Origin of the sequence: Prochlorococcus sp. MIT 0701, assembly GCF_000760295.1 — a bacterium.
GTDB lineage: Bacteria > Cyanobacteriota > Cyanobacteriia > PCC-6307 > Cyanobiaceae > Prochlorococcus.
Window position 1 is genome coordinate 1 of sequence record NZ_JNBA01000030.1, and the last position, 84463, is coordinate 84463.

General features: G+C 52.0%; 94 protein-coding genes. 39 read left to right on the top strand and 55 right to left on the bottom strand.

Annotation, left to right across the window (positions count from 1 at the left end; translation table 11 throughout):
• On the bottom strand, nucleotides 1–357 hold a 357-nt coding region (locus EV12_RS13720), incomplete at its 3' end, for a hypothetical protein (protein ID WP_036914331.1).
• 446 nt (nucleotides 358–803) lie between these two features.
• Here EV12_RS13720 and cysS point away from each other — a divergent pair.
• Nucleotides 804–2303 carry a cysteine--tRNA ligase gene (gene cysS / locus EV12_RS08065; protein WP_193742187.1) on the top strand — a complete coding sequence of 500 codons (1500 nt, stop codon included), beginning with the start codon at nucleotides 804–806 and terminating at the stop codon, nucleotides 2301–2303.
• A gap of 155 nt (nucleotides 2304–2458) precedes the next feature.
• Here cysS and EV12_RS08070 read toward each other — a convergent pair whose 3' ends face one another.
• A complete protein-coding gene (locus EV12_RS08070; RefSeq protein ID WP_036914332.1) occupies nucleotides 2459–3790 on the bottom strand; it encodes a sodium-dependent transporter in 1332 nt (443 codons plus the stop codon).
• A 78-nt stretch (nucleotides 3791–3868) separates the two neighbouring features.
• On the opposite strand from EV12_RS08070, the gene EV12_RS08075 reads away from it, so the two are divergent.
• Nucleotides 3869–5122: a 1-deoxy-D-xylulose-5-phosphate reductoisomerase gene (locus EV12_RS08075; protein ID WP_036914335.1), complete on the top strand. Its 1254-nt coding sequence runs from the start codon at nucleotides 3869–3871 to the stop codon at nucleotides 5120–5122.
• Entirely contained in the window at nucleotides 5119–5466 is a 348-nt protein-coding gene (locus EV12_RS08080; RefSeq protein ID WP_036914338.1) for a (2Fe-2S) ferredoxin domain-containing protein, read from the top strand. Before EV12_RS08075 ends, EV12_RS08080 begins: the two co-directional genes overlap by 4 nt.
• Nucleotides 5467–5484: 18 nt before the next feature.
• On the opposite strand, the gene EV12_RS08085 is transcribed toward EV12_RS08080, so the two are convergent.
• Genes EV12_RS08085 through EV12_RS08100 form a run of 4 tightly spaced genes read right to left on the bottom strand, consistent with a single transcriptional unit; the run spans nucleotide 5485 to nucleotide 9464 of the window.
• Complete coding sequence (locus EV12_RS08085) at nucleotides 5485–6594, bottom strand: alpha/beta fold hydrolase (protein ID WP_036914341.1); 1110 nt, start codon at nucleotides 6592–6594, stop codon at nucleotides 5485–5487.
• Nucleotides 6578–8017 (bottom strand): NAD(P)(+) transhydrogenase (Re/Si-specific) subunit beta, encoded by a 1440-nt coding sequence (locus tag EV12_RS08090; protein ID WP_036914346.1) that lies wholly within the window; start codon nucleotides 8015–8017, stop codon nucleotides 6578–6580. Before EV12_RS08090 ends, EV12_RS08085 begins: the two co-directional genes overlap by 17 nt.
• Nucleotides 8017–8322 carry an NAD(P) transhydrogenase subunit alpha gene (locus tag EV12_RS08095; protein ID WP_036914348.1) on the bottom strand — a complete coding sequence of 102 codons (306 nt, stop codon included), beginning with the start codon at nucleotides 8320–8322 and terminating at the stop codon, nucleotides 8017–8019. The genes EV12_RS08090 and EV12_RS08095 overlap by 1 nt, the downstream gene beginning before the upstream one ends.
• On the bottom strand, nucleotides 8322–9464 hold the full coding sequence (locus tag EV12_RS08100; protein ID WP_193742188.1) for a Re/Si-specific NAD(P)(+) transhydrogenase subunit alpha: 1143 nt from the start codon (nucleotides 9462–9464) through the stop codon (nucleotides 8322–8324). The genes EV12_RS08095 and EV12_RS08100 overlap by 1 nt, the downstream gene beginning before the upstream one ends.
• A 126-nt stretch (nucleotides 9465–9590) precedes the next feature.
• On the opposite strand from EV12_RS08100, the gene EV12_RS08105 reads away from it, so the two are divergent.
• Nucleotides 9591–10169: a hypothetical protein gene (locus EV12_RS08105; protein ID WP_036914351.1), complete on the top strand. Its 579-nt coding sequence runs from the start codon at nucleotides 9591–9593 to the stop codon at nucleotides 10167–10169.
• Nucleotides 10170–10175: 6 nt separating this feature from the next.
• On the opposite strand, the gene EV12_RS14205 is transcribed toward EV12_RS08105, so the two are convergent.
• Nucleotides 10176–10352 carry a hypothetical protein gene (locus tag EV12_RS14205; RefSeq protein WP_193742185.1) on the bottom strand — a complete coding sequence of 59 codons (177 nt, stop codon included), beginning with the start codon at nucleotides 10350–10352 and terminating at the stop codon, nucleotides 10176–10178.
• Nucleotides 10353–10476: 124 nt separating this feature from the next.
• Between EV12_RS14205 and EV12_RS08110 the strand changes: the two genes are divergently transcribed.
• Together EV12_RS08110 and EV12_RS08115 are read left to right on the top strand one after the other, a co-directional pair.
• Nucleotides 10477–11898 carry a DEAD/DEAH box helicase gene (locus tag EV12_RS08110; protein WP_413350132.1) on the top strand — a complete coding sequence of 474 codons (1422 nt, stop codon included), beginning with the start codon at nucleotides 10477–10479 and terminating at the stop codon, nucleotides 11896–11898.
• Between the two features lie 94 nt (nucleotides 11899–11992).
• Nucleotides 11993–12241 carry a hypothetical protein gene (locus tag EV12_RS08115; RefSeq protein ID WP_036914515.1) on the top strand — a complete coding sequence of 83 codons (249 nt, stop codon included), beginning with the start codon at nucleotides 11993–11995 and terminating at the stop codon, nucleotides 12239–12241.
• 350 nt (nucleotides 12242–12591) lie between these two features.
• Here EV12_RS08115 and infA read toward each other — a convergent pair whose 3' ends face one another.
• A complete protein-coding gene (infA, locus tag EV12_RS08120) occupies nucleotides 12592–12861 on the bottom strand; it encodes a translation initiation factor IF-1 (RefSeq protein ID WP_036914353.1) in 270 nt (89 codons plus the stop codon).
• 270 nt (nucleotides 12862–13131) lie between these two features.
• On the opposite strand from infA, the gene EV12_RS08125 reads away from it, so the two are divergent.
• Entirely contained in the window at nucleotides 13132–13743 is a 612-nt protein-coding gene (locus EV12_RS08125) for a pseudouridine synthase (RefSeq protein WP_241466564.1), read from the top strand.
• Here EV12_RS08125 and EV12_RS08130 read toward each other — a convergent pair.
• From EV12_RS08130 to EV12_RS08150, 5 genes are all read right to left on the bottom strand, one after another.
• Nucleotides 13712–14515, bottom strand: coding sequence for a methyltransferase domain-containing protein (locus EV12_RS08130; RefSeq protein WP_036914359.1), 804 nt, complete (start codon nucleotides 14513–14515; stop codon nucleotides 13712–13714). The two genes, EV12_RS08125 and EV12_RS08130, sit on opposite strands and share 32 nt — an antisense overlap.
• An 82-nt stretch (nucleotides 14516–14597) precedes the next feature.
• The gene (locus EV12_RS08135) at nucleotides 14598–14813 is read right to left on the bottom strand and encodes a hypothetical protein (RefSeq protein WP_036914362.1); all 216 of its coding nucleotides are present in this window, start codon (nucleotides 14811–14813) and stop codon (nucleotides 14598–14600) included.
• A 75-nt stretch (nucleotides 14814–14888) separates the two neighbouring features.
• Nucleotides 14889–15851, bottom strand: a complete 963-nt coding sequence (locus EV12_RS08140) for an NmrA family NAD(P)-binding protein (protein ID WP_036914365.1) — start codon at nucleotides 15849–15851, stop codon at nucleotides 14889–14891.
• A 55-nt stretch (nucleotides 15852–15906) separates the two neighbouring features.
• Nucleotides 15907–16005, bottom strand: coding sequence for a cytochrome b6-f complex subunit PetM (gene petM / locus EV12_RS08145; protein WP_011130544.1), 99 nt, complete (start codon nucleotides 16003–16005; stop codon nucleotides 15907–15909).
• Nucleotides 16006–16033: 28 nt separating this feature from the next.
• On the bottom strand, nucleotides 16034–17308 hold the full coding sequence (locus tag EV12_RS08150; protein WP_036914518.1) for a N2,N2-dimethylguanosine tRNA methyltransferase: 1275 nt from the start codon (nucleotides 17306–17308) through the stop codon (nucleotides 16034–16036).
• On the opposite strand from EV12_RS08150, the gene EV12_RS08155 reads away from it, so the two are divergent.
• Both EV12_RS08155 and ilvN read left to right on the top strand, forming a co-directional pair.
• Nucleotides 17222–18229, top strand: coding sequence for an alpha/beta fold hydrolase (locus EV12_RS08155; protein ID WP_036914521.1), 1008 nt, complete (start codon nucleotides 17222–17224; stop codon nucleotides 18227–18229). The genes EV12_RS08150 and EV12_RS08155 overlap by 87 nt on opposite strands.
• Nucleotides 18226–18756, top strand: coding sequence for an acetolactate synthase small subunit (gene ilvN / locus EV12_RS08160; RefSeq protein WP_036914369.1), 531 nt, complete (start codon nucleotides 18226–18228; stop codon nucleotides 18754–18756). Before EV12_RS08155 ends, ilvN begins: the two co-directional genes overlap by 4 nt.
• Nucleotides 18757–18781: 25 nt before the next feature.
• On the opposite strand, the gene EV12_RS08165 is transcribed toward ilvN, so the two are convergent.
• Genes EV12_RS08165 through EV12_RS08175 form a run of 3 tightly spaced genes read right to left on the bottom strand, consistent with a single transcriptional unit; the run spans nucleotide 18782 to nucleotide 20261 of the window.
• A complete protein-coding gene (locus EV12_RS08165) occupies nucleotides 18782–19486 on the bottom strand; it encodes a peptidylprolyl isomerase (protein WP_052039540.1) in 705 nt (234 codons plus the stop codon).
• Nucleotides 19487–19489: 3 nt separating this feature from the next.
• A complete protein-coding gene (locus EV12_RS08170; RefSeq protein ID WP_052039541.1) occupies nucleotides 19490–20065 on the bottom strand; it encodes a photosystem I assembly protein Ycf4 in 576 nt (191 codons plus the stop codon).
• A complete protein-coding gene (locus EV12_RS08175) occupies nucleotides 20055–20261 on the bottom strand; it encodes a hypothetical protein (protein ID WP_036914372.1) in 207 nt (68 codons plus the stop codon). Before EV12_RS08175 ends, EV12_RS08170 begins: the two co-directional genes overlap by 11 nt.
• Between EV12_RS08175 and psbD the strand changes: the two genes are divergently transcribed.
• Nucleotides 20260–21315: a photosystem II D2 protein (photosystem q(a) protein) gene (psbD, locus tag EV12_RS08180; RefSeq protein WP_036914375.1), complete on the top strand. Its 1056-nt coding sequence runs from the start codon at nucleotides 20260–20262 to the stop codon at nucleotides 21313–21315. The two genes, EV12_RS08175 and psbD, sit on opposite strands and share 2 nt — an antisense overlap.
• Nucleotides 21299–22693, top strand: a complete 1395-nt coding sequence (gene psbC, locus EV12_RS08185) for a photosystem II reaction center protein CP43 (RefSeq protein WP_036914378.1) — start codon at nucleotides 21299–21301, stop codon at nucleotides 22691–22693. Before psbD ends, psbC begins: the two co-directional genes overlap by 17 nt.
• Before the next feature lie 41 nt (nucleotides 22694–22734).
• Here psbC and EV12_RS08190 read toward each other — a convergent pair whose 3' ends face one another.
• The gene (locus EV12_RS08190) at nucleotides 22735–23397 is read right to left on the bottom strand and encodes a Maf family protein (protein WP_052039542.1); all 663 of its coding nucleotides are present in this window, start codon (nucleotides 23395–23397) and stop codon (nucleotides 22735–22737) included.
• Between the two features lie 42 nt (nucleotides 23398–23439).
• Here EV12_RS08190 and EV12_RS08195 point away from each other — a divergent pair, with 42 nt between their 5' ends.
• The 5 genes from EV12_RS08195 to EV12_RS08215 all read left to right on the top strand — a co-directional run bounded on the left by EV12_RS08195 (nucleotide 23440) and on the right by EV12_RS08215 (nucleotide 26973).
• Nucleotides 23440–23850 carry an Npun_F0494 family protein gene (locus EV12_RS08195; protein WP_081939913.1) on the top strand — a complete coding sequence of 137 codons (411 nt, stop codon included), beginning with the start codon at nucleotides 23440–23442 and terminating at the stop codon, nucleotides 23848–23850.
• Nucleotides 23847–25367, top strand: a complete 1521-nt coding sequence (locus EV12_RS08200; RefSeq protein ID WP_072014300.1) for a cobyric acid synthase — start codon at nucleotides 23847–23849, stop codon at nucleotides 25365–25367. The genes EV12_RS08195 and EV12_RS08200 overlap by 4 nt, the downstream gene beginning before the upstream one ends.
• On the top strand, nucleotides 25364–25609 hold the full coding sequence (locus EV12_RS08205) for a 2Fe-2S iron-sulfur cluster binding domain-containing protein (RefSeq protein ID WP_036914380.1): 246 nt from the start codon (nucleotides 25364–25366) through the stop codon (nucleotides 25607–25609). The genes EV12_RS08200 and EV12_RS08205 overlap by 4 nt, the downstream gene beginning before the upstream one ends.
• Before the next feature lie 189 nt (nucleotides 25610–25798).
• Entirely contained in the window at nucleotides 25799–26158 is a 360-nt protein-coding gene (locus tag EV12_RS08210; protein ID WP_036914382.1) for a hypothetical protein, read from the top strand.
• Between the two features lie 14 nt (nucleotides 26159–26172).
• Nucleotides 26173–26973: a class I SAM-dependent methyltransferase gene (locus EV12_RS08215; RefSeq protein WP_241477279.1), complete on the top strand. Its 801-nt coding sequence runs from the start codon at nucleotides 26173–26175 to the stop codon at nucleotides 26971–26973.
• A gap of 65 nt (nucleotides 26974–27038) precedes the next feature.
• Here EV12_RS08215 and EV12_RS08220 read toward each other — a convergent pair whose 3' ends face one another.
• Nucleotides 27039–27611, bottom strand: coding sequence for a peroxiredoxin (locus EV12_RS08220; protein WP_036914538.1), 573 nt, complete (start codon nucleotides 27609–27611; stop codon nucleotides 27039–27041).
• A 76-nt stretch (nucleotides 27612–27687) separates the two neighbouring features.
• Nucleotides 27688–29079, bottom strand: a complete 1392-nt coding sequence (gene dnaA, locus EV12_RS08225) for a chromosomal replication initiator protein DnaA (RefSeq protein WP_036914386.1) — start codon at nucleotides 29077–29079, stop codon at nucleotides 27688–27690.
• A 99-nt stretch (nucleotides 29080–29178) separates the two neighbouring features.
• Here dnaA and EV12_RS08230 point away from each other — a divergent pair, with 99 nt between their 5' ends.
• The 4 genes from EV12_RS08230 (at nucleotide 29179) to EV12_RS08245 (ending at nucleotide 33370) form a co-directional block, all read left to right on the top strand.
• Entirely contained in the window at nucleotides 29179–30333 is a 1155-nt protein-coding gene (locus EV12_RS08230; RefSeq protein ID WP_036914387.1) for a trypsin-like peptidase domain-containing protein, read from the top strand.
• A gap of 6 nt (nucleotides 30334–30339) precedes the next feature.
• Complete coding sequence (locus EV12_RS08235; RefSeq protein ID WP_036914389.1) at nucleotides 30340–31047, top strand: TIGR04282 family arsenosugar biosynthesis glycosyltransferase; 708 nt, start codon at nucleotides 30340–30342, stop codon at nucleotides 31045–31047.
• Between the two features lie 83 nt (nucleotides 31048–31130).
• A complete protein-coding gene (locus EV12_RS12930) occupies nucleotides 31131–32150 on the top strand; it encodes a hypothetical protein (RefSeq protein WP_052039543.1) in 1020 nt (339 codons plus the stop codon).
• A gap of 524 nt (nucleotides 32151–32674) precedes the next feature.
• Nucleotides 32675–33370, top strand: coding sequence for a TIGR04283 family arsenosugar biosynthesis glycosyltransferase (locus tag EV12_RS08245; RefSeq protein ID WP_036914391.1), 696 nt, complete (start codon nucleotides 32675–32677; stop codon nucleotides 33368–33370).
• 3 nt (nucleotides 33371–33373) lie between these two features.
• On the opposite strand, the gene EV12_RS08250 is transcribed toward EV12_RS08245, so the two are convergent.
• From EV12_RS08250 to hisG, 3 genes are all read right to left on the bottom strand, one after another.
• Nucleotides 33374–33874 carry a GNAT family N-acetyltransferase gene (locus tag EV12_RS08250; protein WP_036914394.1) on the bottom strand — a complete coding sequence of 167 codons (501 nt, stop codon included), beginning with the start codon at nucleotides 33872–33874 and terminating at the stop codon, nucleotides 33374–33376.
• A 100-nt stretch (nucleotides 33875–33974) separates the two neighbouring features.
• Nucleotides 33975–35771, bottom strand: a complete 1797-nt coding sequence (locus EV12_RS08255; protein WP_036914398.1) for an ABC transporter ATP-binding protein — start codon at nucleotides 35769–35771, stop codon at nucleotides 33975–33977.
• Entirely contained in the window at nucleotides 35771–36424 is a 654-nt protein-coding gene (hisG, locus tag EV12_RS08260; RefSeq protein ID WP_036914401.1) for an ATP phosphoribosyltransferase, read from the bottom strand. The genes EV12_RS08255 and hisG overlap by 1 nt, the downstream gene beginning before the upstream one ends.
• 29 nt (nucleotides 36425–36453) lie before the next feature.
• Here hisG and gloB point away from each other — a divergent pair, with 29 nt between their 5' ends.
• The 3 genes from gloB to EV12_RS08275 all read left to right on the top strand — a co-directional run bounded on the left by gloB (nucleotide 36454) and on the right by EV12_RS08275 (nucleotide 38371).
• Nucleotides 36454–37236, top strand: coding sequence for a hydroxyacylglutathione hydrolase (gloB, locus tag EV12_RS08265; protein WP_036914404.1), 783 nt, complete (start codon nucleotides 36454–36456; stop codon nucleotides 37234–37236).
• A gap of 224 nt (nucleotides 37237–37460) precedes the next feature.
• Nucleotides 37461–37859, top strand: coding sequence for a Rid family detoxifying hydrolase (locus EV12_RS08270; RefSeq protein ID WP_011825483.1), 399 nt, complete (start codon nucleotides 37461–37463; stop codon nucleotides 37857–37859).
• 290 nt (nucleotides 37860–38149) lie between these two features.
• Nucleotides 38150–38371 (top strand): DUF3136 domain-containing protein, encoded by a 222-nt coding sequence (locus EV12_RS08275; protein WP_011130567.1) that lies wholly within the window; start codon nucleotides 38150–38152, stop codon nucleotides 38369–38371.
• 34 nt (nucleotides 38372–38405) lie between these two features.
• On the opposite strand, the gene cbbX is transcribed toward EV12_RS08275, so the two are convergent.
• The 10 genes from cbbX to EV12_RS08325 all read right to left on the bottom strand — a co-directional run bounded on the left by cbbX (nucleotide 38406) and on the right by EV12_RS08325 (nucleotide 47182).
• Nucleotides 38406–39323 (bottom strand): CbbX protein, encoded by a 918-nt coding sequence (cbbX, locus tag EV12_RS08280; RefSeq protein ID WP_036914407.1) that lies wholly within the window; start codon nucleotides 39321–39323, stop codon nucleotides 38406–38408.
• On the bottom strand, nucleotides 39307–39558 hold the full coding sequence (locus tag EV12_RS08285; RefSeq protein ID WP_036914544.1) for a 4a-hydroxytetrahydrobiopterin dehydratase: 252 nt from the start codon (nucleotides 39556–39558) through the stop codon (nucleotides 39307–39309). Before EV12_RS08285 ends, cbbX begins: the two co-directional genes overlap by 17 nt.
• Before the next feature lie 142 nt (nucleotides 39559–39700).
• A complete protein-coding gene (locus EV12_RS14840) occupies nucleotides 39701–40312 on the bottom strand; it encodes a BMC domain-containing protein (RefSeq protein WP_072014301.1) in 612 nt (203 codons plus the stop codon).
• Nucleotides 40313–40368: 56 nt separating this feature from the next.
• Complete coding sequence (locus EV12_RS08295; RefSeq protein ID WP_011825478.1) at nucleotides 40369–40620, bottom strand: carboxysome peptide B; 252 nt, start codon at nucleotides 40618–40620, stop codon at nucleotides 40369–40371.
• A complete protein-coding gene (locus tag EV12_RS08300) occupies nucleotides 40620–40895 on the bottom strand; it encodes a carboxysome peptide A (RefSeq protein WP_036914411.1) in 276 nt (91 codons plus the stop codon). The genes EV12_RS08295 and EV12_RS08300 overlap by 1 nt, the downstream gene beginning before the upstream one ends.
• A gap of 1 nt (nucleotide 40896) precedes the next feature.
• A complete protein-coding gene (locus EV12_RS08305) occupies nucleotides 40897–42441 on the bottom strand; it encodes a carboxysome shell carbonic anhydrase (protein ID WP_036914414.1) in 1545 nt (514 codons plus the stop codon).
• Between the two features lie 7 nt (nucleotides 42442–42448).
• Nucleotides 42449–44824 carry a carboxysome assembly protein CsoS2 gene (gene csoS2 / locus EV12_RS08310; RefSeq protein WP_036914417.1) on the bottom strand — a complete coding sequence of 792 codons (2376 nt, stop codon included), beginning with the start codon at nucleotides 44822–44824 and terminating at the stop codon, nucleotides 42449–42451.
• Between the two features lie 114 nt (nucleotides 44825–44938).
• Nucleotides 44939–45280 (bottom strand): ribulose bisphosphate carboxylase small subunit, encoded by a 342-nt coding sequence (locus EV12_RS08315; protein ID WP_036914420.1) that lies wholly within the window; start codon nucleotides 45278–45280, stop codon nucleotides 44939–44941.
• A 108-nt stretch (nucleotides 45281–45388) separates the two neighbouring features.
• On the bottom strand, nucleotides 45389–46801 hold the full coding sequence (locus tag EV12_RS08320; RefSeq protein WP_036914423.1) for a form I ribulose bisphosphate carboxylase large subunit: 1413 nt from the start codon (nucleotides 46799–46801) through the stop codon (nucleotides 45389–45391).
• Nucleotides 46802–46870: 69 nt separating this feature from the next.
• A complete protein-coding gene (locus tag EV12_RS08325; protein ID WP_011825471.1) occupies nucleotides 46871–47182 on the bottom strand; it encodes a BMC domain-containing protein in 312 nt (103 codons plus the stop codon).
• A gap of 322 nt (nucleotides 47183–47504) precedes the next feature.
• Here EV12_RS08325 and EV12_RS08330 point away from each other — a divergent pair, with 322 nt between their 5' ends.
• Nucleotides 47505–48122 (top strand): non-canonical purine NTP pyrophosphatase, encoded by a 618-nt coding sequence (locus tag EV12_RS08330; protein ID WP_152562366.1) that lies wholly within the window; start codon nucleotides 47505–47507, stop codon nucleotides 48120–48122.
• Here EV12_RS08330 and EV12_RS08335 read toward each other — a convergent pair.
• Nucleotides 48119–48889, bottom strand: a complete 771-nt coding sequence (locus EV12_RS08335; RefSeq protein ID WP_036914426.1) for a microcompartment protein — start codon at nucleotides 48887–48889, stop codon at nucleotides 48119–48121. The genes EV12_RS08330 and EV12_RS08335 overlap by 4 nt on opposite strands.
• Before the next feature lie 101 nt (nucleotides 48890–48990).
• Between EV12_RS08335 and EV12_RS08340 the strand changes: the two genes are divergently transcribed.
• Complete coding sequence (locus EV12_RS08340; protein WP_036914429.1) at nucleotides 48991–49392, top strand: hypothetical protein; 402 nt, start codon at nucleotides 48991–48993, stop codon at nucleotides 49390–49392.
• A 56-nt stretch (nucleotides 49393–49448) separates the two neighbouring features.
• Here the strand turns inward: EV12_RS08340 and EV12_RS08345 are convergent, their stop codons facing one another.
• The 5 genes from EV12_RS08345 to EV12_RS08365 form a co-directional block, all read right to left on the bottom strand.
• On the bottom strand, nucleotides 49449–49928 hold the full coding sequence (locus EV12_RS08345; protein WP_036914431.1) for a hypothetical protein: 480 nt from the start codon (nucleotides 49926–49928) through the stop codon (nucleotides 49449–49451).
• Nucleotides 49929–50034: 106 nt separating this feature from the next.
• Nucleotides 50035–50172, bottom strand: coding sequence for a hypothetical protein (locus EV12_RS14655; protein ID WP_241466565.1), 138 nt, complete (start codon nucleotides 50170–50172; stop codon nucleotides 50035–50037).
• Nucleotides 50173–50658: 486 nt separating this feature from the next.
• Complete coding sequence (locus EV12_RS08355) at nucleotides 50659–50940, bottom strand: P-II family nitrogen regulator (RefSeq protein WP_036914438.1); 282 nt, start codon at nucleotides 50938–50940, stop codon at nucleotides 50659–50661.
• A gap of 4 nt (nucleotides 50941–50944) precedes the next feature.
• Complete coding sequence (locus tag EV12_RS08360; RefSeq protein WP_036914441.1) at nucleotides 50945–51970, bottom strand: sodium-dependent bicarbonate transport family permease; 1026 nt, start codon at nucleotides 51968–51970, stop codon at nucleotides 50945–50947.
• Nucleotides 51971–52172: 202 nt separating this feature from the next.
• A complete protein-coding gene (locus EV12_RS08365; protein WP_036914552.1) occupies nucleotides 52173–53891 on the bottom strand; it encodes a SulP family inorganic anion transporter in 1719 nt (572 codons plus the stop codon).
• 188 nt (nucleotides 53892–54079) lie between these two features.
• On the opposite strand from EV12_RS08365, the gene EV12_RS08370 reads away from it, so the two are divergent.
• The 3 genes from EV12_RS08370 (at nucleotide 54080) to bchL (ending at nucleotide 58047) form a co-directional block, all read left to right on the top strand.
• Nucleotides 54080–55336: a ferredoxin:protochlorophyllide reductase (ATP-dependent) subunit N gene (locus EV12_RS08370; protein WP_036914444.1), complete on the top strand. Its 1257-nt coding sequence runs from the start codon at nucleotides 54080–54082 to the stop codon at nucleotides 55334–55336.
• A 7-nt stretch (nucleotides 55337–55343) separates the two neighbouring features.
• Nucleotides 55344–56954, top strand: a complete 1611-nt coding sequence (locus EV12_RS08375) for a ferredoxin:protochlorophyllide reductase (ATP-dependent) subunit B (protein ID WP_036914447.1) — start codon at nucleotides 55344–55346, stop codon at nucleotides 56952–56954.
• Between the two features lie 202 nt (nucleotides 56955–57156).
• Nucleotides 57157–58047, top strand: a complete 891-nt coding sequence (gene bchL, locus EV12_RS08380) for a ferredoxin:protochlorophyllide reductase (ATP-dependent) iron-sulfur ATP-binding protein (RefSeq protein ID WP_036914450.1) — start codon at nucleotides 57157–57159, stop codon at nucleotides 58045–58047.
• A gap of 29 nt (nucleotides 58048–58076) precedes the next feature.
• Here bchL and EV12_RS08385 read toward each other — a convergent pair whose 3' ends face one another.
• The 4 genes from EV12_RS08385 to EV12_RS08400 all read right to left on the bottom strand — a co-directional run bounded on the left by EV12_RS08385 (nucleotide 58077) and on the right by EV12_RS08400 (nucleotide 60822).
• On the bottom strand, nucleotides 58077–59081 hold the full coding sequence (locus tag EV12_RS08385; RefSeq protein WP_036914453.1) for a protochlorophyllide reductase: 1005 nt from the start codon (nucleotides 59079–59081) through the stop codon (nucleotides 58077–58079).
• Nucleotides 59082–59161: 80 nt separating this feature from the next.
• The gene (locus tag EV12_RS08390) at nucleotides 59162–59479 is read right to left on the bottom strand and encodes a hypothetical protein (protein WP_241466986.1); all 318 of its coding nucleotides are present in this window, start codon (nucleotides 59477–59479) and stop codon (nucleotides 59162–59164) included.
• A 161-nt stretch (nucleotides 59480–59640) separates the two neighbouring features.
• Nucleotides 59641–59751 (bottom strand): photosystem I reaction center subunit XII, encoded by a 111-nt coding sequence (gene psaM, locus EV12_RS08395; protein WP_011825455.1) that lies wholly within the window; start codon nucleotides 59749–59751, stop codon nucleotides 59641–59643.
• 303 nt (nucleotides 59752–60054) lie between these two features.
• A complete protein-coding gene (locus EV12_RS08400; protein ID WP_036914459.1) occupies nucleotides 60055–60822 on the bottom strand; it encodes a sulfite exporter TauE/SafE family protein in 768 nt (255 codons plus the stop codon).
• Between the two features lie 9 nt (nucleotides 60823–60831).
• Between EV12_RS08400 and EV12_RS08405 the strand changes: the two genes are divergently transcribed.
• Complete coding sequence (locus EV12_RS08405; protein ID WP_072014302.1) at nucleotides 60832–61674, top strand: lipoate--protein ligase family protein; 843 nt, start codon at nucleotides 60832–60834, stop codon at nucleotides 61672–61674.
• Here EV12_RS08405 and EV12_RS08410 read toward each other — a convergent pair.
• Nucleotides 61581–62849 carry a site-2 protease family protein gene (locus EV12_RS08410; protein ID WP_036914464.1) on the bottom strand — a complete coding sequence of 423 codons (1269 nt, stop codon included), beginning with the start codon at nucleotides 62847–62849 and terminating at the stop codon, nucleotides 61581–61583. The genes EV12_RS08405 and EV12_RS08410 overlap by 94 nt on opposite strands.
• Nucleotides 62850–62915: 66 nt before the next feature.
• Here EV12_RS08410 and EV12_RS08415 point away from each other — a divergent pair, with 66 nt between their 5' ends.
• A complete protein-coding gene (locus EV12_RS08415) occupies nucleotides 62916–63593 on the top strand; it encodes a phosphoribosylanthranilate isomerase (RefSeq protein WP_036914466.1) in 678 nt (225 codons plus the stop codon).
• A 523-nt stretch (nucleotides 63594–64116) separates the two neighbouring features.
• On the opposite strand, the gene EV12_RS14210 is transcribed toward EV12_RS08415, so the two are convergent.
• From EV12_RS14210 to EV12_RS08445, 7 genes are all read right to left on the bottom strand, one after another.
• Nucleotides 64117–64266, bottom strand: coding sequence for a hypothetical protein (locus EV12_RS14210; RefSeq protein ID WP_193742186.1), 150 nt, complete (start codon nucleotides 64264–64266; stop codon nucleotides 64117–64119).
• Between the two features lie 144 nt (nucleotides 64267–64410).
• Entirely contained in the window at nucleotides 64411–65178 is a 768-nt protein-coding gene (folE, locus tag EV12_RS08420) for a GTP cyclohydrolase I (RefSeq protein WP_036914468.1), read from the bottom strand.
• An 11-nt stretch (nucleotides 65179–65189) separates the two neighbouring features.
• Nucleotides 65190–65897: an SDR family oxidoreductase gene (locus tag EV12_RS08425; protein WP_036914470.1), complete on the bottom strand. Its 708-nt coding sequence runs from the start codon at nucleotides 65895–65897 to the stop codon at nucleotides 65190–65192.
• A gap of 24 nt (nucleotides 65898–65921) precedes the next feature.
• The gene (locus EV12_RS08430; RefSeq protein ID WP_036914472.1) at nucleotides 65922–66911 is read right to left on the bottom strand and encodes an acetyl-CoA carboxylase carboxyltransferase subunit alpha; all 990 of its coding nucleotides are present in this window, start codon (nucleotides 66909–66911) and stop codon (nucleotides 65922–65924) included.
• A gap of 26 nt (nucleotides 66912–66937) precedes the next feature.
• Complete coding sequence (locus EV12_RS08435) at nucleotides 66938–67975, bottom strand: long-chain acyl-[acyl-carrier-protein] reductase (RefSeq protein WP_036914474.1); 1038 nt, start codon at nucleotides 67973–67975, stop codon at nucleotides 66938–66940.
• Between the two features lie 166 nt (nucleotides 67976–68141).
• A complete protein-coding gene (locus tag EV12_RS08440) occupies nucleotides 68142–68873 on the bottom strand; it encodes an aldehyde oxygenase (deformylating) (RefSeq protein ID WP_036914476.1) in 732 nt (243 codons plus the stop codon).
• Between the two features lie 77 nt (nucleotides 68874–68950).
• Nucleotides 68951–69772, bottom strand: a complete 822-nt coding sequence (locus tag EV12_RS08445) for a creatininase family protein (protein ID WP_036914554.1) — start codon at nucleotides 69770–69772, stop codon at nucleotides 68951–68953.
• Between the two features lie 69 nt (nucleotides 69773–69841).
• Between EV12_RS08445 and EV12_RS08450 the strand changes: the two genes are divergently transcribed.
• Genes EV12_RS08450 through pgeF form a run of 3 tightly spaced genes read left to right on the top strand, consistent with a single transcriptional unit; the run spans nucleotide 69842 to nucleotide 72854 of the window.
• Nucleotides 69842–71107 (top strand): S1 RNA-binding domain-containing protein, encoded by a 1266-nt coding sequence (locus EV12_RS08450; protein WP_036914478.1) that lies wholly within the window; start codon nucleotides 69842–69844, stop codon nucleotides 71105–71107.
• A complete protein-coding gene (locus tag EV12_RS08455; RefSeq protein WP_036914479.1) occupies nucleotides 71104–72003 on the top strand; it encodes a Tab2/Atab2 family RNA-binding protein in 900 nt (299 codons plus the stop codon). The genes EV12_RS08450 and EV12_RS08455 overlap by 4 nt, the downstream gene beginning before the upstream one ends.
• Nucleotides 72000–72854 (top strand): peptidoglycan editing factor PgeF, encoded by an 855-nt coding sequence (gene pgeF / locus EV12_RS08460; RefSeq protein WP_036914481.1) that lies wholly within the window; start codon nucleotides 72000–72002, stop codon nucleotides 72852–72854. Before EV12_RS08455 ends, pgeF begins: the two co-directional genes overlap by 4 nt.
• On the opposite strand, the gene EV12_RS08465 is transcribed toward pgeF, so the two are convergent.
• The 5 genes from EV12_RS08465 to hemH form a co-directional block, all read right to left on the bottom strand.
• Entirely contained in the window at nucleotides 72839–74515 is a 1677-nt protein-coding gene (locus tag EV12_RS08465) for an NAD(P)/FAD-dependent oxidoreductase (protein WP_036914483.1), read from the bottom strand. The genes pgeF and EV12_RS08465 overlap by 16 nt on opposite strands.
• A gap of 73 nt (nucleotides 74516–74588) precedes the next feature.
• Entirely contained in the window at nucleotides 74589–75854 is a 1266-nt protein-coding gene (locus EV12_RS08470) for an ABC transporter substrate-binding protein (protein WP_052039544.1), read from the bottom strand.
• Nucleotides 75855–75964: 110 nt separating this feature from the next.
• The gene (locus EV12_RS08475; protein ID WP_036914485.1) at nucleotides 75965–76327 is read right to left on the bottom strand and encodes a hypothetical protein; all 363 of its coding nucleotides are present in this window, start codon (nucleotides 76325–76327) and stop codon (nucleotides 75965–75967) included.
• Nucleotides 76327–78180: a biosynthetic-type acetolactate synthase large subunit gene (ilvB, locus tag EV12_RS08480; protein WP_036914488.1), complete on the bottom strand. Its 1854-nt coding sequence runs from the start codon at nucleotides 78178–78180 to the stop codon at nucleotides 76327–76329. The genes EV12_RS08475 and ilvB overlap by 1 nt, the downstream gene beginning before the upstream one ends.
• A gap of 208 nt (nucleotides 78181–78388) precedes the next feature.
• Nucleotides 78389–79564, bottom strand: a complete 1176-nt coding sequence (gene hemH / locus EV12_RS08485) for a ferrochelatase (protein WP_036914490.1) — start codon at nucleotides 79562–79564, stop codon at nucleotides 78389–78391.
• Nucleotides 79565–79638: 74 nt separating this feature from the next.
• Here hemH and EV12_RS08490 point away from each other — a divergent pair, with 74 nt between their 5' ends.
• The 6 genes from EV12_RS08490 to EV12_RS08515 form a co-directional block, all read left to right on the top strand.
• Complete coding sequence (locus EV12_RS08490) at nucleotides 79639–80802, top strand: site-specific integrase (protein WP_036914492.1); 1164 nt, start codon at nucleotides 79639–79641, stop codon at nucleotides 80800–80802.
• A complete protein-coding gene (locus EV12_RS08495) occupies nucleotides 80799–81428 on the top strand; it encodes a class I SAM-dependent methyltransferase (RefSeq protein ID WP_036914494.1) in 630 nt (209 codons plus the stop codon). The genes EV12_RS08490 and EV12_RS08495 overlap by 4 nt, the downstream gene beginning before the upstream one ends.
• Before the next feature lie 43 nt (nucleotides 81429–81471).
• Entirely contained in the window at nucleotides 81472–82164 is a 693-nt protein-coding gene (cobO, locus tag EV12_RS08500; protein WP_036914496.1) for a cob(I)yrinic acid a,c-diamide adenosyltransferase, read from the top strand.
• 311 nt (nucleotides 82165–82475) lie between these two features.
• Nucleotides 82476–83189 (top strand): UMP kinase, encoded by a 714-nt coding sequence (gene pyrH / locus EV12_RS08505; RefSeq protein WP_036914498.1) that lies wholly within the window; start codon nucleotides 82476–82478, stop codon nucleotides 83187–83189.
• Between the two features lie 50 nt (nucleotides 83190–83239).
• Entirely contained in the window at nucleotides 83240–83788 is a 549-nt protein-coding gene (gene frr, locus EV12_RS08510; protein WP_036914501.1) for a ribosome recycling factor, read from the top strand.
• The coding region (locus tag EV12_RS08515) for an NAD(P)/FAD-dependent oxidoreductase (protein WP_036914504.1) at nucleotides 83785–84463 on the top strand (679 nt) is incomplete at its 3' end. The genes frr and EV12_RS08515, both read left to right, overlap by 4 nt.

Sequence of the window (84463 nt, forward strand, 5' to 3'; positions counted from 1 at the left end):
GAATCCCTTAACCACATCAGCTCCAAAATTCCCCATTTGGGCACCACCAACTTGCGCTGCAGCTACACCACCAACAGCCCCTGCTTTTGAAGCATCTCCTGTAGGGCCTCCTGGAGCACCAGTGCCAGGGTTGGCATTGCCTGGGTTGGCATTACCTGGGTTGGCATTGCCTGGGTTGGCATTGCCTGGGTTGGCATTGCCTGGGTTGGCATTGCCTGGGTTGGCATTGCCTGGCTTGGCAGGAGGGGGAGACCCGCCACCGCCATGATTACCACCGTGAGCTGCCGTACGCCTCCAGGCTTCTGCCTCTTCTCTTATTTGCTCAATCCTGTTGCGGAAAGCAGTTGAGGCTCTCATTGAGAAAAAAATGCTTAAGATTCTTTTAGAGACCTACATGAATTTAGTCAATCAATATTTAACAAAAAGCAGCAAGATCGCCTTCCATTTTTCTTTGCTTTTGCCGATTCCGAGCCAGGAGAAATATTTCCAAGTATTAGGACTTACCCAAGCCAAGCGACGGAATCACTCTTGCAAGTAACAACTACAGTAGAGGAATTGCCAAGAAGTTAACTTCACTCTCTCAACAAAAAATCCTGCAGACACTATGAGCTCTTAGCCGGAAGTCTATTCAGCTGCGATTAAACCAAGGAAAGAATTGGTCATCAACAGCATTGAGCATGCTTTGAACCTCACGGCGTGCCACTCGAGCTGAAAACAAGCGTTAGCCGCAATGGAATCTAAGCGACATGAGACAGGATGCAGAACGTGTGGCCCTAGCCTCAAAGCAAGCTCCAGCTCTGCCAGTGTCACTGCGGTTCACAAACACCCTCACCCGCCGCACGGAAACCTTTACTCCGCTCAAGGACGGACACGTCAGCATTTACTGCTGCGGCGTCACGGTCTACGACCTCTGCCATCTCGGCCATGCCCGCAGCTACATCGCCTGGGATGTGCTGCGTCGCTATTTGATCTGGCGTGGCTACTCAGTCACCTTCGTGCAGAACTTCACTGATATCGACGACAAAATCCTCAAGCGTGCCGCTGAAAAGAAATGCTCGATGGAGCATGTCAGCGAGCAAAACATCGAAGCCTTCCATCAAGACATGGATGCCCTAGGCATCCTGCGGCCCGATCGCATGCCCCGTGCCACACAATGCCTAGACGGGATACGCAGCTTGATCGGAGAATTAGAAGCCAGTGGGGCTGCCTACTCCGTCGATGGCGATGTCTACTTCGCCGTGATGAAACATCACGGTTACGGCAAGCTCAGTGGTCGTGATCTCAATGAGCAGCAGCAAAACGCCGATGGTCGTATAGCCGATACCGAAGAGGCGCGCAAGCAACACCCCTTTGATTTCGCACTATGGAAGGGAGCTAAAAGCGGAGAACCAAGCTTTCCCTCACCCTGGGGAGCAGGGCGCCCGGGCTGGCATATCGAGTGTTCCGCCATGGTGCGTGAGGAATTGGGCGAAACAATCGATATTCACCTGGGTGGAGCTGATCTGATCTTCCCTCATCACGAAAACGAGATTGCTCAATCTGAGGCAGCTACGGGCAAGCAGCTTGCTCGCTATTGGCTACACAACGGCATGGTGAATGTCGGCGGTCAGAAAATGAGCAAGTCACTTGGCAACTTCACCACAATCAGAGCCCTGCTAGAAAGCGGCATCTCTCCAATGACGCTACGCCTGTTCATCCTGCAGGCCCATTACCGCAAACCGCTCGACTTCACAGCCGATGCCATCAACGCTGCAGCCACTGGATGGAAAGGCCTTAACGGAGCCCTTGGCCTCGGGAACATCTATACCAACACCCTCAACTGGCCTGAAGGCGGACCCCTACAACAAGCAGCTATTCAACCCGACCATTCCTCCAGCCAGGAGCAATGCAACGAGATACGTCAACACTTCATCGATGCACTGGACGATGACCTCAACACTTCAGGGGCCATCGCAGTGCTCTTCGATCTTGCCCGCCCCCTACGTGCCCTAGCGAACCGCTTGGAGCGTGGAGACACAAAGGCAATTCAAGAAACAGCGCAGCTGAACTTGCTCCCACGTTGGCAACTGCTGGTGGAGCTGGCCAATGTGCTCGGGCTTGAGGCCGAAAAAACCGCGCAACCAGCCCCCGATGACAACAACAGGGTTGATGAAAACCATATTCAACTCGCCATTGCCGCTCGCAAAGAGGCCAAAGCCGCCCGTGATTTCGCCAAAGCCGATCGCATCCGCGACGAGCTGCGCGCCCAAGGCATCGAACTGATCGATAAGCCAGGGGGCCTCACAGACTGGATCAGCAGCTAATCATCTACCGCGGAACGTTCTGGTTTTCAACCATCAGCGCCTCGATGAGCGACTTCGGCTTCGCCAGCAAGAAATACACGCGCTTCAGCGACATCGACAATGCCCACCTCTGCTTTAGAGAGATGGGTCCATGAACCCCACCCGTGAACCCTTGATCAGGTCCCAGTCCATGTCTGCAGCAGGTCCACGACGCTAACGATCAAACCAAAGGCCACAACAGGTGGTGACACCCAACGCAGCATGAACAGCAACAAGCGACTTAACCCAAATGGTGTCTCACAACCAGCAAGATCTTCCTTGAAGCGACCGGGCACCACCCAACCCAACAAAACAGCCAGCAGCAATCCACCAAGAATTAACAACAGATTCAGCAGAGAATCCATCCAGCCGAGAACATCCGTTGAAGTAGCTGCCGGCAGACCGAGCACAAAAATTACGGCTACAGAGAGCCATACCGCCCGAATACGACTACAACCAAAGCGATCGATCAGGCAAGCCACTGGCACCTCAAGCAAAGACACCGCAGAGGTGATCGCAGCGATGTAAGCCAACGCGAAAAAAAGCACAGCCACAACACGGCCAGTCTCCCCGAGAGAAGCCAACCCCGTAGGGATAGAAATGAATAAAGCTCCAACGGTGGAATCGCTGATCACATCCTTGAGAGCAAATGTCATCACCACTGGGAAGGTGATCATCCCTGCCAGCAAACCCACGGCTGTATCCATGCTCACCACTGCTACCGCTTCGCGAGGCAGGTGATTGCGTCGATCCAAATAGGCGGAATAAGCCAGGATACAGCCAATCCCAGTGCCAATTGAGAAGAAGGCTTGGTTGAAGGCGTTGCGCACCGTCGTGGTATTGAACAACTGATCAGCGTCCCAGCGGAACAGGAATGTGTGATACCCCTGCAAGGCTCCCTCGAGAGTGGACGCCCAACACGCCAATGCAATCAGCAACAAAAAAAGCAAAGGCAGCCCCCAGCGAGAGAGGCGCTCAATACCACCACGAACACCTGCTGCCACCACCAAAGCAGTAAGCACCAAGCTGAGCATCTGACCCCATAGGGCGTTGCTGCCCTTGCTCACGACACCGAAAAAACTCTCCGCCTCCGTCATGTCAGCGGGCAAACCCACCAAAAGGGCATGGAACAGGGTGTGACCGGTCCAACCCATCAACACGGCATAAAAAGCCAAGATTCCGCAGGGGGCGATCACAAACAGCCAGCCCATCGGTTGCCAGCGGGCTCCAGCTGCTGCAACCGGTGCCAGCAGAGGACTTTTACCCGTACTGCGGCCAAGCACCATCTCGGCAATCAACACCGGCAGGCAAACCACTAACACAATCACTACATAGAGGAACAGAAACGCCGCCCCACCCCCCTGAGAGGATCGATAGGCGAAGCCCCAGAGATTGCCCAGCCCCACTGCACTGCCTGCCGCGGCAAGCACAAAGCCCACGCCCGATCGCCAATGTTCCCGAACTGCCATGGCTGGAGATCCTTGTTAAGACAAGCTTGCCAGTGTCTGGCCATCTAGTGGGAGACTGGCTTCAACTGCCGGAACAGTGTGAAAGCCATCAGCGTGCTGGGCTCCACCGGTTCGATCGGTACTCAAACCCTCGAGATTGCCGAAGAATTTCCTGAGCAGTTCAGGGTTGTGGCCCTAACGGCCAGTCGCAACTTGTCACTGCTCATTGAACAAATCCAGCGACACCATCCCGAGGTTGTTGCCCTCGCCGATGAATCACTTCTGCCAGAGCTGGAGCAGCAGCTCAACGCACTGCCTAGCGAGCAACAACCACCTCACTTACCTGAGTTGTTAGCTGGCCCAGAAGGGCTCAATGTGGCTGCCTCATGGGATAGCGCTGATCTCGTCGTCAGCGGCATCGTCGGCTGTGCTGGGCTACTGCCAACACTGGCAGCAATCAAAGCCGGCAAGGATCTTGCCCTCGCCAACAAAGAAACCCTGATCGCCGCAGCACCTGTCGTGCTGCCTGAGTTGAAACGCAGCGGCAGTCGGCTGCTTCCAGCAGATTCCGAACACTCGGCCATTTTCCAGTGTCTGCAAGGAACACCCTGGGCTGAGAACGCACGCCTCTCAACGGGAGTTCCTACCCCTGGGCTGCGCCACATCCAGCTCACAGCATCTGGAGGTGCCTTCCGCGACTGGTCAGCAAAAGATCTCGAGAAAGCCACCGTTGCCGATGCAACCAGCCACCCCAACTGGAGCATGGGACGCAAAATCACCGTGGATTCAGCCACCCTTATGAATAAAGGGCTAGAGGTCATCGAAGCCCATTACCTCTTTGGCATCGACTACGACCAAATCGAGATCGTGATCCACCCTCAAAGCATCATCCACTCGATGATCGAGCTGGCTGATTCCTCCGTGCTGGCGCAGCTCGGCTGGCCAGATATGAAACTACCAATCCTCTATTGCCTGAGCTGGCCGGAGCGGCTCGAAACACCTTGGCGGCGGCTGAATCTCACCGAAGTAGGCGAACTCACCTTCCGCGCCCCTGATACCAAGAAATACCCCTGCATGGAACTTGCCTACGCCGCAGGACGTGCCGGCGGGACCATGCCAGCCGTCCTCAATGCTGCCAATGAAGAAGCAGTAGCCCAGTTCCTTGAGGAGCGCATCCATTTTCTTGACATCCCGGAAGTGATCGAGGCTGCCTGTGAACGCCACAAGCCAGACCTGCAGACACAACCCAACCTTGATGACGTGCTTGCCGTCGATGCATGGGCACGCAAGGCCGTACAAGAGCAGGTGAAACGGGGCAGCCGTCGCCTACCAATACCAGCTCTGACAGCATGAATTTCAAGGTGAGTCATCACCTACTTCTTTGCGCCACAGCCAACAAGGCGGCCTGTTGCAGTGCAGATGTCGGCAACGCCAGCTGGGCCAATCTCAAAAAACTAATCAAACAGCTTGATCTCGAAAACATTGATCGCCCAGAAGGTGTGGTTCTGCGTAGCAAGGTCGACTGTCTACGCATCTGCAACGACGGACCAATCCTGCTGATCTGGCCAGACGGGATCTGGTATGGCGGTGTGACACCAGAACGAATCGAATCAATCGTGAGAGAGCATGTGCTTGAAGGCCAGCCAATCGAAACTTGGATCATCCGCCGGACACCTCAGCAGCAGAGACATACCTGAGTTTTTACTGAGTTTTTGTCAAGCCCCAAACTTTGACAGCCAACGGGCCACCACCTGATCCCCCCAGCAGCCTCCGATTGCATGGAAACCATTGTGGCCGCCGTGGGGTGTCAACAACACTTGGATGCGCTGCTCACTGGATGGAAACATGTTCGCTGCCAACTGTTGAGCGGCTTCTACTGGCACCCAGGGATCATCTAGCGCTTGCAGGAGCAGTGTCGGCGGCAGGCGGCTGGGGTTCTCAAGCAAGGCGATCAACGGTGAGGCGCCAGCGTAGTAAGCATCAACATCGCAATAACCCCAGCGCGGGGCTGTGATGGCAGTATCAAACTCTCGGATCGTTGCTGGCGGGCTCTGCCCCTTCTCCCCATTGAGCACTTCCCTTTCCTGGACAGTCACGCCAAAGGGATCCGCCAACGTTTGACGAATCAACCGCTGCAGCAACCAACGCTGATAAACCCTGTTGCGGGGTCGCTCGATTGAGGCACTGCAAGCCGCTAAATCAAGGGGACTACTGGTACAAACCAATCCATCCAAAACCGCTTGACCAGGCGCGCGCGCGTGGCTTGGCTCAAGACAGGCATTGAGAAGCATCGTGCCCCCAAGGGAAATACCTGCCCCAAGCAGAGGGACTGCGCCTCTCGAAGCAACACCCTCGCGCCCAAGCTGATTACAGAGCTGCCGGGCCCGTAACAACACCGGGCCAAGATCGCTATTGCACTCAGCGGCATAGGTCCCTGCTGAGAGATGCCGCCCAGGGTCTGCACCACGCAAATTCAAGCGCAGCACGGCAAAACCAGCCGTCTGAAGAGCGCAGGCCATCCGTCGTAGACCTTCACGTTGACTGGAGCCCCCCAATCCATGCAGCAGCAAAACCAAGCCACGCGCCTGGCGGGTGACTGCAGGGCGATCAAACAAAGCCAACAAATGACCCGGACCCGCCATACCGCTCGGCAAGGCAGGCACTTCAATTTCAATCGCTTGGCCTCGATCACTTGGCAAGCGCACCGGTCTGAGTGTGTCGCGAAGGGTCTGCAGATCGCCGCCTAGCCAAGGCAAACGCTGCTTAAAAAGACCAATCCCCAGCTGTTTTAAAAGCTGGGAATCGGTCTCAACCCTTCTTGCCAATGCCGAGCTCCTTCAGTTCAACCAAAAGATCACCCAACACCTTCTTGGCATCACCAAACACCATGGAAGTATTGGCCAGTTCAAACAGATCATTCTTAATCCCTGAATAACCGGCACTCATGCCGCGTTTGACCACAAACACCGTGCGAGCTTCCTGCACATCCAACACAGGCATGCCGTAAAGAGGGGAAGTGGTGTCAGTTTTGGCCTGGGGATTGACCACATCATTGGCTCCAAGCACCAACACCACATCAGTGGCCGGGAACTCAGGATTGATGACATCCATCTCCTTGAGCTGCTCATAAGGAACATCAGCCTCAGCCAAGAGAACGTTCATATGGCCAGGCATGCGTCCAGCAACCGGATGAATGGCATAGGTGACCTCAATGCCCCCAGCTTCCAAGACACGGGTAACTTCACGCAGGGTGTGCTGCGCCTGAGCCACTGCCAGGCCATATCCAGGAACAATCACAACCCGCTCTGCCGCCTCAAGGGTGAGCGCACACTCCTCAGCGCTGCAACTGGTGATGTTTTTATATTCGCCACCGCCGCCAGAAGCAGCGCTTGCTCCTAACGCTCCACCAAACAACACCGATACCAACGAGCGATTCATACCGTTGCACATCACCTGAGTAAGGATCAGACCAGCAGCTCCAACCATGGCGCCAGCAACAATCAGCAACTGACTGCCGACAACGAAACCTGCCGCTGCCGCCGCAACACCTGAATAACTGTTCAACAGTGAGATCACCACTGGCATATCGGCGCCGCCAATCGGTAGCGTTACACCGATTCCCAACAAACCGGACCCGATCACCAACAGCCACAGCGCACTGACGTTGTCGCCATGGCGGCCAAGCTCGATGGCAGCCACTAGAGACATCACAGCCAGAGCAATATTCACGGCATGCCGAACATTGCTCTGCATCCAAGGCGGTGTTGACAGCCAGCCCTGCAGCTTTGCCATCGCCACGATTGAACCTGTAAAGGTGATCGAGCCAACAAAAACAGACACCACAATCGAGATGTCTTCAACCACTGCGCTGCCGGCTTCAACAGCTCCAGCGCCTGTCGGGAAAATTGCAACGCCGAGAGCTACCAGCAACGACGACATGCCTCCGCAGCCGTTAAACAGAGCAACGGTCTCCGGCATGGAGGTCATCGGCACGCGCTGCGCTGTGATCGCACCGAGACATCCACCAACCACCGTGCCGAAGATGATCCAAATCCAGGCCTCAGCAGAGATGCCGCTGGTGCCGAGATAGTTCACTATCAAGCCCACCGCGGCAAGTGCCATGGCAACAGCTGCAAGGCGATTGGCCTCACGGGCAGAGCGCACCTTCGAAAGGCCCTTGATCCCAAGGGCAAGGAGTAAAACCGCGACCAGATCAATCGCGAACTTGAGGATCTCAGCAATATTCATCAGTGGTTGTCCTTGCGGCGAGCGGACTTGCGGCTGAACATGGCCAGCATCCGATCGGTAACGAGAAATCCGCCAATCACGTTGAACAAGGCGAAACCAAGAGCAACAGCACCCATCGCCAGCAGAGGGGTGTTGTTTCCGGCCTTGATGATCAGGGTGAGAGCGGCCAACATCGTGATCCCCGAGATCGCATTGGCACCACTCATCAAAGGCGTATGCAAAGTGGGAGGCACCTTGCCGATCAGTTCAAGGCCAAGCAAGCTGCCAAGCAGCAGCACCCAAAGGGCCTCACTCAAGAACGACATCAGTTGGGCCCTCCCGTGTTGAGCACATCGTCATGGCGGATCACACCGTTGTGACTGATCAGACATCCGGCAATTAACTCATCCTCAGTGTTGAGACTGAGCTGACCGTCCTTCAAAACGGGCTCCAACAGAGCGACCAAATTGCGCGAGTAAAGCGCACTGGCGTGATTGGGAACACTGCAAGGGAGATCGGAGGCACCGATCAACTTCACGCCGTTGCGAGCGACTGTTTCACCAGGACGAGTATTCGCACAATTTCCACCCTGTTCAACGGCAAGATCGACCACCACAGCACCTGGGCGCATGCGATCGAGCATGAGATCACTGATTAATCGTGGAGCTTTTCTACCAGGCACCTGAGCAGTACAGATCACCACATCGGCTTGCGCTAACTGATTGGAGAGCTGCTGACGCTGAGCCGCCAGAAAAGCCTCAGAAGCCTGCTTGGCATAGCCCCCAGACTCATCTGGCCTCTGATCAATTTCAGGAGGATCGATAAAGCGTGCCCCAAGTGACTCCACCTGCTCCTTCACGGCAGAGCGGACATCACTGACGTAGACCACAGCACCCAGACGCTTTGCTGTAGCAACTGCCTGCAATCCAGCCACACCAGCACCTAATACGACGACCCGCGCTGGCTGCACCGTGCCAGCAGCCGTCATCAACATCGGAAAGTAACGATCAAGAGCAGCAGCAGCCAACAGCACCGCCTTATAGCCAGCAATATTGGCCTGAGAGGAAAGGGCATCCGCAGACTGTGCCCGGCTAATTCTCGGCAGCAGCTCTAGGGCCATCGCTGAGAGCTTTGCTGTCTTCAGCGCCGCTGCTAAGGAACTGTTGGCATAAGGCGCCAACAAACCAACAACAAGGGCCCCAGATCGCATCCTCGCCAAAGCACTAGCAGAAGGAGATTGAACGCATAGGACGACATCGGCCTGGCTCCAGGCCTGTGAATCTCCCGGAGCAACCAGCTCAGCACCAATGGTGTTGAAATCACCATCAACAAAACCTGCGGCAAGGCCGGCGCCACGCTCAACGGCAACCTTGCTGCCCAGAGAAAGAAACTTCTTCACCGTGTCCGGCGAAGCCGCAACACGGGTTTCTCCCATCGCCGATTCCAACGGAATTAAGAGTCTGGGCAAGAGAGAGGACTGGTTGAACCAGGCGAGATTACGGGGTCGACCTCCCGGCACCGGGAGCTTTCCTGAAGAAAAGAGTTTTTCAGCTGGCTTTATAGCTAAGAAGGACTGTTAACTCCAACTCCCTCAATGGGCCTAACTGCAATCGAATGTCCGGATGGTGTTTGCCATAGCCATCACGGAGGCCATGCTGTGGAGCGCTCCACAATGCAGAACAACCTCCAGGGACACGGGCGAGAATGGTGTGAACGCCTGGCAGAACGGATCTACGAGATCTCGGTGGATACCTTCTCCCAGACAGTGATGCCGAGCCTCCATTCCGCAGGATGGCAGAGACGCCATTTGGATTGGGAATTCAAGCTCGACAAACAGGAGTCAGAGCCTGACAAGGCTTTGGTAGACGGGATTATCAACGCCACCGAGAGTTTCCTACGCAGCAGTGAAGTCCACCGACTGTTCATTCAAGAACTGGTTCAGGGAACCTTTGCTGAAGCCGGTTCAGACACCCTGAGGGCATCAGCCGTTCAAAAGCTGATCGAAAACGAATTGCTCACCATGCTCAAAGAGCAAAAGGAGCAATTGCTCGATCGCTTAGCTGGTCAACTCATGGATGAGGCTCAGGGCAACTTCGAGATCGCACACACTGCAGCAAGCGAAGGCCTCAATGAGGTTGAGCACCTGCTCGTAAACCACACCGAAGCGCTCTGAACTCAATCAGACAATTGGTAGCAACTCCTGCTCCATCGCCAAGGCCTGAAGCTTCAGGCCTTGGCGATGGAGCCAGCGTGATCTCAGGATCAGCGGATCAATGTCACATTCATGTAGCCAACACTGCTCCAAGCTGCGGCGTTGCTGAAAAATAAACTGGGCTGAATGGTGGCGTTTGGCCATGGTGGCAGGGGGCCGAAAACCCCAGAAGCTCTTGATCGGAAGCTAAAGATGCCAACAGCGAAAGGAATAGTTAGAAAGACCTATCTTCTCGTGCAATGCCATCTCCAAGCCTTCCTTTGAACTGCTGGGAGAGTCCGACCAGCCCAAAATCCGACCCCGCATTTGGCAGCAACAGCTGATTCAGTTGCTTCGTCGCCGCCTTTCTCCACGGGCAATCCAAGGGCGAGATGTGCTTGTGCATGCTGGCCCAGGTGCAGGCAAAACCCTCGGAGCCCTACTCAGCTTCCAGGCCATGCAGCGAGGGGGTGGCTTAACGCGATTCATAGTTTTTTGCCACCGCAACTCGATTCTGAATCAATGGCACCAAGCATCTGCACAACTAGGACTCAACTTGCAGGACTGGGAAGCCTGCCCAGAAAAACCCGAGATCCTCAAACAATCAGACGGGTGGGCAGTGACCTATCAAGGTGCCGGTCTTCAGTTGGAGACCCTGATAGCAGAACTAAAGGACTGGGCCGGGGACGGCTTACTCGCTATTGCCGATGAAGCCCACCACCTCGGAATGAATCCAGATGAACCTCAGGGTCCAGCCTGGGGACGCACCTTTCTTGCTCTAACTGACAGCAGCAAAATACGGCTTGGTCTTACTGGCACGCCATTCCGCGCCGACAATCTGGCCTTCTGTGCAGCCCGAAGGGTGCGAGTGGAAGCCGAGGGAGCTCTGGTGGAGCAGATCAGCCCAGATCTCTGCGTGGAGCCCAGTGAGCTGATTCATGCTGGAGATGTGCGCCCACTCGAATTCCGCTTCCAGGACGGCTGGGTGGAACACAGCCGTCCTGGACATCCCGATCGAGATGTCTCCCCCCTCTCTGCTGAAGAGCGAGAAAGCTGGCGAGCACGCAATCTGCGCAGGGCTATTCGCATCTCAGATTCAAGCAGTATTGCCTTACAACTGTTAATACGGGCACGACGTCAACTTGAGAAGGTACGTCGCCACCATCACGATGCCGCGGGCCTAGTGATCGCTAGAGATATCGAACACGCTGGTGGCATCGCCCAGCTCCTGCAAGAGGAAGGTGATCGTGTCGAGCTGGTGCACTCCCAAGACCGTGATGCCAGCGCGCGCCTGGCAGCCTTCCAAACAGGCAAAGCCGACTGGCTAGTAAGCATCGACATGTGTGCCGAGGGATTCGATGCCCCAAGACTTCGCGTGGTTGCTTATCTCACAACGGTGGTAACGCGCAGCCGATTCATACAGGGAATCACTCGCGCTGTAAGGATCTCCACGGCAAGAGCATCGTTAGAGCCCGTACCTCGTCACCCTTCCTATGTCTTTGCACCTGCAGATCCCTTACTGATGGGCCATGCCCGCAGCTGGTCGAAAACAGAGCCATATTTCATCAGAGACAGCGAAGCGAAAACAGAGGAAAACACAACGATGGGTCACTGGCGAGGCCCAAGCCTGCCACTAGAAGCAGTCAACGACGGAGCCGGTGCTGTCATCCGACTACGCACACCAAATCTGCCCAGTTTTTTGCAGCGTTGACGAAAACTTTGGCGAAAGAAAAATGCGACGTTCTATAAAATCAAGCCAGATATAGACCCCTTATATGCAATTCTCTGGCCAATGGGGACAAATCATGAACACAGCTATTCGACGACGTATAAGCGTTTCTACTTGTTGGGCATCCGCCAGAATCGCTTTACTAGACAGCAAAGAGAGCTACGAAGACAGTTACGCCATCACCCAAGAATTCCGCGAGTGGATCACATGTCCTGGTGGACATCACGAACTACTTGAGGACTCAGCTCTTGTGGTGCCGAACCTTCCCAGCAAAAGCCATTCCTTCGACAAAACAAGCGACCCAGACGAAGCCCTAGAGATCTAGGCAAATTTAACCAGGGATTTCTGCTGAATTGAAATACTCTACACGCAGAAGTCAAGCCGTGAGAGAACTAATAAAAGTTTCAATTCAAGAGGGCACAACATCATCAATTCTCAGAGATTGTCAATACTCTTGTACCCACCAATAATTTCACCGCCTAGGCCATTCAATTCATCAAGCCAACAACCAATTCCTTAGGAGCAAATTGGAATCAATAAGCAAATCTTTCTCTATTAATAAAAAATAGTTTGTATCATTATAAAATGAAAGTTGAAGTGGTAAAACCTAATGAAGAAGCAGTGTCAATCCCTATCAATGATTCAAGTCCAGCCCATCTATTCTTATGGAGCTGATTAACGGCGTCGTGGTCCACCAGGGCGATTTCCACCTGGACGGCCCCCTGGAGCTCCAGCATTTCGCTCTCGATAAGTGATTCTGCCTCGAGTGAGGTCATAGGGACTGATCTCCACCAGCACCTTGTCACCTGCGAGCAATTTGATGCGGAACTTGGTGAGCTTGCCGGCGGCACGACATAAACACTTATGACCGGCGGGCTGCTCAAGGGTGACCAGATAGAACCCGTTACCTTGTTCCTTCTCAATCACACCCGAGGTTTCGATCATGCGGTTGTGCCGTGGCTCATTGGTTAAATCGGAGTTTAGGTTGCGGCCCCCTGCAAACTCGGCAGAGTCAAACAGTCTCTAGGACCGATTGTCATTTCGCCACGCTCTCCATGATGGTCCACCGTTAAGACTCAGGCTTAAACGATGACTCATCTCAATTGAAGCAATCAAGCGCTGACGATCCCTCCAAAAATCTATCTATGCTGACACTGCTCGCGTCTACTGACTGATCAGCTGGCCACCCAAGCAGACGACTTCACAACCCTTCTGTTGAACAAGCCCTACGGCGTCCTAAGCCAGTTCACCCCAGAACCTGGCAGCCAGTGGAAGTGCTTAGCAGAGTTAATCCCGATACCCAGGGTGTATGCGGCAGGCCGCCTAGATGCTGACAGTGAAGGCCTATTGGTTCTCACTTCCCATGGGCGCCTGCAGCATCGACTCACCGATCCCCGTTTAAGCCACTGGCGGGTTTATTGGGCGCAAGTAGAAGGTTCTCCGAATGCAAGTCAACTACAAAAACTTGCCTCAGGAGTGATCATTCAGGGAAAGCGAACCCGACCTGCCCGTGTGAACTGGCTGAAGGGAAAATCTGCTCCGATCGTAAGAGAGCGGGACCCACCCATCCGTGTGCGACAAAGCATCCCCACCAGCTGGCTTGAATTGAAGCTCAAAGAAGGGAGAAACCGACAGGTTCGGCGAATGACAGCAGCCGTGGGGCTGCCAACCCTACGGTTGATCCGTCATCGCATCGAGCTTCTGTATGGAGAGCCACCCCTCAGCATTGAAGGGCTGGATCCTGGCCAATGGAGACAGGTCTCATCAATAGAGAGCAAGCGTCTGCTGTCCCTTCTCAATCGTCCGGCAGCTGACCCACAAGCGTGACGGCGCGAAATTCAATGTCTTCAACCACCTGCCAGGGTTGATCAGAACGATCGGCATAGCTCACCCTCTCAAAGCCCAAGGCACGGAAATCCTCCAGAAAGGCCTCCTCCTGCCAGGCCCCACTAATGCAGCCACTCCATAGTTCCGGATCCTGCTGAAGAGCAAGGGGTACTGGCTTATCACAAACGATATCGCTAATAGCGAGCCGTCCACCTGGTCGTAAAACCCTGCGAATGTTGGCCAGCAGATTCTGACGATCTGCAGGATTCACCAAATTGAGCACACAATTGCTCAACACCACATCAATCGTCCTATCGGCAATCAGCGGAGCTCCATCAACCTGAGGGGCGTCAAGCGCTTCGATAGCACCCTCCACAAAGCGCACATTGGCAAAGCCAATCCGCTCCGCCACAACTGGTGCGGCCTGACGAGCCAGGTTGAGCATCTCAACATTGAGATCCACCCCAATCACGGCACCCGCCGAACCGATCAGCTGGGCACAAATGAAGGCGTTCTTGCCACTGCCACTGCCAAGATCGAGCACGGTGTCACCAGGCTTAACCCAGCGAGTTGGATCACCGCAGCCGTAATCGCGCTCCACAACATCACGAGGGATCACCTTAAGCAGGCTGAGGTCGAAGGCCACCGGGGTACACAAACAAGCTTCCTGAGCCTGCGCTGCAGCTCCATAGCGTTCCTGTACAGCCTGCGTCTGATCCAACGCATCAGATCCAGAACCTGAAACAGAGGGACTACAGCAGCTACTGCTCATGAAAAAAGCCCTTCAAGAAAGATCAATTCATTGTGATCGTTAGGGAAGGCATCGGTGAACAATCCTGCATGCGCAAAGAGCATTAGCCCAAGGCCTCCAGCAGCTCATGCACTGTCTGCCACTGGCCGTAGTAGTAATTGGCCCTGGCCCGGCGCTCAGCATCCTCGAGGCCGTCAAAGGCATCGAATCCAAGGTTGCGCCAAAGCTCATGCCCGCAAGCCCGATCGAGCTCCTGAATGGCCTCACGAGACAAATTGTCTAGCCGGCGCTGCAGGTTTTTCACTTGAACAACAGACATGCCAGCGGAGAGAGAAACAGACCCGCTAATAGTACAAACAAACCATCGCCACGCCAGTGGTGGATGAAAAATCGCTTAAAAAGGCAGCTTTCTCCTGCTTTCCTCGTCGAGATCTGCCTCCATCTCCCGCAGGCGCTTGAGGATCGTGTCGTAGTACTCGGCGATGTAACTCTCAAGAGGGGTGGTTTCCGACGGATCCAAGCCAAAGCAGGCATAGGTGTCATCCATTGGTGCATCCAAAGCAATTCCCCCTCCAGTGACCTCTGCAAAAGCAAGCCTTTCAGCCATATTCACTGACTGTTCAAAGAATGAGACCACTCTCTGGCTCAATCCGATCAGAAAAGGCGATACACGGATCATCTTGGCTGTTTTACTGCTGGACTTTTCGCAAAATTGCACAATTTCTTCAGAGGTCCAAGCCTTCGGACCCACGACAGGAAAGCTGCGACGGATCGTTTCAGGACGCTCCAAGGCAGCCACAGCAAAACGTGCGACGTCCTGGGTATTCATGTATGCGACTGCTGTAGGCGTTTCACTCACCCATACCGTCTGGTTTTCAAGAACGGGTATGGCGATTTGACCAATCAACCCCTGCATAAAGGCCACACCCTGCAAAATCGTGTAATCGAATGACGAATCTGCCAGCAGCCTCTCGGTGCAGAATTTGATGTCCATCAGTGGCACATTGAGATGCTTCTCAGCTGCCAACAAAGACAGAAATACATAGCGCTTCACACCGGCTTTCTCACAAGCCCTCAGCAGATTGAGCTTTCCGTCCCAATCGGTTGTATAGACACTCGAAGAATCATCGGGACGGCTCGTGGCCGCATCAATGACCGCATCGACGCCATCAAGGGCGTAATCAATACTCCCTGGATCAAGAAGATTGCCGCAGGTGAGCTCGCAACCCCACTCCTGCAGGAAAGCCCCTTTACGAGGTTTACGCACCATGCAGCGGACCTGATGGCCAGCATCAATGGCACGGCGAGCTATCTGCCGCCCCAGGGTGCCAGTTCCACCAACCACCAGAACCTGCATAGGGCCCTTCAATACAAGCAAGGAGCCTATATCGAGCGACTCCAGGCTGCGAACTTCAGTCCCCCTGCAGCTTCAACAAGAGAGCACCACCTGCAAGACCCACTGGGATCAACACCCAGAAGACGGCAGCAATCCCGAAAATCTCCGAAGCCATGAATGGGCATATGAATCACGCACACCATTTAACGCCCTTCCTGACAAATCTCGTGGCAAATCCGCAAAAGCTCGGTCACTGTCGCATCGGTTCGCAGTTGTCCTGCCATAACGGCACTACAGCAAGCCTCATAGCCAGCAGACCGCAGAGCCTCTACCAATGCCAAAACAGACGGCGGACCAGACAAAGCCAGACGCTTGGCCAGTTCAGCTGTGGACCAGCAATAGACCGGCAAGCCGATATCAGACTGCAAGCGATGCAAGAGCCGAAGGGTGGCGGATGCGATAGGAACGATCGACTGTTCTGCCAATACCAACAAATCGGCCAACACATCTGGCGCCTGAAGGGGGCCCAACCAAAGAGGACCGCTCACCGCCCAGCGGCCACCTCCTTGAGAACACATACACCCTGACCATCCCTGCAGGGAAAGCAGTGGTTGAACAAGCTGAGCGCCACAAGCCTCACAGCGAGCTAAAAGCCCAAGCTGGCTCTCCTCACCGGCAGCAAGTCGACGCTTGATCCTTACCGCAACACGAAAAGTACGACCTTCACTAAAGCTGACTAGGGGCTCCAAACCACGCCCTAGCAGCCAGGCATGTCGTGCAAGAACCCCAAGCTGCAGCCTCAAAGCGATCTCCCAGCTGGATGGATGAACCCGAGCCGCAGCAGCCAAACTGCGAATTGCCCCTGGCCGGTCATGACCTGTTGGAGAGCGACCATCACTGCTTGCAAGCAGCAACAAACCCTCAGAAGCGAGAACCTGCAACACAGGTTGCAGAAACGCATTCGGACAACCAAAACAATCGAGATCAATCAGATCAAAACGACACTGATCGAGGTAGGCACGGCTCAGGAGGACCTCAGCGGGCTGATGAAAAAGCTTGAGGGAGATTTGCTCTTGGCGCAGAGGGGCCAGATTCCTCTCCAACAGAGAAGCGCGCTCAAGATCGGCATCATTCACCCACAGCTCAGGCAGCTGCTCTACTCCTGACGCCAACAATGATGGGTTAACAGCTTCCAACCCCCAGCGCAAAGCACGAATACCGCAACCAGCCATCAGGTCCAACCAGCACAAAGCAGGCGAAAACTTCCCTCTCCTCTGCTGCTGAAAAGAAGCCAATAAAACCGAAAGATCACGGGAAGGACGAGACTCTGGGCGAAAGAAACCACCTCCTAGCTCCAAAACGGCTGACCCTTCGCGATAGTGGGTGGTGGGTTGGTTCAAGCCGCTTTGTTTGCAACTGACTTCCAGACTGCCGAGCGGGCCATTCAAGAGACAGGTGCTGACTGGGGCGAATCCAATGATTGGTATTGGCAAGGCCTACGTTGTCACTGGCGTGTACTGGGAGCAGAGGGTGCACGTCCACTCGTGCTGATACACGGATTCGGCGCCAGCAGCGCTCATTGGCGGCACAATGCTGCCCCCCTAAAAGCTGCAGGATTCCGCATCTACAGCCTTGATCTGATCGGTTTTGGAGCTTCAGCCCAGCCAGGACTGAAACAATTTCGACGGCTCGACAATCGACTGTGGGGCAAACAGTTAGCAGCCTTTCTTGAGCAGGTTGTCAGGGCCAGCCCCTCTCAACAAGCAGTACTAATAGGCAATTCTCTAGGGGCACTAACTGCTCTCACCACAGCCGCATTTCGCCCAGACCTTGTTGAAGCTGTGGTAGCCGCTCCATTACCGGATCCGGCATTGGTTGAACCATTGAGCTTCCGCACCACCCGCTGGGGGCGCCGATTGAAGCACAAGTTCATCGCAATCATCTTCCGCCTATTGCCTCTAGAACTGATTGTTCCTCTCATCGCAAGAACGCCACTCCTTAAAGCAGCTCTTCAGATGGGCTACCACCACTCCATCCAGTTAGACCATGAGCTGCTACACCTGATCGCCCAACCTGCAAGGCGACCCTCGGCAGCTCGCGCCCTACGAGCAATGTGCGTTGGCATGACACTACGGCCAGTTGGCTGCACAGCTCCTCGCTTACTAAAACGGCTGGCTAACAGGCCCGACAGCCCCCCCATATTGCTGCTCTGGGGACGAGAGGACCGTTTTGTGCCATTAAAAATTGGCCATCGACTGCAGCATAAATACCCATGGATCACTCTTTCAGTACTTGATGAAACTGGCCATTGCCCCCATGACGAATCCAGTCATGGTTTTGATCAAGCCGTGTTGAGCTGGCTGAACCTTAATTTAGGTAATGATCAACAACGGGCATGAAGCACACCCTTTCAGTGCTAGTCGAAGACGAATCCGGAGCTCTAAGTCGGATCGCAGGCCTTTTTGCACGCCGTGGTTTCAACATCGACAGCCTTGCGGTAGGCCCAGCCGAAACGTCTGGACAATCTCGACTCACGATGGTTGTAGAGGGAGACGATCATGCCCTCCAACAGATGAGCAAACAGCTCGACAAACTCGTCAATGTTTTGCAGGTGCTTGATCTAACCAGGCAACCTGCAGTCGAACGAGAACTCATGCTGCTCAAAGTTTCCGCCCCCGCTCACCAGCGCAGTGCCATTTTCGATCTCGTTCAGGTCTTCCGAGCGAAAGTGGTGGATGTGGCCGATGCAGCACTTACCCTTGAGGTGGTTGGTGACCCAGGCAAGCTGGTGGCGCTCGAAAGCTTGCTTACCCCGTACGGGATCATCGAAATCGCCCGTACCGGCAAGGTCGCGCTTGTAAGGGCCTCAGGGGTCAACACCGAACTTTTAAAGGTCTCCCCAAGCGGCAGCCGATTACCGGCCTAATGCATTGGCAATGCAATTAATGCTTTCATTGCGCCATCACGACACTGGCTTGAACAATTCGATCACCCTGCTGAATGGCATCCACCACCTTCAGCCCCTTGATCACCCTGCCGAAAACGGCATAACGGCCATCAAGTTCGGGCAAAGGACGCAAAGCAATGTAAAACTGAGCACTGGCTGAATCCGGCGCCGGGGAACGAGCCATGGCCAGCGCCCCTTTCTCATGAGTCAATTGCAATTGCAGCAACTCTCTGGGGTTGGTGATCAGCTCTCCATAGCGAGGCTGATCATCTGTTTTCAACTTCACTTCAAAGGGAATGAAGCGGGCCTGAGCACTGGCGGGATCGATGAAACTGCCCTTCCCGTAATGGGACTTGAGCGTTTTAGGATCCTTTGAAGCAGGATCACCGCCCTGCACAACAAAGGACACGGGCTCTTTCACGACCCGATGAAAAACAGTCCCGTTATAGACACCACGTTTAACAAGATCAACGAAATTACCTGCGGTAACAGGAGCGGCATCACCATCCACCTCAAGGGTGATTTCGCCTCGATTCGTACTCATCTGCACATTTGCCTTGCCCTGCAAGCAGGGGCTACTCAGCGTGGAACAAACCGCCTTGATCGATGCCGTAGTGGACTTGCTGCAGCTAACCAATAAGGGCAAACAAAGCAGAAATCCCCAGACATCTTGGCGCCGAAACAAAAGCGCAAGGGATGCGAGCAGCACAATTCAGAGCCCTTCAAGATTCACGTCAAGAAAACGCGCTAGCTCAGCACCATCCTGCTCTAACTGTGCAAGGGGGAGAGGCTGACCGACGCGGGTAAGAGTGATGTCTCGCCGACCTTGAACCCGCAAGGACAAGCGGCGAAGGGGATTGAAGCCATCGCGCACCTCAACCTTGACGGCTTTGACATCCTTAAGGGGGAACTCCACGCTGATCAGCTTGAAATATCCGCGACGGCAAATTTTCACCATCCCGGAAGCCTTGTCAAAGCTGTTGCTACCTGCACCCAAATTGACGTTGATCATCGCCAAGAGATAGGTCGCAAGAAGCAAACCTCCTAGGCCATAGAGACCCATCACCAAGCCCTGAGGCACGAAAAGAAGAGTCGAAGGCTTGCCGATGGGGAGAAGATCTCGCCCCAAAAAACTAGACAGGGACGTAAGTGTGAAGCCCAGACCGCCGATTGTGACGATTGCGGCCAAGAGCTGATTGGAGAGACGTCGAAAACCGAGGACCGGTTGCTCAAGCCGCTCTAGAGAAGCATCTCCGGCCTTAGGGGTTCCCTGCAGATCAGCTGACATGACTGCCCAATATGAATCTCCATTCTGGACTGAGACGGCGAGCAACGGGCAAAGTTGAAGTAAGCCAAACGATCAACAGCACTACTACAAGGGGTTTCAGCTCAAGGCAACTCTCTTCCAAAGGCCCCTTGGGGATTGTTAATGTCTTGAGGTATCCCACAGCTTGCGGCAGACCCGCACCGTTTTTTTTTCCCATGACGATCGCTGTAGGACGCGCGCCTCAGCGGGGATGGTTCGACGTCCTCGATGACTGGCTCAAGCGCGACCGCTTCGTTTTTGTTGGCTGGTCCGGCCTTCTCTTGCTCCCCACGGCCTATTTGGCTCTGGGAGGCTGGTTTACCGGTACCACCTTCGTTACCTCCTGGTACACCCACGGCATTGCAAGTTCCTATCTGGAAGGCTGCAATTTCCTTAGTGCCGCTGTAAGCACCCCCGCAGATGCGATGGGTCATAGCTTGCTGCTGCTATGGGGCCCTGAAGCTCAGGGTGATTTCGTGCGCTGGTGTCAGCTTGGTGGCCTCTGGACCTTCGTAGCCCTACACGGCTCCTTCGCTCTGATCGGCTTCATGCTGAGACAGTTCGAGATTGCCCGTTTGGTTGGCATACGCCCCTACAACGCACTCGCCTTCTCTGGACCAGTCGTTGTCTTCCTGGCGTGTTTCCTCATTTACCCCCTAGGACAACACAGCTGGTTCTTTGCTCCCTCGTTTGGGGTTGCAGCAATCTTCCGCTTCATTCTCTTCCTGCAGGGCTTCCATAACTGGACTCTGAATCCTTTCCACATGATGGGAGTAGCAGGAATCCTCGGTGGTGCTCTGCTCTGTGGCATCCATGGCGCAACGGTGCAAAACACCTTGTTCGAGGATGGCGCTATGTCAAACACCTTTAAAGGATTTGACCCCACCCAGGAAGAAGAGACCTATTCGATGGTCACCGCCAACCGTTTCTGGAGCCAGATCTTCGGAATCGCCTTCTCCAACAAACGCTGGCTGCACTTCTTCATGCTGTTCGTGCCTGTCATGGGCATGTGGACTCCGTCGGTTGGCATCGTCGGCTTAGCCGTCAACCTGCGGGCCTACGACTTCGTGTCGCAGGAAGTCCGCGCCGCTGAAGACCCCGAATTCGAGACCTTCTACACCAAGAACGTTCTTCTCAACGAAGGTATCCGAGCCTGGATGTCCGTTGCGGACCAACCTCACGAAAACTTTGTATTCCCTGAAGAGGTAATGCCACGTGGAAACGCCCTTTAAATCTTCCATACTGCAGAATGCCGGGGGATACAGCCTTGAATCCACCGGTTACGCATGGTGGGCAGGTAATGCCCGGCTGATCAACCTTTCTGGACGCCTACTTGGCGCCCACGTTGCCCATGCAGGTCTGATGACTTTCTGGGCGGGAGCCATGCTCCTGTTCGAAGTCAGTCACTTCACCTTCGACAAGCCAATTTTCGAGCAAGGCCTGATCTTGATGCCACATGTGGCAGCGCTTGGTTATGGCGTTGGTACTGGTGGCGAAATCGTCGACATCTACCCGTTCTTCCATTGCGGGGTGATGCACTTGATCATCTCTGCTGTGTTCGGCTTAGGTGGGGTCTATCACTCCTTAGCCGGCCCTGAAAAATTGGAGAATTACATCTCTCCATTCTTCAGGCTTGATTGGAAAGACAAGAATCAGATGACCAACATTCTTGGTTACAACCTGATTTTTCTAGGCTGGGGAGCTCTTGCTCTGATCCTCAAGGCCTGCTTCTTTGGCGGCATCTATGACACCTGGGCTCCAGGTGGTGGCGACGTGAGATTAATCACCAGCCCCACACTTGATCCAGGTGTGATCTTTGGATACCTGTTCAGTTCTCCCTGGGGAGGTAACGGCTGGATCACTGGTGTCAACTCAATGGAAGACATCGTTGGTGGTCACATTTACGTTGCTGTTCTTCTATTCGTTGGCGGCCATTTCCACATTGCCACCAAGCCATGGGGATGGGTTCGTAGAGCCTTTATCTGGAACGGAGAGGCCTACCTCAGCTATGCCCTCGCTGGCCTGAGCTGTTGTGGTTTCATTGCCACGGCCTACATTTGGTTCAACGTAACCGCCTATCCATCAGAGTTCTACGGTCCATCGAACGCCGAAGCTTCTCAAGCACAGAGCTTCACCTTCCTTGTTCGTGACCAACGCCTTGGCGCAAATATTGGTTCTGCCATGGGGCCAACAGGCCTTGGTAAGTACCTGATGCGTTCTCCTACTGGTGAAATCATCTTTGGTGGAGAAACGATGCGCTTCTGGGACTTCCGTGGTCCTTGGTTAGAACCACTGCGTGGCCCCAACGGCCTGAGCCTTGAAAAGCTTCAGAACGATGTTCAGCCATGGCAAGTGCGCCGTGCTGCTGAATACATGACCCACGCCCCCAACGCCTCCATCAATTCAGTAGGTGGAATCATCACCGAGCCCAACTCGGTGAATTTCGTGAACCTTCGCCAGTGGTTAGCTGGTCACGCGTTCTTCCTAGCTTGGTTCACCATCGTGGGGCACTGGTTCCACGCAGGGCGAGCCAGAGCTGTTGCAGCCGGGTTTGAAAAAGGCATCGATCGTAAGACCGAACCAGCCTTGTCAATGCCTGATCTGGACTGATTCTCAATATCAAGCATCGATCTTGTTAATCGGGAAAACCTTCAACCCTCGCCATTGCGGCGAGGGTTTTTTGATGAAGACATACCCCAGCAACCAGGAAGGACTTTTCGCAACCAAGGCAGACTTAGGCCAATCACATTGCTGTAGCAACCTTCAAGACGACTTACAGCCATACCTCCCTGACCTTCCAATGCAAATCCACCGGCACATCGCAGTGGCTCTCCAGTCGCGACATAAGCCTCAATTTCCGATTGGCTCAACTGCGCAAAGTAAACACGAGTGCTGACAGTTTCTGTCAATAGCCCATCCAGAGCGACTTCCAAGGCTGTATCCGCTGATTGACAGGCTGACAACAAGGAATGCCCCGTATGCAAGACACCACTTCGCCCTGACATGCGCCGCCAGCGTTTCACCGCAACAGTGGCATCCAAAGGCTTGCCAAAGATCTCACCCTCAAACTCAAACACTGAATCGCAGCCGAGCACAGCCTTAATCTCATCCTTGAAGAGATCTGCAGAGCGCTTATCGGCTAGCTGGTTCAACACTGCCGAAGCCTTGGCCTGCGCCAAAAGCTGCACCAAATGGCTGGGATCATTATGTTGAAAGCTTGATTCGTCCACCCCACTCACCATCACTTGATGGGGGATCAAGGCCTGTTGAAGCAGTCGACGGCGGGCTGGAGAAGCCGAGGCAAGCATCAACACAATGAATTACAGCAGTGAGAACAAGTTCGTAGGCTGCCATCAATGGTCGACCTTGCCACCGTTGCCATGACAAGCGAGATGGAATTGCTTGACATGCGCAGTAAAAAACGTGCTTCCCAAGCCATGCGCTGCCTACGGTTTGACACCAGGTTTTATACCGATGCCCAAACAACAGGGCTCAATGCTGAGAGCGTTTGGCAGCAAGCCCGGCAATACTGCTTGCCTGGATGCAGCTGGTTTCAGCGTGCTGACGCTGTTGAAGCCGCTTTTCGCTGGTTGATTACCGTTGGTGTGTTGCGCCGTGAAGTCGATGGGCAGGGGTTGACAGCAAAAATCCGTCTAACCCCCTTGGGCCGCCAGCTACTTGAACAGACACCAGGGTTACCAACACAACGAGCTGGGTTTTTCGAAAGACTGCAACACAATCTGCGTCGACTTTGGCCCAGACAATGAGCACCGATGGGATGTCTACCCCCCTAATGGTGTTAGGCACATCCAGTGGAGCTGGTAAATCATTAATGTCCGCCGCTCTCTGCAGGCTGCTGCTTCGGCGAGGCGAAACACCCATACCCTTCAAAGGGCAAAACATGAGCAACAACGCCTGGGTTGACGAGAGTGGCGGAGAGATGGCCTATTCACAAGCCCTGCAAGCTTGGGCGGCAGGACTCGAGCCCCAATGCGCCATGAACCCTGTGCTGCTCAAACCCCAGGGAGACAGCACAAGTGAAGTCATACATCTGGGTCAAAGCGTTGGCACGGCGCGTGCCGAGACCTACTACGAGCAATGGTTCCGACCTGGATGGAGCGTCATCCGTGAGGCGCTAAAAGACCTTCAGTGCTCTTACACCCATGGCCGGCTTGTCTTGGAAGGTGCAGGCAGCCCAGTGGAAGTCAACCTGCAACGCCGAGACCTCACCAACCTGCGATTGGCTCAGTTCCTGCGTGCCCGCTGTTTGCTCGTTGCCGATATCGAACGCGGTGGTGTTTTTGCCCAGATCATTGGAACCCTGTCTTTACTTAAGCCTGTAGAAAAGCAATTGATACGCGGGCTACTCATCAATCGTTTCCGTGGCCGACGCGAACTTTTTGATGAAGGGCGCGATTGGCTAGAAGCCAAAACCGGTATTCCCGTCATCGGTGTAATGCCATGGCTGGAAGAGCTCTTCCCGCCCGAAGACTCCCTTGATCTACTGGAGAGAAGAGGCAAAAGGAATGATGCCGAGATCGAAATCGCTGTATTGAAATTGCCATCCCTAAGTAATTTCTCCGATCTCGATCCGTTAGAAGCAGAACCCACAGTTCAACTGCGTTGGGTGGAACCCGGCACATTCCTCGGGACACCAGATGCTGTCATCATTCCCGGCAGCAAGCAGACACTGCGCGATCTAAAATCCATAAATCGCAGTGATTTAGGCCGGCAGTTGCAAACCTACGCCCAAAGCGGCGGCCATGTGCTGGGCATCTGTGGCGGCATGCAAATGCTTGGGCGAACTCTGGCAGATCCACTAGGTCTGGAAGGCTTCACAACAACAGACTCATCAAGCAGCATGGCAGGACTCAATCTGCTGCCTATAGATACCGTTTTCAAACGCAGTAAGGCTCTACGACAATGCCAAATGATCACCCAGTGGCCAGACAATGCCAAGGTGACGGGGTTTGAATTACACCATGGAAATAGCCAACTCATTCAAGGGAGCAATGAGTCTGTCCTACCTATGGCTGACGATCCCTCGCTGGGTTGGGTCAGTAAAAATGAGAGATGCGGCCAAATCGCGGGAACTTACCTGCACGGAATTTTTGAGAATGGTCGCTGGCGAAGGCTGTGGCTCAATCTGATAAGGAGGCAAAAGGGTTTAGCAGACTTGCCCACCGATATACCCCACCATGGACAACAAAGAGAACAACTACTCAATCGCCTCGCCGATGTTTTCGAAGAACATGTCAACATCAACTCACTGCTGGAAACATGACTGTCGCTGAGATTGAAATTCAATGGCCGAATGGCACAATCTCCCTTACAAAACCAGGGATTGATTGGCTCCAGGTTGCTCGAGACGCAGGGATCATCATTCCCACAGGTTGCTTACAAGGCAGCTGTGGCGCTTGTGAGATTGAGGTGAATGGAGAAGTGGTGCGAGCCTGCATCGCCATCGTTCCCAGAGCGAAATCATGCCAACTCAAAGTGGATTTCGCCAACGATCCTTTCTGGTGATCTATCGCAGAGCTATCAATCCTTTGTAAACAGCATTTGCCTTACAGCTGTTGCAGGAGCCACAGAGGGGTTAGCACTGACGACTTTCTCCGGGGAGAAACAAATTCAGGCACTAATAGTCGGCGAGTGACAATGAATGGCTGCACTAGTGATTATTTCTGACGCAAGCCAATTCCTACTCATGGGCTTTTGCCTAGAAACAGCCTGGCTTGGTGGGCACTTCTACGAGCAATTCTCGCAAGTTGTGACATCGGCATTGCCCTACATCGACTACTGCCATATCTAGACATCCAAGCTAGCTGCTGTGCCGACGTTGTAGGAGGCAGACGCTCAAGCCTGCTTAAGCCACCTCTCCTTGGATTGAATCCTTGGTACAACACTTTTGCAAGGGCATGGAGCAGCCGCTCTACTTTTGAGCCTGCTAATCGGCAAGCTGCGCTGTCGATAACTTCAGCTGCCCAATCATCTCTTGATGACTCTGCTGCCATGAAAGATCAACAGCTCGCTAAAGTGATTGCAACAAAGAAAACAAAGTGCTCCCTGGAGTAGACGCCTCAGCTCATGTGGTTAATTGCTTTAGGGCAAAATATACCAACATCAGTCTCGACAACTTTGCACATTTATGGGTCACCAAGCCAGCTGAGAAGCTTGCAAATCGATACCTTCAGGAGGTAGGCGAATCCGAAGATATTGCTCACTGCCTCAGGCATCGATTCTTTCTAAAAAGGCTTCGAGAGTTCAGCATTCAAGCAACAAAAGGAGTGTTTATCAATATTGGGGCTGGATTCACCAATTACCCCTATCTACTCAACACTCCCATACCATCCTGTGAAGTAGACAAGCCCAACCTGATCGAGTCAAAGCAGCAAAGGATCCAGAAGCTTCAATCCTCTCAGCTACTACCAGAAAGAGACATTCTATTCCTCCCTACAACAGACCTCAATAAGAGCAGCGAAAACAAAAAGCTATTCGATTCATTAAGTCAATGGATAGCCTCACGCCAATCATTTGTTCTCATGGAAGGGCTTTTATACTGGCTTTCACAAGACTCAGTCAATTCACTTTTCAAACATCTACAGCAAACACAAACAGCCGGAAGCCTTCTAGCACTGAATGCATTCAAACCAAGCGAAGCTTCTAAGGCAATGTTCCAAAGGCTAAGGAAATTCAGCGAAAAAGGCTACGGTATAGGAAAGTTTTCTCCCAATACACTCAGCGAAACATTCCACGAGAATCTCTTAGGCTACAAATTGATCGATCAAGCAAATTACATCAACCTCTCAAAGCAACTTGACGAAGTCAAAGAGCTTGAGAATAAAGACTCAGTGCTAGAAGAGGATTGCTACCTGTTACGTAAGATATAGAGGAGAGAAGGAAAATCAACAATGAGCTTTATATGTAACAAATAGGCAGCACAAAAGTGAAGGGTTTAACCCTCGAATTCACGGCGCGGGGAACTAACACCAGCTGGTTGTACACCCTTAATGTAGGCGAGCATCGTATCGGCATCAGAGACCTCAAACGGGTCGCCATCAGCATTATCACTAAAGCCAGGCTCAACAAACATCTTTTCAATATTACAATCATTCACTAGCATCGAATAGCGCCAGGAACGCAAACCAAAACCTAGGTTCGATTTCTCAACAAGCATGCCCATTTTACGAGTGAACTCTCCATTGCCATCAGGGAGCATAAAGATATTCTTGGTACCCAAATGTTTGCTCCACTGGAACATTACGAAAGCATCATTCACTGAAAGACAGATAATCTGATCAACACCTTGGGCAACAAGTTCTGCATGCAACTCCTCATAACGTGGCAAATGATTGGATGAGCACGTAGGAGTAAAAGCGCCTGGGAGGGCTAACAAAACAACCTTCCGCCCCTTAAAGATTTCAGCACTAGTAAGGTCTTGCCAGCGGAATGGATTAGACCCGGCCACAGATTCATCGCGCACGCGAGTCTTAAAGGTGACATCTGGAACGCTTTGAAGGAAAGGCATTGGAAAGGCTGAGGTTGATGCAAACAAAATCTCATACACCTCATCTGATCTTGTCAAATGATCAAATTTTTGAAACCTATCGCCGACGGCGTGAATCAATCTGCAGCAGATCCCTCACACGCCGAACCTGACTGGCCAACTGAGGATCACTGGATAACCTTTTCTCCACTTGCTCGATGGCATACATCACTGTGGTGTGGTCCTTTCCGCCAAAAGTCTCACCGATACGAGGCAAGCTCAAATCCGTGCCCTGACGCATCAGATACATGCCCACCTGCCGAGCATGGCTAACGGCCCGCCTACGACTGCTGCTACGCATATCTTGAGGAGTCACGTCAAAAACCTCAGAGACCTTATCAATCACTTGTTGTGGGGTAACGTCCACCCCTTGACCATTAGGGTCAAGCATTGGTGCCACCGATTCAACTGTCATCGGCAGCCCCGTGATCGAAGCGAAGGCAACTGCCCTGGTAAGAGCCCCCTCAAGTTCACGGATATTGGATGTGAAGCGCCCAGCGATGTACTGAATTAAATCGCGAGGCAGCATCATGCGTTCCTGTTCCGCCTTCTTCTGCAAAATTGCCATGCGGGTCTCAAGGTCAGGCGACTGAATATCAGCGATCAAGCCCATAGAGAATCGAGAGATTAGGCGTTCTTGAAGCTTTGGAATCTGACTTGGAGGTCTATCACTAGCGATCACAATCTGCCTACCTGCTTCATGGAGAGCATTAAAGGTATGAAAGAACTCTTCCTGGGTGTATTCCTTGCCTTCAATAAACTGAATATCGTCAACCAAAATCAAATCAGTAGCCCGATATCGATCTCGGAAAGCTTGCATACCATCCTTGCGAATAGCTTGAATTAAGTCATTTGTGAAGGTCTCTGTAGAAACATAAGCCACCTTTGCTTCGGGATTGATCTCAAGCCTGTAGTGACCAATAGCCTGCATTAGATGAGTCTTGCCCAGGCCAACACCGCCGCAAATGAATAAAGGATTGAACTCTCGCCCAGGAGCTTCTGCAACGGCTAACGCAGCAGCATGGGCCATGCGACTGTTCGGCCCCACGACGAACCGATTGAAGACATAGCGCAGGTTCAGGCCTGGAAGAATCCGCCGCGGGCCACTAGAAGGGACTGTTGAGGCAGTGGTTGCTTCTGCAGCAGGCAAAGGAATGGGCGCCGATGCCATTGGTGGCAACACCCTCTCAGCAGAGTCTTCCTCCTGAGCCTGAACGGAAACCCTCACTGGCTGGCCGTAAATCTTCGCCGCAGCCGCCTCGATTGTCTGAACGTAATTCTTGCGAAGCCAGTTACTTGCAAAGCTATTTGGAGCAAGCAGAGTCAACTCCCCGTCCCGAAAACCACTGCAAATAGCAGGACGAATCCATGTCTCAAACGTAGGTTTGCTGAGATTGTGCTGAAGGGCCTGCTGCACCTTGGACCACAGCTCATTGCCCGTTAGCACCACATCCTTTCCCCTTCGATGGCTGAATCTACGCAACTTCTATCGAGCAAGCCGTCTTTAATAAGACCCTGATGTTCTCGTTCCCTGGCACCTGCGTTTGTCATGACCCTTGCCCTATCTGCCCACAGGCTGCATCCGATCAGATGGCTTGGCTTGGTCCTCATCAGCATCAACCTAAGTGGCTGCAACGAAGGGTTACGTCAACGCATCGGCATTGGTTCTAAGACAAGCCCAGACAACACCCCTGTCGTCAGTGATCCACCCAAGTCAGCGCCTCTGCAGCCTGGCACCAATGTGATCGTGATTGCTGTGGAACAAGTCGGTCCGGCAGTGGTGCGCATCGACACGGTGAAACGGGTGGCAAACCCCCTTGGCAACCTCTTCGGCGGCGGACCTCCCATCCAACGGCAAGCAGGCCAGGGATCAGGTTTCATCACACGCTCTGACGGGCTGATCTTCACCAATGCGCATGTGGTTGATGGGGCAGAACAGGTATCGGTAACCCTTCCAGATGGCCGCAACTACAGCGGCAAAGTGCTTGGTGGTGATCCCCTCACCGATGTAGCCGTGGTCAAAGTCGTGGCGAAGAAGCTTCCCGTGGCCCCCCTTGGCAATTCCAACAACATCAAGCCTGGTCAATGGGCAATCGCTATCGGCAATCCTCTTGGACTAAACAACACCGTTACTGCAGGCATCATCAGCTCCGTCGACCGCACCAACGCCTTGGGGGGAGGGCAACGAGTTCCCTACATCCAAACTGACGCCGCCGTAAACCCAGGCAATAGCGGAGGACCACTCATCAATGCCTCAGGACAGGTGATCGGAATCAATACTGCCATCAAAGTTGCACCAGGAGGCGGGCTGAGTTTTGCAGTACCGATCAACCTGGCCAAACGAATTGCCCAACAAATCGTGGGGAGAGGGCAAGCTTCTCATCCCTATATCGGGGTAAGGCTTCAGAGCCTTACCCCCCAGCTAGCCAAAGAAATCAACGCAACAGGAGGGGAATGCCAGGTTCCTGAAGTTAATGCTGTTCTCGTTGTCGAAGTGATGTCTCGCAGCCCTGCAGACAAAGCCGGCGTGCGCCAATGCGACTTAATTAGTGAGGTCAATGGTGAGGTCGTCCGCGACCCTTCACAAGTACAACTTGCCGTTGATCGTGGGGAGGTTGGCCAACCCATGCCGCTCACCCTTGAACGAAACGAGAAGACGATCGAATTAATCGTGAAACCAGCAGAACTACCGCGCCAGGGGTGAATTGACATGTCAAAACCAGCGCTGGTTGTGATGGCCCGCTGGCCGGCAGCAGGCAGATGCAAACGAAGACTGGCCACCAATCTTGGAATAGTGCGTGCAGCATCTATCCAGGCCAGGCTTACCAAACACACTCTGAGCGTGGCAAATAATCTTGCCAATAGAGGTCTAGTCGAGGTGCAATTAGCGATCACTGGCCTCGCTCCCAAGGCAGCCAAGCGCTGGGCAGACGATCAGGGCATGAACGTTGTGGAGCTGCAAGGGAACGGAAGCCTGGGTGAACGGATGCGCCGACAGGTCTTGCGAGCACAGCAGCGACACAATCCAAAAATCAGCGCAGGTCGCACCACACTGCTAATCGGCACGGATCTGCCAAATTTGTGCGATCGAGATCTGCTTCAGGCCCTAGAGGCTTTGCAAGAGCATGAGTTCGTGCTTGGACCCGCTACTGATGGGGGCTACTGGTTACTTGGACTCTCAGGACGCTTGGTAAAGCCCGTAACACGCTGGCCCTTCTGCGGCATTCCCTGGGGGAGCAATCGGGTACTGCAAATCACACTGCAGAAAGCAGCAGATGCAGGCGTGATGCCTTGCTTGCTGCGCGAACAAAACGATCTCGATTGCCTTGAAGATCTTTCACCATGGCAAGCATGCGAGGAAGGATTGATATCACAAAGATATGAACCAGGAAACAACTCGATTAAGGCTATAAAATGAGTCTTCAAAAACAAAATACCCTTTTCAAAAGTGAAGTAGTGCCGCTCAAAACGTCTTATCAGTGAGCAACATCACAGCTCTAAGTGAGGTGGGTCATCACCTCAGCCAAAGATTTGGGAGATGGTGTGTTCACCGAGGAAGAGATCCCTCCCCACGACCTCAAAGCAATGAACTTCAAAACACATCTTCAGCAGGATATACAGCCAGATAGATATCCCCTCAAAAGAGGTAGAGAGGCACTAGGGCAAAAAAGGTTAATTGAAAGATCATTTGAACATGCTCAAATTCCAAAATCCTTCGAGACAGAGATTGGGCTTAATAGGCTTAACCCAGAAGTTATCGATCCAAATTCCGAAGAAAATTCTGAGCCGACAATCAAGGAGAGCGCGATAGACCTCAATCACGAGAGCAACACAGACAGACCAAAGCTTCCAACGATGACACCACTAGGTCATAATGCTCCAGATGGACCGATTGAAGATGACAATAAAGAGCCCGTAGATCATCTTAGCTTTGATCAAGAAAGTTTAAATGTGAATCGCCTCATTGATCCTAGCAACTTTATAAATATGGACGAATTCCTTGGCGATATTCAAGACATTCAAGATATGGCAAAAGAAATCGTAGCAGGAGGGACCCAAAGTGGATGGTTCGATGATTTCGTGGAAGGCTGGGATAGATTTTGGGATGATGACAATAGATTAGGGACAGAAGACGAAGATGATCTAACCGGATGTGGAGATGATCTAGATGGTGACGGCACACCTAATTGGAGAGATTGGGATTACCATTTTGGCGATGACAAGGATAGCGATGGTGACGGAGTGAACAACAGTAGAGACAAGGATAATGATGATCCTGATATCCAGATCATGGCCGGACAAGGCAAGGGAGGCAATCTTCCTCCATGGGTCAATGCCATGAATATTGCTGATACAAGTGAAATCAACCAGCATCACGAATCTATCCTTTTAGAGTCAATCGCCTCCCCACTTGAACAAACTCTCCTAACCGAAGATCTCTTTATGATTCATAAAATTCAAGCAAACGACTTTTCACAACCAATGCCAAATGCAACCATCACTCCCATTTCAGACATCTGATCTAAGCATCAAATCGGCGACTTATTGCTAACGTAAAAAACTGACAGACTGATCAAATTATCTATAGACCACTGCTAAATTAGCGAGCCTCAATCAAAGCAATCACAAAGTCATACACAACTTCGGGGCTTTTATATGCTTCAGCAAAGTCCAATCAACTCTTGCTGAAGTTTCACAACTATACAGCTCCAAAGACTACGTATACAGGCCTATATCTCTTGCAGATTTTACCTGCCTAAGTTTCACGCCCTTCCATGACAATAGCCAAGATATAACTAGTCATCCTCTTCAATGTTTGATTAGCCAAAGCTTGCTCTCTAATCCGTTTAGCGAGGCACTCTGGTCAATCTTTATCGCAAGCAGATGTACTCTGCAAGTATGCAATACCAATTTCCTTAGAGCGGCTCCTACAAATATCCCTTATGGGATCTCGCCATTGAGTTGCTTAAACAACAAGCCAATCAACCATATTTATCGTGATCCTCTAAGCCAATCCAATCAGGCAGTTTTCTGCAATATCAAACATGAGCGAAGTGCCCAGCCTCAGCGTGATTGTGCCGAGCCTGAATGAAGCCAGCCGTCTACCACTGCTGTTGGCCGATCTTCAACGCTGGCCGACACCCCTTGACCTTTGGATCGTTGATGCTGGCAGCTCTGATGACACAGAACTCGTTGCCCAACTCACAGGAGCTCAAGTATTGCCAGTAGCCAATCCCAATCGGGGTGCTCAGCTCAGCCATGGAGCATGCCATGCAAAAGGAACTTGGTTGATGTTCCTGCATGCTGACAGCCGCCTCCCCCCCCAATGGCCCGCTGTCGTTGAAGCAGTGATTACTCAGTCAGCAGGAGAGCTGAATGCTTGGTTTTTCGACTACAAAATCCAAGGGAAGGGATCAAAACTGCGTCTATTGGAACTAGCGGTGGCCCTTCGCAGCAATTGGCTACAACGGCCCTATGGCGATCAAGGCTTGCTCATCAGCAAAACGCTCTACCAACACATCGGGGGATACAAACCCATCCCTTTGATGGAAGATCTCGATTTGGTACAGCGACTCTCTTGCCAAGTCAGGTTGCTGAGCCTGGGATTACCCCTTTACACCGATGGCCGTCGTTTGCAACGGCTAGGTCTACTGAATCAAGCCTGGCAAAACGCCCAATTGCGTAGACGCTGGCGCAGAGGAGACGAAGCCAAGCTGCTGTCGACGGTCTATTACCGATAGCCCTTAGGCATACCAGAAAGCACATCGGTGGCCATCAGGCTCCAGAGTCCAACCCTGTCGCTCATAGAAATCGACAACACCTGGATCAGCGAAGAGCGTGACCCGTTCAATACCCATCTCCTTAAGAGATTCAAGGGTGTAATCCATTAGATGCTTACCCAATCCCACCCCCTGATAAATGGGGTGAATCGCTACATCCCACACTGTGGCTTCAAGAACTCCATCACCTGTACATCGAGCAAAACCAACCAAACGAGGCAACAGGGAATCATGGCGCCAAAGACCAACCTTGAGGAGAGTGTGATCAAGTGCCCGACGCACTCGACGCATCGGCCGGCGACTCCAGCCCACAGCCTCCAGCAATTGTTCAAGCTCAACAAGATCGAATGAACGGTTTTGACTGAAGACAAGCTTGATCTGCTCATTCGAAGACGGGCACTCTCGTGCTCCATGCCCATAGGCCTGCTCAAGCACCTCCGGCGTTAGCGAACAGGAGCTGATCACACAGCAGTGCTCAACTGTCTTGATCCTGCCTCACCAACCCCCATAGCCATCACGCTTGAGGGTGCAATCAAGATCCAATCGCTGAAAGCAAAAACTAAATTCAAAGTTTCGCCAGTCCCCGTTCCTGTAGTTCCGCCAACTGAGAATAAAGGCCCCCCTTGGCACGAAGCTCAAGGTGAGTTCCCTGCTCAATCAGCTCGCCCCGCCGAAGCACCATGATTCGATCGGCTGCTTCCACAGTGGCCAGGCGATGGGCAATCACAACAGCGGTGCGACGTTCAAGCAAACGATCTAGATCCCTTTGCAATGTCGCTTCCGTGGAAGGGTCCATGAAAGCTGTCGCCTCATCCATGACCAGCACAGTGGGGTTGCGAATGGCCACCCTTGCAACCGCTAAGAGCTGTCTCTCTCCCGATGACAAATTGCCGCCACGCTCCCTGAGCTCAGTCTCCAAGCCGTTGGGTAGCCGATTGAGCAAAGGATCAAGGCCAAGATCCCTACAGATCGCCCGCAAACGATCATCCTCAATCGAGGAATCCAATCGAAGGTTATCTGCAACATTGCCGCTAAACAGAAAGGTGTCCTGAAGCACAACCCCCAGTTGTTTGCGTAGCCGCGAAAGAGGGATTGTTTTGATGTCAACACCATCAAGCATGATCCGCCCGACCTGAGGCTCGTAGAGGCGACACAGCAAGCGGATCAGGGTCGTCTTGCCTGAGCCGGTTGGTCCTACCAGGGCAACATGTTCACCAGCAGAAATACGAAAACTAAGATCCTGGAGAATCGGCTCGTCCGGCCGATAGGCAAAGCTCACGCCCTCAAACACCACCTCACCGCAAGGAGCAGAAGCCGAGGGCCTAGCAGCGATGGGTTCCGCTTTAACAGGACTTGGATCGACAATGTCAAGTGGCTGCTCCAGCAACTCGCCAATCCGTTCAACAGCGGTCAGTCCCCCCTGAATCTGAGTGAAGCGATCAGCAAGTTGCCGCAAAGGATCAAACAAACGCTGGGAATAAAGGATGAACGTTGTCAAGGTGCCAAGGCCCATTGTCTCGGCAGTCACCATCCATCCACCAAGGGCCAGCACCGCAGCAACGGCTGCCAGGGCAACCCATTCGATAAAAGCTGAAATGCTGCTGTCATAAAAGATCGTTCCATTCACGGCTTGCCTGTAGGCCGAGCCAGTGCGATCAAATAGCTGCCCATTAAACGTTTCTCGACGAAACATCTGGACCACTTCAAGCCCCTGAAGGTTTTCCTGAAAATCGGCATTGAGCTGAGAGAGTTCCTCCCTCACGCGGTAATTGGCTTTCCGGTATCGGCCTTGCAACCAAAGGATCACCAAGGTGACCGGTACCTGCGTCACCAGCAGCAATCCCCCCAGCCGCCAATCAATCAACATCATGGTGACTGCAATCACCACAAGGGTGACGAGGTCCCCCAAAACTCCCACTGCCCCACTGCCAAAAACCTCAGACAGTGCATTCACATCACTGGTCAGCCGAGTCAACAACTTGCCAACAGGCATCCGATCGTGAAAGCGCAGCGAAAGGGCCATGGCATGGCCAAAAAGATCGTTACGAATACGGGCCGTTAGCCGTTGCCCCAAGGCCTCGATATTGAAAGACTGAAAGCCCTGCAGACCCAAGCGCAGAAGCACAGAAATCAGCAGAATCCCCACCAAAAGTCTTACGGCTGAGCTCACTGGCAGCTCACTGAGCCAAGGGAAGGTTGACTCTTGCTTCAAAACACTGATCGCCTGGCCCACCAAGAGGGGTTGAATGGCACCAGCGAGGGCTAACGGCACCAAGAGGGCCAGGACCATCCATAGACGCCGACGGTCCTCACGGAGATAACGCCCCAGACGCCGAACCCGCTGAAAATCAGTAACAGCCATCAAGCTGAATTCTTAGGTAATGATTGCTGAATCCGCATGGCCTCCACAATCAACTGAAGATCTCCACGGTCCAACCTCAAGGCCAATGGATGACCTATCAAGCGTGCCGAGGACTGAAATAGCTCCTCAATGGCCACTAAGCCATTGTCGCGAAGGGTGCGGCCTGTCGCTACCAGGTCGACAATCGCTTCAGCAATGCCTGTTATAGGGCCAAGTTCTACCGAACCGGTGAGGTGAACAAGTTCTACAGGCAGATCAAGAGCGTCGAAAAATTCTCGAGCACAATGGGTAAACTTGCTAGCCACTCGACAATGGGGCGGTAGATCAGCCGCGTGCTTATAGCCACTGCTGTCCTTCACTGCCACAGCCATACGGCAGCCCCCGAAGCCAAGATCAACCAACTGGGCAACGGGCATCTGATGCTCCCGAAGCACGTCGTAACCCACAACTCCCAACTGGGCCTGGCCATAGGCAACATAAACGGGCACATCCCCGTTGCGCACCAACAATGCCCGGGCCCGACCACAACGGGAAGGCACCATTAACTGACGATTGCCTGGATCAAGTACAGCGGAGAAATCCAACCCAGCAGATTGAAACCGAGCAACCGAATCATTCAGCAAAGCTCCCTTTGCAAGCGCGACCGTGATCATGGAGCGATGCGTCGACCTGGACTTTAACGATGGAAGCAACCTCAACAGCTGCGACTACCGATGAACAACGTTCATCGGTCCATGCCCTTCCTGTTCTTCAGGACAACATCATCTGGATCTGGATTAAGGGAGACCAGGCTGTCGTTGTGGATCCAGCAATCGCAGAACCAGTCAAGACATGGCTGCAAACTCGAAAGCTCTCACTCGCAGCAGTACTTCAGACCCATCACCATGCTGATCACATTGGTGGAACCCTTGAGCTGCTTAGGGACTGGCCTAACGCAGCCGTGGTAGCAGCCGCTGCAGACCGTGATCGCATTCCGTTCCAGACGATCTCCGTTCGTGATAGAGACAAGATTTCTCTTCTAAACAGCAGTGTTGAGGTGCTCGCCGTTGCGGGTCATACCAGAGCACACATTGCTTATTACCTGCCCACAAACAATGAAGATCGTGAAGATCCAGCCCTGTTTTGTGGTGACACCCTTTTCGGAGCTGGATGTGGCCGGCTGTTTGAAGGAACTGCCGAAGACATGTACAAGGCTCTGCAACGTCTCTGTTGCCTGCCAGCGAAGACCCGTGTGTATTGCGCTCACGAATACACCGAAGCAAATCTGCGCTGGGCCGCCGCCCTGCATCCAGAAGATGTTGCTATCAACGAGCGACTTGCAGACGTTTCCAGTCGCCGCAAGCGAGGTGCCCTGAGCCTGCCTAGCAGCATTTCAGAAGAACAACGTACCAACCTGTTTGTGCGTGCTCAGAGCAGCAAAGAGCTGGCAGAACTTCGCCAACACAAGGATCAATGGCAAAACTAAGCACACATACCTAACTCAGCAAAATCAAAACGGCCTGCCCGTGGCAAAACCGCTCACAAACAAGACAGGCCTGTCCCAATGGAACAGGACCAACAACCAGTGAGATTGCAGTCCATTGAGATCAAGGCCGCTCGAACATGAACGAAGCGGCCTCACTCCCAGAGGATTTTCAACAGAAACAAAAGCTGACAGCGATGATGCACCATTGATGCTCAGAGCAGACCATGAACGCCCCTTCTGTGCAAGCAATCACAACAGCATCAGCTCCAGCACCAGTCGGGCCCTATAACCAGGCCGTACTAGCAGGAGGATGGCTGTACTGCTCTGGTCAAATTGCCCTTGATCCAACCAACGGGGTCATGGTTGGGCAAGGTGATGTGGAAGCTGAAACCCGCCAGGTCCTAAGCAATCTGATGGCTGTGCTCACAGCAGCCGGTGCTGAGCCAAGGCAAGTGATTCGTACCACGGTTTACCTCACGGATCTGGCCGACTTCCAGAGGGTTAATGCTCTCTATGGCGAGATCTTCGGGGATGGCATCAGCCCAGCAAGAGCATGTGTTCAAGTAGCTGCCCTCCCAAAAGGTGGTCGAGTGGAAATCGATTGCGTTGCTTGGCTCGGCTGAAAACAACCAGAGAGACGTGAAGCGCTTGGATCAAGCGTGTAGCGACTCAAGAAAATCTTGTCCCTGTCCTCTTATCCCTGACCTAGCAGGAGTTCTTCGATCCGATCAACCCTAATCACTTTGATTGACAGCGGAAGTGGGGTTACTGCTAACTCCTGTGACTTTCCCTAGCGTTGAAAGGGGAAAAAACGATTGGCCGAACCTAAAAGCAAAAGCCGAATCCGCCAAGACGGACAGTCCGCTGAGTAGTCTGAAGATTGCATAGGTTTAGAGGCGTACTGCGAGAAACCATGGCCGAAGCCAAGTTGACCATTGGCGAACTCGAGGCGGGTTATCCCCTTTACTGCAAGGCCCTAAGGCGACTGCTGCAGGAAGGTCGTAGCACCCAAGAGATAGAGCGCACAGTGTGTTGGAGCCATCTTGAGACCCTCAATCGTTGCCTCCCCAGCCGTTACAAGGCACCGTCTTATTTGCTTGTGCTGATCAGACGGGATCTGGAACAACCAAAGTAGAGAATGGTTTTCATCCAAAAGCTATCTTCAATCCTCATTCAGACGATTCCATAAGGGGTTGAGTCGGATGTCGACCTTCCAGCTCCCCTTGGAATACACGACTCGCCAAGATATCAGCAGATTCGATCGTCATCAGTTCATCACGACTGAGCGGTTCTCCCATGCGTGCAAACAATCGATTCGCCTGCCTCAAACGGGTACGGTCCAAAGCATTGCGAATTGAACGAGCATTAGCAAAGAAAGGAAGATGACGGCGACGTTCGATGTAATCCTCGAAAACGCCCTCAGCTTCATGGCCAAAGTAATAGTTCTGCTGGACCAGGAATAACTGAGCGATAGCCATCAACTCCTGATTGCTGTAATCCGGGAAATCAATATGGTGAGCAACCCTAGAAGAAAGGCCAGGATTAGATTGATAGAAAGTATCCATCTTATCTTTATAACCAGCAAAAATAACAACAAAATCACCTCGCCGACATTCCATATCCTGTAGCAATATTTCGATTGCTTCTGCTCCATAATCTCTTTCATTACCTGGTTTATAAAGGTAATATGCCTCATCTATAAACAACACACCTCCTTGTGCACGTTTAATCATCTCCCGAGTTTTTGGCGCCGTGTGGCCAACGTACTGACCAACTAAGTCGTCACGGGTGACAGTCACAACATGACCTTTGCGCAGATATCCAAGGCGATGAAGAATCTGAGAGATTCTGCTTGCAACAGTTGTCTTTCCAGTGCCAGGTCGTCCAGTAAAAGACATATGAAGACTTGGCATCGTGCTGGCTAAGTCAAAATCCTGCCTGGCCCGATCAACTAACAACAAAGCGGCAATTTCTCGAATCCTCGTCTTCACCGGCTTCAAGCCAATCAGCTCGCAATCCAACTGATCTAATACCTCTCCAACTCCGGAATCGGCATAAGCCAAAGAGAGATCAATTGAGGAGTCCATCTATCTCAGCTGCAAATTTATAATCATCTTCATTTAACTCAACCTCTTCTTCTTCATCCTCCGGCCGCAACGTGATATTGACATAGGTACGTCCAAAACTAATATCAGGAAAGCGTTTTGCTGCTTCAGTATGCTCACCAAGACGATCTAAAAAATCCCTGGTTTCTGCATAGGTTTCGAATTCAAATCGCCGCTCGAGTCGTATGGGACGAACGCGCTTCTGCCATTGATTCATCACAACAGTTGAGAGGTGGATCATTCTAAGTCAAAGAATAACCTTTATGCTTGTCATCAAAGTTGATCACACCAGAATTGCGAAGAAATTCGCCATAGAAAAACCCGACAAAGTATCCGGCTTAAATTAGGGTTTAGCTAAATTAGCTACGGCGCTTTGCATGAGTGGGTCTTAATGCTGGCTCAACTTCCTCATGAGGACGAGCAATAATGTGGGCAGCAACAAGTCCATCACCAACCCTTTCACAGGCATCTGCACCAGCACGAACGGCTGCATTCACAGCTCCTGTTTCGCCACGCACCATCACAGTGACATAACCGCCACCGACATATTCCCTAGAGATGAGGTTAACCTCAGCAGCTTTTGTCATTGCATCAGCCGCTTCGATGGCAGGAACCATGCCACGAGTTTCAATCATTCCGAGTGCGACCCCCTGAACAAAAGAAGGAACGGAGGAAGCAGGGGCCTTGATAGCACCACCAGACGCAGAGCCACTGCCACTGGAACCCACAGCACTCCTACCGCCCCTTGATGCGGACCCGGCACCCGTTGCTCTACTGGCGGATGTGCCCGCTGTGGCAGCACTTCTGCTCGTAGTCGACTTTGAACTTGATGAAGACGATGTTGAAGCAGAAACATCCACAGTTTGTGTTGCCTTGCCAGGAAGAACTTTTTTGGCAACTTCAGAGCCAGCAGGTGTCGATTTCGTCAACGAAGGGCTGTCTGAAGAACTAGAGGAAGAAGGTTTTGGCATGGATAAAAAGTTTAAGAAGAAGAGCAGAAATGGATCGAATCCGAATCATTTATTACCTATCCATCAGGCAACCAGTAATCAATAATTCCTCCAATGGTCAGATCTGTTTGAGTGTTGGGATCTGGACATGCAAAACGTGCAGCTGATCCACTGGAGGTAAACACCCAATTGCCCTCTCGAGCACCAACAGGATCAACAGCAACCAACTGCTTGCCAGCGTTATTACGCAGGATGCGCAGATGCATATGACCAAGACCGTCAACCCTTTGCGTACAAACCAAACGGCCCATGACCTGCATGATTTCCATCAAGCTGAGCCCCCAGAAACTGGCTTCGGGGCTTCTGGATCCCAATGGTCAATAATGCCTACAATCGTAAGATCACTAGGATAAGATTTACTTCCTGCCGCCTCTCTCGCAGCAGAGCTGCCGACACAAATAACCCAATCATCTGGCTTACAACCCACAGCATCGACTGCAACCTTCTTGGAACTTCCATCAAGAACAACTTGAAGGTGTTTGTGTTCGAATCCCGGGATTCGATTGGTGGAAACAAGCGGTTTAAGAACCTTGCAAATCAACATGTCAGTGTGCCTCCTGATGAACAGGCTCCAAGGAGGAACCGACTACCTCTGAAGTATCTTTTTTGTCACGATCACGAATCGTCAAGAATGTATGAAGAAGGCCCTGATCGAAAAGGTCAGAGTAACGCTCAGCAATAGCTTGATTTACGCGATAGCAATCAGACATAGCTCGATCCCTTGCACCTGGGACTTGCCCAGAGTAATCAAAGCGAACAACAACAGGAATTGGCAGATCTCGAGAAACATTCAACCCTTTAAAAATTTTCACTCCTACATCTAAATCTGGAGCACCTACTTCGACTGTATCCAAATGAGCGAAATAGGTTAGGTTGCGAAGATGAACTTCCTTAAAACCTATTCCAACTCCAATAAAGCGCTCTGCATGCCCAGCATCTGGGTAGGGGCCAGCATGTAATTGCTTCACGTAATCAATCTGAGAAAAGTTGTTTGCAATCAATTTTGTAATGAATAACACCATCCCCTGATCAGGTTTCTTAGGTGCACTGGCTTCAACACGTTCAGCAATATGTTGCATTGCCTGAGCTGAAGTTAGAGAAAGCGTCTCTTGATAGAGATCTTCAGCCGAAAGCCACTCATCTAAAACAATTGAGCCATCTGCCGCAGGAACATGGACACGAATCGCATCGGTATCGGTATCAAGCCCGATCAAAAGAAGGTCTACTGATGCACCACAACAGAAACTATTCTCTACGGATTCACGAAAATCAAGAAGACGCTGTTGACCAGCTGAAGCTGCCAATGCATCATCACTTCCATGAGCCGCACATCCCTGATGAGATGGATCAAGGGAACTAAAGTGATAGGTGACAACCTTGAGATAACGCGTTGGAGAATCGGCTGAATTTGGAACACCTTCTCGATAACGTCTGTGTTCTGTCTTAATCCAACGGTTTACGGTTTTCTCAACATCAAATAGAGCGCCTGCATGGGAGCGCCGTCTTACTGAACTAAAAGGAATCCGTAAGGCATAAGCAATCGTATGTGCCAAGCGTCCATCAGCGCAGGGGGAGACATCAAGGAGATGAAAACCACAATCAACAAGAAATGAGTAAAACTCCTTTGCTTGTGGGCTACCTTCTCCTCCTTGAAGAGGATCTTCTTGAAAGAAACGGTCACTCACCTGCTGATGAAACTGAAACACACACCAAGCAAATAAAGCCCTCATATCTAATGCTCTTACCCAAGCCTGTTCCAAAAGGTGGCTCGGCAAATCAAAACCGAGTTCAGAGCGAGCAAGACTTTGAGACTTTGAGACAAAATCCTGATCATGCTGAAGAGCTGAAATCCTTTTAAGCAAGGGCACAATCAGCTCAAAACAGCCTTTGACATTGCCTTCATAAGCCTGAAGATGCTGATTGAAGGCTCTGTCTGTAAGCGGGTGACATTGGCCTTGTAACCCACGAGCAATACCTCTTGGGGTTGAACCAACAGAGATCTGAGGTGTTACCACAGGCCTCCTCCTTGGAGCAGTCGGAGCCAAGGGTCTTTGCGTTTGAGAGGCCAAATTGCGATTGCGATAGGCCATCAATCAATCAACCCCTTGCGCCGCCAGAAACTGTGATCAAGGAGCCTTGATCAGTGTTACCACTTGATCCTGTTACTCGACTCATTGGTTGAGAAAGTTCCTCATTACGCTTTAAATCAGCGGCAGGCATCGCAGACATCGGGCCTGGCCGAGTTGGATTACGGCGACGAGCAGAAGCTCCTTCGGTACCAGTCACCCTTTCACTGCGATCCCAATCATCTCCGGTGATATTGAGGCCTGCAGATTGGCCTTCTCCTGTAACTCGTGATTCTGGGCGTTTTTGCCCTACATCATTGGAGGTTTCTTCAACAGGAACCGACTTAAAATGACGTTTTTTACGATCAAAACGGAACTGCTCAGTACCAGTAATTTTATCAACCGCCATATTAAAAGGACCCGTAATCTGAGAACCCTGCTCATAACTTGTACCTGTCACTCCAGAGCGCTGTTCACTCTTCACATGAGCAGCCCTTGCTGGAGACTGAACACTAAAGTGAGTCCAAGGGGCAGACCTTTGTCCATCCTGTTGCAACTCACTACCAGCGGGGGCGTCTGATCCACAAGCCTGGGCAAGTTGATCTCCACCAACATATGGGGTGCCAGTCAAAGGTTCACAAGCACCTTTCTCTGCTCCTGTCATCACTCCACCTACTCCAGGCTGAAGACCTGTCATGACAGCTCCAGGTGTACCCATCATCTTTGGGGTACGGTCCTGAATTTCTCTTACAGAATTTGTATCACACCAACCAGCAGCTTGTTCAAGCCCACCATATGGAGTTCCAGTGACTGCTTTACATGTTCCAGGCTCATCTCCTGTTACAAGTTCAGAGCGACCTGTAAGCGTTCCACTAACAGTTTGCGATTTATTTGTGAGGCTTAAACCTACCTTAGCCGCCTCAGGATTTGGCCTGCCACCGCAAAATGTTTTGTATTGCTGAGTACCAACATATTCATCACCGGTCACTCTTTTACAACTACCTGGTTCATTACCAGTAACATTCTCCGAGCGAGCAACATTGGTACCAGTTACACCTGCTCCACGCAGCGTATGAAATGAACCAACTTTTTCAGCAGGTCTACCTTCAGGGAGTGGGTCAGCTCCAAGATACTGATCACCAGTAAGTTGCCGATTGGAGCCAGCTTCGTCGCCAGTAACCCTCTCAGAACGTCCAACCATCACACCACTAACCTTTCGACCATCTTCTGTAATGCTCTGGCCAACTTTTCTTGGTGAGGGTTGGCTAGCACCACAATATTGATTGGACTGATTCGCCGAGATATATTCGGTACCTGTAAGAGTCTTACAAGTTCCAGGTTCATCACCAGTAACTTTTTCAGAGCGGCCAACTTCATTTCCAGTCACTCTATTTCCATGACTTGTATTTGTAACTGCAACCTTTAAAGGTTGCCCAGGTTGCGGCGCAGACTGGCAAAAGGCATCAAAAACCTCAGAGCCCAAGTATTGAGTGCCGGTAATTGAGCGACAAGTACTCGCTTCATTACCCGTGGTTTTAGAAGAGCGATTTGCTTGAGTACCAGTGACGAACTGACCTGTACTGGTTTCACTTAAACCAACTTTCCAATGGGCATCTGCTGCGACTGCCTGCTTGGAACCGTTACGGTTAGGGCCACAGGGACGACATGCACCAGAACGCTTTTTATCGGTAGATCCACTTTTGCTTCGCAATTCACGAACTCTTTGTGAAATCTCTCGACTTGACAAGTCAGGGTCTCCCTGACGAGCTACTGATGCTGCAGAAGTAGGTTGATTTGCCGCAGTTTTACCATGCTTGGATTGTGCTTCGCGACGAGCAAGAACTAAAGCACGGCTTGGATTTTGTATCGCTCTACGTTTCGTAGAAGGACGGTTCACTGAATTTCTTGAACTTAATCTTGAGACAGCATCAAAATTCTTTAAAGACTTAGAAGAAGATTTATCAAGATCTTTTTGATTGGCAGATAAATCCTTAGCCTCATGACTGTCAACACTTTGCTGGCTAAACTTAGACGAGAGCTTCTTAACATCTGCACGGGTTCTATCTTTACTTTTTGCTGCAGGCTGACCACGGCGAGAAAGCTCATCACGACGTGCCAAAACCAAGTCACGACTTGGGTTGACTATGAATTTGGCTTGACGTCTAGGAGCGCTAGGGACTTCTCTAGGAACAGCAAAAGAGGTCTTTGCGTGTACTTTTTCAGATGATATTGAATCAGGACTATTATTCGATTTTACAAAAGATTGATCTGTTCTTGTAACACGTGCATCAGAAGCAGTTCGGATGCGATTGGAATTTGATCCACTTAATGCAGTGGATTTCTTGCCTGAGTTGCTCAGGGCCTTACGGCGTTCAAGCGCTAGCTCTCGACTGGATTGTTTTGCCATGCCCAACCAATAAAAAACGTCGTAAGGAGGAAAGAGGCTCGTTGCCTCTGATGAGAATTAATAGCCCCGAAAGAAAACCTCGAGGCTATTAAGGAATAGATGCTGAAACTAAAATCAGCGACCTTCAAATACTACGAATGCGGTTCCTTGACTTTGGGTGTACGCGTCATAACCAACCATGCGAACATGGTGATCAGGGTATGCACGATGGCAAGCCTCAAGCTCACTGACGACCGTATTGAGATCCTTCTCGCCAAAGAAAGGTAACTTCCAATAAGACCAATAGGTCTGCATGGAACCGCTTGGGTGAACGTGCTCAATCACAGGGCTCCATCCCTGAGCAATGATGTAGGCAATTTGATCGTAAATTTCGTCCTGGGTCATCGGCGGTAAAAAGCCGAAGGTTTCCAGGGTGGCGACTGTTTGATAGTCACCAACTGTGCTCTGGAAAGGCATGGTGAACCTTGGAATGTGGATGTTTGAGGGCCAGTACGACTAAGTGTTGGCCTAACTAAATCTGAGAAAAAGTCTTGAGGAGACAGATGTCTCCTCTAATGAGACTCTCTACTGAACGTCGAGTTTGTCGACGGTGTCGAACTCGAACTTGATTTCTTTCCAAGTTTCAAGTGCGATTGCCAGCTCAGGGCTATGCTTCGCGGCTTCCATCAGGATGTCGCGACTTTCCTTCTCGATCTCACGACCTGCATTACGAGCTTTGACACAAGCTTCAAGTGCGACTCGGTTAGCAGCTGCACCAGCAGCAGACCCCCATGGATGACCATGAGTACCACCGCCGAACTGCAGGCAAGAGTCATCGCCGAAAATTGCCAGCAACGCTGGCATGTGCCAAACGTGGATACCACCAGAGGCCACAGCAAAGACTCCAGGCATGGAACCCCAGTCCTGGTCAAAGAAGTTGCCGCGATTACGGTCTTCGGGAACAAAAGACTCACGCAGGTTATCGATATAACCAAGTGTGGTCTGACGATCACCTTCTAGTTTGCCAACCACAGTTCCGGTATGAAGCTGGTCTCCACCGGAAAGGCGCAAACACTTAGCCAGCACACGGAAGTGGATTCCATGCTTGGGATGACGGTCAATCACCGCATGCATAGCACGGTGAATATGCAACAGCATGCCGTTTTTACGACACCAGTTCGCTAAACCTGTGTTGGCTGTAAAACCACCAGTGATGTAATCATGCATGATGATTGGCATGTCGAGTTCTTTAGCGAACTCAGCACGCTCATACATCTCTTCAGGAGTTGTCGCTGTGCAATTGAGGTAATGACCTTTGACTTCTCCAGTTTCTTGTTGTGCAAGCTTGACAGCTTCAGCAACAAACTCAAAACGTTCGCGCCAACGCTGGAAAGGCTGAGAGTTGATGTTCTCGTCGTCTTTTGTTAAGTCGAGACCACCACGCAGACACTCATAAACAACACGTCCGTAGTTTTTACCAGAAAGGCCAAGCTTGGGCTTAATGGTGCAACCAAGTAAGGGGCGACCGTACTTATTCAAACGATCGCGTTCTACGACGATGCCATTAGGAGGACCACCGCAGGTCTTAATGAAGGCCATCGGGAAGCGAATATCTTCCAGACGAAGATGGCGAAGTGCCTTGAAACCGAAGACATTGCCGACCAAAGAGGTCAGAACGTTAGTGATTGAACCTTCTTCAAAAAGGTCTAGTGGATAAGCAATGAAGGCATAGAAAGACTCTTTGTCTCCAGGTACATCCTCAATCCTGTAGCAACGACCCTTGTAAAACTCAAGGTCAGTTAGTAGTTCTGACCAAACTGTGGACCAAGTACCTGTTGAAGATTCAGCAGCAACAGCTGCCGCAACTTCCTCTTTAGGAACGCCTTCCTGTCCTGTGCACTTAAAGCAGGCCAGCAGGTCGGTGTCTAGGGGTACATAATCGGGAGTCCAGTAGGTGTCTCTGTACTCCTTAACCCCAGCGTCGTACTTCTTGCTCATGGAATAGCTCCTTTTAAGTCGGTATAGAAGGTTGAGATAGCGCGGCTCTTAGAGCCATCGCAGAAGGCCTCAGTCCTTCTGACCTACGAAATTGCCGTTGCCTAGCGCAGGCTCAACTTCGCGATGAGGACGGGCAATGATGTGAGCAGCAACAAGGCCATCACCTACACGCTCGCAAGCATCAGCGCCAGCACGGACAGCAGCGTTCACAGCGCCTGTTTCGCCACGCACGAGCACGGTGACATATCCACCACCGACAAACTCACGACCAATCAGGCGCACTTCAGCTGCCTTGGTCATGGCATCAGCAGCTTCAATTGCTGGCACGAGGCCGCGGGTTTCGATCATGCCTAGGGCGATGCCCATGGTTTCGTTAGCCATTGCCTACCTGGAGTGATAAATGGAATGTTCGCAATGGAGAATGCTCTGCAGCCCATCCTTCCGTCAAGCAAATTTGACCAAAGAAGGGATCACCATCAGTAGTCGCCTGCATAAGCTGAGCTAATCACCCTGCCCAGGACTGTTTTAAACGACTGTTGTTTTTTTCGTCAGCACTTGCCCACATTTGGTTGGCAGCTGGGCTGCATCTCGTTAAAGGCTTTATTCGAGAGAGGCGGTCAGCGTTGGCCGAAGTCTGGTCTTTTCATCCCGTCCTGTCTCAGACATTTCAAAGAGCCTTCTCTAAGTCACCCTCTCCAGCAGAATGAAAAGCCAGGTTTTTTTTGGTTTGGCTCAACCACTGCTGGCCATTGCTAGTGGAAACCCCCGCAAGGTTGCCGAAATCGAGGCAATGCTGGGTCCACTGCCGATCAATGTGCAAAGACAACCCAGTGATCTAAATGTTGAGGAAACCGGTTCCACTTATCTAGACAATGCCCTCCTTAAAGCTCGTGCGGCAGCAGAACTTTTAGGGAGCTTGGTTATCGCTGACGACTCTGGTCTTGAAGTTGATGCTCTTGATGGAGCCCCAGGGCTTTTCTCGGCCCGCTATGCCCCAAACAATCAAGAAAAGATCAAAAAAATCCTTGCTGCACTTGCTGACAACCCCTATCGGAGTGCACGCTTCTGCAGCGTGATGGTTTTATGCGATTCACAGGGTCATCTTCTCAAGGCAGCCGAGGGGACCTGCTGGGGGGAACTGCTGAAAACGCCTGCCTACCAAGGTGGTGAATTCGAATCACTTTTTTGGGTAAGAGAAGCCAACTGCACCTATGGAGAAATGAACCTCGAACAACTATCAAGACTTGGCAGCCGCGGAAAAGCCGCTCGGATTCTTGCTCCTTGCCTTCGACAACAAATCGGACTTGAAACGATTAGCTAGCGATTGATTTGATCGATGGCTCGCATTGCCGCAGCTGCAGCCTCTTCAACATCACCTTCTTTACCCGCCAAAGTGAGCCTGCCAAAGGCGCCAACGCCTTTCACGTCAACGATGGTGATATTGGATGACTTCTCAGCTTCATTGGCAGCAATCAACACATACCCGGCAGGTTCGGTTTCAAGAATGAACATGCTCATTCCGGCTTCAATCATCGAACCGCGTCGGTTTTGGCGATTAATCAAAACAGCGTGATCTGGTGTAATCGCACGGATCACCTCTGTCCAACTCACATCACAAGAGCTTCTCTGACTAACCCGACTGCCAATGGCATCCAAGACAACATCGCCGGAATGGAGAACCGTGCTCTGGTCACGGTGGTATAGGGCCAAAGAACCAAAAGCCCTTTCCACAACCATTTGACCGAGCCGAACATTGCTCGCTTTCAGGGCAATATCAGTCACTCGATGGACAGCCATGCCTGGTGAGACCTCCATCCACAGGCAAGCATCACCAGGAATCGGTAAAAAGCCTTGACTCACCGTGCCCATGTAGGCAGCTAGCTGAGGCTGAAGTGAATCGAGGAAAACATACGTGCGCAATTCAATTTGCTGCACATGACTATTTTGACGGCCAACCCTTGCTGTCTCCGAATCAGTCGTAATGACGCAGCTTGCCCCTGAGGCCTGAGGCAAAACCTCAGTTCCTGTCACCAGCGAGCTTCCACCTTGACGCCGCTCCCGAATTTCTAAGCCCGCAAATCGCTGCATGGCGGGGATAATACCTTGTGATTGAACATATCTTTCAAACGCACTGCTCTTGCAAGCGGCCTTAGAGCCGATACCGTCCAAATCAATGATTGGGATGGACTATGGCCACCATGCAAGAAAAAAAATCTGAATCTACAAACCTTCCAACAGACCTAAAAGCAGAGCAAGCACTGGGTTTAATTGGTTTGGGCCTGATGCAAAAAATGCGGGAAGGTGCAAATGATTGGACATGGTCTCAAGCTGAGACTGGCGGACAAACGGATCTTTTGGCGCTTCGACAACGCCTCGAGCTCACATCTTTGGCCATTCAAACGGGTGCTCCACTTAGCACAGCTGAGGTGTCAAAACTTCTTGGTGCTAGACCCGGCTCAAAGGAAGTCACAAGAGGAGGGCTGATCGCAAGGCGAGTCAGCAGAAACGTTTGGAAGCTCAGCAGTTCCGACAAAACTCCAGAGCGCAATGTTGATGGATTCAGCGGCGATGGATTCCGTCGCCGCCTTTGAATCCCTAAAATATTAATCATCAAACTGATCAATCTCCCAAAAGAGATTGTCTTTAATCATTCATCTTCCGACTCTTCTTTAGCCGACTGTTCAACATCTATGCAGACCGTGGTTGCCATCAATTGTTCTCTGGCCGCAATCACAGGAGCCACTTTGCCCTTGAGCTGATCAGCAGCTTCAGAAAGAGTCAGATCCTTCTTCTCACGTATCTCGTCGACAGCGTCGCGGAAGATCTGCACCTGGTCACGATACTCACTGAATTCAGCCTGGCCAAGCTTCTCCTCAGCAACATCAAGGGTCTTTAAAGCCTTATCCAATGATTGGCCAGCCTTTTCAGCCTGGGCAATCGTGGATTCAGGAGTCAGCGCATTGACCAGCACTACAGCCTGATCAACTTGATTTCGAGCAGAGCAAACCAGCTCAGCATCCTCAGCTACTTTGATTTCATCATTGACAGCTTTCTGGCTAGATGACTCACAAGCAGCAAGTGTGAGAGATAAAGTCAGAACAGCCGGCAAAAGGCGAACTGCAGCCATCAATCCAAAAAATCGATTCTCTTAAATTTAGTCAGTTTTCGTCTGCACTTAAAAAAATCTAAGCGCAGACACATTGCATTGTGATAGAAAAACCTACGATCGAAAGTCAGCTCCTTCCCAACCAGGATGGAGCTCCGCCAAACCATTCGCCAAGGTCTTCATCCTCCGAGCAGTAGTCATCTGGTTCGGATGATCCAAGCTCAAGACCATCAAGCAACTGATCGATACCATCACGAGGTTGCAATTTCTGTTGCTCTCTCCTCGCTCTGTGCAACCAGGTTGCAACAGTTTGGTTTCGGTCAGCAAACTTATGAATATAGATTCGTTCACTTAAGCTAACAGGTTGATCGCTTGCGACTCGAGCAAGAATCTCTTGGAGGCGCAGGCGAGTATCTCTAGATAGCATCTACATAAAGACTCCTAATTACGTATTAGTAGAACTAGAAGTAAAGCCTTCGAACCAACCAGATTGCTTTCAAAACGGTACATGTATCTTAACACTCATCTTTCGACTAAATCTTGCTGCTAATTCTCTCAAATTACACAGCCAATGCCAGGTTAGATAAAAACAGGCGATGTCTAATCAAAAACTCTACTTGGCTTCCCATCTTCTTCAAACAAGTGCTTACCTTGATCGAAAAGATCAACTCTAAAGAGTGAATAAGACAAGGTTGGCTGTGTTTATATAACCAACACAATGCTAACTCTTTAAACTTCTGAAACCCTCTCATCAGAGAGGCGCAGCCTCCGCAACGTAAGCTACACCACCATAATAGTTAAGTATGGGATTTATCGATACACGCAACTTATCAAGAACTTCTATCTCGCAGAAGACAATCACATGAGCATTTGCACCAAGTCCACTAAAATCCATGCCCTCTGTCACATACGTATCAGGCCCTCTACCAGTTACAGGCCTAATGACTGAATAGCCAGGTACCCCAGCTTTATCAAGAGCTTCAATGACTGAATCAAGCTCTCTCTCACTTACGATCAAATCTAGGCGTTTCATGGATTTAAGCTGCTGAAGGAATTAGCTTGTAAACCAAACCCATATATAGTGGGATGCCAATCGTATGATTAAAGGGGAAAGTTAATCCCAAGGCGCTAGAAATGTAATATCTTGGATTGGCCTCTGGAACTGTCATTCGCATTGCCGTAGGTACGGCAATATACGAGGCACTAGAGCACAAAATGATAAACAAGAGTGCATTGCCATACCCTAAACCAAGGGCCCTAGCAACAAGGCCTCCGATTAAAGCGTTGAACATTGGCATCAGAATGGCAAAAAAGACAAGAAACGCTCCTGCTTTTTTGAGGTCTTTAAAACGCTGCGCCGCAACGATCCCCATGTCCAGCAAGAAGAAGCACAAGACTCCATAGAAAAACTTATAAACGAATGGTTCCATCTTCTCTACACCAGCAGGGCTATAGATAGAAGAAATGAAACCAATTACAAGGCTACCTGCAATCAAATAGACATAGCCATTTAGCATCGATTCATGCAGAACTTTGCCCCAGTTCATTCCAGTTCCATCAGAGCCAGGACGTGCCTGACGGGAACCAAGGCGAACTAGGACCAAACCAACGATGATTGCCGGTGATTCCATTAACGCCAGTGGGGCGACCATAAATCCGTCATAAGAAATATTTTGTGCCTGAAGAAAACTCTCAGCAGCGATAAAGGTCACTGCACTAATTGAGCCGTATGTCGCTGATATTGCTGCTGCATTAAAGACATCAAACCTCAATCGCAAAATACAGAAGCAAATCAGCGGAATGATCGCCGCCATTAAAACAGAAACAGTAATGGTTGGGATGACTTGACCACCGAAACCATCTTTCGCCAAAGCCATGCCACCCCTAAAGCCAACGGCCAACAACAGATAAAGCGAAAATAATTTCGGCAGCGGCGCAGGAATCTCAAGGTCAGCATTCAAGAAAACTGCAATCGCACCCAAGAAAAAAAATAAAACCTTAGGTGATAAAACATTTGCCAGTATGAGCCCTGCATCAAGTGCCGTTGCGGTTGCTGTGATCATATAAAGAAGTTGCAGAAAGATCTGGTCTGTTTTAGATAATGACTGGGCAAGATGTCGTTGAAAGGAGCTTAGACAATTTTTTTACATCATTCAAAAGCTTAAGATTTCACAAGGTAGATTATATCATTATTTTTATCAAAGATCCCAACCCCATGACGGTGGCCTCATGAGGCTGGGATCTCTAATAAGTTGTCACTTACTCTTATAAGTCAGCCAGGGCGGCTTCAAGAGCTTGAGTTCGGTTAGTCATCAACCCTTGCACATCAAACTTCTCAAGTCTCTTGCGGACCCTCTCGTTTGAAGCAACAACATAAGCTTTCCTTGAATGTTTCTTTGCCTCTTGAACCATCTGTTCAATGGCCAAAGTTGCAGTAATGCCAAGCCGAGGAACTTCAGTAATATCAAGGATCAAAACCTTGTAATTACGTACCAGAGCCATTCGTTCTGTGATCCCCGAAGCAGCTCCAAAGCTCAATGGTCCACGCAGACGGAATAACATCACCTGCCCGCCACAGCGATCAAGCAATGCTTGTTCTGAAGGAGGTAAAGATGGCTCTTCAGCTTTAGCCGCAGCAGCTGATTTGTTATCAACATCACCATCCATCAAACGATTATCAGCATCCATTCCTTCCAATTGAGCTTGTGTTAATGAATCAATTGTCAATAGGTTTGCGACAAAAACACCAACCAAAACTGCTGAGATTAAATCCCAGAAGACTGTCATCAGCAAGACGCCATACATGACAACAGCTGTTTTGATCGAAAGTCGATGAGCTCTAAGCAAGAAGCTCCAATCAATGATGTCGAGACCTACCTTGACCAATATTCCTGCCAGCAAGGAAGTTGGAATTAAAGCTGCGAACTGACCTGCTCCATACAAAACAATCAAAAGCACAATGGAATGCACCATTCCAGACAGTGGCGTGCTTCCCCCAGATTTGACATTGATCACCGTCCGCATCGTTGCACCGGCGCCAGGCAGTCCGTTAAATAAGCCAGATATTGAGTTGCCAATTCCTTGACCAATCAATTCTCTGTCTGAGTTATGACGAGTTTGAGAAATGTTGTCTGCAACCAGTGATGTCAAGAGTGAATCGATTGCTCCCAACACTGCAAGCACTAAGCCTGATTTGATGATCAAAGGTAGAAATGCTGGGTCCCAGCTGGGCAAAGAAAAGCCCAGGCCACCTTCAGGAATCGTGCCAATACGCGGTAGCTCATCGATGCCTCGGGCTGCAAGGTTCGCGTCATTGAACAGCACAACCGAAAGGGGCGTAACGATCAACAAAGCCAACAACGGTGAAGGCACCCACTCGGTGAGACGCCTAGGTGCCAAAAAGACAATGGCCAAGGTCATCACAGCCACTGCTACCGCGCCCCAGTTGGGTTGAAAGTTTGCCGACAACTGAGTCAGGCAAGCAATCACACCGCCCTTGGTTGAGATGCCAAAAAGAGGTCCAATCTGAAGAATGAGGATGATCACCCCAATCCCAGACATAAAACCAGACACCACTGAATAGGGCACAAGCGTGATGTAACGACCCAGTCGCAAGACCCCAAACAAAATTTGGAATAGACCTCCAACAACAACTGCGGCCATCACCAGGGGCAAAAGCTCGCCTGGACCATCAACCGTTGGCAACGCTGTGGAAATACCAACAGCAGCAAGAGCGGCGACAACTCCTGCCACAGTGACGCTCATCGGTCCAGTCGGGCCGCTGACCTGAGATGGAGTACCTCCAAACAGCGCTGCGAAGAAGCCAACAATCACCGCTCCGTAGAGACCGTAGATCGCGCCTCCATCGCCAAGGGCAGCATTGCCAAATGCGAGGGCTAAAGGCAGCGCCACCACCGCAGCGGTCAATCCGCCTAATAGATCTCCGCGAACATTGCGCAGATGAAATCCATGGATTAATGCCAAAACGTAGTGCTCCTGCCCACTTGACTTGAACAAAACAATATCTGGCTGGGGGCCCCTCCTGTATGGCAAGAGAGGCAATGTGTCCGGCCTCTATAACAAAAAGCTTTTCTCGATCCCGAAGAGTTTATTAACTCCCGCAGATTTGTTCATTCATCAAGCAAATTGTTATAGCGATTTTGGAGCAGCCCATGGGCAGCACGACGCTGCTAAAGGAAAGCGGACCTCGGGAGGTTTTCTGTGGCTTGACGTCAATTGTTTGGCTGCATCGACGGATGCCCGACGCCTTCTTCCTCGTAGTGGGCTCACGCACCTGTGCCCATCTGATCCAAAGCGCCGCAGGCGTGATGATCTTTGCGGAGCCGCGTTTTGGCACTGCCATCCTGGAAGAGCGAGACCTCGCTGGACTGGCAGACGCCCATGAAGAGCTTGATCGGGTGGTGAACGACTTGCTAGCGAGACGTCCTGAAATTCGCACCCTCTTTCTGGTGGGTTCCTGCCCCAGCGAAGTGATCAAGTTAGATCTAGCAAGAGTTGCCGAGCGACTCAATGGACAGCTTCAAGGCGGCGTTCGCGTGCTGAATTACTCAGGCAGCGGCATTGAAACCACCTTTACTCAAGGAGAGGACGGTGCGCTCAAAGCGATGGTGCCGTTGATGCCTAATAGCAACGAAGCCCAGCTTCTGCTTGTTGGCACCATGGCCAACGCAGTTGAAGATCGTCTCAAACATCTCTTCGAGCGCCTTGGCATCCCCTCAGTGTCCAGCTTGCCGCCAAGACAGTCGACTGATCTGCCATCCGTAGGACCTGGCACCCGTGTTCTGCTAACCCAGCCCTACTTAACTGACACGGCTAGGGAACTCAAAGACAGAGGCGCCGAGATCCTTCAAGCGCCTTTCCCTCTGGGCGCTGAGGGAAGCCGACTCTGGATGGAAGCGGCAGCCAAAGCTTTTGGTATCAATGGCAGTCACGTTGCAACCATCCTTGAACCTTTGATGGTGCGCGCCCAAAAGGCTTTATCGCCCTACAAAGAACAACTGGCTGGAAAGCGAATTTTCCTGATGCCTGAATCCCAGTTGGAAATTCCACTAGCACGTTTCCTTCACAGAGAATGTGGAATGGAACTCGTAGAAGTTGGAGTTCCTTATCTCAATCGAGACATGATGCAGTCTGAATTGGAACTGCTACCGCATAACACGCAGGTCATGGAGGGCCAACATGTGGAGAAGCAGCTCGACAGGGTTAGGGAGCAGCGTCCTGATCTAGTTGTCTGCGGTATGGGTTTGGCAAATCCCCTTGAAGCGGAAGAGATTGCAACGAAATGGTCAATCGAATTGATCTTTAGCCCCATCCACGGCATTGATCAAGCTGCAGACCTCGCCGAACTGTTTGCAAGGCCACTGCATCGCCGCGACCTTCTCAACAACCAACTCCTCGTAAGCGTCTAAAAAACCAATGGAACTCACTCTCTGGACCTATGAAGGCCCTCCTCACGTAGGAGCCATGCGCATCGCTTCCTCGATGGAAGGAGTGCATTATGTGTTGCATGCCCCGCAAGGAGACACTTACGCGGATCTGCTGTTCACGATGATCGAGCGACGCGGACGCAGGCCCCCCGTGACCTACACCACCTTTCAAGCCAGGGATCTAGGAGGAGATACTGCTGAATTGGTCAAAGGTCATCTGCGTGAAGCCGTGGAGCGCTTTAACCCCGAAGCACTCTTAGTAGGTGAAAGCTGCACCGCTGAACTCATTCAAGACCAACCCGGCTCGCTTGCTTCAGGCATGGGTTTCAACATGCCTGTTGTGGGTATAGAGCTGCCGGCCTACAGCAAGAAAGAAAATTGGGGAGCCTCAGAAACGTTCTATCAACTCGTGCGAGGCATCCTCAGCAAGCAGCCTTCTGAGGAATCTGGCGTAAGTCATAGCCCTGCTGCATGGAAAAGCGAAGGACGCCGGCCCAGAGTGAATCTCTTGGGCCCAACCCTCCTCGGCTTCCGCTGTAGAGACGACATTCTCGAATTGGAAAAACTGCTCAATCAACACGGCATTGATGTACATGTTGTTGCTCCACTTGAAGCAAGGCCAGCCGATCTAATGCGGCTGCCCAATGCTGATCTGAATGTCTGTCTTTACCCTGAAATCGCAGAAGCAACTTGTCTCTGGCTTGAGCGCAATTACGGCATGCCGTTCTCCAAAACAGTGCCGATCGGAGTGGGTGCTACCAAAGACTTTTTAGAGGAACTCCATCAATTGTTAGAGATGCCTGCACCCAATCCAGGCGAAGGTGCAGAGCAATCGAAACTGCCCTGGTATTCACAGTCTGTGGATTCCAACTACCTCACCGGCAAGCGCGTGTTCATTTTCGGCGATGGCACCCATGCCATTGCCGCAGCAAGGATTGCTGATCAAGAGCTGGGTTTCAAAGTGGTGGGTCTTGGCACCTACAGCCGCGAAATGGCCAGACCGGTGCGAGCTGCAGCGAAGGAACTAGGACTTGAAGCACTCATCAGCGATGACTACCTTGCCGTGGAAGCTGCCATGGCAGAGGCAGCACCCGAACTTGTGCTTGGCACACAGATGGAGCGGCACAGTGCCAAACGACTGGGTATTCCCTGTGCAGTCATCAGCACACCGATGCACGTGCAAGACGTCCCGGCCAGATACAGCCCACAAATGGGATGGGAAGGTGCAAACGTCATTTTCGATAGCTGGGTGCATCCATTGATGATGGGCCTTGAGGAGCATCTAATCGGTATGTTCCGCCATGACTTTGAATTTGTGGATGGTCATCAAAGCCACCTAGGACACCTAGGCGGACATCAGAGCCAAACGGAACAACAACAAAGCCAAGCAGCAACCAATCCATCAACGCAATCAAATGCAGATTCCTCATCTGAGGAATCACCTCTCTGGACCCCAGAGGGAGAAGCAGAGCTCGCAAAGATCCCCTTCTTTGTACGCGGAAAGGTTCGTCGCAATACGGAAAAATATGCGCGCCAGGCTGGTTGTAGACGTATCGATAGCGAAACCGTTTACGACGCAAAAGTCCACTTTCGGGCTTGACTATCAGAAAAAATAGAGAAACCTCTAGTCATTACAAGGGGCAAAGGGGATGAGTGTTTACACTCATCTTTCCTCAAAGATCAAACCCTTTGTCTCGAAAAGCAAGCAAACCAAGCAACCAGTTGTATCGAATTTGTTAGGAACCAACAGACATAGATCTATTCGCCTTGAATAACAACAAGTACTTAAGCAAGATCTCTCAATGACCACGACCCTGACACGACCAGCCGATGGCGAAGGCAGTGTGCAAGTTCAGCAGGATGCTGCCATGCGCATTGAGGAAGGGGCCCTGGTGATCGCGGTCTATGGGAAAGGTGGAATTGGTAAGTCCACCACCTCCTCCAATCTTTCCGCCGCATTCTCCAAACTCGGCAAACGAGTGCTGCAGATTGGTTGTGATCCCAAGCACGACAGTACTTTCACGCTTACGCATCGCATGGTGCCTACGGTGATCGACATCCTTGAAGAGGTTGATTTCCATAGCGAAGAGTTGCGACCAGACGACTTCATGTTTGAAGGTTTCAATGGAGTCAAGTGTGTCGAGAGCGGAGGACCTCCAGCCGGCACCGGTTGCGGTGGTTACGTCACTGGGCAGACCGTAAAGCTGCTCAAAGAGCATCACCTGCTGGAAGACACCGATGTGGTGATCTTCGATGTGCTTGGAGACGTGGTCTGCGGCGGCTTCGCTGCACCCTTGCAACATGCGAACTACTGCTTAATCGTCACCGCCAACGACTTTGATTCGATTTTTGCGATGAATCGCATTGTCGCTGCAATTAACGCTAAAGCTAAGAACTACAAAGTTCGCCTTGGCGGAGTCATTGCAAATCGTTCTGCCGAATTAGATCAAATAGAAAAATTCAATCAAGAGACAGGGCTGAAAACTATGGCTCATTTTAAAAACGTTGATGCAATACGTAGATCAAGACTTAAGAAATGTACAATTTTCGAGATGGACTCATCAGAAGAGGGGGTAATTGAATGTCAAAATGAATATCTTTCACTAGCACAAAAAATGCTCGACAATGTTGAGCCTCTAGAAGCGGAACCACTGAAAGATCGCGAAATTTTTGACCTGCTTGGCTTTGACTAACCTCTAAAAGGAGCAAAGCCCTTAATCATTTAAGTCAAGCCAACCAATTTCATCGACAATTCCCAGACACGTTTTGCTGTGATTGGATCTGTCGCCCTTTCCGATAGTTCCTGTCGGAAACTTTCTCGATTCTTCTTCTGACGATTGCCCCAACTCCAATGCACACCTGATACACCAAACTCTGGATTAGTCACAACCTGTGCAACCCGCTGACCAGCCTTGGCCTGGGTGACATATCCACCAGTAATCAGCCTCTGGAATATAGGAAACAAAAATCGGAAGATTTTTGGTGTGTAGCGGAATAACGGTGTATCAGCCACACAACCAGGATAAAGAGAGGTAAATAAAATCCCTGATTCTTCATGTAGGCGCCTGTGGAGCTCCTGCGTGGTGATCATGTTGCAGAGCTTGCTATCTTTATATGCCTTGCCGGGCTTGAAGCTTTTGCCACTCGCCATACTGATAGGCGCATGAAACCCTTGCTCAAAACCTGAAAGATTACCCAGATCAGCCGGTGCAGGAATTGGGATCTTGCCGCCAAGCTCCTTATAATTAGCGGTAACTGTTCCAAGAATGACCACTCGGGCAGAAGACAAATTAGAGCACCTCGCTGATTTGAATACTCCTGCTTTGCCGAGGTTCTCAAGCAAAAGTTGAATCAGCAAGAAATGCCCGAAATGATTGGTTGCCATCGAGAGCTCGTAGCCCTGAGCTGAGCGCTTCGGTTTGCTTAGCCTGGGCTGATAGACCGCGGCATTACAAACCAGAGCATCCAGCGGTTGTTCGAGCGAGTCGAGAAGAGTCTCGACACCATCGCGAACGCTCTGGAGATCACTCAAATCCATCCTTAGATGATGAAGTTGACTGGCTGGGATACCCACCCTCTCGGCAGCGGCAACAGCCCTCAATGGATGTCGATTCGCAGTAATCACCTGCCAGCCTCGATAGACGAGTGCCTTGCAGGCATACAACCCGACTCCAGAGGTCGTGCCCGTGATTAAGACGGTGCCTGGAGAAGCTTGAGAAGAAGCCATCGACGCAGCCTTGAGAGCAGCAGGTTGGTATAGATAAAACTAAGCGCTGAGCTTCACTCTCGACGCAAGCAAAACAAAACTCAGCGCCAGATGACCCTCAAGCGATTCGGGGCGATCCAATGATCATGCTCGTCCATCAGGCGAATGCCACCGCCAAGGGTGAACAAGCGATCAAAACGTTGCTGAAGGGTTTTCAGCTGGGCAGATTCAAGATTCAACACGGCGACAAGTTCACCATGACGATCAAGACGTTCCTGGTAAGCGATTGAGAGCTTGACCAGGGTCACAACACAAAGGGAAACCAATCCCAGCTTCATGGTCAATGCCAACAGGCTGAAATTAATCTCTCTGCGCTGCTCTTGCAGCTGCAAAGTAGACGCCATAGTGACTGCATCCATCACCTGAGGATGAGTCTGCTTCCGCTGACGCCGAGCTGCGCTTTTCTGTTTTGACCTGGGTCTAGCCAGGGGAGAGCCCAAGTTTATTCAACGGTTGCCCGCTTGTAGCGCAGCAAACCAAAACTGCCAAGGGGCTAGACCCAATCAGATCAGAACCTCAATCAAGCCTCATGAAGGCTTACGCCAAGGCGAAGGGCTAGCACACCGCAATGAAAAACAACCACGAGGCACAAACCGGCCAAGTCGACATTTGCAATATCAGTGATGCCCATGATGGAAGGGGAACGCTAGAAGCATTCATATTCTCCTAGCAAAACGGTACCTAAGACCAGTCTTCGCAAAGGCCTGTCACACCTATCAATGACACTTCCTCCGTCGAATGCCATTGACAGATCAATCTCCCCACCAGCCACTGACTGGAAAGACGCCTCTCAAAGCCCCTTGAGAGCAAAGTCTCGAAGCGACTTCCTAAGGAGAAGAGGGTTCCTGAAGATCAACTGATTAATAACCCTTTCAGCAAAAAACATGGGCTCTTGAAACTCGATGCTTAGCGCTGAAACTTGCACGTGGAATAGTTAATGCCCCAACACCAGGGTCAGGGCCTGACGGCCAGTGCCAAAGGCAAGCAACAGCAAAAGTGTTCTCAACATCCATGCCAGACGATTGCCAGAAACCCTTGCAAGCCTTGACGCTGACCAATGAGCGGCCAGAGCTGCCACGCCACCGAGCAAAAGCCCAATCCCTGCAGAGCCCCGTCCCTCGCCAAGAAACTGTAAAGAGGCCGCAGTCGCTGAACATGTCACGGCCAGGGTGCTTAAACGGATCGCCAAGTGAATAGGAACAGCCAAACCATTCACCATCAAAGGCACCATCAGCAAACCACCCCCCAAACCAAGCAACCCTGCGGAAAATCCTGCAACACCGCCAACGACTGCAAGACCCGACAAAAAAAGAGTGGATTTGAGCTGCTGACCTGCTTGATGAGGCTCTGAGCGAATCGTGGCCGCCACCACGAGATAGAGCACCACCTGAAACGTCAGCAAAAGCCACCCAGAAACATCTAAACCAATCTTGCTGAACAGCAATGAAGACAAAAATGCGGCCACTCCGATGCTCAATCCAGCTCGAAGCTGAAACCCTCCAGCGAAGAGGTGGGTCAGTGTGCCACTCAACGCAGTGGGAACAATGGCGAAAGTACTGGTTGCCAACGCCTGGTGGGGGCTAAGCCCCATCCACAGCAGGAGTGGCGCAAAGATAAGGCCGCCACCAATGCCCAGGAGACCAGCAAGACCACCTGCCAAAAGCCCCAAAGGCACAAACACCATCAAATCCCACAACACCATCGCCGCTCTATGCCGACAGCTGCATCCTGCCTACCTATCTCGCCAGGTCGCGGCCGCTTGATCTCCCCTTTGCGATTGTCCGGCCCAGAACAGATGGCCCTTGATGAGGTGCTGCTTGAGTCTTACCAAGCAGATGCGAAACCACTGCCAACACTGCGCTTCTATCAATGGAATGGTCCATGGCTTTCCCTTGGCCGCAACCAACGCCATTGGCCGCAGCACTGGAATGCTCTGGCAAAACAAGGAGATCTACAGATGGTTAGGCGACCCAGTGGCGGCAGTGCAGTCCTGCACGCAGGAGGTCTCACTTATGCACTGATCTGGCCCTCTCCTCCCCGCCAGAGACAACAAGCTTATAAACAAGCTTGTCAATGGCTCATAAGGGGCTTTAAAGAGCTCGGATTACCTTTGCAATTTGGCCATCACCCAGCCAGGGGGGCCATCGAGAGCAATTGCTTCGCTTTATCCACAGCCGCTGATCTTGTGGATCCTCAGGGTCACAAACGCATCGGCAGTGCCCAACTCTGGCGTCAGGGCCATCTCCTTCAACATGGCGAAATCATCCTGAATCCCCCTCAAAGACTCTGGCGAGAGGTCTTCCATTGCGAACCACCCAGCCAAGCACCAGCATCAATCCCTAGGGAAGGCCTGAGCAATCGCCTGCAAACAACGTTTCGCTCCTGTTGGCCAGAGGTGAACTGGCAAGAGAGCCCTATCACCAACGATGAATGGAGTTCAGTTGCCAACAAAGCAGCTAACTATGACGTACTGATGGATGCCTCAGGCTGCTCAACCAATCCGCCAGAGACCATCGACTCAACAACCTTAGGCAGTGCCATACCCAGGGGATAGGTGTTCTGACGGCGAGCAGCTTCGAGAAACTGAGCAGGAAGCCTTACCCCAAGACGCTTGAGCACAGCCTCGGAAAGGTCAATTCGATCTAATGTTCCGCAAGGAAGACCAGCAATATTAAAAACAAGAAGCCTCCCCTCATCAGACTGTTCTAGCGCCATCACCGCCTGCCATAACGGGGCTTTCTCGACAATGGAAGGCAACTCAGATATCGGTTTCATGTGATCCGCCAGGCATTGCCTATCCCATTGCTGCACAGGCAATTCTTTTAAGGGTTGATCCGTCATATAACCAACCCATCGACCAGAGCGACAAACTAAAACCCATTCCTGAGGTGGCTGGTCTTCACTGCCAGCCAAACGCAACTGACTAAGCCTGCGCAACGACTGGTCATCTTCAAGAACACGGAAGCGTCGCCCAGCTGCCTGGCCCACGTTGAGCTCACGCAACACTTTCTGCAAGGCAAGTAGCTGGGTTTGAGAGCGAGATGCACCGAGACCAAACCAACCAAGCATCAACAACCAAAGCCCACCAATCCCACCACCTTTAAAGAAGAGCAACCACCCCCCCAACACCATTGCCGAAAGAGACAGGACACGACCAGTTGCTGTAGCGACCTGAACACCCTTCCTTTGACTGCCAGTCCACTGCCAGACCAAAGCCTTAAGGATCAACCCTCCATCAAGAGGCAGCCCAGGCAGCAAGTTAAAAAGGGCTAGCAGCAAATTGAGCCCACCCAACTGCCCAACGAGATTGGCAAGCAGCGGATTGATGTGATCAGCCGCATGCACCCCTGCCGTAAGCAAGGAAACCGCTAACACCAAACTCACCAATGGTCCTGCTGCTGCAACCCTTAAAGAGGCCATCGGTGTAGAGCACTCCCTCTCAACGCTGGCTACACCTCCAAGGAAGAACAGCGTGATACTGCGAACCTTGACCCCCTCACGCAGAGCGACCAAAGAGTGGCCTAACTCATGCAGGAGAACAGACAAAAACAACAACAGGGCCGTAATCAACCCCAGACCCCAGCTGATCCAAACTGGAAGCGAAGATTCAGCTGCAGCGGACACCTGATTTTGTGAAATCCAGGTAAAAAGCAACAGGATCACAAACCAGCTGGGATGAATCCTTAAGGGGATTCCCCGAATCTTCATCAGCTCCCAGCCTTCGCCCACCCTTTCATCTCCATCGAGCCGGATCAGCGGCCAGTAGCAAACCGATCTTAGAAAAGTCTCGAGCCAATGGTCTTGCCTATGGGGTCTCCCACATCCACCGCAGTGAAGATCTGCGGTCTTACCAACATTGACCAAGCCAAATCGATTGCAGAGCTTGGTGTCGAAGCAATTGGCGTGATCGGCGTCGCAAACTCACCTCGTTATCTCGCGGAACCACAACGACGAGACCTTTTCGCTCAACTCAAGAGCTACAAGCCAGAACTCCAACGGGTCTGGGTGGTCGCTGATCCAAATGACATCGACCTAGCCGAAGCCCTGCAAGGAAAAGGTGCACCGTCGACAATCCAGCTTCACGGCCAAGAAACTCCAGAACACTGCGCAAACCTGCGTATGCAGCACCCGAATACGCAGTGGTGGAAAGCCCTGCGCATACGTACCCATGAAGATCTCTGCCTTGCCCATACCTATGTAGGCCAGGTCGACGCGCTACTCCTCGATGCATGGAGACCTGGACAACTTGGTGGAACAGGCCATCGACTTCCCCTGAACTGGCTCCACCAAACCCAATTTGAACTGCCATGGTGGTTAGCGGGTGGTGTCTCCGCAGAGTGGATTCCAGAACTTTTGAGCCAGGTGAATCCATGGGGTTTGGATGCCTCAAGCCGTCTGGAGATTTCGCCAGGGATCAAGGATCTAAACCTGGTCGAAGCCCTGGTTCAAGCGGTACGTCAGTATCAGGGATAGATCAAGCGTTAAATCAAAGCCCTTAACTTAATTATAGCTGCAACGAATTCTTCTCTTAGAAGAGATTTAGCATCGCCCTGAGAGAGCCAGGCACTCACCAACAACAGAAGTTTAGATCATTCGGCATCTCTACCAAAACAAGCCTGAGAAAACATTCACCTGCTATCTACTTGTACTAGAAATAAAAACTATTTGCATTGATGATGCATCGTCATACCCACAAAGAGGCTAACTATTATTGCCAACTAGCTACTTCCATTTACCTTCACGGGGATAGCGCAACTAACGCTTGCAAAGACTCTCGTAATTTCTCAAGCAACATTCACTCAGTAGAACCCAAGGTGGTGTCCGAGCAACAATCCATTGCCGAATAGATAGTCGGAGCCAAGCTGAACAAGCCCAGGAAAGACAAAGCATCTAGACACACTAAATCTATGGATAGACATCTCTCAAAACAACTAGGAGATACCTAGACAGAGACTTGTTAGGCGCCTCAAACAGACCTGACCACAATGGCGGCTGATTATTCTTTTGTTTGCTTATCTAGCAGCTCCTCTCTTTGTTTAATTCCAAAGAAGACATTTGCACCTAGCACCAACAAGGCAGCAATCACAATGACTCCAATCGTAACTGGACCCAAGTCAAGAGCCATTGCAAAAAAAGGAGAAGGCATGGACGCTTAGGTTGCGAAAGGGGAAGTTAGCCCGAGAGAGGCTGAGTGGAGAATCGACTAATAAAGCCAATAGATCTACACACATCCATCAGGCTATGTCAATCACTCAGCCCTGACTCTCTGGGGTTATCATCGATAAAATTCTTAAGTCGCAAGAGTAGCCTCCTGCTGACGAACGAGCTCAAAGAATTCCTGCTTAAGACTAGGGTCATGCCGGAAAACACCTCGCACAACTGAATTCACCATGGTGCACTGAGGTTCCATTACGCCACGTAATTTCATACAGTAGTGCTCCGCTTTGACAATAATTCCAAGGCCCTGAGGCTCACATAGGCGCTCAATTTCATCAGCCAAGATCATTACGGCCTCCTCTTGTATATGTGGCCGTGAAAACACCCAATCAGCCACTCTTGCGAACTTAGAGAGTCCGATTACACGGGTACCAGGTTTTATTCCAATCCAGCAATTACCCATAATCGGTACAAAATGGTGAGAGCAGGCCGAACGCATCGTGATCGGTCCAACGGTATAGATCTCATCGAGCTGCTTGACATTGGGGAAGCTTGTAATCTTTGGCTGCTTCTGATAGCGGCCCTTAAAAACTTCGTTGAGATACATGCGAGCAACCCGCTCAGCTGTCTCTTCCGTGTTGTGGTCGTTATCAACATCAATCAAAAGGCTTTGTAACAGGTCACGCACACGACCGGCAACTTCTACTTCAAGCTCCTGCAATTCTCCTGGTTGAATGTATTCCGAAACATTGTCGTTAGCGAGGAAGGAAACACCTTGAGCAATAAACCGCTCACGTATACGCTCGGAGATCTTGCTTGTATTGGCAATTTGCCCATTTTCAGGCGAGGCATTTGTGTCATTGCCAAGGCCTTTCGATGATGCTGGGATTATGGAAGTCATTAAAGGCTGGTTCAAAAAGCGCCAGTGGCTGGCATCAGAGTGAGATCTTCAATCACCTGTGTTGATGGCTGTAGAGCCAAGTGAAGAAGGGCAGCGGCAGCCTGCTCAACAGAAAGCATGGCATCACGATCGAAGCTACTTTGGACGGTTTCAGTGTCCCAAAGGGGGGTGTTGACCGAACCAAGCGTGAGAGTACAAGCACGGATCCCATGCTTGCGCTCCTCAGCTGCTAAGCATCGAGTAAAAGTGGCCAAGGCCGCTTTGGTGGTGCAGTACGAACCCCACTGGGGGAACGCATTACGAGAAGCATGACTGCTCACATTGATCACCAATCCACCGCTGGTCCGCATCGCAGGCACCACGAGAGAACACAACTGGAAGACGCTGGTGAGATTCATTTGAAGCAACCATTGCCAGCGCTGCAAAGGCATGGATAGAAGATCTCCCGTCCAAGCCGCCCCAGCATTGTTGATCAACACTGATGGGCAACCTCCCCGACCAAGCAAGTCCTCGATACCAGCAGCGATAGCTTCTGGATCAGCCAGATCGATCGATTTAAAAAGAACATTCTGACCTGTGTTCTCAAGGTCTAGGGAAAGTGCCTGAAGTGCAGCTTGGCTGCGGGCCACCAAAATCAAATCCCAACCGGACTTGGCAAACAACCTCGCAGTTGCTTCTCCGATTCCGCGGGATGCTCCCGTAATCAGGGCAGTAGGCAAGGAGCGTATGCAACCCCGATCACATTAGGCAGGCAAACCGGTTTCCGACGAGCTTGGATCGAGCACGCGACCCATAGCCCGGAATTTCCGATACCGAGATTCGCGAAGTTGATTAATCGATAAACCACGCAGCTCATCGAGGTGTCGCTCGATAGCCTCCCTGAGAACTTCCCCGGCCTGAAGTGGGGCCCAGTTGTTGCCTCCGGCTGGCTCTGGAAGCACTTCATCCACCACTCCCAAGCTGAGTAGGTCTGGGCCAGTGATCTTCAACGCAGCTGCAGCCTCAGGAGCTTTGGCGGCATCTCTCCAAAGAATCGAAGCACAGGCTTCTGGACTCGCCACGGTGTAGACGCTGTGCTCAAACATGAGCAAACGATCAGCCACGCCAATTCCAAGCGCACCTCCGGAACCTCCTTCACCAATCACCGTGGCGATCACAGGCACACGCAAACGGAACATTTCACGCAAGTTGACTGCAATGGCTTCACCTTGCCCCTGCTCCTCGGCAAGAAGACCTGCATATGCACCCGGCGTATCGATGAAAGTGAGGATGGGTAAACGAAAACGATCGGCATGATCCATCAGGCGAAGAGCCTTGCGGTAACCACCAGGCGTAGCCATCCCAAAATTTCTGGCCACATTTTCCTTTGTGTCTCTGCCCTTTTGATGTCCGATCAGCAGCACAGGGCGTTCACCAATGCGTCCGATTCCACCAACCAAAGCCTGATCGTCGCCGCCACGCCGATCACCATGCAATTCAACCCAGTCGTCGCAAAACATCTGGATGAAATCCAGGGTGCTCGGCCGATGAGGATGCCGAGCTACTTGAATTTTCTCGGCCGGGGTGAGCGCCTGGAAAATCTCCTCCCGTCTTCTGGCCGCCAGAGTCTCCAACTGGAGCAGTTGCTGACTTACATCAACCTCTGAATCGCGTGCAAGCTCTCGGATCTGTTCAATCTGCTGCTCAAGTTCTACAAGGGGCTTCTCGAACTCAAGCAGGTAACGACGAGCCATAACAAGAGAAGATCCAGAAACAAGGTTCAGGCTGCTGCAGCCTGAAGTTGGTGATTGAGATTGAGGCTTGAAAAGCCATGGCGCAAAGATGCCATGCCGATGAAATCCATCTTCTCAAGGGTGATCTGGTTACGCCCCCAACTGAAATTTGTGTGGCAATTCTCAAACTCCAACAGCATTGCTTCTGCAAAACAGGCAAACATTTGCCTCTGAGGTTTATCCATCTCTGCCATCCAGCCAACATCCCAGCTGATGTCATTGCAGAACTCAACGATTCCTCCTTTGAGCACATGCACCCCTCCCCCAGCAAACTTTGTATCCAGGTTCTTCGGATAGCCCCCATCAATCATCAGGCAAGGCTTGCGCAAACTCTCCATATCAATTTCAAGGGTTGGAGGCATGCTGGCAACCCAAACCACAACATCAGCTTCAGGCAAGGCCTCTTCAAGACTCAATATTCTGCCGCCACCTAATTCAGCTTGAAGTTCAACAAGAGGTTTTTGCTGTCTAGCCACCAATAGAAGTTCGGCGACGCCAGTTCGAGAGGAAAGCCAACGGCAAACAGCACTACCTATATCCCCAGTGGCACCAACAACCGCCACATTGGCCTTGCTTAAATCAATGCCTAAAAGTTGGGCATTGTTTTCAAGCTGACGACAAATAACCCATGCTGTATGAGTATTACCAGTCGTAAAACGCTCCCATTCAAGAGTGGTGTTGCGTACATGTTGATGCTTAAGTAGATTGAAGTTCTCAAAAATAATTGAGGTAAATCCGCCTAGGGCGCTGATATCAATGCCTCTCTTCTGTGCTAATTCCATGGCATTGAGAACTTTGCGACGGGCAGTTTTGAACCGACTCAACATTTCTGGTACAAAACATGAATCGATATATGCCCCTTCTATTTTCTTTCCTGTGAGGCTTTCGACCTCAATCTGTTCCAAAAACTGGGGAGGAGCACTGCACCAAACATCTAGGTCTCCATCCAGATGATCATAGCCAATCTCAAGTGCCTTCTTCCTGGCATCTTCAAAACTGGTGGAATGACCAATCAGACCAAACATGTAGTGCTGACGTACGGCGAATCTGAGCTGCCGCTATATACGCGGCAGAGGTCCAAGTCAACCATGCTCCCATGAAGGCTGATCTTCAGGGTCAACTGCCTTGAATCAACCTGAAGAGCGTAAACAGGCATAAGAGCGAAGGAAGGATGGAAGAGATAAAAACCCCTCAGCCCACAAGGGCTGCAGCCGCCATGCGTGTGATCTCACGAGTGGTAAAGCCAACCTCTGTAAGAGATTCCTGGTATGCGATCAGAAAATCCTCAATCAAATCTTCCTTGTCCATCTGCAGCACGGCAGCATCACCAGCAACCTGATCAAGCATCCGGCGAATTAAAGGCAGATTCTCGCGATTGGCCTCAAGCAACTCCTCACGGCAACTCTCCAAATTGGCCTTGAGCCAAGCCTCGCCATAATTGAGGTGGGTGTACTCGTCCTTCACGACACCTTCAGTAATCTTGCGAGCAAAGGGGTCAGAGACAGGGATATAGGTGTGATAAGCCGAAATGGCAAAGGCTTCAATCAATAGCGCCTGTATCAGCAGGCAGGTGGGTGTTTTGCCTTCTTCTAAAGCTTTCTGGAAGTTGTCACGTAAAGGAGCAAAAAACTCCTTCGCGAAGTTCATATCAGCCGTAACACCAAGGTTCTTGCCGCAAGCTGTGAAGCCCTTCAGGTGCTTCATCTCCATCTTGGCAAGCCGTTTGAGCTCATCGACATGATCAGGAAGCAGAGTGCCAATCGCGATGTAATTGTCATGGGCTTCCTGCTCGCCCTCAATTACTATTGCGTTGATTCGACTGTAGGCATCCTTATAAGAGGCTGCAGTGAAGTCAGGTAAGGCTTCTGACGATCCAATTGGGCTGTCAAGAACAGCAGCCTCAGGCATGTCAAGCGTCGGCATGGATCTCTTTTAAAATTCGGCAGTCGTGAGACTTTAACCTTCTCTTTGAGGAAATTGACTCATGTGGCCCGTTCAGATCACAACCTTGCAGGATCTCTAACCGGAGGCCATTGGCTTCCCATCAGGCTGATCAGCAAATTAACCCAGTGATCGGCCAGAGCCTGCTCCAACGCATGGCCTAGCTCAGCATTAGCCTCTCGGCTATCGCCTATCACCCCGGACTCACTGAAATCGTCCGTCAGCCAAGCACATGGAGCATGCCCCTCAAGGCTCCACCCCATCGGCGGGGTAGTGATCTGGCCCGGAGTGTAGTGGTCACCGTCGATAGGGCGATCGAGCCCTACCAACTCAGGCGCCATGGACAGCATCAGGCTGGTCTCAGCCAGACCAGCATGCAGCCCTACCTCACACTCACTTTTAGGGAGCAAATCCTTTAGTGCCTCCACACCACTCCAGAGGAAACAGGGCAATACAGCCATCCCAGGGCATTGAGCGCGAAGCTGCCGTGCCGCCACGTGCAATAAGCCAATCTGACCACCATGTGCATTGAAAAGCAGCAAACGACGAGCTCCCATAGCCGCTAATTGCTGACCAACTTCGATAACCAGCTGAAACATCAGGTTCGCTGAAAGAGAAATAGTTCCAGGAAATGCCTCATGTTCCGGAGAAAATCCCAATGGCTGGGCTGGCAACATCCAGATCGGCAGGTCTGCAGGCAAACGTTCAAGAACCTCAACCAACATCCGCTCAGCAAAAAAAGCATCCGTCATCAGAGGCAAGTGCGGACCATGCTGTTCACAGGCCCCGAATGGCCAAGCCAAGGTGGATCCCTCCAGACCAACCGCCTCTGCAGCCTCTGGCCAGCTGAGATGGTCAAAGCGCCGGGAAGTAATAGACATCAGCACCGATCTCCGAACAGAACCCCACCCTGCCTGTCAGAATGGTCGATCGACGACCCCAAGGCCCCCATGGCCGGATCAGGCAGTCCGCAGCCCAATAGACCAAAGCCCCCTAAACCCGCAGCGGAAGCCCCTCGCAAGCCCCTGCAGGTCATGCATATCAGCAGGCGTGTGGAGCAAGAAGAGCGACTGCGTGAAGCTGCCGAAACATCTCCCCCTGGCAGCGAAGCAACTGCAGGGTCAGGCCAGCCCAGCAGCGCCCCCAATCGACCCGTCTCAGCTGATGCAGCCTCTGATGAGAGTCGTTTTGATCTCGGCGAGCTGCAAAACATGACAATGGCCGATCTACTTGGTCCGGCCGATCAGTCACGCCGAAGCGATTCGGCCCCCAAGGGCATCGATCATCGAAACGAAGAAAGGCAATCGAGCCCATCCCGCAGTGTCGACGATTTCGACTTCGATGAAGACGCCTTCTTAGCTGCTCTAGATGAAAACGAGCCAATTGGAACCACAGGGGAAGTGGCGACAGGCAAGGTCATCGCCTTAGAAAGCGATGGTGTTTACGTCGACATCGGCGGGAAAGCACCAGGCTTTATGCCCAAAAACGAATGCGGCCTTGGCGTGATTACAAACCTCAAAGAGCGCTTCCCAAAGGGCTTAGAGGTAGAAGTACTTGTCACCCGAGAGCAAAACGCCGATGGGATGGTCACCATCAGCTGTCGAGCTCTAGAACTGCGTAAGAGCTGGAGCAAAGTGCAGCAGATGGAGAAGGAAGGCAAGGTCGCCCAGGTCAAGGTCAATGGATTCAACCGTGGTGGAGTGACCTGCGACCTTGAAGGCCTACGAGGATTTATCCCCCGCTCTCAGCTCCAAGATGGAGAGAATCACGAAGCTCTTGTCGGAAAAACCCTTGGTGTGGCCTTCCTGGAAGTCAATCCAGAAACCCGCAAGCTGGTGCTTTCAGAGAAACGGGCCGCTACCGCCGCCCGTTTCTCTGAACTTGAAGTAGGACAGCTCGTGGAAGGTCAAGTCGTAGCAGTGAAGCCCTACGGTTTCTTCATAGACCTAGGAGGTGTGAGTGGCCTACTTCACCAATCGATGATCACCGGGGGCACTCTTAGATCCCTGCGGGAGGTATTCAACCAAGGAGATCGAGTCAAAGCCTTGATCACCGAAATGGACCCTGGTCGCGGACGCATTGCCCTGAACACAGCCCTACTGGAAGGACAGCCGGGCGAACTTCTAATCGAAAAAGATAAGGTTATGGCTGAAGCAACTGATCGAGCCAACAAAGCTCGTAACGTCCTTAGGCAGCAGGAACAGTCAGCGGGATGATTGCTGCCAATACGCCCAACATCACAGACCAACGCCCTAAGACTGACTGGGAGCTCGACTTCTACTCGAGACCAATCCTTGAATCTGACGGCAAAAAACGTTGGGAGTTGTTAATCAGCAGCTCTCAGGACCCTTCAGGGACTGCACCATTCCGCTGGGTGAAACGCTGCCCTGCAGGAGAAGTCAATTCACTGTGGCTGACCGATGCCCTAAGAGAGGCCCTGAAAGACTCTCAGGAACAAGGCTGGGAGGCACCTCTAAGACTTCGTTGTTGGCGTATATCGATGCGCACCATGGTGCAACGTGCTGCCGCAGAGCTTGGAATCGAAGTGATCGCAAGCCGCCGAACCTATGCCCTGCTCGACTGGCTCGCCGAGCGAGAACGGGACGTCTACCCCCTTGAGGAGGGCTACATGGTTGGTCCACTGGCGCCTCCCCCAACTCCAATACCAACACCCCCAGTGCCTCTACCTGAGGCCGTAAGGGGAGACGCCTGGAGCTGGGCATCCCTACCCTTAGGTTTGCTACGCGAAGCCCAAGAGTGGCCAATCGGCTTCGGTGGCCTACTACCAGTTGGAGCGAACGACAACGAGAACATCCCGGTGCCAGGTGTACGGATGTTCAGTCAAACCCGTGCTTTGGCTCTAGCAGGCTGGCTTGGAGGCCTTGAACCAGTTTGCTTAGTCGTCGATGGCACGCAGCTGATGCTTGAAGCAGGCCAAGACGATCGCTGGCTGGTGACGGATTTGGATGACAAAACAGCCAAGGCAGTTCAACAGAGCCTCCTAGAATCCAGAGATCAAACCGGCGGACTGCAATTCATCTCTGTGCAGACCTCCCCAGACGAAAAACGATTTGCGGGTTTCTGGATGCTGCGTGACCTGCCGCAACCATGACAACGCTGGGGCAGGCAGCGGAAACTGACAACCAAGACCCGCTTGCTACTCCAGATATCCTGTTCAACCAACTCAAGGGATGGACCTGGGTCGGTTGCTATGGGGGCTACTACCTGCAGTCTGATCTTCTACAGAAAGCTGGTTTCGAGCATGGATTCTTCACTCGACGCTGGCAAGATCGAGGCCCCGATCAACTAGCTGGTTACCTAAGCGCAGGCATTAGCGTTCATAGACCTCAACAGGTTCATGGTGGCAGGGTGCTCCAAGCCTCACAAGCCAACCGCCCACCCTGGCCGAAAGCTGATGGCCTTGTCAGCGACAGGGGTGGACAAAGTCTCTGGGTTTGTGGTGCCGACTGCACTCCAGTACTGATTGCCGACCAGTCCACAGGTCATGCAGCCGCATGTCATGTCGGCTGGCGAGGTGTAACCGCCATGATCCTGCAGGAAGCTCTATCAAAGTTGGAATCTCGAGGAGCAAAAATTGAGACCCTGCTTGTTGCTCTAGGACCAGCTGTGAGCGGCTCCAACTATCAGATTCAAGTTGATGTTGCAGAAGCTGTGGCAAAGAGCCTCGAAGCAGATCCAAGCAACCCACCAATCGCGATGGAAAAAAGGCTCTCAGCACTAAAAGAACGAGGCATTCTCGATGCAGACAAAGAGCCACAGCGAATGCGTCTCGACATTCGCTTGGCTGCTGCTGAGCAACTACAGCGAGCTGGGTTAAGCATCGAGCAGATCAGCAGTTGCCCACTATGCACAGTGGCAGAGTCCAGCCTCTTTTACTCATGGCGCAGGGACCAAGTCAAAGCCGTGCAATGGAGTGGAATCGTCGCTCAAGCTGGAGAATGAACAACCACAAGCTGTTTCGCCAGGGCTTCTGCAGCCCTAATCCCATCGATGCCAGCCGAAAGGATGCCTCCGGCATAACCTGCACCTTCTCCAGCAGGAATCAGCCCAGTGGTGTTAAGCGACTCAAAGGAGTCATCCCTGGGAATACGCACAGGCGATGAGGTACGGGTCTCAACCCCAGTGAGTACAGCATCAGGATGCTCATAGCCTGGTAAACGCCTAGCGAAGGCCGGCAAGGCCTCTCTTAAAGCCTCAATCAACGGAGCCGGCAACATCTGATTGAGGTCAACCAGCTTGATTCCTGGCAGATAAGAGGGCGTCACCTCACCGAGGCAAGTTGTAGGCCTGCCCGCAAGAAAATCCTCCTGGCGCTGAGCAGGGGCACAATATCCACCCCCTCCAAGCTGAAAAGCCCTTCGTTCCAACTCCTGCTGCAGGGCCACTCCTGCCAGAGGATCTCCTGGCCAACGTTCATAACTGCACAAATCCTGATTCTCCAAATTCACAACCAAGGCACTGTTGGCATTGCGTTCATTGCGCGTGTGTTGACTCATGCCATTGGTAACCACGCAATCTGCTTGCGATGTAGCACCCACCACAACTCCCCCCGGACACATGCAGAAGCTATAGACAGAGCGGCCATTACGAGCGTGATGCACCAACTTGTATTCCGCATGGCCGAGTTGTGGATGACCCACCATTGGCCCCCAGCGCGCGCGATCGATCAGAGGCTGGGGGTGTTCGATACGGAGTCCTACGGAAAAGGGCTTGGCCTCAAGCTTCACGCCAACCCTTTCCAACATGGCGAAGCTGTCCCGTGCTGAATGACCCAGGGCAAATAACACATGCCGACTGCTAATTGTGCTGCCATCGGCAAGCTTCAGCCCTACCACCTGCAAAGGCTTGCCGGATCGTGAATGATCTAAATCTCGCCGCAGCAGCAATTCATCAACTCGAGTCTCAAATCGAATCTCACCGCCAAGCTCCTCAATTCTGGCGCGCATTCCACGCACCACAGTGGCCAATTTGTAGGTGCCAATGTGAGGTCGGTGCACCGTAAGGATCTCTGGATTGGCTCCACTGGCCACCAACTCTTCAAACACCTTGCGCCCATAGTGTTCAGGGTCACTCACCTGGCTATAAAGCTTTCCGTCAGAGAAAGTGCCCGCCCCACCCTCACCGAATTGGACATTGGAGTCAGGATTGAACGGTCGCTGTCCCCTCCAGAAAGCAAAGGTTTCTAGCGTGCGCTTTTTGATCGACTGACCGCGCTCCAACAGCAAAGGCTTGAAACCCATCTGTGCCAGAAGCAGAGCGGCAAAGTAACCACAAGGACCTGCACCCACCACAACCGGCCGCTGCGTTTCTACTTGAGGGAAATCTGTTGGCGCCTTCGCAACTGGGTAATAGCGGGTGTCTGGAGCCTTACGAATCTTTTGATTGCCTGCGTGGCGTTTCAACAGAGCAGCTTCCCCTCGCACCGTCACATCCGCGCTGTAGATGAACTGGATCCGCTCATGATGTCGAGCGTCAATACTTCGTTTCACCAGCCTGTGATTGATGAGCTGGGCAGGGGGAATACGCAACCGCTTAAGGATGGCTGCTTCGATCGCCTCTGGCGAATGATCAAGGGGAAGCTTCAACTCACTCAACCGCAACACGTCATCACCTCACACGTAGGGCGCATCAGCTCCATCCAAGCCTGATTCAATCGCAGCAGATTCGAGTCCTGCCTCAGCCAGGTCCCAAAGCAGAAACTCGATTAATAACTGTTGTCCCAGAAGGTGTCTGTCCTGCTCGCAAAGCAAAACTGCTAGCGGCGCCCTCCAATCGCACTTGTTTGCCTTCGAGCCGCAAGCGCAAAGCTGTGCAAAGAGGCTGGGGTTCACTTTCTGCATCAACCCATCCAAGAGGATCAGCGCTTCCCTTTGCAGAAGCTAGAGAAGCAGACATGGTTGAAAGCGCGATTATTCGAGCAGTATCAAAGCCAGCCGCGGCCAACAAATCTGGCGCCTGCCCCCAATGCTGCTCAAACGATTCAGAAAATTTCTGCCAACCAGGCCCCCTTGAGGATTGCTTCAACAAGAGCTGCTCCCAGGCTTCTGGACCGATATCACTCGCCAAATCCGATGATGCAAGCCATACCCAGGCTGGATGTTGTGGTCCCCGCCCAAGCAATCCATCCATCTGAGCCTTCTTCAAAACCTGCACAAGAGGACCTGATGGGCGAGACGTCAAGACAAGAGCATCAGGTCCTAGCCAGACCAGGTCCTGCTGCAAACGCTTGAGTCGTTCGCCATCGTCAGGATTCACGCTCTGCACCAACTCGGGCTCGTAGCTCTCCACCTTGCCGCCAAGGATCTCAAAGGCTTCAACAAAAGATTTCGCTGAAGCAACACCAAGCTCAGATGGATCTCGCACCACCATGACGCGCCGCCAACCCTGCTCCATCACTCGCTGGGCCATGGCCTCAAGATCATCGCGAACAGGTGCCACCAAGAACCACAGGCGTGTACGTGCATCCAGCTCACCGAGACTTCGTAAGGAAGCGCCCCGCTGATAAGGCAGCACCACACTGAGATTGCGCTTAGACGCCAGAGCAGAAAAAGCACGAAGATCAGCAGCAGGAGGCGCCACGACCAACTTCAACCGCGGGTTACCTGATAAGGCCACAGCAGGATCATCATCCAGACTGAGAAGACGCAACTTCACAGACGCCACCGCAAGGCCGCAACCTCTTACCTTCTCCTCTCCCAACTGAAAGCCCTTGAGGAAGGTCTCATTGGCACCTTCTACAGCAGAGCCCTTTGGCAACAGAACGACCACAGATGGAGACAGCAACCCACTTGCCGAAACCGCCTGACAGCCAAGGAGACTGGCAAAGATCATCAACCAGCTCCGCCAGGGAGCCTTAAAGAACCTTTGCCTCCAAGACCCACTTGCAATGGAATCTGCAGCCAAAGACGAACCACTTAAAGGGGCCGCTTGGGAGGGGGCCATGATCCTGAAGACCCAACGTAATCAGAGTAGGGCTAATGGATCAGACACCTCTGGGTTTATCACAAGATCTTGCTAGAGAAACAATTTGATCCTGTAGAGCCAATCCTCTCTCAAGTCTGAGGCGAATCGCACGTTAAACGACCCAAACCAGCAGTCGCTAGCCCTGCACTGAGATCTATATCGCTACCGATGGAGGTCACCCGCGCCAAAAGCACACCATCGCTAGAACCTTCTGGGCGCAGATTGACCCGCCGGCGCCTGGGTAGCTCTGACTTCAACCAAGCCATTGCCTCCGCCTCATCAGATGGATCCACCTGCAAACAAGCAAGACGAACCGTATAGGTTCGATTGTGATCACCAACCTGGAGCAACGAGGAGCTACTCACACGCAGCACTTCTGCCGCCATAACAGGCAATGGTGCGATTGACAAAACAAGCAGAAGGCTGAGGAGAATCGCTTGTAGTCGTCGCATCAGAGAGACACGCCACACTCGGGGCAATAAATGTGCTCATGGGCGGTGGTGGCGCCACAAGATCCACAACTACGAGTGGTGTCCATGGCCAGTTCAGGATGGTTTGGCAAACCCACCATCTGAGCGTTGCTCTTGCCGGGAGGGACCATCGGATAGCAATTCTCATCTCGCCGCACATGCACGTCGATGAGCATCGGACCTGGAGTAGCAAGGGCCTGCTTCAACTGCGGCTTGAGATCCTTTCGCTCAGTGATCAACACCCCGCCAACCCTGAAGGCCTTAGCCAATGCCACGAAATCAGGCATGCCGGGAAGCATGTCAGTGGCTGAATAACGATCTTCATAGAAACTTTGCTGCCACTGACGCACCATGCCTTGCCAGTGGTTGTTCACAATCACAACCTTGGCAGGAATGTTGTATTGAATCAGTGTTCCCAACTCCTGAATATTCATCAGGATGCTGGAGTCACCTGCAATACAAACAACCTGTTCGTCTGGCAAAGCAATCTGAACACCAATAGCAGCAGGCATCCCAAAACCCATGGTGCCTAATCCCGCACTACTGATCCACTGGCGAGGTCCATTACGCAAGTATTGAGCAGCCCACATCTGATGCTGACCCACGTCTGTTGTTACGTAAGCCTCAGGAGCCAGATCCCTAATCGCCAAGAGCACCTCCTGGGGATAAATCGAACCCTCCTTAGGCGGAGTCATCAGTGGATAACGCTGCTTCCAGCGTTCAATACGAGTGAGCCAAGCCGAAGTCATCGGCTCCACAGACCTTTGCTTACTCAAGTCCAATAACTTCACCAAGCTGACACCAACATCACCCAATACCGCAACATCAGGACGTCGGTTCTTAGCTACTTCTGCTGGATCGATTTCAAAATGAATCACTCTTGCGCGAGGCGCAAAAGTATCAAGCTTGCCGGTGACCCGATCATCGAAACGTGCGCCGACCGCGATTAACAAATCGCATTCAGTAACAGCAAAGTTGGCATAGGCCGTGCCATGCATACCCAGCATGCCCAAGGCAAGGTGATGTCGCTCATCGAACGCTCCCTTACCCATCAATGTGGTGGTCACGGGAATCTGATGACGTTCCGCGAAACCCTTAAGACTCTCGTGAGCTCCGGCAGAGATCACTCCTCCACCAACGTAGAGAAGAGGCCGCTGAGACTTCTCGATCAAATCGAGAGCCGCCTCAATTGCGGTGAGCTCTGGGGCGGGCAATAGTCGGAATCCTGAAGGCACCACAGTGCCTGGTTCGACTGGCAGATAGTCAAATTCCTCCTGCCCCACATCCTTAGGGATGTCGATCAAGACTGGACCAGGTCGTCCCGAAGCTGCAATAAAGAATGCTTGGGCAACAACCGAGGCCAGATCTGCTGGATCACGAACAACCCAGGAGTGTTTCACGATAGGCAGAGTGATCCCGAAAATATCAGTTTCCTGAAAGGCATCCGTGCCGATGCATGGTCGAGGAACCTGTCCTGTGATCACCACCATGGGAACTGAATCCATCTGAGCCGTGGCGATACCAGTAACAAGATTGGTTGCTCCTGGCCCAGAGGTTCCAAAGCAAACTCCGACCCGACCTGTGGCCCGTGCATAGCCATCCGCCGCATGGGTTCCACCCTGCTCATGGCGGACGAGGATGTGCTTCAACCAACCCTGCTGCTCAGCTTTATGAACGGCGTCGTAAATCGGCAGGATTGCCCCACCTGGATAACCAAAAATGATGTCAACACCATGACGGCGAAGAGCATCCATCAGGGCATCGGCGCCAGTAATACGCTTTTGCTCTTGTTGTGATGAATCACCGAGAGCCGTGGTTGAAGAAGTCAAGGTCACGGCAGTGGCAAAGCGTGGTCTGCTCCTAAAGATTAAGGGCCTGCCGTACAGATTGCCTATTGGTTCTTCACCATCACCGGCAAAATCAATCCGTCATTGAGCCTGCTGCCTGATGGCGAATGCCCCAATACAAATGGACACCGCTGAGAACAGTGATCCCAAATACCAACCAATTAGAAGAGTGAGACAACCCCTGCCTAGCCAGCGCTCAGAGCAGACCTATCGCGTGCAAAGGGCCATGGCCACTGATCAGCTCCAACAAAAAAGCAGCAAAACCAAGCATGGCTATGCGTCCATTCCATGCTTCAGAACTGGTATTCAAGCCCCATTCCCATCTCTCCTGGGGATAGAACTTCACTCGACCGGCCAGCTTCGCAGCCTCATCGAGATTGATCTCTGGACCCTCAAGACTGGATCCAACCAGATCGGCCAGGCCCTCAATGAATGTGGGGTAAGTATCAAGAGCAGGCACCCGCCTGAAATGAACAATCCCTGCTGCGGTAGCCAGCTCGCGGTATTCGATATCAAGCTCGGCGAGAGTTTCGATGTGTTCGCTCACAAAGCTGATCGGCACAACCACTAAATCGCGGGTACCAGCCTCACCAAGCTGCTCAATAACTTCATCGGTATAGGGCTGAATCCATTCCTCTGGACCCACTCGACTTTGATAGGCAAGGGAATGAGGATTGCCATAGCCAAGAAGGTTTTCCAGCTCAGCCATGATCAAGGTTGTACAAGCCTCGATCTCCTTCTGATATGGATCACCTGCTTGTTCGACATAGCTCTTGGGCACTCCATGAGCACTAAAAAACACTTGAGCTTCTTCAGGCACATCACTCAGCCGAACCTGCTCAGCGATCAACTCCGCCATGGCACGAACATAACCAGGGTGGTCGTACCAGCTGCGGATACAACGTATTGGCAGCTTGCGGAAAGATTCATCGGTCTGTCGTAAGCGCTGCAACTCTCGAAAACTCGAGCCACTGGTACTAATCGAAAAATGAGGGTAGAGGGGAAGCACCACCACCTGATCAATCCCATCAGCTTTGATATCTGCGACAGCGGATTCTGTGAAGGGATGCCAATAACGCATCGCCACATAGCTCGTGGCATCGATACCGCGTTGCCGAAGCAAGCTCTGCAACTCGCGAGCCTGTTGTTCAGTGATCCGCCGCAGAGGTGAACCGCCCCCTATTGAGCGGTAGGCCTGCTCGGATTTACTGCTGCGCAGCGTGCTGATCAACCAGGCCAGAGGCCTCTGAAGAGCGGGGTTAGGCAGCCGAATGATCTCCGGATCGGCAAAAATATTAAAGAGAAAAGGTCCTACATCCTGGATACGTTCAGGCCCCCCAAGATTCATCAAGAGGACACCGACCCGGGCCATATAGAAGAGAGTTCTTTAGAGGGACTTGAGGGTAGCCGCCATCAACGCCAAGGTGGCACCATCCCTACAGGGCCATGGAGCTGAGCAACGAGCTAATCAACATCAACCGTGGCCTGGCTGACAGCGGCATCAACTTGAGAATTGAGCAGCGAGGCCAGTGGCTCAATTTACGCGGAGCACTGCCCTGCCGGAATGGAACTGGATTAATCAAAACTCAACGAATCAGTTTGCAGCTTTTGGCAGAACAAAAAGGATTGAAAGAGGCTGAGCGAATTGTGCAACTGGTTCACTACCAACTGCAACGCAAACAATTCGACTGGTCCCAGTGGACGACCAAACCGACACGGAAACAACCTGAAGAGATAGCGACTGGGCTCAGAGAAGCTTTGGCCAGCTTTGAAGAGGCATTCTTTGCTGATCCATATCGCCGACGGTCGCCGGCCGGTAGCCGCAGCACATGGACGTCCGCTTACCTTCCTTACTTACGACGACTCAAAGCCCTAGCTGTTAACAAGCAGAGCTGTTTTGATTCAGACCTTTTAAGAGACACTCTGGCCAGTTATGCAGATGGCAGCCGAAGCCGACAGCAATGCGCCACGGCCCTAGGTGCATTGGCACGCCACCTGGAAATGGCACTGCCGGAAGACTGGCGAGCAGAAGCGGATGGATATGGACTACATCAAGCGCGCTTTCGTCAACTGCCCAGCGATAAGCAGATCATCGAGGCGGTGGAGCGCATCCCCAACCCAGGATGGCGACTTGCCTATGGACTGATGGCCACTTACGGCCTGCGCAATCACGAGGTGTTCTTCTGCGACCTTGCTGCTTTAGCGAAGGGGGAAGATCAGGTGCTGCGCGTGTTGCCGAACACAAAAACCGGCGAGCATCAGGTTTGGCCGTTTAATCCAGACTGGGTCGAGCATTTTGAGCTTGAACAACTAGCAAACAATGCCCAGGCCCTGCCGCCGGTCAATATCGACCTGCGTCACACCACACTCCAACAGGTGGGGAGAAGAGTATCGGAACAATTCCGACGCTATCAACTACCCCTCACCCCCTACAACCTTCGGCATGCCTGGGCGGTACGCACAATCCACATCGGCCTTCCAGACACCGTTGCAGCAAGAATGATGGGCCATTCAGTGGCTATTCATACCCGCACCTATCACCACTGGATCACCCGACGTGACCAACAACAAGCGGTAGATGCAGCCCTAGCTCGAAAGCTCAGACCATGACCTCACCACTAAGAACCTTTGCCTACGAGCATCGCTGGTTCTATGACCTAGTGACAACCATTTCGGCCCTCAACGTAGGGGGTGTAAAGCGGTTGAGATCCTTAGGGCTGACTGCTCTTCAAGACAAGATTGCTAAAGGAGCACCAGTTTTGGATCTTTGCTGTGGGGCAGGCGAAACAGCAGCACCATGGATTGAGGCTGGTTTCGCTGTAACAGGTTTAGATCTTTCACCAAAGGCACTGGCACTAGCCGCTGAACGAACCCCCCAACTGCAATGCATCGAGGGCATGGCAGAAAACCCACCGCTGAACACCAACCAATTTGCGGCCATCCAAATCAGCCTGGCCCTACACGAATTCAGCTCAGAAGAACGACGACAAGTGCTGAAAGCCTGCATGCGCCTATTGCAACCGGGTGGGTGGCTAGTGCTGATCGACCTCCATCCAGCAGGCCCCTACCTAAAACTGCCCCAACAGTTGTTTTGTGCCCTGTTCGAAACTGAAACGGCCCTAAAGATGCTCCAAGCAGACTTGCCCAAGCAACTTCGGGAGATGGGTTACACCACTATTGAGCAAGAACTATTAGCAGGCCGAGCACTACAACGAATCACAGCCCGCCTCCCATAAGCAGCCCAACTCAAAGCATGCTCAAGACCTTGCCAACATTTTGATGACCAACCCGCAGCCTCCGCATTCGCCGCATTCAACTGAACTCGATCACAGCGCAGAAGTTCTCGGCATAGGCGGGCATTTAGCCCCCGAAACCGACCAACAGGGCTACCGCAAACGCATGCAGCGCCGACAAGACGTTCAGCGCCAACGTGTAGGAGAAAGAGACAAAGAGAAGGGCCTAATCCTTGTCTTCACAGGACATGGCAAAGGCAAAACCACAGCAGCGCTAGGGCTAGCCTTACGCACCCTTGGCCATGGCGAGCGTGTTGCAGTCGTGCAATTCATTAAAGGGAGTTGGCAGCCAGGCGAAGCAAAAGCGTTAAAAGTTTTTGGTGACGCATTGAGCTGGCATGCGTTTGGAGAGGGCTTCACCTGGACAACCCAAGACCGGGAAAGAGATCAGCAATTGGTATCAAAAGCCTGGCAACAGGCTCTGATTTACCTCCACAGCAACAACCACAAACTTGTAGTGCTTGATGAGGTCAATGTGGCGATGAAACTGGGATACCTCAAGGTAGAAGAAGTCCTAGGGGGGATCACGGAAAGACCACCCCTAACCCACGTAGCACTCACTGGCCGGGGTGCACCAAAAGAGCTCATTGAACGTGCAGATCTGGTCACAGAAATGACCTTGGTACACCACCCCTTCAAGGAGCAAGGCGTCAAAGCACAAGCAGGCATTGAGTTCTGAAGCAATCAATCATCTCACCCCTAAATCCGCATCCAATAGCTGAGCTGCAGCAACAAAAACCGACAAACCGTTCACCAGCAAAGCTCTATGCACAATGAGCTCGCTCCAACAAGAAGGATCCAGTCTGATGCGTTCAAGCGCTCAACAGGTCAGACGGGCCATCACATCGCTGAGACAAAACACGTTCTCTCGCATCGATCAGGAATGATGACTTCATCCAAGCGAACCTGAGAAGCGACAACCCTTCAGACCATCCAGCTCAAGGACTAGTAGGAGAAGGCTTGCTACTCTCATCGGGATCTGGACGATGAATGGCCTACGCGCGAGTCCTTCTAAAACTCAGCGGCGAAGCGCTGATGGGCGATCAGACTTATGGCATCGATCCAGCAATTGTTCAATCCATCTCTGAAGATGTAGCCAAAGTGGTGGCCAAGGGCACCCAATTGGCGATCGTGGTGGGTGGTGGCAATATTTTTCGAGGCCTAAAGGGTTCTGCAGCGGGCATGGATCGGGCCACAGCCGACTACGTCGGCATGTTGGCCACAGTGATGAATGCCATCACGCTGCAGGATGGCTTAGAGCGAGCAGGGGTACCCACCCGGGTACAAACTGCAATCGAAATGCAAGAGGTGGCGGAGCCTTACATCCGTCGGCGAGCTATTCGTCATCTAGAGAAAGGCCGAGTGGTTGTGTTTGGTGGAGGCTGCGGCAATCCATTCTTCACAACTGACACCACGGCATCACTTCGGGCTGCGGAAATCAACGCTGATGTGGTGTTCAAAGCCACGAAGGTGGATGGGGTTTATGACCGTGATCCCAAACGCTTCCCTGATGCAAAGCGCTACGACTCACTCACCTTCCAGCAAGTGCTAAGCGGCGAGCTGGCGGTAATGGACAGCACTGCCATTGCCCTATGCAAAGACAACAATATCCCGATCGTTGTATTTGACCTCTTTGAACCTGGCAACATCGGCAAAGCAGTGGCTGGCGAAGCAATCGGCTCCCGTATCAGCAATGCAACCTAAACAGGCCATCCCAACTCATCCCTTCACCCAGCCTTCGCCTCTCTGAAGCCATGTCGAACCAGGATCTCAAAGACAACATGCACAAATCAGTGGAGGCCACACAGCGCAACTTCGCCACCATCCGTACTGGACGCGCTAACCCGTCACTACTGGATCGAATCAACGTTGAGTATTACGGCACCGAAACGCCCCTGAAATCTCTGGCAACAATATCCACCCCTGATTCACAGACGATTGCCATACAGCCCTTTGACAATGGATCAATGGGCCTGATTGAAAAAGCCATTGCCACTAGTGATTTGGGATTGACACCCAACAATGACGGCAAGATCATTCGCATCAATGTGCCGCCGCTAACTGAAGAGCGCCGCAAGGAGTTCTGCAAGCTGGCAGCAAAATATGCCGAGGAAGGCAAAGTAGCTCTGCGCAACATCCGTCGCGATGCAATAGATAAAGTGAAAAAGCTAGAAAAAGATGGCGAGCTCTCTAAAGATCAGAGCCATGATGAACAGGACGGGATACAAAAGCTCACCGACAAATTCATCACTGATATCGAAAACTACCTCGCCGAAAAAGAAGCCGACATTCTCAAGGTTTGAGCACTCGCGATGTGCTGGTCATCGGAGCAGGCGCCGCTGGATCTGCGGCGGCTTTCCATCTGGCTGCAGCCGGCCAACGCGTCACACTGCTCGAACAGAATGCACAGCAAACGATCAAACCCTGTGGTGGAGGCATGGCAGCTGCGGTGCAGGAGTGGTTTCCATTTGATTTGCAATCGGTCGTTGATGAAGTCATTGAAAGGGTTGAGTTCAGCTGGCGGCTCAGTGATCCAGTCGTGGCCGACCTGCAAGATTCCGCCCCGTTTTGGATTGTGCGGCGAGAGAAGCTTGATGCCCTTCTAGCCAGCCATGCGATTGATGCAGGCGCCGAACTAATCCGGCCTTTTGCGGTGAAAAGCCTGCAAAGACATGAGGGGGTTTGGCAAGTTACAGCCGATGACGGCAGACAACTTGAAGCAAGAGCGGTTGTAGTGGCGAATGGCTCCCTGTCCGCTTGGCCTGAAGCCTTGGGATTGGGACCAAAAACACTGCATCACGCGAGCACCATGTCTGTGCGCCTGGAGGGTCGCGGCAACCTCAAAACTGGTTCAGCCCGATTTGAATTTGGGCTGGTACATCATGGTTTTGCCTGGGCTTTCCCCTTGGCAGGCGGCGTGAATGTAGGCGTAGGTACGTTCATCGGCCGCAATGCCGCCGATAGTGATGCAGTCTTGG

Bases quoted from the DNA above. Each gene is read 5' to 3' on its own strand.
- EV12_RS08175 (WP_036914372.1), bottom strand. From the start codon at position 20,261: ATGGGAAAAAAAAACGGTGCGGGTCTGCCGCAAGCTGTGGGATACCTC.
- EV12_RS08275 (WP_011130567.1), top strand. From the start codon at position 38,150: ATGGCCGAAGCCAAGTTGACCATTGGCGAACTCGAGGCGGGTTATCCC.
- EV12_RS14205 (WP_193742185.1), bottom strand. From the start codon at position 10,352: ATGGCCAAACGCCACCATTCAGCCCAGTTTATTTTTCAGCAACGCCGC.
- EV12_RS08130 (WP_036914359.1), bottom strand. From the start codon at position 14,515: ATGAGCAGTAGCTGCTGTAGTCCCTCTGTTTCAGGTTCTGGATCTGAT.
- EV12_RS08340 (WP_036914429.1), top strand. From the start codon at position 48,991: ATGGCCACCATGCAAGAAAAAAAATCTGAATCTACAAACCTTCCAACA.
- EV12_RS08080 (WP_036914338.1), top strand. From the start codon at position 5,119: ATGAATTTCAAGGTGAGTCATCACCTACTTCTTTGCGCCACAGCCAAC.
- petM (WP_011130544.1), bottom strand. From the start codon at position 16,005: ATGGCTTCGGAGATTTTCGGGATTGCTGCCGTCTTCTGGGTGTTGATC.
- EV12_RS08440 (WP_036914476.1), bottom strand. From the start codon at position 68,873: ATGCCGACGCTTGACATGCCTGAGGCTGCTGTTCTTGACAGCCCAATT.
- cbbX (WP_036914407.1), bottom strand. From the start codon at position 39,323: ATGGACTCCTCAATTGATCTCTCTTTGGCTTATGCCGATTCCGGAGTT.
- EV12_RS08390 (WP_241466986.1), bottom strand. From the start codon at position 59,479: ATGGATGCAGTCACTATGGCGTCTACTTTGCAGCTGCAAGAGCAGCGC.
- EV12_RS08095 (WP_036914348.1), bottom strand. From the start codon at position 8,322: ATGTCGTTCTTGAGTGAGGCCCTTTGGGTGCTGCTGCTTGGCAGCTTG.
- pyrH (WP_036914498.1), top strand. From the start codon at position 82,476: ATGGCCTACGCGCGAGTCCTTCTAAAACTCAGCGGCGAAGCGCTGATG.
- EV12_RS08360 (WP_036914441.1), bottom strand. From the start codon at position 51,970: ATGATCACAGCAACCGCAACGGCACTTGATGCAGGGCTCATACTGGCA.
- EV12_RS08200 (WP_072014300.1), top strand. From the start codon at position 23,847: ATGAGCACCGATGGGATGTCTACCCCCCTAATGGTGTTAGGCACATCC.
- EV12_RS08405 (WP_072014302.1), top strand. From the start codon at position 60,832: ATGCCGACAGCTGCATCCTGCCTACCTATCTCGCCAGGTCGCGGCCGC.
- EV12_RS08205 (WP_036914380.1), top strand. From the start codon at position 25,364: ATGACTGTCGCTGAGATTGAAATTCAATGGCCGAATGGCACAATCTCC.
- EV12_RS08295 (WP_011825478.1), bottom strand. From the start codon at position 40,620: ATGGAAATCATGCAGGTCATGGGCCGTTTGGTTTGTACGCAAAGGGTT.
- psaM (WP_011825455.1), bottom strand. From the start codon at position 59,751: ATGGGCATCACTGATATTGCAAATGTCGACTTGGCCGGTTTGTGCCTC.
- EV12_RS08140 (WP_036914365.1), bottom strand. From the start codon at position 15,851: ATGCAGGTTCTGGTGGTTGGTGGAACTGGCACCCTGGGGCGGCAGATA.
- EV12_RS08345 (WP_036914431.1), bottom strand. From the start codon at position 49,928: ATGGCTGCAGTTCGCCTTTTGCCGGCTGTTCTGACTTTATCTCTCACA.
- EV12_RS08330 (WP_152562366.1), top strand. From the start codon at position 47,505: ATGAAAAGCCAGGTTTTTTTTGGTTTGGCTCAACCACTGCTGGCCATT.
- EV12_RS08450 (WP_036914478.1), top strand. From the start codon at position 69,842: ATGGCCGGATCAGGCAGTCCGCAGCCCAATAGACCAAAGCCCCCTAAA.
- EV12_RS08315 (WP_036914420.1), bottom strand. From the start codon at position 45,280: ATGCCTTTCCAGAGCACAGTTGGTGACTATCAAACAGTCGCCACCCTG.
- EV12_RS08495 (WP_036914494.1), top strand. From the start codon at position 80,799: ATGACCTCACCACTAAGAACCTTTGCCTACGAGCATCGCTGGTTCTAT.
- EV12_RS08070 (WP_036914332.1), bottom strand. From the start codon at position 3,790: ATGGCAGTTCGGGAACATTGGCGATCGGGCGTGGGCTTTGTGCTTGCC.
- EV12_RS08370 (WP_036914444.1), top strand. From the start codon at position 54,080: ATGGGCAGCACGACGCTGCTAAAGGAAAGCGGACCTCGGGAGGTTTTC.
- EV12_RS08230 (WP_036914387.1), top strand. From the start codon at position 29,179: ATGACCCTTGCCCTATCTGCCCACAGGCTGCATCCGATCAGATGGCTT.
- EV12_RS08115 (WP_036914515.1), top strand. From the start codon at position 11,993: ATGAACACAGCTATTCGACGACGTATAAGCGTTTCTACTTGTTGGGCA.
- EV12_RS08320 (WP_036914423.1), bottom strand. From the start codon at position 46,801: ATGAGCAAGAAGTACGACGCTGGGGTTAAGGAGTACAGAGACACCTAC.
- EV12_RS08400 (WP_036914459.1), bottom strand. From the start codon at position 60,822: ATGGTGTTGTGGGATTTGATGGTGTTTGTGCCTTTGGGGCTTTTGGCA.
- EV12_RS08105 (WP_036914351.1), top strand. From the start codon at position 9,591: ATGGGCCTAACTGCAATCGAATGTCCGGATGGTGTTTGCCATAGCCAT.
- EV12_RS08245 (WP_036914391.1), top strand. From the start codon at position 32,675: ATGAGCGAAGTGCCCAGCCTCAGCGTGATTGTGCCGAGCCTGAATGAA.
- EV12_RS08135 (WP_036914362.1), bottom strand. From the start codon at position 14,813: ATGTCTGTTGTTCAAGTGAAAAACCTGCAGCGCCGGCTAGACAATTTG.
- EV12_RS08415 (WP_036914466.1), top strand. From the start codon at position 62,916: ATGGTCTTGCCTATGGGGTCTCCCACATCCACCGCAGTGAAGATCTGC.
- hisG (WP_036914401.1), bottom strand. From the start codon at position 36,424: ATGATCACGGTCGCGCTTGCAAAGGGAGCTTTGCTGAATGATTCGGTT.
- EV12_RS14210 (WP_193742186.1), bottom strand. From the start codon at position 64,266: ATGCCTTCTCCTTTTTTTGCAATGGCTCTTGACTTGGGTCCAGTTACG.
- EV12_RS08270 (WP_011825483.1), top strand. From the start codon at position 37,461: ATGAACGCCCCTTCTGTGCAAGCAATCACAACAGCATCAGCTCCAGCA.
- EV12_RS08385 (WP_036914453.1), bottom strand. From the start codon at position 59,081: ATGGCTTCTTCTCAAGCTTCTCCAGGCACCGTCTTAATCACGGGCACG.
- EV12_RS08255 (WP_036914398.1), bottom strand. From the start codon at position 35,771: ATGGCTGTTACTGATTTTCAGCGGGTTCGGCGTCTGGGGCGTTATCTC.
- EV12_RS08235 (WP_036914389.1), top strand. From the start codon at position 30,340: ATGTCAAAACCAGCGCTGGTTGTGATGGCCCGCTGGCCGGCAGCAGGC.
- bchL (WP_036914450.1), top strand. From the start codon at position 57,157: ATGACCACGACCCTGACACGACCAGCCGATGGCGAAGGCAGTGTGCAA.
- EV12_RS08470 (WP_052039544.1), bottom strand. From the start codon at position 75,854: ATGGCCCCCTCCCAAGCGGCCCCTTTAAGTGGTTCGTCTTTGGCTGCA.
- folE (WP_036914468.1), bottom strand. From the start codon at position 65,178: ATGACTTCCATAATCCCAGCATCATCGAAAGGCCTTGGCAATGACACA.
- hemH (WP_036914490.1), bottom strand. From the start codon at position 79,564: ATGGCCCGGGTCGGTGTCCTCTTGATGAATCTTGGGGGGCCTGAACGT.
- EV12_RS08305 (WP_036914414.1), bottom strand. From the start codon at position 42,441: ATGGCCTATCGCAATCGCAATTTGGCCTCTCAAACGCAAAGACCCTTG.
- EV12_RS08430 (WP_036914472.1), bottom strand. From the start codon at position 66,911: ATGGCTCGTCGTTACCTGCTTGAGTTCGAGAAGCCCCTTGTAGAACTT.
- cobO (WP_036914496.1), top strand. From the start codon at position 81,472: ATGACCAACCCGCAGCCTCCGCATTCGCCGCATTCAACTGAACTCGAT.
- infA (WP_036914353.1), bottom strand. From the start codon at position 12,861: ATGATCGAAACCTCGGGTGTGATTGAGAAGGAACAAGGTAACGGGTTC.
- EV12_RS08355 (WP_036914438.1), bottom strand. From the start codon at position 50,940: ATGAAACGCCTAGATTTGATCGTAAGTGAGAGAGAGCTTGATTCAGTC.
- EV12_RS08325 (WP_011825471.1), bottom strand. From the start codon at position 47,182: ATGGCTAACGAAACCATGGGCATCGCCCTAGGCATGATCGAAACCCGC.
- ilvN (WP_036914369.1), top strand. From the start codon at position 18,226: ATGAAGCACACCCTTTCAGTGCTAGTCGAAGACGAATCCGGAGCTCTA.
- pgeF (WP_036914481.1), top strand. From the start codon at position 72,000: ATGACAACGCTGGGGCAGGCAGCGGAAACTGACAACCAAGACCCGCTT.
- EV12_RS08335 (WP_036914426.1), bottom strand. From the start codon at position 48,889: ATGCAGCGATTTGCGGGCTTAGAAATTCGGGAGCGGCGTCAAGGTGGA.
- EV12_RS08490 (WP_036914492.1), top strand. From the start codon at position 79,639: ATGGAGCTGAGCAACGAGCTAATCAACATCAACCGTGGCCTGGCTGAC.
- EV12_RS08220 (WP_036914538.1), bottom strand. From the start codon at position 27,611: ATGCCTTTCCTTCAAAGCGTTCCAGATGTCACCTTTAAGACTCGCGTG.
- EV12_RS08285 (WP_036914544.1), bottom strand. From the start codon at position 39,558: ATGAATCAATGGCAGAAGCGCGTTCGTCCCATACGACTCGAGCGGCGA.
- frr (WP_036914501.1), top strand. From the start codon at position 83,240: ATGTCGAACCAGGATCTCAAAGACAACATGCACAAATCAGTGGAGGCC.
- EV12_RS08445 (WP_036914554.1), bottom strand. From the start codon at position 69,772: ATGTCTATTACTTCCCGGCGCTTTGACCATCTCAGCTGGCCAGAGGCT.
- EV12_RS08090 (WP_036914346.1), bottom strand. From the start codon at position 8,017: ATGAATATTGCTGAGATCCTCAAGTTCGCGATTGATCTGGTCGCGGTT.
- EV12_RS08455 (WP_036914479.1), top strand. From the start codon at position 71,104: ATGATTGCTGCCAATACGCCCAACATCACAGACCAACGCCCTAAGACT.
- EV12_RS08195 (WP_081939913.1), top strand. From the start codon at position 23,440: ATGGTCGACCTTGCCACCGTTGCCATGACAAGCGAGATGGAATTGCTT.
- psbD (WP_036914375.1), top strand. From the start codon at position 20,260: ATGACGATCGCTGTAGGACGCGCGCCTCAGCGGGGATGGTTCGACGTC.
- EV12_RS08170 (WP_052039541.1), bottom strand. From the start codon at position 20,065: ATGTCAGCTGATCTGCAGGGAACCCCTAAGGCCGGAGATGCTTCTCTA.
- EV12_RS08375 (WP_036914447.1), top strand. From the start codon at position 55,344: ATGGAACTCACTCTCTGGACCTATGAAGGCCCTCCTCACGTAGGAGCC.
- EV12_RS14840 (WP_072014301.1), bottom strand. From the start codon at position 40,312: ATGCCAAAACCTTCTTCCTCTAGTTCTTCAGACAGCCCTTCGTTGACG.
- csoS2 (WP_036914417.1), bottom strand. From the start codon at position 44,824: ATGGCAAAACAATCCAGTCGAGAGCTAGCGCTTGAACGCCGTAAGGCC.
- gloB (WP_036914404.1), top strand. From the start codon at position 36,454: ATGGAAGCAACCTCAACAGCTGCGACTACCGATGAACAACGTTCATCG.
- EV12_RS08475 (WP_036914485.1), bottom strand. From the start codon at position 76,327: ATGCGACGACTACAAGCGATTCTCCTCAGCCTTCTGCTTGTTTTGTCA.
- EV12_RS08435 (WP_036914474.1), bottom strand. From the start codon at position 67,975: ATGTTTGGTCTGATTGGTCATTCCACCAGTTTTGAAGATGCCAGGAAG.
- EV12_RS08300 (WP_036914411.1), bottom strand. From the start codon at position 40,895: ATGTTGATTTGCAAGGTTCTTAAACCGCTTGTTTCCACCAATCGAATC.